The organism is Pantoea sp. X-Soil-MYKO-1785, assembly GCF_059730675.1.
Map to the genome: position 1 here is coordinate 2,056,745 of NZ_AP036000.1, position 113,884 is coordinate 2,170,628.

At 56.3% G+C, this 113,884-nt stretch carries 104 protein-coding genes and 1 pseudogene (1 of these 105 only partly in view); 45 read left to right on the plus strand and 60 right to left on the minus strand.

The features are described from left to right. Nucleotides 1-255: 255 nt before the first annotated feature. On the plus strand, nt 256-1,413 hold the full coding sequence (gene hpxO, locus AC6I8D_RS09720; protein ID WP_312054614.1) for an FAD-dependent urate hydroxylase HpxO: 1,158 nt from the start codon (nt 256-258) through the stop codon (nt 1,411-1,413). A gap of 53 nt (nt 1,414-1,466) precedes the next feature. Here hpxO and dcp read toward each other — a convergent pair whose 3' ends face one another. The 5 genes from dcp to guaD form a co-directional block, all read right to left on the minus strand. Further along, nucleotides 1,467-3,509 (minus strand): peptidyl-dipeptidase Dcp, encoded by a 2,043-nt coding sequence (dcp, locus tag AC6I8D_RS09725; protein WP_497820064.1) that lies wholly within the window; start codon nt 3,507-3,509, stop codon nt 1,467-1,469. Nucleotides 3,510-3,570: 61 nt separating this feature from the next. Further along, a complete protein-coding gene (xdhC, locus tag AC6I8D_RS09730) occupies nt 3,571-4,347 on the minus strand; it encodes a xanthine dehydrogenase accessory protein XdhC (protein WP_497820065.1) in 777 nt (258 codons plus the stop codon). Then, on the minus strand, nt 4,334-6,700 hold the full coding sequence (xdhB, locus tag AC6I8D_RS09735; RefSeq protein WP_497820066.1) for a xanthine dehydrogenase molybdopterin binding subunit: 2,367 nt from the start codon (nt 6,698-6,700) through the stop codon (nt 4,334-4,336). The genes xdhC and xdhB overlap by 14 nt, the downstream gene beginning before the upstream one ends. Beyond that, a complete protein-coding gene (gene xdhA, locus AC6I8D_RS09740) occupies nt 6,690-8,132 on the minus strand; it encodes a xanthine dehydrogenase small subunit (RefSeq protein WP_497820067.1) in 1,443 nt (480 codons plus the stop codon). Before xdhA ends, xdhB begins: the two co-directional genes overlap by 11 nt. After that, a complete protein-coding gene (gene guaD / locus AC6I8D_RS09745; RefSeq protein WP_312756999.1) occupies nt 8,129-9,457 on the minus strand; it encodes a guanine deaminase in 1,329 nt (442 codons plus the stop codon). Before guaD ends, xdhA begins: the two co-directional genes overlap by 4 nt. A gap of 410 nt (nt 9,458-9,867) precedes the next feature. Between guaD and ydfG the strand changes: the two genes are divergently transcribed. Beyond that, nucleotides 9,868-10,614, plus strand: coding sequence for a bifunctional NADP-dependent 3-hydroxy acid dehydrogenase/3-hydroxypropionate dehydrogenase YdfG (ydfG, locus tag AC6I8D_RS09750; protein WP_312757000.1), 747 nt, complete (start codon nt 9,868-9,870; stop codon nt 10,612-10,614). Between the two features lie 28 nt (nt 10,615-10,642). Here the strand turns inward: ydfG and AC6I8D_RS09755 are convergent, their stop codons facing one another. Next, the gene (locus AC6I8D_RS09755; protein WP_031376729.1) at nt 10,643-10,969 is read right to left on the minus strand and encodes a YnfA family protein; all 327 of its coding nucleotides are present in this window, start codon (nt 10,967-10,969) and stop codon (nt 10,643-10,645) included. Between the two features lie 133 nt (nt 10,970-11,102). Here AC6I8D_RS09755 and AC6I8D_RS09760 point away from each other — a divergent pair, with 133 nt between their 5' ends. Beyond that, nucleotides 11,103-11,426, plus strand: coding sequence for a DUF1283 family protein (locus tag AC6I8D_RS09760; protein ID WP_312054603.1), 324 nt, complete (start codon nt 11,103-11,105; stop codon nt 11,424-11,426). Between the two features lie 45 nt (nt 11,427-11,471). Continuing rightward, entirely contained in the window at nt 11,472-11,768 is a 297-nt protein-coding gene (locus AC6I8D_RS09765; RefSeq protein ID WP_159859395.1) for a DUF1161 domain-containing protein, read from the plus strand. 34 nt (nt 11,769-11,802) lie between these two features. Here AC6I8D_RS09765 and AC6I8D_RS09770 read toward each other — a convergent pair whose 3' ends face one another. Continuing rightward, nucleotides 11,803-13,269: an MDR family MFS transporter gene (locus AC6I8D_RS09770; protein ID WP_312054599.1), complete on the minus strand. Its 1,467-nt coding sequence runs from the start codon at nt 13,267-13,269 to the stop codon at nt 11,803-11,805. Nucleotides 13,270-13,660: 391 nt separating this feature from the next. Here AC6I8D_RS09770 and AC6I8D_RS09775 point away from each other — a divergent pair, with 391 nt between their 5' ends. Genes AC6I8D_RS09775 through osmV form a run of 4 tightly spaced genes read left to right on the plus strand, consistent with a single transcriptional unit; the run spans nt 13,661 to nt 17,099 of the window. Beyond that, nucleotides 13,661-14,377, plus strand: coding sequence for an ABC transporter permease (locus AC6I8D_RS09775; RefSeq protein ID WP_497820068.1), 717 nt, complete (start codon nt 13,661-13,663; stop codon nt 14,375-14,377). A gap of 56 nt (nt 14,378-14,433) precedes the next feature. Next, the gene (locus AC6I8D_RS09780) at nt 14,434-15,306 is read left to right on the plus strand and encodes a glycine betaine ABC transporter substrate-binding protein (RefSeq protein WP_312054716.1); all 873 of its coding nucleotides are present in this window, start codon (nt 14,434-14,436) and stop codon (nt 15,304-15,306) included. A gap of 9 nt (nt 15,307-15,315) precedes the next feature. Beyond that, on the plus strand, nt 15,316-15,963 hold the full coding sequence (gene osmW / locus AC6I8D_RS09785) for an osmoprotectant ABC transporter permease OsmW (protein ID WP_069728335.1): 648 nt from the start codon (nt 15,316-15,318) through the stop codon (nt 15,961-15,963). Next, on the plus strand, nt 15,963-17,099 hold the full coding sequence (gene osmV / locus AC6I8D_RS09790; RefSeq protein WP_312054593.1) for an osmoprotectant ABC transporter ATP-binding protein OsmV: 1,137 nt from the start codon (nt 15,963-15,965) through the stop codon (nt 17,097-17,099). Before osmW ends, osmV begins: the two co-directional genes overlap by 1 nt. A 44-nt stretch (nt 17,100-17,143) precedes the next feature. Here osmV and AC6I8D_RS09795 read toward each other — a convergent pair whose 3' ends face one another. From AC6I8D_RS09795 to AC6I8D_RS09810, 4 genes are all read right to left on the minus strand, one after another. Beyond that, nucleotides 17,144-18,532 (minus strand): nucleobase:cation symporter-2 family protein, encoded by a 1,389-nt coding sequence (locus AC6I8D_RS09795; protein ID WP_497820069.1) that lies wholly within the window; start codon nt 18,530-18,532, stop codon nt 17,144-17,146. Nucleotides 18,533-18,713: 181 nt separating this feature from the next. Further along, nucleotides 18,714-19,412, minus strand: coding sequence for a dethiobiotin synthase (gene bioD / locus AC6I8D_RS09800; protein ID WP_497820070.1), 699 nt, complete (start codon nt 19,410-19,412; stop codon nt 18,714-18,716). 114 nt (nt 19,413-19,526) lie between these two features. Next, nucleotides 19,527-20,744, minus strand: coding sequence for a sugar metabolism global transcriptional regulator Mlc (gene mlc, locus AC6I8D_RS09805; protein WP_497820071.1), 1,218 nt, complete (start codon nt 20,742-20,744; stop codon nt 19,527-19,529). A gap of 130 nt (nt 20,745-20,874) precedes the next feature. Next, on the minus strand, nt 20,875-21,768 hold the full coding sequence (locus tag AC6I8D_RS09810) for a LysR family transcriptional regulator (RefSeq protein WP_312054586.1): 894 nt from the start codon (nt 21,766-21,768) through the stop codon (nt 20,875-20,877). Nucleotides 21,769-21,863: 95 nt separating this feature from the next. On the opposite strand from AC6I8D_RS09810, the gene ynfM reads away from it, so the two are divergent. The 4 genes from ynfM to AC6I8D_RS09830 all read left to right on the plus strand — a co-directional run bounded on the left by ynfM (nt 21,864) and on the right by AC6I8D_RS09830 (nt 25,555). After that, nucleotides 21,864-23,117 carry a multidrug efflux MFS transporter YnfM/SxtP(Kp) gene (gene ynfM / locus AC6I8D_RS09815; RefSeq protein ID WP_409519739.1) on the plus strand — a complete coding sequence of 418 codons (1,254 nt, stop codon included), beginning with the start codon at nt 21,864-21,866 and terminating at the stop codon, nt 23,115-23,117. 172 nt (nt 23,118-23,289) lie between these two features. Continuing rightward, entirely contained in the window at nt 23,290-23,550 is a 261-nt protein-coding gene (locus AC6I8D_RS09820; RefSeq protein ID WP_497820072.1) for a hypothetical protein, read from the plus strand. Nucleotides 23,551-23,652: 102 nt separating this feature from the next. Continuing rightward, nucleotides 23,653-24,195 carry a cytochrome b561 gene (gene cybB / locus AC6I8D_RS09825; protein ID WP_497820073.1) on the plus strand — a complete coding sequence of 181 codons (543 nt, stop codon included), beginning with the start codon at nt 23,653-23,655 and terminating at the stop codon, nt 24,193-24,195. 175 nt (nt 24,196-24,370) lie between these two features. Then, complete coding sequence (locus tag AC6I8D_RS09830) at nt 24,371-25,555, plus strand: sugar transporter (RefSeq protein ID WP_312054582.1); 1,185 nt, start codon at nt 24,371-24,373, stop codon at nt 25,553-25,555. Nucleotides 25,556-25,598: 43 nt separating this feature from the next. Here the strand turns inward: AC6I8D_RS09830 and bhsA (AC6I8D_RS09835) are convergent, their stop codons facing one another. Further along, nucleotides 25,599-25,856: a multiple stress resistance protein BhsA gene (gene bhsA / locus AC6I8D_RS09835; RefSeq protein ID WP_312757008.1), complete on the minus strand. Its 258-nt coding sequence runs from the start codon at nt 25,854-25,856 to the stop codon at nt 25,599-25,601. Nucleotides 25,857-25,880: 24 nt separating this feature from the next. Continuing rightward, the gene (bhsA, locus tag AC6I8D_RS09840) at nt 25,881-26,138 is read right to left on the minus strand and encodes a multiple stress resistance protein BhsA (protein ID WP_312054578.1); all 258 of its coding nucleotides are present in this window, start codon (nt 26,136-26,138) and stop codon (nt 25,881-25,883) included. 298 nt (nt 26,139-26,436) lie between these two features. Here bhsA (AC6I8D_RS09840) and AC6I8D_RS09845 point away from each other — a divergent pair, with 298 nt between their 5' ends. Further along, nucleotides 26,437-27,087: a TetR/AcrR family transcriptional regulator gene (locus tag AC6I8D_RS09845; protein ID WP_312757010.1), complete on the plus strand. Its 651-nt coding sequence runs from the start codon at nt 26,437-26,439 to the stop codon at nt 27,085-27,087. Between the two features lie 65 nt (nt 27,088-27,152). Here the strand turns inward: AC6I8D_RS09845 and rhaM are convergent, their stop codons facing one another. From rhaM to rhaB, 4 genes are read right to left on the minus strand one after another with little or no spacing between them, the layout of a single operon-like run. Then, entirely contained in the window at nt 27,153-27,467 is a 315-nt protein-coding gene (gene rhaM / locus AC6I8D_RS09850; protein ID WP_312757012.1) for an L-rhamnose mutarotase, read from the minus strand. After that, nucleotides 27,457-28,299, minus strand: coding sequence for a rhamnulose-1-phosphate aldolase (gene rhaD, locus AC6I8D_RS09855; RefSeq protein WP_312054572.1), 843 nt, complete (start codon nt 28,297-28,299; stop codon nt 27,457-27,459). Before rhaD ends, rhaM begins: the two co-directional genes overlap by 11 nt. Before the next feature lie 9 nt (nt 28,300-28,308). Continuing rightward, a complete protein-coding gene (locus AC6I8D_RS09860; protein ID WP_312054571.1) occupies nt 28,309-29,565 on the minus strand; it encodes an L-rhamnose isomerase in 1,257 nt (418 codons plus the stop codon). Next, nucleotides 29,558-31,030 carry a rhamnulokinase gene (gene rhaB, locus AC6I8D_RS09865; RefSeq protein WP_497820074.1) on the minus strand — a complete coding sequence of 491 codons (1,473 nt, stop codon included), beginning with the start codon at nt 31,028-31,030 and terminating at the stop codon, nt 29,558-29,560. Before rhaB ends, AC6I8D_RS09860 begins: the two co-directional genes overlap by 8 nt. 295 nt (nt 31,031-31,325) lie before the next feature. Between rhaB and rhaS the strand changes: the two genes are divergently transcribed. Both rhaS and rhaR read left to right on the plus strand, forming a co-directional pair. Beyond that, nucleotides 31,326-32,147, plus strand: a complete 822-nt coding sequence (gene rhaS / locus AC6I8D_RS09870; RefSeq protein ID WP_312757345.1) for an HTH-type transcriptional activator RhaS — start codon at nt 31,326-31,328, stop codon at nt 32,145-32,147. A gap of 11 nt (nt 32,148-32,158) precedes the next feature. Beyond that, nucleotides 32,159-33,031, plus strand: a complete 873-nt coding sequence (gene rhaR / locus AC6I8D_RS09875; RefSeq protein ID WP_312054568.1) for an HTH-type transcriptional activator RhaR — start codon at nt 32,159-32,161, stop codon at nt 33,029-33,031. Between the two features lie 49 nt (nt 33,032-33,080). Here rhaR and rhaT read toward each other — a convergent pair whose 3' ends face one another. Further along, nucleotides 33,081-34,115: an L-rhamnose/proton symporter RhaT gene (gene rhaT, locus AC6I8D_RS09880; RefSeq protein WP_312757015.1), complete on the minus strand. Its 1,035-nt coding sequence runs from the start codon at nt 34,113-34,115 to the stop codon at nt 33,081-33,083. Nucleotides 34,116-34,475: 360 nt separating this feature from the next. On the opposite strand from rhaT, the gene AC6I8D_RS09885 reads away from it, so the two are divergent. Together AC6I8D_RS09885 and AC6I8D_RS09890 are read left to right on the plus strand one after the other, a co-directional pair. Continuing rightward, complete coding sequence (locus AC6I8D_RS09885; protein ID WP_312757017.1) at nt 34,476-34,799, plus strand: hypothetical protein; 324 nt, start codon at nt 34,476-34,478, stop codon at nt 34,797-34,799. A gap of 44 nt (nt 34,800-34,843) precedes the next feature. Further along, entirely contained in the window at nt 34,844-34,942 is a 99-nt protein-coding gene (locus AC6I8D_RS09890) for a YoaK family small membrane protein (RefSeq protein WP_008925225.1), read from the plus strand. A 3-nt stretch (nt 34,943-34,945) separates the two neighbouring features. Here the strand turns inward: AC6I8D_RS09890 and AC6I8D_RS09895 are convergent, their stop codons facing one another. Beyond that, nucleotides 34,946-35,212 carry a DksA/TraR family C4-type zinc finger protein gene (locus AC6I8D_RS09895; RefSeq protein WP_312054565.1) on the minus strand — a complete coding sequence of 89 codons (267 nt, stop codon included), beginning with the start codon at nt 35,210-35,212 and terminating at the stop codon, nt 34,946-34,948. 196 nt (nt 35,213-35,408) lie between these two features. Between AC6I8D_RS09895 and aldA the strand changes: the two genes are divergently transcribed. After that, the gene (gene aldA / locus AC6I8D_RS09900) at nt 35,409-36,845 is read left to right on the plus strand and encodes an aldehyde dehydrogenase (RefSeq protein WP_312054564.1); all 1,437 of its coding nucleotides are present in this window, start codon (nt 35,409-35,411) and stop codon (nt 36,843-36,845) included. 35 nt (nt 36,846-36,880) lie between these two features. On the opposite strand, the gene AC6I8D_RS09905 is transcribed toward aldA, so the two are convergent. After that, nucleotides 36,881-38,149 (minus strand): MFS transporter, encoded by a 1,269-nt coding sequence (locus AC6I8D_RS09905; RefSeq protein ID WP_312054563.1) that lies wholly within the window; start codon nt 38,147-38,149, stop codon nt 36,881-36,883. Next, nucleotides 38,146-39,567: a M20 family metallopeptidase gene (locus tag AC6I8D_RS09910; protein ID WP_497820075.1), complete on the minus strand. Its 1,422-nt coding sequence runs from the start codon at nt 39,565-39,567 to the stop codon at nt 38,146-38,148. The genes AC6I8D_RS09905 and AC6I8D_RS09910 overlap by 4 nt, the downstream gene beginning before the upstream one ends. Before the next feature lie 164 nt (nt 39,568-39,731). On the opposite strand from AC6I8D_RS09910, the gene AC6I8D_RS09915 reads away from it, so the two are divergent. Further along, nucleotides 39,732-40,652, plus strand: coding sequence for a LysR family transcriptional regulator (locus AC6I8D_RS09915; protein ID WP_497820076.1), 921 nt, complete (start codon nt 39,732-39,734; stop codon nt 40,650-40,652). 57 nt (nt 40,653-40,709) lie between these two features. Here AC6I8D_RS09915 and AC6I8D_RS09920 read toward each other — a convergent pair whose 3' ends face one another. Next, entirely contained in the window at nt 40,710-42,305 is a 1,596-nt protein-coding gene (locus AC6I8D_RS09920; RefSeq protein ID WP_497820077.1) for an ABC transporter substrate-binding protein, read from the minus strand. Between the two features lie 127 nt (nt 42,306-42,432). Between AC6I8D_RS09920 and pepT the strand changes: the two genes are divergently transcribed. Next, nucleotides 42,433-43,659, plus strand: coding sequence for a peptidase T (gene pepT / locus AC6I8D_RS09925; RefSeq protein ID WP_497820078.1), 1,227 nt, complete (start codon nt 42,433-42,435; stop codon nt 43,657-43,659). Between the two features lie 36 nt (nt 43,660-43,695). Here the strand turns inward: pepT and AC6I8D_RS09930 are convergent, their stop codons facing one another. Both AC6I8D_RS09930 and AC6I8D_RS09935 read right to left on the minus strand, forming a co-directional pair. Beyond that, a complete protein-coding gene (locus tag AC6I8D_RS09930) occupies nt 43,696-44,472 on the minus strand; it encodes a transporter substrate-binding domain-containing protein (RefSeq protein WP_312054713.1) in 777 nt (258 codons plus the stop codon). An 85-nt stretch (nt 44,473-44,557) separates the two neighbouring features. Then, nucleotides 44,558-45,724, minus strand: coding sequence for a methionine aminotransferase (locus tag AC6I8D_RS09935; protein ID WP_312757031.1), 1,167 nt, complete (start codon nt 45,722-45,724; stop codon nt 44,558-44,560). Between the two features lie 125 nt (nt 45,725-45,849). On the opposite strand from AC6I8D_RS09935, the gene AC6I8D_RS09940 reads away from it, so the two are divergent. Then, a complete protein-coding gene (locus AC6I8D_RS09940) occupies nt 45,850-46,731 on the plus strand; it encodes a LysR substrate-binding domain-containing protein (protein ID WP_497820079.1) in 882 nt (293 codons plus the stop codon). Here AC6I8D_RS09940 and AC6I8D_RS09945 read toward each other — a convergent pair. The 4 genes from AC6I8D_RS09945 to AC6I8D_RS09960 form a co-directional block, all read right to left on the minus strand. Beyond that, the gene (locus AC6I8D_RS09945) at nt 46,689-48,356 is read right to left on the minus strand and encodes a methyl-accepting chemotaxis protein (RefSeq protein WP_497820080.1); all 1,668 of its coding nucleotides are present in this window, start codon (nt 48,354-48,356) and stop codon (nt 46,689-46,691) included. The genes AC6I8D_RS09940 and AC6I8D_RS09945 overlap by 43 nt on opposite strands. A gap of 203 nt (nt 48,357-48,559) precedes the next feature. Then, complete coding sequence (locus AC6I8D_RS09950; RefSeq protein WP_312757038.1) at nt 48,560-50,080, minus strand: carboxylesterase/lipase family protein; 1,521 nt, start codon at nt 50,078-50,080, stop codon at nt 48,560-48,562. 467 nt (nt 50,081-50,547) lie between these two features. Then, the gene (gene hglS, locus AC6I8D_RS09955) at nt 50,548-51,930 is read right to left on the minus strand and encodes a 2-oxoadipate dioxygenase/decarboxylase HglS (RefSeq protein ID WP_497820081.1); all 1,383 of its coding nucleotides are present in this window, start codon (nt 51,928-51,930) and stop codon (nt 50,548-50,550) included. 67 nt (nt 51,931-51,997) lie between these two features. Beyond that, nucleotides 51,998-53,332, minus strand: coding sequence for an MFS transporter (locus AC6I8D_RS09960; RefSeq protein ID WP_497820082.1), 1,335 nt, complete (start codon nt 53,330-53,332; stop codon nt 51,998-52,000). A gap of 323 nt (nt 53,333-53,655) precedes the next feature. On the opposite strand from AC6I8D_RS09960, the gene AC6I8D_RS09965 reads away from it, so the two are divergent. Continuing rightward, nucleotides 53,656-54,576, plus strand: a complete 921-nt coding sequence (locus AC6I8D_RS09965) for a LysR substrate-binding domain-containing protein (RefSeq protein ID WP_497820083.1) — start codon at nt 53,656-53,658, stop codon at nt 54,574-54,576. Here the strand turns inward: AC6I8D_RS09965 and smrA are convergent. Then, nucleotides 54,573-55,139, minus strand: coding sequence for a DNA endonuclease SmrA (smrA, locus tag AC6I8D_RS09970; RefSeq protein ID WP_312054543.1), 567 nt, complete (start codon nt 55,137-55,139; stop codon nt 54,573-54,575). The genes AC6I8D_RS09965 and smrA overlap by 4 nt on opposite strands. 313 nt (nt 55,140-55,452) lie before the next feature. On the opposite strand from smrA, the gene fnr reads away from it, so the two are divergent. Beyond that, nucleotides 55,453-56,205 (plus strand): fumarate/nitrate reduction transcriptional regulator Fnr, encoded by a 753-nt coding sequence (gene fnr, locus AC6I8D_RS09975; protein ID WP_009090088.1) that lies wholly within the window; start codon nt 55,453-55,455, stop codon nt 56,203-56,205. A 117-nt stretch (nt 56,206-56,322) separates the two neighbouring features. Continuing rightward, nucleotides 56,323-57,279 carry a universal stress protein UspE gene (gene uspE / locus AC6I8D_RS09980; protein WP_312054542.1) on the plus strand — a complete coding sequence of 319 codons (957 nt, stop codon included), beginning with the start codon at nt 56,323-56,325 and terminating at the stop codon, nt 57,277-57,279. Nucleotides 57,280-57,322: 43 nt separating this feature from the next. Here the strand turns inward: uspE and pntB are convergent, their stop codons facing one another. After that, complete coding sequence (gene pntB / locus AC6I8D_RS09985; RefSeq protein WP_312757046.1) at nt 57,323-58,711, minus strand: Re/Si-specific NAD(P)(+) transhydrogenase subunit beta; 1,389 nt, start codon at nt 58,709-58,711, stop codon at nt 57,323-57,325. Between the two features lie 3 nt (nt 58,712-58,714). Beyond that, nucleotides 58,715-60,247: a Re/Si-specific NAD(P)(+) transhydrogenase subunit alpha gene (gene pntA, locus AC6I8D_RS09990; RefSeq protein ID WP_312054540.1), complete on the minus strand. Its 1,533-nt coding sequence runs from the start codon at nt 60,245-60,247 to the stop codon at nt 58,715-58,717. Nucleotides 60,248-60,789: 542 nt separating this feature from the next. Here pntA and ydgH point away from each other — a divergent pair. Both ydgH and AC6I8D_RS10000 read left to right on the plus strand, forming a co-directional pair. Further along, nucleotides 60,790-61,743 (plus strand): DUF1471 family protein YdgH, encoded by a 954-nt coding sequence (gene ydgH / locus AC6I8D_RS09995; protein ID WP_497820084.1) that lies wholly within the window; start codon nt 60,790-60,792, stop codon nt 61,741-61,743. 205 nt (nt 61,744-61,948) lie between these two features. Beyond that, entirely contained in the window at nt 61,949-63,340 is a 1,392-nt protein-coding gene (locus AC6I8D_RS10000; RefSeq protein WP_497820085.1) for a basic amino acid/polyamine antiporter, read from the plus strand. Here AC6I8D_RS10000 and AC6I8D_RS10005 read toward each other — a convergent pair. Beyond that, entirely contained in the window at nt 63,337-63,750 is a 414-nt protein-coding gene (locus AC6I8D_RS10005) for a hypothetical protein (RefSeq protein ID WP_312757051.1), read from the minus strand. The two genes, AC6I8D_RS10000 and AC6I8D_RS10005, sit on opposite strands and share 4 nt — an antisense overlap. A 177-nt stretch (nt 63,751-63,927) precedes the next feature. Here AC6I8D_RS10005 and rstA point away from each other — a divergent pair, with 177 nt between their 5' ends. From rstA to AC6I8D_RS10035, 6 genes are all read left to right on the plus strand, one after another. Next, nucleotides 63,928-64,653, plus strand: coding sequence for a two-component system response regulator RstA (gene rstA, locus AC6I8D_RS10010; RefSeq protein WP_497820086.1), 726 nt, complete (start codon nt 63,928-63,930; stop codon nt 64,651-64,653). Further along, the gene (gene rstB / locus AC6I8D_RS10015; protein WP_497820087.1) at nt 64,650-65,951 is read left to right on the plus strand and encodes a two-component system sensor histidine kinase RstB; all 1,302 of its coding nucleotides are present in this window, start codon (nt 64,650-64,652) and stop codon (nt 65,949-65,951) included. The genes rstA and rstB overlap by 4 nt, the downstream gene beginning before the upstream one ends. A 19-nt stretch (nt 65,952-65,970) precedes the next feature. Next, the gene (locus AC6I8D_RS10020) at nt 65,971-67,458 is read left to right on the plus strand and encodes a carboxypeptidase M32 (protein WP_497820088.1); all 1,488 of its coding nucleotides are present in this window, start codon (nt 65,971-65,973) and stop codon (nt 67,456-67,458) included. A gap of 157 nt (nt 67,459-67,615) precedes the next feature. After that, nucleotides 67,616-68,155 (plus strand): acid resistance repetitive basic protein Asr, encoded by a 540-nt coding sequence (gene asr, locus AC6I8D_RS10025; protein WP_497820089.1) that lies wholly within the window; start codon nt 67,616-67,618, stop codon nt 68,153-68,155. 82 nt (nt 68,156-68,237) lie between these two features. Then, nucleotides 68,238-68,318: a small membrane protein YdgU gene (gene ydgU, locus AC6I8D_RS10030; RefSeq protein WP_456152378.1), complete on the plus strand. Its 81-nt coding sequence runs from the start codon at nt 68,238-68,240 to the stop codon at nt 68,316-68,318. A gap of 114 nt (nt 68,319-68,432) precedes the next feature. After that, nucleotides 68,433-69,242, plus strand: a complete 810-nt coding sequence (locus tag AC6I8D_RS10035; protein ID WP_312054528.1) for a trypsin-like serine peptidase — start codon at nt 68,433-68,435, stop codon at nt 69,240-69,242. Nucleotides 69,243-69,303: 61 nt separating this feature from the next. Here AC6I8D_RS10035 and hrpA read toward each other — a convergent pair whose 3' ends face one another. After that, on the minus strand, nt 69,304-73,206 hold the full coding sequence (hrpA, locus tag AC6I8D_RS10040) for an ATP-dependent RNA helicase HrpA (protein ID WP_497820090.1): 3,903 nt from the start codon (nt 73,204-73,206) through the stop codon (nt 69,304-69,306). Between the two features lie 256 nt (nt 73,207-73,462). Between hrpA and azoR the strand changes: the two genes are divergently transcribed. Then, on the plus strand, nt 73,463-74,062 hold the full coding sequence (azoR, locus tag AC6I8D_RS10045; protein WP_336755282.1) for an FMN-dependent NADH-azoreductase: 600 nt from the start codon (nt 73,463-73,465) through the stop codon (nt 74,060-74,062). Nucleotides 74,063-74,118: 56 nt separating this feature from the next. On the opposite strand, the gene AC6I8D_RS10050 is transcribed toward azoR, so the two are convergent. The 3 genes from AC6I8D_RS10050 to AC6I8D_RS10060 are packed head-to-tail and all read right to left on the minus strand — an operon-like array spanning nt 74,119 to nt 77,269. After that, the gene (locus AC6I8D_RS10050) at nt 74,119-74,442 is read right to left on the minus strand and encodes a YdbL family probable chaperone protein (protein ID WP_497820091.1); all 324 of its coding nucleotides are present in this window, start codon (nt 74,440-74,442) and stop codon (nt 74,119-74,121) included. A gap of 11 nt (nt 74,443-74,453) precedes the next feature. Continuing rightward, nucleotides 74,454-74,642, minus strand: a complete 189-nt coding sequence (locus tag AC6I8D_RS10055) for a YnbE family lipoprotein (protein WP_031376780.1) — start codon at nt 74,640-74,642, stop codon at nt 74,454-74,456. Next, the gene (locus tag AC6I8D_RS10060; RefSeq protein ID WP_497820092.1) at nt 74,639-77,269 is read right to left on the minus strand and encodes a YdbH family protein; all 2,631 of its coding nucleotides are present in this window, start codon (nt 77,267-77,269) and stop codon (nt 74,639-74,641) included. Before AC6I8D_RS10060 ends, AC6I8D_RS10055 begins: the two co-directional genes overlap by 4 nt. Before the next feature lie 147 nt (nt 77,270-77,416). Here AC6I8D_RS10060 and AC6I8D_RS10065 point away from each other — a divergent pair, with 147 nt between their 5' ends. Then, nucleotides 77,417-78,409 (plus strand): 2-hydroxyacid dehydrogenase, encoded by a 993-nt coding sequence (locus AC6I8D_RS10065; RefSeq protein WP_312757067.1) that lies wholly within the window; start codon nt 77,417-77,419, stop codon nt 78,407-78,409. 52 nt (nt 78,410-78,461) lie between these two features. Here AC6I8D_RS10065 and AC6I8D_RS10070 read toward each other — a convergent pair whose 3' ends face one another. Next, the gene (locus AC6I8D_RS10070) at nt 78,462-78,737 is read right to left on the minus strand and encodes a putative hemolysin (RefSeq protein WP_312054518.1); all 276 of its coding nucleotides are present in this window, start codon (nt 78,735-78,737) and stop codon (nt 78,462-78,464) included. A 184-nt stretch (nt 78,738-78,921) separates the two neighbouring features. On the opposite strand from AC6I8D_RS10070, the gene AC6I8D_RS10075 reads away from it, so the two are divergent. Together AC6I8D_RS10075 and ttcA are read left to right on the plus strand one after the other, a co-directional pair. Next, complete coding sequence (locus tag AC6I8D_RS10075; RefSeq protein WP_312054516.1) at nt 78,922-79,578, plus strand: MgtC/SapB family protein; 657 nt, start codon at nt 78,922-78,924, stop codon at nt 79,576-79,578. A gap of 149 nt (nt 79,579-79,727) precedes the next feature. Then, nucleotides 79,728-80,648: a tRNA 2-thiocytidine(32) synthetase TtcA gene (gene ttcA / locus AC6I8D_RS10080; protein ID WP_312054514.1), complete on the plus strand. Its 921-nt coding sequence runs from the start codon at nt 79,728-79,730 to the stop codon at nt 80,646-80,648. Nucleotides 80,649-80,697: 49 nt separating this feature from the next. On the opposite strand, the gene ynaL is transcribed toward ttcA, so the two are convergent. From ynaL to AC6I8D_RS10095, 3 genes are all read right to left on the minus strand, one after another. Beyond that, a complete protein-coding gene (ynaL, locus tag AC6I8D_RS10085) occupies nt 80,698-80,844 on the minus strand; it encodes a proline-rich small protein YnaL (RefSeq protein WP_162836816.1) in 147 nt (48 codons plus the stop codon). Nucleotides 80,845-81,153: 309 nt separating this feature from the next. Beyond that, nucleotides 81,154-82,137, minus strand: coding sequence for a zinc transporter ZntB (gene zntB / locus AC6I8D_RS10090; RefSeq protein ID WP_312054512.1), 984 nt, complete (start codon nt 82,135-82,137; stop codon nt 81,154-81,156). Between the two features lie 118 nt (nt 82,138-82,255). Continuing rightward, nucleotides 82,256-83,875 carry a peptide ABC transporter substrate-binding protein gene (locus tag AC6I8D_RS10095; protein WP_312757349.1) on the minus strand — a complete coding sequence of 540 codons (1,620 nt, stop codon included), beginning with the start codon at nt 83,873-83,875 and terminating at the stop codon, nt 82,256-82,258. 155 nt (nt 83,876-84,030) lie between these two features. Between AC6I8D_RS10095 and mpaA the strand changes: the two genes are divergently transcribed. Then, on the plus strand, nt 84,031-84,738 hold the full coding sequence (gene mpaA, locus AC6I8D_RS10100; RefSeq protein WP_312054511.1) for a murein tripeptide amidase MpaA: 708 nt from the start codon (nt 84,031-84,033) through the stop codon (nt 84,736-84,738). Here the strand turns inward: mpaA and ycjG are convergent. Further along, nucleotides 84,713-85,696 (minus strand): L-Ala-D/L-Glu epimerase, encoded by a 984-nt coding sequence (ycjG, locus tag AC6I8D_RS10105; RefSeq protein ID WP_497820093.1) that lies wholly within the window; start codon nt 85,694-85,696, stop codon nt 84,713-84,715. The genes mpaA and ycjG overlap by 26 nt on opposite strands. Nucleotides 85,697-85,851: 155 nt before the next feature. On the opposite strand from ycjG, the gene tpx reads away from it, so the two are divergent. Further along, a complete protein-coding gene (gene tpx, locus AC6I8D_RS10110; protein ID WP_312054508.1) occupies nt 85,852-86,355 on the plus strand; it encodes a thiol peroxidase in 504 nt (167 codons plus the stop codon). A 52-nt stretch (nt 86,356-86,407) separates the two neighbouring features. Here the strand turns inward: tpx and tyrR are convergent, their stop codons facing one another. Then, nucleotides 86,408-87,973 carry a transcriptional regulator TyrR gene (gene tyrR, locus AC6I8D_RS10115; protein ID WP_312054506.1) on the minus strand — a complete coding sequence of 522 codons (1,566 nt, stop codon included), beginning with the start codon at nt 87,971-87,973 and terminating at the stop codon, nt 86,408-86,410. Nucleotides 87,974-88,203: 230 nt separating this feature from the next. Between tyrR and AC6I8D_RS10120 the strand changes: the two genes are divergently transcribed. The 3 genes from AC6I8D_RS10120 to AC6I8D_RS10130 are packed head-to-tail and all read left to right on the plus strand — an operon-like array spanning nt 88,204 to nt 90,976. Continuing rightward, nucleotides 88,204-88,563 (plus strand): GtrA family protein, encoded by a 360-nt coding sequence (locus AC6I8D_RS10120; protein WP_312757071.1) that lies wholly within the window; start codon nt 88,204-88,206, stop codon nt 88,561-88,563. Further along, entirely contained in the window at nt 88,560-89,504 is a 945-nt protein-coding gene (locus AC6I8D_RS10125) for a glycosyltransferase family 2 protein (protein WP_497820094.1), read from the plus strand. The genes AC6I8D_RS10120 and AC6I8D_RS10125 overlap by 4 nt, the downstream gene beginning before the upstream one ends. Nucleotides 89,505-89,557: 53 nt before the next feature. Next, nucleotides 89,558-90,976, plus strand: coding sequence for a hypothetical protein (locus AC6I8D_RS10130; protein ID WP_497820095.1), 1,419 nt, complete (start codon nt 89,558-89,560; stop codon nt 90,974-90,976). Between the two features lie 50 nt (nt 90,977-91,026). Here the strand turns inward: AC6I8D_RS10130 and AC6I8D_RS10135 are convergent, their stop codons facing one another. The 6 genes from AC6I8D_RS10135 to pspA are packed head-to-tail and all read right to left on the minus strand — an operon-like array spanning nt 91,027 to nt 95,041. After that, nucleotides 91,027-92,088, minus strand: a complete 1,062-nt coding sequence (locus AC6I8D_RS10135; RefSeq protein ID WP_312757077.1) for a YcjF family protein — start codon at nt 92,086-92,088, stop codon at nt 91,027-91,029. Continuing rightward, nucleotides 92,085-93,482: a YcjX family GTP-binding protein gene (locus tag AC6I8D_RS10140; protein WP_312757079.1), complete on the minus strand. Its 1,398-nt coding sequence runs from the start codon at nt 93,480-93,482 to the stop codon at nt 92,085-92,087. Before AC6I8D_RS10140 ends, AC6I8D_RS10135 begins: the two co-directional genes overlap by 4 nt. Continuing rightward, the gene (gene pspD / locus AC6I8D_RS10145; protein WP_031377768.1) at nt 93,463-93,711 is read right to left on the minus strand and encodes a phage shock protein PspD; all 249 of its coding nucleotides are present in this window, start codon (nt 93,709-93,711) and stop codon (nt 93,463-93,465) included. The genes AC6I8D_RS10140 and pspD overlap by 20 nt, the downstream gene beginning before the upstream one ends. A gap of 54 nt (nt 93,712-93,765) precedes the next feature. After that, complete coding sequence (pspC, locus tag AC6I8D_RS10150; protein ID WP_497820096.1) at nt 93,766-94,116, minus strand: envelope stress response membrane protein PspC; 351 nt, start codon at nt 94,114-94,116, stop codon at nt 93,766-93,768. Continuing rightward, nucleotides 94,113-94,340, minus strand: a complete 228-nt coding sequence (pspB, locus tag AC6I8D_RS10155; protein WP_031377770.1) for an envelope stress response membrane protein PspB — start codon at nt 94,338-94,340, stop codon at nt 94,113-94,115. The genes pspC and pspB overlap by 4 nt, the downstream gene beginning before the upstream one ends. Nucleotides 94,341-94,375: 35 nt before the next feature. Next, entirely contained in the window at nt 94,376-95,041 is a 666-nt protein-coding gene (pspA, locus tag AC6I8D_RS10160) for a phage shock protein PspA (RefSeq protein ID WP_069728377.1), read from the minus strand. A gap of 164 nt (nt 95,042-95,205) precedes the next feature. Between pspA and pspF the strand changes: the two genes are divergently transcribed. Further along, complete coding sequence (pspF, locus tag AC6I8D_RS10165; RefSeq protein WP_497820097.1) at nt 95,206-96,207, plus strand: phage shock protein operon transcriptional activator; 1,002 nt, start codon at nt 95,206-95,208, stop codon at nt 96,205-96,207. 1,178 nt (nt 96,208-97,385) lie between these two features. Then, complete coding sequence (locus AC6I8D_RS10170) at nt 97,386-98,495, plus strand: colicin-like pore-forming protein (RefSeq protein WP_312757087.1); 1,110 nt, start codon at nt 97,386-97,388, stop codon at nt 98,493-98,495. A gap of 34 nt (nt 98,496-98,529) precedes the next feature. Here the strand turns inward: AC6I8D_RS10170 and AC6I8D_RS10175 are convergent, their stop codons facing one another. The 3 genes and pseudogenes from AC6I8D_RS10175 to AC6I8D_RS10185 all read right to left on the minus strand — a co-directional run bounded on the left by AC6I8D_RS10175 (nt 98,530) and on the right by AC6I8D_RS10185 (nt 99,941). Beyond that, nucleotides 98,530-98,853, minus strand: coding sequence for a colicin E1 family microcin immunity protein (locus tag AC6I8D_RS10175; protein ID WP_312054485.1), 324 nt, complete (start codon nt 98,851-98,853; stop codon nt 98,530-98,532). 448 nt (nt 98,854-99,301) lie between these two features. Next, nucleotides 99,302-99,505, minus strand: a pseudogene (locus AC6I8D_RS10180) (bacteriophage antitermination protein Q); the annotation flags it as partial. 280 nt (nt 99,506-99,785) lie between these two features. Next, complete coding sequence (locus AC6I8D_RS10185) at nt 99,786-99,941, minus strand: hypothetical protein (protein WP_312054483.1); 156 nt, start codon at nt 99,939-99,941, stop codon at nt 99,786-99,788. A 171-nt stretch (nt 99,942-100,112) separates the two neighbouring features. Here AC6I8D_RS10185 and sapA point away from each other — a divergent pair, with 171 nt between their 5' ends. Both sapA and sapB read left to right on the plus strand, forming a co-directional pair. After that, on the plus strand, nt 100,113-101,735 hold the full coding sequence (sapA, locus tag AC6I8D_RS10190) for an ABC transporter substrate-binding protein SapA (RefSeq protein WP_312757091.1): 1,623 nt from the start codon (nt 100,113-100,115) through the stop codon (nt 101,733-101,735). Beyond that, on the plus strand, nt 101,736-102,701 hold the full coding sequence (gene sapB, locus AC6I8D_RS10195) for a putrescine export ABC transporter permease SapB (RefSeq protein WP_312054479.1): 966 nt from the start codon (nt 101,736-101,738) through the stop codon (nt 102,699-102,701). It abuts the gene before it with no gap. Between the two features lie 203 nt (nt 102,702-102,904). Here the strand turns inward: sapB and AC6I8D_RS10200 are convergent, their stop codons facing one another. The 9 genes from AC6I8D_RS10200 to AC6I8D_RS10240 all read right to left on the minus strand — a co-directional run. After that, nucleotides 102,905-104,146: a tail fiber domain-containing protein gene (locus AC6I8D_RS10200; protein WP_497820098.1), complete on the minus strand. Its 1,242-nt coding sequence runs from the start codon at nt 104,144-104,146 to the stop codon at nt 102,905-102,907. A gap of 62 nt (nt 104,147-104,208) precedes the next feature. Further along, on the minus strand, nt 104,209-105,297 hold the full coding sequence (locus tag AC6I8D_RS10205; protein ID WP_497820099.1) for a DUF6453 family protein: 1,089 nt from the start codon (nt 105,295-105,297) through the stop codon (nt 104,209-104,211). Beyond that, nucleotides 105,297-108,497 (minus strand): TipJ family phage tail tip protein, encoded by a 3,201-nt coding sequence (locus AC6I8D_RS10210; protein ID WP_497820100.1) that lies wholly within the window; start codon nt 108,495-108,497, stop codon nt 105,297-105,299. Before AC6I8D_RS10210 ends, AC6I8D_RS10205 begins: the two co-directional genes overlap by 1 nt. A 60-nt stretch (nt 108,498-108,557) precedes the next feature. Beyond that, nucleotides 108,558-109,157, minus strand: a complete 600-nt coding sequence (locus AC6I8D_RS10215; RefSeq protein WP_497820101.1) for a tail assembly protein — start codon at nt 109,155-109,157, stop codon at nt 108,558-108,560. Between the two features lie 51 nt (nt 109,158-109,208). Continuing rightward, nucleotides 109,209-109,544 carry a hypothetical protein gene (locus tag AC6I8D_RS10220; protein WP_497820102.1) on the minus strand — a complete coding sequence of 112 codons (336 nt, stop codon included), beginning with the start codon at nt 109,542-109,544 and terminating at the stop codon, nt 109,209-109,211. 52 nt (nt 109,545-109,596) lie between these two features. Continuing rightward, nucleotides 109,597-110,307, minus strand: coding sequence for a C40 family peptidase (locus AC6I8D_RS10225; RefSeq protein ID WP_497820103.1), 711 nt, complete (start codon nt 110,305-110,307; stop codon nt 109,597-109,599). 2 nt (nt 110,308-110,309) lie between these two features. Next, nucleotides 110,310-111,065, minus strand: a complete 756-nt coding sequence (locus AC6I8D_RS10230) for a phage minor tail protein L (protein ID WP_497820104.1) — start codon at nt 111,063-111,065, stop codon at nt 110,310-110,312. Further along, nucleotides 111,062-111,400 carry a phage tail protein gene (locus tag AC6I8D_RS10235; RefSeq protein ID WP_497820670.1) on the minus strand — a complete coding sequence of 113 codons (339 nt, stop codon included), beginning with the start codon at nt 111,398-111,400 and terminating at the stop codon, nt 111,062-111,064. Before AC6I8D_RS10235 ends, AC6I8D_RS10230 begins: the two co-directional genes overlap by 4 nt. Continuing rightward, nucleotides 111,400-113,884 carry the 3' portion of a phage tail tape measure protein gene (locus AC6I8D_RS10240; protein ID WP_497820105.1) on the minus strand. It continues 797 nt past the right edge of the window, so only the last 2,485 of its 3,282 coding nucleotides appear in the window; the start codon falls outside the window, past its right edge; the stop codon is at nt 111,400-111,402. Before AC6I8D_RS10240 ends, AC6I8D_RS10235 begins: the two co-directional genes overlap by 1 nt.

A 113,884-nucleotide genomic window follows, 5' to 3' on the forward strand; every position in this document is an offset into this window, starting at 1 on the left:
CCCAAAGTGAGCGGTCATCTGACACGCCGTTGTTGAAACGATTGATACAAAAGCCTGTTATCAGCAGTGAGAATGCACTGTTTTAGCGCGCCAGAGTGCCACATAATCGTGCGAGTCGCCCCATATCTAAAACTACCTTTGCATCTGATCGCCCGTTAATTAAATGATTTTATTATAAAAGATCACCCGCCATCTCCTGTGCTACGGACTGGTACAAAAGTTGCAATACCAGCATTAAGCAGACAGGAGAAAAACATGAAAGCAATCGTTATTGGTGGCGGCATTGGCGGAATGAGCTGCGCCATTGCGCTGGAAAAAGCGGGTATTGAGGTTGAAGTGTTCGAAGCGGTGCAGGAGATGAAGCCGGTCGGAGCGGCGATTTCAATCTGGCCGAACGGCGTGAAATGCCTGAATGCCCTCGGCATGAAGGCAGCGCTGCGCGCACTGGGCGGCAACATGGCCTATATGGCTTATCACGACGCAGTAACCGGTGCCGCGCTAACTCGTTTCAGTATGGCGCCGCTGGTGCAGCAGGTCGGTGAGTTTCCCTATCCGGTGGCGCGCGCCGAACTGCAGGCGATGCTGATTGATACTTTTGGTCGCCAGCGGGTCAATTTCGGTAAGCGGGTGATTCAGGTTGAACAGAGCGATAACGGCGTGATTGCCACTTTCGCTGATAACAGCCAGGCGAGCGGTGACTTTCTGATTGCGGCTGACGGCACACATTCGGTGATCCGTGAATATGTGCTGGAACAGGCGCTGGAGCGGCGCTATGCCGGTTACGTCAACTGGAACGGTCTGGTGGAGATTGATGAGAGCATCGCGCCCGCCGATCAGTGGACCACGTTCGTGGGCGATGGCAAGCGCGTATCGCTGATGCCGGTAAGCGACAACCGCTTCTACTTCTTCTTCGACGTGCCGCTGCCGAAAGGATTGCCGCAGGATCGCACGACAGTCAAAGCCGATCTGAGCGGCTATTTTGCTGGCTGGGCCGCACCGGTGCAGAAGCTGATTGCGGCGATTAATCCCGGGACGACTAACCGGGTTGAGATACACGATATTGAACCGTTCAGCCGCTTTGTTAAAGGGCGCGTCGCGCTGCTCGGTGATGCGGCCCACAGCACCACCCCGGATATCGGCCAGGGCGGCTGCGCGGCGATGGAAGACGCTATCGTGCTGGCTTCGACGCTGGCATCGCACTCGCTGGGTATCGAGGATGCCCTGCTGCGCTATCAGGCGCGCCGGGTTGAGCGGGTCAGGGATCTGGTGCTGAAAGCGCGTAAACGCTGTGACGTCACCCACGCCAAAGATCCGGCGGTGACCGAGGAATGGTATCGTTCGCTGAAAAGTGAAACCGGCGAGCGGGTGCTGGCCGGAATGTGTGAAACCATTGAAGGCGGCCCGCTGGGGTAGTCCGGCCGCCCTCTCTGCCTCCAGCGGGCGACATCGCCGCCCGCTGAGTGCATTTACTCCGCCAGACCGCGATTCTTCAGCATCGGCTCCAGCTGCGGCGGACCGCCACGCCAGCTTTCATACAGATTTTTCAGGTCGCTGCTGTTACCGCGCGACAGAATTTTCTGGCGGAAAATATCGCCATTTTCCCGCGTCAGACCGCCCTGTTCGACAAACCACTGGTAGCCATCATCGGCCAGCATCTGGGTCCAGATATAGGCGTAGTAACCGGCGGCATATCCTCCGCCCCAGATGTGCTGGAAATAGCTGGAGCGATAGCGCGGCGGCACCGCCGCTAACGCCAGATTGTCGCTCTGCAAGGCCTGCTGTTCAAAGCCGTCGACGCTTTGCGGCGTCCGATCGCCGGTCAGGCTATGCCAGTGCAGGTCCAGCAACGCCGCGGCCAGCAGCTCACTCATCTCATAGCCTTTGTTAAATTTACCGGCGCGGATGATCTTTTCATGCAGCGCGGCGGGCATTGGCTCTCCGCTTTGATAGTGGCGGGCGAACTGGCGGAACACCTGCGGCTCACTGGCCCAGTGCTCATTGATCTGCGACGGAAACTCCACAAAATCACGCGGGGTTTCGGTGCCTGACAGGCTCGGATAGCGCTGGCTGGCAAACAGGCCGTGCAGCGTATGACCAAACTCGTGAAACAGGGTAATCACCTCATCCCAGCTCAGCAAGGCAGGCTCACCGGCCGGCGGCTTGGTGAAGTTGCAGACGTTGTAGATCACCGGCTTACTCTCAAGCAGCGTCGACTGGTTGACGAAGTTGCTCATCCACGCCCCACCGCCTTTGCTGTCACGCTTGAAGAAGTCGGTGTAGAACAGCGCCAGCGGCGTATGGTCGGCATCAAAAATCTCATATACCTGCACGTCGGGATGGTAAACCGGCAGATCCTGGCGTGGCGTAAACTGAATGCCGTAGAGCTGAGTCGCCGCCCGGAACACCCCATTCTGCAGCACGCTGTTCAGTTCAAAGTAAGGTTTGATCTGACTCTCATCCAGATCGTACTGCGCATGGCGCACCTGTTCGGCATAGAAGTTCCAGTCCCAGGCGCGCAGGGTGAAATTGCCCTGCTGGCGATCGATGGTCTGCTGGATGGCCGCCGCTTCCCGTTCAGCCCGCGCCCGTGCAGCAGGCACGATATTGCGCATAAAAGCAAACGCAGCATCCGGCGTTTTTGCCATCTGATCCTGCAGCTTCCAGTCGGCATAACTCGTAAAGCCCAGCAGCCGGGCCTGCTCCGCCCGCACCTGCGCCAGACGCAGCACCAGCTCGCGGGTGTCATTCTCATCGCCTTTTTCGGTGCGGGTCATGCCAGCATGGAACAGCGCTTCGCGGGTCTGGCGATCGCTCAGACTCTGCAGCGCCGGTTGCTGAGTGGTGTTTTGCAGCACCAGCAGCCAGGCATTTTCCAGTCCGCGCGCGCGGGCTTCTGCCTGAGCGACCGCTAAATCGGCCGCCGCGAGGCCCGCCAGTTTCTGCGCCTCATCCACCACCAGACCGCCCGCCTTGGTGGCCGCCAGCAGCTTATTGGTGAAGCGGGTGCTGAGGCGCGCCGCCTCCTGATTCAGAGCTTTGAGCTGGTGCTTCTGCGTTTCCGGCAGATTGGCACCCGCCAGCTGAAAGCGCTGCCAGATCACCTCGACCAGCCGTTTTGATTCAGCGTCGAGCCGGGCGCGCTGCAGATACACCGCATCCAGCCGCGAGAACAGCGGCCGGTTGAGCATAATATCGTCGTTGAGTGCGGTAAGCTGCGGGGCGATCTCTTCATCGACCTGCTGCAGATACGGGCTGGTGTGCGCCGACGTCATAGCGCTGAACACCAGATTCACCCGGTTCAGCAACTGCCCACTCTTCTCCAGCGCCTCATAGGTATTCAGAAAGGTTGGCGCATCGCTGCTGGTGGCAATCGCCTCGACTTCGCGGCGTTTCTCTTCAATGCCCGCCTGTAACGCGGGCAGGAAATCCTGCTCTTCGATCTGATCGAACGGCGGTGCCTGATAAGGCAAAGTGCTGGCGCTAAAGAAAGGATTCTGACGGGCGTTCATGATTCGCTCCTGGTGGGCATCGCAAAGTCTTATCCTGGCAGGTTGCCGGCGGTTGAACAACTCAGCTCAGATGCTGCTGATAAACGCTGATTATTTCACCGGCAATCGCCACCGCAATCTCTGCCGGCAGCTTGCCTTTCACGTCCGGCAGGCCGATCGGGCAACGCAGCCGCGCCAGCCGATCGGCCTGCGCGCCCTTGCCCGCCAGCCGGTAGCGGAAACGCTGGCTTTTAGTTTGCGAGCCAATCACCCCTGCATAGCGAAAATCCCCGCGCTTCAGCACCGCCTCGCACAGGTCGAAATCGAGCGGATGATGATGGGTCATTATGATGAAATAGCTGTCCGGTGCAGCCTGCGCCACACAGTCCAGCGGGTCCTCCGGTTGCAGAGTGACCACGCCGGGCGGGACCTGCGTAAACTGATCCGGGCGACTGTCGATCCAGCGAATGTGACAGGGTAACGTTGACAGCAGGTTAACCAGCGCCTGGCCAACGTGACCGGCACCGAATAGCAGAATTTCCGGCTGGTTCTGCAACAGCGGCTCAAACAGCAGCGTGGTTTTACCGCCGCAACACTGTCCCAGCCGCGCGCCGAGGCTGTAATCCTCGGTGTGAGGTGCGCTGGCCCCGCTCTGCAACATGGCGCGTGCCTGGGCAATGCACTGAAATTCCAGCTGGCCACCGCCGATGGTCAGATAGCTCTGCTGCGGTGTTACCACCATTTTACTGCCGCTGTCGCGTGGCACCGAACCGTGTTCACTGAGCACGGTAATTAATACGCAGCTCTGGCGCTTTTCACGCAGCTGGTGCAGCACGGTTATCCAGTCAGGGTAGATCATCACAGGCTCCTGCCAGTTGCAGCACACCATTCAGTATCCGCTCTGGCGTGGCGGGCGCATCCAGCTGCGGATGCCGGGCATAACCGCCAACGCTGGCCACCGCATCCTGCAGCGCGCACCAGGCGGCGATGCCCAGCATAAACGGCGGCTCCCCGACGGCTTTCGAGTGAAAGACCGTATCCTGCGGATTTTTACGGTTCTCCACCAGCGTCACCCGCAGATCGGCTGGAACGTCACTGATGGCCGGGATTTTGTAGCTGGCCGGGCCGTCGGTCAGCAATTGCCCTTTTTCGCTCCACACCAGCTCTTCACAGGTCAGCCAGCCAACGCCCTGGACAAATCCGCCCTCAACCTGGCCGATGTCGATTGCCGGATTCAGCGAGGCGCCCACGTCGTGCAGAATGTCTGCGCGCAGCAGGCGATACTCACCGGTTAAGGTATCGATCACCACTTCACAGCAGGCCGCGCCGTAGGCGAAGTAGTAAAAAGGCTGGCCGCGCCCCGCCAGCCGGTCGTAATGAATGCCCGGCACGCGGTAGTAACCGTTGGCAGACAGCGGCACCTGGTTAAGCCACGCCAGCTGGGCCACGTCCGCGAAGGTGTAATGTTTTTCAGCGGCGCGCACGATGCCGTTACGGAAACTGACCTCGGAGGCATCGCACTGATGGAGCTGACACAGCATTTGTGTCATACGCTCGCGCAGGATCTCCGCTGCGTTCTGCGCCGCCTTACCGTTCAGATCGGCCCCGCTGGAAGCCGCCGTCGGCGAGGTGTTCGGCACTTTGCCGGTATCGGTGGCGGTGATCTGAATCTTATCAACTTCAATCTGCAGTACTTCGGCAACGATCTGGATGATTTTGGTATTGAGTCCCTGGCCCATCTCGGTGCCACCGTGGTTGAGTTGCACCGTGCCATCGGTGTAAATCAGAATCAGTGCGCCCGCCTGGTTGAGAAAGCTGGAGGTAAACGAGATGCCGAATTTAACCGGCGTCAGCGCCAGACCGCGCTTCAGCAGCGGGCTGCGGGCATTAAACGCGCGGATCTCCGCCCGGCGGGCCTGATAATCGCTGCTCTGCTCCAGCTGTTCGGTGATCTCGTCCAGCAGATTGTCTTCAACCTGCTGATGATAATGGGTAATGTTGCGATCCTGCTTGCCGTAATAGTTGCGTTTACGCAGCGCCAGCGGATCAAGGCCGCGTTCACGCGCGATGTGGTCCATGATCTGCTCAATAGCCACCATGCCCTGCGGGCCGCCAAAGCCGCGATAAGCGGTATTTGAGGCAGTATTGGTGCGACAGCGGTAACCGGTAATGCGCGCATCGCCAAGGTAATAGGCGTTATCCGCATGGAACATCGCCCGATCGACGATAGACCCGCTGAGATCCAGTGAATAACCGCAGTTGCCTGCCAGATCGATCTTTACCCCGCACAGCAGCCCATCATCCTCAACGCCAACCTCGTAGCGGACAAAGAACGGATGCCGTTTGCCGGTAATGCGCATGTCGTCACGGCGTGAAAGCCGCATCTTCGCTGCCCGGCCGGTCTGGCGGGCGACGATGGCGCACAGGCAGGCGACGCCCGCAGCCTGGGTCTCTTTGCCGCCAAATCCGCCGCCCATACGCCGCATATCAATGGTGACCTGATTCATGCTGATACCCATCACCTCGGCCACCAGTTTCTGTACTTCGGTGGGATTCTGGGTCGAGGAAAAGACCTGCAGCTGCTGATCTTCGCCGGGGATCACCAGCGCGGTCTGGGTTTCCAGATAAAAGTGCTCCTGTCCGCCAATGTGAAAGGAACCGCTGATGCGATGCGGTGCGCGTGCCAGTGCGGCCTCGACGTCGCCGCGCTGATGCACGTGCGGCTCCTGAACAAAACTGTTCTGCGCCAGTGCCTGTTCGACATCAAGGAGCGGCTCCAGCACCTCATATTCAATCACGGCGGCGGCGGCACCGGCTCGTGCGGCATCCGGTGACTCAGCCGCCACCACCATCACAATCTGACCGAGATACTCCACCTTGTCGTGCGCCAGCAGCGGGTCGCCTGGCTCCAGCGGACCGACATCATTGATGCCGGGCACATCCTGCCAGGTCAGCACGCTGACCACGCCGGGAATGGCGTAACACGGCTGGACATCAATCCGGCTGATGCGCGCATGGGCGTGCTCACTCAGCCGCGGGCAGAGGTGCAGCAAACCGGGCAGTTCGGGTTTATCGTCGATAAAGCACGCCTCACCGGAAACGTGCTTTTCCGCGCTTTCGTGTTTGTTACTGCGGCCAACGCCGCTCTGTATCGCGGCAGCATGCTGCGCTTTGATCACCTGTTCATTTAATTCAGGACGGTTATGAGACATAGCGGGCCACCTCAACAAAGGATAATTCGCCGTTGTAGCGATGGTAATAACGCCGCAGCAGGTTACGCGCCACCTGCAGACGGTAGCTGGCGCTGGCGCGGAAGTCAGACAGCGGCTGGAAATCTTCCGCCAGCGCGTCGGCTGCGCGTGACAGTGTCACGGCGTTAAAAGGTTGATCCAGCAGCGCCTGTTCGCACTGTGTGGCCCTTTTCGGCGTAGCGGCCATACCGCCAAACGCAATGCGTGCTGCGCGGACATGGCCCTGCTTAATCTCAAGATTAAAGGCGGCGAACACCGCTGAAATGTCGTCATCAAGCCGCTTAGAGACTTTCCACGCGACAAAATCCGGTGACACCGTCACTTTATCGATCCGAATCGCGCGGATAAATTCACCTGGCTGTAAGCAGGTCTGGCGGTAGCCGGTGAAAAACCGATCGAGCGGCAGGCTGCGCTGCTGCTCGCCGTGCTGCAACAGCAGGCTGGCATTCAGCGCCAGCAGCATCGGCGAGGCATCCCCAATCGGCGAGGCATTGGCGATATTGCCGCCCAGCGTGCCCTGCAGGCGGATTTGCAGCGAGGCAAAACGTTGCAGCATCTCACTGACGCCCGGAATACGGTCGGCGAGGAAGTCGGTAATCTGCTGCAGCGAGGCGGCGGCACCGAGTAAATAGTGATCGTCAAATTCACTGCACACTTTGAGCGCGGCAACCTGCTCCAGCGCGATCAGCAGCGGTATTCGCTTATGCTGCTGAGTGATGGTCAGACTCAGGTCGGTGCCACCGGCAATCAGCGTGGCCTCAGGATGCTCCAGATAGATCTGTGCCAGCTGGGCCGGAGTTTTAGGCAGGAAACAGCGTCGCCCGCCCCCGTTCAGCTGCTGCATCTGATTATTCGCCAGCGCCTCCAGCCGCTGCACCACGCTGGCTGCATGGTGATCGAATTGGTCGCTGACCGGCTGTGAACAGAGCTGCTGCGCGGCCGCCATGATCGGCCGGTAGCCGGTGCAGCGACACAGATTGCCCGCCAGCGCACTCTCCGCCTGATGGCTATCCCAGCCTTTGGCCGATTTTCGCAGGCTGAACAGCGACATCACAAAGCCCGGCGTACAAAAACCACATTGTGAGCCGTGGCAGTCAACCATTGCCTGCTGCGCCGGATGCAGAGCACGGCCGTGACGCAGATCCTCAACGGTAATCAGCTGCTTGCCCTGCAGCGTCGATACCAGCGTCAGACAGCTGTTGACCGTTTCATACTGCATTTCCCCATCGACCGCTTTACCCAGCGTGACGCTACAGGCACCGCAGTCTCCTGAGGCGCAGCCCTCTTTGGTGCCGGTGCGGCGCTGATGGCCGCGCAGATGGTTAAGTACCGTCAGGTTAGGATCCAACGCCTCTTCGGTAATCAGTTGGTTATTTAACAGGAACTGGATCATGCGGCTTGCTCTCCCGCGTCGCGCTGCCATACCGGACGGCCGTTTACCCAGGTCTGGGCAATATTGCGGTCATCGCCCAGCGTCATTAAGACAAACAATTTTTCCCAGATATCTTTGCTGTTGCCGATGCGTAAGGTCTGTAAGGCTGAGACGGCCGGATCGAGCACCACAAAGTCCGCCTCTTTGCCCGGATTAAAATTGCCGATGGCGTGATCGAGATCCAGCGCCCGCGCGCCACCCAGCGTAGCGTGATAAAAGGCTTCGGCGGCGCTCAGCTTATACTGCTGCAGCTGGCCCACTTTGTAGGCTTCGCCCAGCGTTTGCAGCATGCTGAAGGTGGTACCAGCCCCGACATCGGTGCCGATGCCGACTTTGACGCCCTGCTGCCAGCTGCGTTTGAGGTTAAACAGCCCGCTGCCGAGAAACAGGTTGGAGGTCGGACAGAAAGCAACAGAGGAATCGGTGTCGTGCAGGCACTGCCATTCGCTGTCGTCGAGATGCACGCAGTGCGCAAACACGCTGCGGCGCCCGGTCAGCTGATAGTGGTGGTAAACGTCAAGATAGCCGGCGCGCTCAGGAAACAGCTGTTTCACCCAGGCGACCTCCTGCGGATTTTCACTCAGGTGGGTGTGCAGCCAGGTATCGGGAAACTCCTGGCGCAGCTGCTGCACCTTTGCCAGCAGCTGCGGCGAGGACGTTGGCGCGAAACGCGGCGTCAGTGCGTAGCTCAGCCGTCCGCGCTGGTGCCAGCGTTCAATCAGTGCGCGGGTCTGCTGATAGCTCTGTTCCGGCGTTTCGATCAGGTTGTCTGGCGCATTGCGATCCATCATCACTTTGCCGGCAATCAAGCGCATATTCAGCGCTTCCGCCGCGCTGAACAGCGCCTCGACCGACTGCGGATGCACGGTGCCAAACACCAGTGCGCTGGTGGTGCCATTCGACAGCAGCTGATGCAGGAAGAAGGCTGACATCCGTGCCGCATGGTCCGGGCAGTGATATTGCGCCTCGACCGGGAAGGTATAGTGATTCAGCCATTCCAGCAGCTGCTCGCCGAACGCGCCGATCATTTCGGTCTGCGGATAGTGAATATGGGTATCGACGAAGCCCGGTACGATCAGTTTTCCGCGCAGATCCACCACCGGCTGACCAGCCAGTTCGGCGCTGCACTCCTGCCACGGCGCTAAGCCTATCACCCGCCCGTCACGCAGCCGCAGCACCCCATCTTCCAGATAGCGCGCCGCAGAGAGCAGTGCGTCGGGCTGGTCTGCCACCGATTTGAAGTCAAAAAAACTGGCGCGTATCGCCGTATCTGTCGCTGATGACATGGCTTTTCCTTTCTGAAAGCACTGCGGCCTTCTTTTAATTATGCAGATGATTGCCTTAATGCCACTTTGCAACTGCCGTGCCAGATCGGAAATGACTATTTTTCTATAATTATCAGTCAATTAAATAAAATCCCAGCTGTTGCGCAACTTCCTGCAGGTAGAACCACTCCGCAACCGTTTGCCTGGCGTTAGCAATCGGTTGCCTGGCGAGCGACTGCGAAAACGGCTGATTTTTACCGCGGTGATCCGTGGCTGCGCTGCCCCGTTAGTGTGCATCACGCCCCAAAACAGCGCAGCCGCCGGGACGGTAAAATCCCTTTACAGCCCGATCGCTTTTTCGGCGGGCGCAAGCGGAAATGAAATGCTATGGTGAAGCCATCGATTGTGAAAATGGCATAAGGAACAGTGAGATGATTATTTTTGTCACCGGCGCGACCGCCGGTTTTGGTGAAAGCATCACCCGTCGCTTTATCGCAACCGGCCATAAAGTGATTGCCAGCGGACGGCGCGCCGAGCGCCTGAAAGCGCTGAAAGATGAGCTGGGCGATAACCTGTATACCGTGCAGCTTGATGTGCGTAACCGGGCAGCCATTGAAGAGGTGGTAAAACAGCTGCCGGCGGAATGGCGCGAAATCGATGTGCTGGTCAATAACGCCGGCCTGGCGCTGGGGATTGAGCCAGCCCACCGTGCCAACGTTGAAGACTGGGAAAATATGATCGACACCAACACCAAGGGTCTGGTCTATATGACGCGCGCCCTGCTGCCGCAGATGGTGGAGCGCAACGTCGGACACGTGATCAATATCGGGTCGATCGCCGGCAGCTGGCCCTATGCAGGCGGTAACGTCTATGGCGCGACCAAAGCCTTTGTCCGTCAGTTCAGCCTTAATCTGCGAACCGACTTGCACGGCACCGCGCTGCGCGTTACCGACATCGAACCAGGCCTGGTGGGCGGCACCGAGTTCTCTAACGTCCGTTTCAAAGGCGACGATGACAAAGCCGGTCAGGTGTATGAAGGCGCCACAGCATTAACCCCGGATGATGTGACCGAAGCGGTTTACTGGGTCGCTACGCTGCCTAAGCATGTCAACATCAACACGCTTGAGATGATGCCTGTCAGCCAGACAGTGGCCGGTCTGAAGGTGCACAAGCCGTAAGCCTCAGAGCCAGCCTTGCCGGCTGGCTCTAGCCCCGCCCCCAGCCCAGCACGATAATCAGCATGCCGCTAAAGGCGACAATCGCCCCGCTCCAGTCCCAGGCGCTGAGCTTCACGCCGTCGACCACCCGCAACCACAGCAGTGCGGTCAGCACATAGACTCCGCCATAAGCGGCATACACCCTTCCGCTGGCGGCAGGATGCAGCGTCAGCAGCCAGACAAACAGCGCCAGGCTGGCGGCGGCGGGTAGCAGTAGCCAGACGGAGCCGCCTTTTTTCAGCCACAGCCACGGCAAAAAGCAGCCGATAATTTCCGCCAGCGCGGTGATAAAAAACAGCAAGGCGGTTTTAATCAGCATCCTTTTCTCTCACAAACGTAAACAAACGACTCACCGCTGGTGAGCAAAGAAACGGCGATGATATACTAAGCCTGTCCGCGGCAACAGCCGTTACCATTGGCAATGTCTGCGTTAACTGAAGGAAAGCGCAATGAAAAATTTGATCCCGGTCCTGCTGGTCAGCCTGCTGTCAGCGGCAGCCTTTAATGCCAGTGCTACCACTAATCGCCTGATTATTGAAGATGGCAGCAGCGCCGCCAGTAACGAAGCAGCGCGTCAGGATAAAGAGCAGTGGAATGACACGCGGATGCTGCGTAACAAGGTGAATAGCCGCGTCGAGAAAGAGTTTGATAAGGCCGATCGCGCGTTTGATACCCGCGATAAGTGTGAGCAAAGCCTGAACCTCAACGCTTACTGGGAGCCGAATACCCTGCGTTGTCTGGATCGCCGCTCCGGCCGGCCAGTTACCCCCTGATTTTCAGCTATAGTAATGACGGACGACTAACATAAGGAATACGTGATGAAGCTACAGAGGGTTTTGTTAACGGCGACGTTGTTCGCGCTGCCCGTGCTGGCACAGGCATCCTGTGAATCGGTCAAAACCGAGATCAGCCAGAAAATTATTCAGAACGGTGTGCCCGAATCGGGTTTTAGTCTCGACATCGTCGCCAACGATCAGGTTGATCAGGCTGGCGGTCAGGTGGTGGGACATTGTGAGAACGACACACAAAAGATTGTTTACAAGCGCATGGGGCGTGACGATGACGCCAGCGTGCCAGACAGTGCCGGCAGTTCACAGGACGCGCCCGCACAGTAAACAACCGCAGGGCGACCTCCTGTCGCCCTGCTCGCTATTCCGCATGCTCCGGCCGCTGACGCGGCATCATCCACGCCACACCCAGCGCAAACAGCGCAATCACCAGAGCCACCACAAACACCCAGTGCAGTGAGGCGGCAATTGCCTGCACCATCTGCTGCAGCGTCTCTGGCGTCAGCTGACGACGACTTTCATCGGCCATAATCTGCTGCACCGGGTCCTGCGCCTGCGGCAACCGCCAGTGTAAATTAAGGTTCAGCACCGCGCCCATGATGGCGGTGCCAATCGCCGAGCCAATCATCCGGCTAAACATAATCGAAGCGGTACAGATGCCGCGAATCTGGTAATCCGCCTGATTCTGCACCGAGACCAGAAACGTGGTGCTGGTCATTCCCATACCGGTACCGATGACAAAGGCGGTTAAGCCAGCCTGATACAGCGAGCTGTCAGGCCGCAACAGCAGCAGTAAGGCGCTGCCGGTTATCAGCAACAGCGCACCCAGCTGGGCGGTAAAGCGATAAGAGGTGCGCAGCATCAGACGGCCGCTCAGGGTACTGGCCAGCGGCCAGCCGATTGACATCATTGCCAGGGCGCTGCCCGCCTGCAGCGGCGAGCCGCCGCCAATGCCCTGAATCCAGGTTGGCAGAAAAGCGCTGATCCCCATCATGGCGGCTCCGATGATCAGGTTGCCGGCATTCCCGGCAATGATCAGCCGGCTGCGCCAGATAATCAGCGGAAACAGCGGCGCGTCGGCCCGCTGCTCGTGCCGTTTCAGCATCCAGCCGGCAAACAGCGAAAACAGCAGAAACGGGATCAGCCATAAGCCGAGCTGTTCTGCCTGCAGCAGCGCAACCAGCAGCGCGCTGACGCACAGCATCAGCCAGCCACTGCCGGCCAGATTCAGCGGCTGCCGCTGTTGTTGCTGCTGATGCGTCGGTAACCAGCGCGCCAGCATCAGCATGCTGATCAGCCCGATGGGCAGGTTGACCCAGAAAATCACCGACCAGCTAAAGTGCTGCACCAGCCAGGCTCCGGTTAGCGGACCGACGATCGCCGCAACGCCCCAGACGCTGGAGAGCCAGCCCTGCACGCTGGCGCGCTCGCGCGGTGAGTAGATGTCTGCCACGATAGTCGAACTCAGCGGCATGATGGCTCCGGCTCCCAATCCCTGAAAGGCGCGGAACAGGATCAGCCAGGTCATGCTGTGGGCGAAACCGCACAGCACCGAGCCAATAAGAAAAATCGAGGTGCCGATAAAAAACATCTTTTTACGGCCGTAAAGATCCGCCAGCCGGCCATACAGCGGCACGCTGACCGCCTGGGTGAGCAGATAGATGGAAAATACCCAGCCAAACTGCGAAAAACCGCCCAGTTCGGCAATGATGGTGGGCATAGCGGTGGCAACGATGGTGACTTCAATCGCCGCCATAAACATTGCCAGCATGCAGGCAATTAAGATCCAGTGACGGTGTCCGGTCTGGAGTTGTGCACTTTCAGTCATAGGGTTCCTTTTTTAGCTGCAAGCGTAGCTGAAAATCCGCTCAGGCAGTTTTCCTTCAGTGCGCATCATTAGCGCTCTCTGTGACGTTGTCACCCAAAGTCGATGAAAAATTTTCATTGATGCGTCAGCCCAATCGCCACGCGGCTTTAACACTATTTTAACCTGGTTTTAATCCCCTGATTTGACGCTAAAAAGCTAGCGCGCTTCGCTTCAGGCTGCTATAGCAATAAGGCTTCTTTCTCAGTATTCACTGAAAAAGCGTAGATAAACAGTCATTTTGTCTACATTTTATCGCAGTTTCGGTATTGGGAGCCGTGGCCTTTTTTGCTGCTTCTGTCGGACTGTTAATGGTTGTTATAACAATTGAGATCGTTATCAGGGAGACTCCCTTATGCAAAATGCTTCACTGGTGCGCCGTGCCGGTCAGGCACTGCTGGCGGTGGCGGTGGTAATAGGCGCGCTAATCTGGGGCCTCGGCTGGGACCAGCTGGTTGCCCGAAAGGTCGATTTGCTCTATCTCGGACAACAACATCTGTTTTTAGTCTTCTGGTCGATGCTGTTCGCCCTGCTGGTCGGTATTCCCAGCGGCATCATCCTCAGCCGCCCTTTTGCCCGTCGCTGGGCTGAATATGTGATGCAGATTTTTAACGTCGGCAATACCCTGCCACCGCTGGCGGTGCTGGCATTAGCGATGGTCATTATCGGCATCGGTGACCGTCCGGCGCTGATCGCGCTGTTTCTCGCCTCGCTGCTGCCTATCGTGCGTAACACCTTCTCCGGTCTGAGCGCAGTGCCCTCCTCGCTGATCGAAGCCGCCAACGGCATTGGCATGACCAAAATGCAGCGTCTGCGCCAGGTCGAAATCCCGAATGCGCTGCCGGTAATCCTCACCGGGGTGCGCATCGCGACCGCTATCAATGTCGGCACCGCGCCGCTGGCGTTTCTGATTGGTGCCAGCAGCTTCGGCGAGCTGATCTTTCCCGGCATCTACCTCAATGACTTCCCGACGCTGATTCTCGGCGCGGTGGCAACGGCACTGGTGGCCCTGGTGCTGGATATGCTGCTGGCCGCCCTGGGCCGCGTTCTCAGTCCGCACGCTGCGGCATAACGATAAGGAATTTTGCGATGCTAACGCGCTGGATTAAACAGAGTGCTCTTGCGGTGATGGCGACGCTGGCCCTGAGCCAGACGGCCCAGGCCGCCGCTCCGCTGGTGATGGCGACCAAGAGCTTTACCGAGCAGCATATCCTGTCGGCCATGACGGTGATGTGGTTAGAGAAAAAGGGCTTTGAGGTGATCCCGAAGCGCAATATCGCCACCACCATCGGCCGTAATGCGCTGCTGAATAAGCAGATCGACATGACCTGGGAGTACACCGGCACTTCGTTGATCATCTTCAACCATATCAGCCAGCCGATGTCCTCTGAGCAGGCGTATGAAACGGTGAAGAAACTCGATGCGAAGCTGGGGCTGGTATGGCTTAACCCGGCCCCGATGAACAACACCTATGCCTTTGCCATGACCCGGCAGCGGGCGGAAAAAGAGGGGATCACCACCCTGTCGCAGCTGGTGACGAAGCTGGAGCAGGTGCGTAAACAGGACCCGGAGCACAACTGGCGACTGGGGCTGGATCTGGAGTTCTCCGGCCGCTCAGACGGCATGAAGCCGTTGCAGAAGACCTATAACATGGCGCTGGATCGGCCGCAGATCCGTCAGATGGACCCCGGCTTAGTTTATAACGCTATCCGTGATGGCTTCGTCGATGCCGGTCTGATCTATACCACCGACGGCCGGGTGAAAGGCTTCGACCTGAAAGTGCTGGAGGATGATAAGCACTTCTTCCCGAGCTATAACGTCACGCCGGTGGTGCGTAAAGATGTGCTGGAGAGCCATCCGGGGCTGGAAGCGGCGCTGAATCAGCTATCACCGCTGATTACCGATGAGTCGATCACCGAAATGAACAAGCGGGTCGATATCGATCACCAGTCACCGGAACAGGTGGCGCGTGATTTCCTTAAATCCAAAAACATGCTGTAAGGAGGCACTGTGGATACCCTTCACTACATCATGGATAACTGGAACAGCCTGCTGACGCTCAGCTGGCAGCACACCTGGCTGGTGCTAGTCGCGGTTGGGCTGGCGATTGTGATTGGCGTGCCGCTCGGCATTCTGATCGTCCGGGTTCGCTGGCTGGCGACGCCGATCCTCGGTATCGCCACCGTGGTGCTGACTATACCGACTATCGCGCTGTTTGGCCTGATGATCCCGCTGTTCTCCATCATCGGTCAGGGCATTGGCGCCCTGCCAGCGATTACCGCGGTGTTTCTCTACTCGCTGCTGCCAATTGTGCGTAATACCCATACCGCGCTGGAGAACCTGCCCGACGGCCTGCGCGAAGCCGGTCGTGGCATCGGCATGACCTTCTGGCAACGGTTACGTTGGGTTGAAATCCCGATGGCCCTGCCGGTGATCTTCGGCGGTATCCGCACCGCAGTGGTAATGAACGTCGGCGTGATGGCGATCGCGGCGGTGATTGGCGCAGGCGGCCTGGGTCAGCTGTTGCTCGACGGCATCAGCGGCAGTGATATTCGTATGTTGATAGCCGGGGCGTTAATGATTTGCCTGCTGGCGATTGTTCTTGACTGGCTGCTGCACCGTTTGCAGCAGGCGCTGACTCCTAAGGGAATTCGATAATGATTACACTGGAAAACCTGACGAAAACCTTTACCCAGAAAAACGGCACCACCATGAAAGCGGTGGATAACGTTAGCCTGGAAGTGCCGGCCGGTGAGATGTGCGTGCTGCTGGGGCCATCGGGCTGCGGCAAAACCACCACCCTGAAGATGATTAACCGGCTGATCCCCGCCACCAGCGGCCGTATTCTGATCAATGGCGAAGACACCAGCACTCAGGACACCACCACGCTGCGCCGTAACATCGGCTATGTGATCCAGCAGATTGGCCTGTTTCCCAACATGACCATCGAAGAGAACATTACCGTGGTGCCGCGCATGCTGGGCTGGGATAAGAAACGCTGCCGGGAGCGCGCCACCGAGTTGATGAGTATGGTGGCGCTCGACCCGGGTAAGTTCCTGCATCGCTACCCGCGTGAAATGTCGGGCGGCCAGCAGCAGCGTATCGGCGTAATCCGGGCGCTGGCGGCTGATCCACCGGTGCTGCTGATGGATGAACCCTTTGGTGCGGTGGACCCGATTAACCGTGAAGTGATCCAGAACGAATTTCTCGATATGCAGCGTCAGCTGAAGAAAACCGTGATGCTGGTGAGTCATGACATCGATGAAGCACTGAAACTCGGCGACCGAATCGCGGTGTTTGGTCAGGGCAAAATCGTGCAGTGCGCCAGCCCGGACGAGCTGCTGGCGACCCCAGCCAACGACTTTGTCGGATCCTTTGTCGGTCAGGACCGGACGCTGAAGCGCCTGCTGCTGGTTCAGGCGGGCGACGTTACCGATCAGCAGCCGACCATCACCGTACAGCGCTCAACCTCACTGGAAGAGGCCTTCGGCACCATGGATGAAAATGATATGCGCTCGATTACCGTGGTGGATGAAGATGGCAAACCGCTCGGCTTTGTGAAGCGGCGTGAGGCACGTAACGCCAGCGGCCGCTGCGAAGAGCGCCTGCACACCTTTAAGGTAACCGGAAAAGCGGAAGAGAACCTGCGCGTGGTGCTGTCAAAACTGTATGAGCACAACACCGTCTGGATGCCGATTGTCGATGAAGAAGGTCGCTACAGCGGAGAGATCTCCCAGGATTATATCGCCGATTACCTCAGTTCAGGCCGTACCCGCCGCCGCCTGAACCCGTAATCGCGCTGACCGCTAATTGAAAAAGGGCCAAAATGGCCCTTTTTTTATGCCTGCTCTTCGCTGCTGTTGAGCACCTGGGTCGGTACGACGGCCACGGCGCGCGCCTCCTCCGGCAACACCATATTCAGCAGAATAGCCAGCAAACCACCGGTAGTCACCGCATGACCAAACAGCGTGTTGATCAGCGGGGGTAACTGTTTCAGCACCTCCGGCACCGCTTCAACGCCCAGGCCGACGCCAAACGAAACCGCGACGATCAGCATCTCACGGCGACCTAACGGCGTCTGCGTCATCACCCGGATGCCTGCGGCAACCACGCTGCCGAACATCACGATAGTCGCTCCGCCCAGCACCGGCGGCGGGATTTGCTGCAACAGGGAGCCGACCGCCGGGAACAACCCGAGCAGCGCCAGCATTAACCCCAGCACCATCCCGACGTAGCGGCTGGCCACGCCGGTCATCTGGATCACCCCGTTGTTTTGCGCAAAGGTGGTGTTGGGAAATGCCGAGAAAACGGCCGCCAGCAGACAGCTGACGCCATCTGCCATAATACCGCCCTGCAGCCGCTGCTGAAACGATGCGCCGCCGATCGGCTGTTGTGATATCAGGCAATTGGCGGTGAGATCGCCCACCGCTTCAATCACCGCAATCACCGACACCAGCGCAATTGGCAAGAAAATGGTCCAGTCAAAGGCAAAGCCGAACTTAAACAGCGCAGGCAGCACCAGCGCCGCGCTGTGGTCCGGCGCTTTCAGTTGCAGATGGCCGGTTAACGCTGCCGCGATGCAGCCCACTACAATTCCGACCACCACCGCCATCAGTCTGGCCCAGCGGTTACGCGCACGGTTAAGCGCCACAATCACCAGCAGCGTTAGCGCTCCCAGCGCCAGGTTACCGGGGGCACCAAAATCACGGGCGTTGTGTCCACCGGCCCAGTCGGTGATGCTGACTTTAATCAGGCTGATGCCAATCAGGGTGATCACCGTACCGGTGACTACCGGGGTCAGCACTTTACGCAACGGACCGACACAGCGGCTAATCAGGATCGGGATCAGCGCCGCCACCAGATTGCAGCCAAACAGCATCGCCATGATCTCCTCGGGCGATCCGCCGCGCGCCTTTACCATCAGGCCGCCTGATAGCAGCACGCCGAGAAACGCGAAGCTGGTGCCCTGCAGGCAGATCATTCCGGCTCCGATGCCGAACAGGCGCCGCGCCTGTATAAAGGTACCGAGGCCCGAAACCAATAGTGACATGCTGATCAGGTAGGGAATATAGGCCTGTAGCCCCAATACTGAACCGATAATCAGCGGCGGCGTGATGATGCCGACGACGCTGGCCAGCAGATGCTGCAGGGCGGCGAAAAACGCCGGGACGGGACCAATACGGGCATCCAGCCCATATAACAAACCTTTCTCGTGTGATTGCGACATGACGGTGCTCCGGCAACAGTGATTAGCCGGACTAATGCATTTTTTGCGCCATCAGCGCTGCGTCACCTCGCCTTGCAGACCAGGTGACTGAAAAGTAACGTTATAATTCCACGACGCGGCCGGTGGCAAGGGTGCAACTTTACATTCACCACCGGCGCAGATGAGTTATTTTGTTTCATGATCAGGCGATCTTTGCACTCACAGAGTGCAGGCCTGGCTGCTCCAGCAGTGAGATATCGAAGTAGGCCGTCAGATCGCGCTGTTCGGCGCGCGGCAGATACGGCAGTTCACCCAGCAGCGGTGCCGGGATTTTTGCCCGCAGCACTTCGATGATGTTGCTGTATTGCGCCAGGCCCGGATTAATGCGGTTGGCGACCCATCCGACCAGCGGTAACCCGTCCTGTTGAATCGCTTCGGCGGTGAGCAGCGCATGGCTGATACAGCCAGTCTGAATACCGACCACCAGCACCACCGGTAACTGCTGCTCAATCACCCAGCCGGAAAGCGGACGCGCATCATTCATCAGGCTGCGCCAGCCGCCGGTGCCCTCTACTATCACCCGATCCGCCTGTTCGGTCAGGTTGTTCAGGCCCTGGGTCAGTAATTCATACTGAATCACCTGACCGCTGTGGGTGGCGATCTCCTGCTCCTCAAACAACAGCGGGTTGATGGCCTGATACGGCAGTGCGACAGAAGATGCGCTTTGCAGCAGCTGCGCATCTTTATTGCGCAGGCCGTCAGCGGTTTTCACTGCGCAGCGCGCCACGGGTTTGTATCCGACCGCGCTGAGGTTTGCTTTGATAAAACTTTGCAACAGCGCACGCGATACTACGGTTTTACCGACAGCGGTATCGGTGCCGGTAACAAATAGTCTCTTCACTCTACTTCTCCTCTTAAACCGGTTGCGGCTAATCGGCGATTAACCCTACTAATACTCCGCATTTTAAGGAATCGAAGATGAGAACAGATTGCGTTAGCGCAAGATTAGTCAGGCTTAACCTTGCAATAACTTCACTAAAAGGTAACCGCTGTAGAGCGAATCTTTGATCAGCGCCGCGCCGCCCAGCGTTCCCGGCTCACTAAACGCAGTGGGTGCCAGCTGTATACTGGCACTGTAGGCCGGCAGCGACTGTTGCAGAATGGTGTTGCTGACCGCCGGAAACAGCACATCTGCCGCGGCATTGAGCGGTGAACCGATAAGAATATGTTGCGGATTAAAGATATTCACCATCATCGCCAGAATCCGCCCGACGTGATGACCCACGCTGGCAATGGTGTCGCGTGCCAGGCGATCGCCGGACTGCGCCGCGGCACAGAGCGAGGCCAGCGTCAGCGGCTGATGGTGCAGCAGGCTGTCAGGCTGGGTCGGCAGTCGCTGCGCAGCCAGCGCCAGCAGGCTACCGATACTGGCCACCGTCTCGAGGCAGCCGTGATTGCCGCAATAACACTGCTGGCCGTAGGGATCGATCTGAGTATGGCCGATTTCCACCAGCGCCCGGCCGCGTTTATGCAGCAGTTGCCCACCGCTGATCACCCCAGCTCCGACCGTTTCATCAATTACAATCTGAATCACATCTTCTGCGCCACGTGAGGCACCAAACAGCGATTCGGCCAGTGTCCAGGCGGAAATATCGTGCTGTACAAACACCGGTACGCCGGTTCGGGCCGCCAGCGCGTCGCCGAGCGGCATGTCGCGCACCTGATATCCCGGCAGCCGGTGTACTACGCCAGAGGCGGCATTAATCAGTCCTGGCAGGGTCACGGCGATGGCGGTCAGGCGTTCCAGCCGCTGCTGATGACGAATAAAGAAGGCGTCAACCTGGTCGATCAGCGCGGTTAGCAGCGGCTGAGCCGATTCATCCGGCAGCGGCAGGCTATCCTCCACCAGTTCCCGGCTGCTGAGGTCGCGCAGGGTAAAGGTCATGGCACCACGGTGCAGGCGAATCGCCAGATAGTGCCAGGCGTCGGTGTCGAGTATCAGGCCAATGGCCGGACGGCCGCGGCTGCCTGGCTCCTGAAACTCCGTCTCCTGCACCAGATGGGCATCCAGCATTTCACGGACGATTTTGGTGATGCTGGCGGGCGCGAGCTGGGCGCGTCGGGAAAGTTCGATACGCGAAATAGGACCGAATTGATCAATTAATCGATATACGACGCCTGCATTGGTTTGCTTAATTTGGTCAATATGGCCAGGTTGACTGTCCAGATTCACAACCCTGCTCCCGGTTATTTTCGCGCTTCTAAATAAACATGCGCCATGGTGAGGCAGATCAGGCAGCAGCGTCAAATATTTGATTAGAAATGTGATTTATCGCACACATTGTCGTCGGGACCGGCCAGACTTACGCCTTTTTTTGCTGCAGTAAAGTCATCATATGGCGCATCTGCTCATTTATTTCGCGCTCTGCGGACCAGACTAACCACAGCTCTGAAATAGCATCACTTTCTGCCAGCGGCAGCCAGATAACATCAGCCAGCTGCGCCCGGCGAAAAGAGGCGGGCAAGATGGATACGCCGAGCCCGGTCGCTACCAGACCGAGAATGGTCATCGCCTCACCCACTTCCTGAGTGATGTAGGGCTTAATCTGATAACGGTGGAGCAGCGCCAGAATGTCGCTGTAGAGTGCGGTCCCGACCTGCGGATCGAAAAAGACAAACGGCTCCGCCGCCAGCGCGCTGACCGAAATTCTCTCTGCCGAGGCCAGCGGATGCGCCCAGTGCACCACCGCATACAGCGGTTCGCTCAGCAGCAGCTGGTGACGCAAATCCGCTGGCAGTGGCGTATTGCGCATCACGCCGAGATCGAGCCGTCCGTCATGCAGCGGGGCCAGTTGCTGGCGGGTGTTGATCTCCTGCATCTGGATATGCACCTGTGGCCAGCGCTGGCGAAACTGGTACAGCGCATCGGACACCACGGCAGTAAACGGCGCTGAGGAGGTAAAGCCGATGCGCAGCTCTCCTTGTTCTCCGCGATGCAGCCGCGCCGCCCGGTCAGCCGCCTGTTCCACCTGCAACAGAATGGCACGCGCATCCTGCAGTAACTGCTGACCGGCAGCCGTCAGCTGCACGCTGCGGTTGGTGCGATTAAACAGCCGGGCATCGGTTGCCGTTTCCAGCTGAATGATCTGCTGACTGAGCGGCGGCTGAGAAATATTCAGCCGCAGCGCCGCCCGGCCGAAATGCAATTCCTCGGCGACCGCAATGAAATAACGCAGATGGCGCAGCTCGATATTCATATCTTTAACGTCTTATTTGAGATTATTAATATATTATACATCATAATCAGCCTTTTCTAAGCTGACGACAGGTTTTTTAACACTAAGGAAAGATTGTGGGTCGCACTACTCAGGCAGGAACCGTTGCGGATGACGTGGGATGCAGATCGCCAGAATCGCTGGCTGCATCGGGCTGGATTACCCGTGGAACGCCGCAGTTTATGCGCGTCACGCTGGCCCTGTTTTCAGCCGGTCTCGCCACCTTTGCCCTGCTCTACTGTGTCCAGCCAATATTGCCGGTGCTGTCGCAGCAGTTTGGCGTATCACCCGCCGCCAGCAGCCTGTCGCTCTCAATTTCTACCGGGCTGATGGCGCTGGGCCTGTTGGTGACCGGCCCGCTGTCTGATGCGGTCGGGCGCAAATCTGTGATGGTTACCGCGCTGATGCTGGCCGCCATCTGTACCCTGATCTCCGCTACTATGACCAGCTGGCACGGCATTCTGATCATGCGCGCATTGATGGGCCTGGCGCTGAGCGGGGTCGCCGCAGTCGGCATGACCTGGCTGAGTGAAGAGATGGACCCGCGGGTGGTGGCGTTCTCAATGGGGCTGTACATCAGCGGTAATTCCATCGGCGGCATGAGTGGCCGCCTGCTGAGCGGCGTGCTGACCGACTTCTTTTCATGGCGGGTGGCGATTGCGGTTATCGGCTGCTTTTCTCTGGCTTCGGCGGTGATGTTCTGGAAAATCCTGCCGGCGTCGCGCCATTTCCGCGCCACCTCGCTGCGTCCCCGCAACCTGCTGATTAATTTTCGTCTGCACTGGCGCGATGAAGGGCTGCCGTGGCTGTTTGCAGAAGGCTTTCTGCTGATGGGGGCCTTTGTCACGCTGTTTAACTACATCGGCTACCGTTTGCTGGCTGCGCCCTGGCATCTCAGTCAGGCGGTGGTCGGTCTGCTGTCGGTGGTCTATCTCACCGGTTCATGGAGTTCGCCGAAAGCGGGCGCGTTAACCAGCCGGCTGGGACGCGGGCCGGTGATGTTCGGTGCCACCGCGATTATGCTGGCTGGCCTGTTGTTCACCGCCTTTAATTCACTGTGGCTGATTTTGCCCGGCATGATGCTGTTCACCGCTGGCTTTTTTGCCGCCCATGCGGTGGCCAGCAGCTGGATTGGCCTGCGGGCCCGTCGCGCCCGCGGTCAGGCTTCTTCACTCTATCTGTTCAGCTATTACGTCGGGTCAAGCGTCGCCGGGACGCTGGGCGGGGTGTTCTGGCATAACTACGGCTGGATCGGTATCACGCTGTTTATCAGCGCCCTGCTGCTGCTGGCTCTGCTGGTGGCCTGGCGGTTGCAGTGTAAAAAGCTTTGATCCCCTGTTCCCTCTGAATTGCTGGCCCGGCCACTGTGCCGGGCCTTTTTTATCGCCGCCGGTGAGACAACTTTCAGGTCCAGCCGCAACATATGGTATTTTTCCCGCTATAATCGGTCTGATTGTGACATCTGCACCCTTCTGTCGCCTGACACAGCAAAAAGGATCGCCTGTGGCTCTCTACTATTACGTCAACAAACAATCAGGTTACAACCATAACCATGTGGTACATGCGGCGGGCTGTCCCTTTCTGCCCGCGCCAGCCGAACGGCTGTTTCTCGGCAGTTTTTACCACGTCAATGCGGCTATCCTGCAGGCGAAAAAGTATTATTCTGGCGCAATGGGCTGTGAAACCTGCTGCTCACTCATTAGCCACACCGGGGACGACCCGCAGCCGGCTGTGGCCCTGAAACATACTTTTACCTCACGTTAGCCTGACCGCGATTGAGCAAGGCTTCCGCTGCGCTAATTTGTTAAGATTTTCCGCTATTTTCGGTTATGTTAGAACGCCTGATTCTTATTAACGGGTTTTACCATGCGGGAAAAGTTTGCGGGTTCACAGATCGCCCTTCACTGGCTGACTTTTTTACTGGTGGCGACCGCCTATGCCACTATTGAACTGCGTGGTTTTGCTCAGCGCGGTTCGTGGCAGGGTTATGCGATGATCATCACCCATTTCAGCGCAGGCGCGTCGGTACTGGTGTTGATGATTGCCCGCCTGGTGCTGCGCACCCGTCATCGTTCGCCGCCGATTGTTCCTGCCGCGCCGCGCTGGCAAACCGGGCTGGCACATCTGACTCATACTATGATCTATGCGCTGTTTATTGCCCTGCCGATACTGGGTCTGACATCACGCTATCTGAAAGGCCGTGAATGGTGGCTGTTTGGTATCAGCATGCCGGTGGCGGCGGAACCCAATTTCGATCTGGCGGATATGCTGATTGACTGGCATGAGACGCTGGCTCCGCTTGGCTACTGGTTAATCGGCCTGCACGCGGCGGCGGCGCTGTTTCATCATTATCTGCTGAAAGACAACACCCTGCTGCGGATGATGCCGGCGCGGCGGCGCGGTCAATAACCTCAGGCTATCGCCCTGGCGCAGGGCGATAAAAAATATTCAGGATTAAAAACGGTTTATAAGGTTCCCCTTCCCGGTTTATTCACTACAATAGTCACTAATTTGTGACGCAGGTCACTTTCGCTGGATGTTTCTGCCACATCCGATTTCGCTGCTCTGACTGATTTGACTCCTCATGCAATCAACAACTGTTTCACGTAAAACGGCCTGGCTTCGCGTGGTGTTGCTGGCTATTGCCGCGTTTGTTTTCAACACCACCGAATTTGTGCCGGTGGGTCTGCTATCGGATATCGCCGCTGATTTCTCGATGCAGACCGCGGATGTCGGCATCATGCTCACCATCTATGCCTGGGTGGTGGCGCTGCTCTCGCTGCCGCTGATGCTGCTGACCCGCAATATTGAACGACGTATGCTGCTCGGCGTGCTGTTCCTGATCTTTATCATCAGCCATGTGCTGTCAACCGTGGCGTGGGACTTCCGTTCGCTGATCGTCTCGCGTATTGGTATCGCGCTGTCGCACGCGGTGTTCTGGTCGATCACCGCATCGCTGGCGATCCGCGTCGCCCCGGCGGGCAAGAAAACCCAGGCGCTGAGCATGCTGGCAACCGGTACGGCGCTTGCGATGGTGCTGGGCGTGCCGATTGGCCGCGTGGTGGGTCAGTATCTCGGCTGGCGTACCACCTTTGGTGCGATTGGCCTCTCGGCGCTGGTGCTGATGATTATGCTGGTGCGCATTCTGCCGCGTCTGCCGAGTGAACATACCGGTTCACTGAGCAGCGTACCGATGCTGTTCCGTCGCCCGGCGTTAGTCAGTATGTATCTGCTGGTGACGCTGGTGGTGACCGCGCACTACACCGCTTACAGCTACATCGAACCCTTTATGCAGGCGGTGGCGCATTCGGGTGAGAACTTCACCACCCTGCTGCTGCTACTGTTCGGATCGGCCGGCATTATCGGCAGCATCCTGTTCAGTTCGCTGGGCAATAAATTCCCGTCGGGTCTGCTGATCGCCGCCATTGCGCTGATTACACTCTGCATGGGACTGCTGATTTTTGCTGCGGTCCGTCCTGCTGCCATCTCCACCCTGTGTGTCATCTGGGGCATGGCGATGATGATGATTGGCCTCGGTATGCAGGTGCGGGTGCTGTCACTGGCACCTGATGCCACAGACGTTGCGATGTCGCTGATGTCGGGTATTTACAATATCGGGATTGGCGCGGGCGCGCTGCTGGGTAATCAGGTCAGTCTGCATCTGCAGATGGCCGATGTGGGCAATGTCGGCGGGATGATCGGTCTGGTCGCGCTGTTATGGTGTGTCTATATCTTCCGTCGCTACCCGCAGTTACGCAGTAACGGCTAGAAAAAAGGCTTCAGATAAGCGGTTATCTGAAGCCTGTTTCATCTTACTTATAGATGACTGCGGTGCCATGCAGGTTGTTGTTGCCAGAGGTCGAAGTGATGCGGAAAGACTTTGCACCGACATCGCTGGCCCGGTCTGACAGTTGCTGTTCCAGCGAGGTCAGGTTGGTGCTGCCCGTCGCGCTGATCACGCCAATTTTTTGCTGGTCGAGCGGCGATTGAGTGACCTGCTGAGCCGCCACGCTGGCAAAGGAGAGGCCGCCGAGTAGCGCAGCCACCACCATCATACTGATACTTTTCATAACGAACCCCTTCTCAACATTTAATTACTGATAAATCACGGCGGTGCCGTGCAATTTGTTCTGACCACTGGTTGAGGTGATACGGAAGGATTTGGCACCCGCTTCATCCGCTTTGGCATTTAACTGCGCTTCAAGGGAGTTGAGGTTGCTGCCGCCCTGGACAGAAATGGTGCCGACCGGCTGCTGATTGATTGGGTCGCTGCTGACCTGATCTGCGGCGAATGCACCAAAGGTCAGGGTAGAAAGTGCCAGCGCGGCCAGACTCAGTTTGATGTTTTTCATAGGTTGCTCTCTCAATATTCGGTAGTGGGAAAATGTGTGTCGCTATTTAATTAACGATCATTAATTAAATGATAGGCCCGATTGTGGTCTGCCGTCAATATTTATTTAATGAGCGTTATTTTATTCGCGAAGTGGCGTGATTATGGGCTTCAGCCCCCTTTTTCACTTAACCTTAGGGGCGATTTCCGCCCGTCGTCGCACAAAATGGCAACAGCCCTGAACGCGGAATGCACCAGCCCTTGCACAATTTATTAATGATCGGTAATTTAATGGGGTGTTTCACAACCCGTGAGGATATATGAGCCAGGTTCAGGATTGCGATGTGAAGAAGTGCCGCGGTCGGCCAAAAGTTTTCGACCGTGAAGCTGCGCTCGATAAAGCGCTGACCCTGTTCTGGACCCACGGTTATGAGGGAACCTCGTTGGCCGATCTGGTGGCGGCAACCGGGGCGAAAGCGCCCACGCTCTACGCTGAATTCGTCAATAAAGAGGGATTGTTCCGGGCTGCGATGGAGCGCTACGTGGAGAAATTCAGCGCCTGGCGTGACGCGGCGCTCGGCAATGATGCGTTGCCGGTCGACCAGGCGATTGAAGGTTACTTCCGCGCAACCGCCGCCTGCTTTACCGATGGCGATTCGCCCGGCGGCTGTTTCTTTATCTGCACCTCCACCACCCTGTCAGCGGCCTCTGCCGAGATCGCCAGCATGTTGCAGCAGCAGCATCAGTCACAGGAGAGTACGCTTAGCGACTTTCTGCTGTGCCGCCAGCAGCGTGGTGAACTGAGCGAATCGGTGAATATCGCGGCGCTGGCGCGCTATCTGGGCTGTATGCTGCAAGGCATGTCGGTGCGGGCGCGTGAGGGTGTGCAGCGGGACGATCTCGACAGCATCATTGATACGCTGATGGCGATGTGGCCGACGCTGACCGGACTCTGTCAGCACAAGCCGTAGATACAGCTAAAGCGTAAATAAAATCAGGGCGGCGATTGCCGCCCTTGTTGCCTTTCAGGCCGACCTCATTCGAGGAAGAAAACCGGCTTTAACGGCTGACTGACCGGACTGTTGTCCTGATTTGAGGGCATCAGATCTTTCATTGATGCCCACCAGCGCTGACACACTTCAGTGCGGGCCACCGCCTCCCAGCGCGCTTCCGACTCAATCTCAACGCTGGCAAACAACAGATTACGCTCCGCATCCAGCCAGATAGCATAGTTGTGCGCGCCGTGCGCCTTCAGCGTTGCTGCCAGCTCCGGCCAGATCGGCGAGTGGCGTCGCTGATATTCGGCGTGGCAGTCCGCATTCACCTGCATCACAAAGGCTCTACGAAGCATTGGCAGGCCCCACATCCAGCGCAGCCTGCCACGGATGAACCCCGAAGCGCTCACCCAGCGCCACCAGCTGTTCGGTGGTGATACTCTGGCGGATGCCGCCCATTGACAGCACCTTGACCATCACTTCAGAGGATTTTTCTGCGGTATCGATCAGGCCAAAGGTTTCATCCAGGGTCGGCCCGCTGCCAAAGATACCGTGGAACGGCCACATCACCAGGCTATGCGACTGCATCTGCTCCGCCGTGGCAGCGCCGATACCGTCAGTGCCGGGCACCATCCACGGCAGAATGCCGACCCCATCCGGGAACACCACCAGACATTCGGTGCTGCCTTCCCACAGTAAGCGGGTAAAGCGCGCTGAATCCAGCTCGACCACATAACTTAACGCCATAAAATTAGTGGCGTGGCAGTGCATGATCACCCGGTCAACGCCGTTGCTGACCGCTTTGCGCACCCCGTGTGACTGGAAATGTGAAGCGAGTTCAGAGGTGGGCAGGCCCCCATTCGACAGCCCCCAGTGAATTTTGAATGACAGTCCTTTGTCATCAACCTGCAGCAGCGCCAGGCAATCGGCAGGATCGAGTTGCACGTTGCGGAAGAACTTGCCCGATCCGGTCACCAGGAACCAGCAGTTTGCCAGCGCAGGCGCCGGCTGGGTTAGTTCAATGCAGCGTGGCTCCGGATAGAAATCGGCGGCAAAAGGTTTCACCTCCTCCTCCAGCAGACGCAGGCTGACGTTGCCGCCGTTACGCTCATCCCAGCCCTTCAGCCACATATCACTGGTGGCTTTAACCATTCCCTTTACAAACCAGGAAGAAAGAATGCTTTGCATATGAATTCCTTAACGTTGGCTCAAGATGTGTTGTTCGTAGTGACGGACATCGCTCAACCAGCTGGCATCGGCTGGCACGTCGTGGCGCAGGCACCAGGCTTCCCAGATCGCCTGCCACGGCAGAGATTTCTGCTCTTCCAGCAGCGCCAGTCGCGCGGTGTAATCGCCGGCCACCTCGGCCTGCCGCAGGCGATCGATCGGTTCCAGCAGGGCGCGCAGCAGCGCTTTTTTGGCGTTGCGGGTGCCGATGACCCAGGCCGCAATGCGGTTGATCGAGGCATCAAAGAAGTCGAGCCCGATGTGCACTTTGTCAAACAGCTGATGGCGAACAATCTCACTGGCGATCGCCTGGGTTTCATCATCGAGCAGCACCACGTGATCGCTGTCCCAGCGCACCGGCCGGCTGACGTGCAGTAACAGACGCGGCACATAGAGCATGGCGGCGGAGATTTTGTCGGAGATCACTTCAGTCGGATGGAAGTGGCCGGCATCCAGCGTTAGCGCGGTCTGACGGCTGGCCGCGTAACCGAGGAAAAACTCGTTGGAGCCAACGGTGTAGCTTTCAGCGCCAATGCCAAACAGCTTGCTCTCCACCGCATCGATGTGATGTTGCGGATTCAGTTTTTCGGCGATGATTTCATCCAGCGCGCTCATCAGTCTCTGGCGCGGTGCCAGCCGATCGACGGTGATATCTTTCATGCCGTCGGGCACCCAGATATTCATCACCGACGGGGTGCCCAGCTGCTCACCAAACGAGGCGGAAACCCGGCGGCTGGCTTTGCAGTGATCGATCCAGAACTGACGAATAGTTTTATCAGCATGTGACAGGGTAAAACCGTCGGCGCTCAGCGGATGCGAAAAGCAGCTGGGATTGAAGTCGAGTCCCAGCTGGTGCTCTTTGGCCCAGCTGACCCAGTTGGCGAAGTGTTGCGGCTCAATCTCATCACGCGCCACCGGTTTGTCACTTTCCAGATAGATGGCGTGCAGGTTGAGGCGTTTCGCGCCGGGGATCAGCGACATCGCTTTGTCGATATCGTTACGCAACTCATCCGCATTACGGGCGCGTCCCGGATAGTTGCCGGTTGCCTGAATTCCGCCGGTTAATGCGCCCTGCGGGTTTTCGAAGCCCCGCACATCATCGCCCTGCCAGCAGTGCATTGAGACCGGAATCGCATCCAGCTGACGGATGGCCTGTTCAACATCCACCCCAATCTCGGCATAACGTTGTTTAGCCAGTTCAAAAGCCTGTTCTATCTGCTTAGTCATAAGCGAGTTCCTTAGCGGGTTGGCTCAGCGCCGTGAAGCGTGCCTGGCTGGCAGCAAAGACGCTGGTGGTTTGCGGTTCAAAGGTTTTGAGCGGGAAGTTGTTGATCACGCAGCAGCGGAAATCGGCCACATCGGTCAGTTCGCCGAGCGCGATCAGCTGACATCCCACGTTGCCGAGGGTTGAGGCTTCAACCGGCCCGGCCAGCACCGGTATCTGACAGGCGTCGGCGCACAGTTGATTGAGAAAGTGGTTCTGGCTGCCGCCGCCGACCACATGCAGCTGGCGGAAAGGTTTACCGCGCAGCTGCGCCAGTTCGGCGATCACTTCACGGTAGAGCAGCGCCAGGCTGTCAAAAATGCAGCGTGCCAGCGCGGCGGCGGATTGCGGCACCGGCATGCCCTGCTCTGCACAGGCGTTCTGGATTTCATTGACCATGCTGTCCGGATTGATAAAGCGCGCATCGTTCGGACTGATCAGCGACACACAGGCCGGTTGCCGTTCGGTTTCGGCGATCAGCTGGCTGAGATCGTCAATATGGAGCTCATCGCAGACGCGCTGCAGTAACCATAATCCCATGATGTTTTTCAGCACGCGGTAGCCTTCAGCGCCGCCTTCATTGGTGATGTTAGCGCGCAGCGCCGCCTCCGACGCGTAAGGCTGCAGGCTTTCAAAGCCCATTAATGACCAGGTGCCGGAACTGAGATAGGCGGCATCCTCCTGCATCAGCGGGGTCGCCACTACCGCGCTGGCGGTGTCGTGGGTGGCGACGGCAATCACCGGAATTGCCGCGCCGTGGGCGTTATGCCAGTGGCCGACCGTATTGCCAGGCGCGCGAGGCTGGCCGAACCAGGCCACATCGACTCCGGCCCAGCCCAGCAGCTCGCGATCCCATTCGCCGCTGTCGATATTCAGCATCTGCGTGGTGGTGGCGTTGGTGTATTCCCAGTTGAGATTGCCGGTGAGGCGATAGTGCAGATAGTCCGGGATCATCAGCGCATGCGCGACGCGGGCCTGCCAGTCGGGCTGCTGCTGATGCAGTGCGCGCATTTGATACAGCGTATTAAACGGCAGGAACTGAATGCCGGTGCGGGCATAGATCGCGCTGTGGCTGAGGTCGCGCTGCGCCTGCTCCATCAGGCCGTGGGTGCGGGCATCACGGTAGCTGACGGCTTGACCGACCTGCTCGCCGTGCGCATCCAGCAGCACCATATCCACCCCCCAGGTATCAATCCCGATGCTGTCCGCCACCACGCCTTCTGCATCCAGCTGCGCCAGCCCGGCTCGGATTTCCTGCTCCAGCAGCGCCAGATCCCAGCAGTCATAACCGGCACGCCGCTGACGGGTATTAGCGAAACGCCGGACCTGCCGCAGACTGAGGTGGCGCTGTACGGCATCCCAGTGTGCGAGCATTACCCGTCCGCTGGATGCGCCGAGATCGATAGCAACAATATTTCGCGTGGTCATGGCAGCATTTTTTCCTGTGATTTGATGGTCACAGAGTAGAAATCTTGCCGGGCGGCTACCTTCCCGACAGTGCCAGCGGGCCCCCTGCGCTGGCAGACTTGCAAAGAACTTCGTGAGAGAGATCACAGAGACGGCAGCCAGGGGGATGTGACTCCTGCCGCAAATTTATTAACTGCTGAGGATTTCTTGAATAATCAGCAGGATTCCTGCTGAGATAAGCGGAAAATTCAAGGTAAGGTAGCCACGTCCTGTTTAGACTCCGTTACAGATTTGTTAACAGTAGCGAGAGGCGATGATGACCATTTTGCACAGTGCGGATTTCTTTCCGGAAGGCGATTACGCGATAGCCATTGAACCGCGTGTGCCGCAGCAGGCCTTCCCGGAACATCATCATGATTTTCATGAAATTGTGCTGGTTGAGCACGGGTCGGGCATTCACGTGTTTAACGGTCAGCCGCAAACGCTGTGCGCCGGCTGCGTCTGTTTTGTCCGCGACCACGACCGTCACCTGTATGAGCAGACCGAGAATCTCTGCCTGACTAATGTGCTGTACCGCAGTCCCGGCGCTTTTCGTTTTCTTTCCGGACTGCAGGCGCTGCTGCCCGGTGACCAGGATGGACAGTATGCTTCGCACTGGCGCATTAATCATAAAGTGATGAGCCAGGCGCTGAGCGTGGCAAGTCAGATGCGGCAGGATGATGCCTGGTCGCTGGAGAAGCAGGCGCGCCAGGAGCAGCTATTTTTACAACTGCTGGTGCTGTTACGTGAGGCGTGCCGTGATGAGCAGAGTCAGGATCAGGAAGCGCGACTGCATCGCTTGCTTGACTGGCTGAACGACCATTACAGCGATGAGATCGTCTGGGATCAGCTGGCCGATCGTTTCTCCCTGTCGCTGCGCACGCTGCATCGGCAGATGAAGCAGCAAACCGGCAGCACACCGCAGCGTTATCTGAACCGGCTGCGGTTGTTGCAGGCGCGGCATTTACTGCGTCACAGTGATATACGCATTACGGATATCGCCTTTCAGTGTGGATTCGGTGACAGTAACCACTTCTCCACCCTGTTCAGGCGCGAATTTGGCTGCGCGCCGCGCGCGGAGCGCCAGCAGATGGGGTAAAGGAGCACAGTATGACGTTGATACTCAGCCGGGATGATTATTTTCCTGCCACCAGTTTACCGGTGGCGGTAGCCGAACGGATGCCCCAACCCTCTTTCCCGCCGCACCGACACGAATTCAGCGAAATCGTGATTGTCTGGCGCGGCAACGGCCTGCACGTCCTCAACGATCGCCCGTGGCTGATTACCTGCGGCGACGTTTTTTATATCCGCGACAGTGACTGCCACAGCTATGACAGCGTCAACGATCTGGTGCTGGACAATATCCTCTACTGCCGTGATCGCTTTGGCCTCGGGCTTGACTGGAATCAGCTGTTGCCGCCGCAAGGCGCCGATGCGCCTGGCTGCTGGCGTCTGACCACGCGCGGCATGGCGCTGGCCCGCGGGGTGATTAGTCAGCTGGAGCGTGAAAGCCGCAAAAGCGATCCGCTGTCGGTGCAGCTATCAGAAGCGCTGTTTTTACAGCTGGCGCTGATCCTGCGCCGTCATGGCTATGCCGCCGATCGCCCGTGGGCATTGCCGGAAGGTGAACAGTTAGATTTGCTGATGTCGGCATTACAGGGCGCGATTGCCCGTCCGTTCGATCTGGCCGAATTTTGCCAGCATAATCAGTTAAATGAACGGGCACTCAGGCAGCTGTTTCGTCAGCAGACCGGCATGACGATTGGGCATTATCTGCGTCAGCTGCAGCTTTGCCAGGCGAAGTATTTGCTGCGCACCCAGGATTGTCTGATTGGTGAAGTGGCCGCCCGCTGCGGCTTTGATGACAGTAACTATTTTTCGGTGGTGTTTACCCGTGATACCGGCCTGACCCCCAGCGCCTGGCGTCAGCGTTTTATCTCATCCGGGCAGACGCTGAAAAACACCGACACCGAATCGCAATAATGCGAGCCTGGGATGCAGGCTCGCATTGTGCAGTTTTCCGCTGAACCGATCAGGCGGCCATGCCGAGCCCAACGATGTTGGCTGCGATAATGATCACTACACAACCAATCGATAACACCCCGACCGGCCGACGCCCCACTGACTTCCACTCTTTCATCAGTAAGCCGACCAGCCCGCCGCACAGCACGTAAAGGCTCATGTGCAGCATCCAGCTGACGTAATCATACTGCGCCGGAATACGCGCATGGCCCCAGGCGTAGAAGAAGAATTGCAGATACCACATGGTGCCACCGAGCACCGCAAAGGCGACGTTCGCCAGCAGCAGCGGTTTCGCCACCGAGAGATCCTTGCGCACTGACAGCTCAGGTCGGGTTGCCAGCCGGTAGAAACAGAAGGCCAGATTGACCAGCGCCCCGCCGCCCATAATCACCACGTAGCTCGGCAGCGCGACATACAGCGGATCGATACCCAGCTGTGCCGCCGCCTGGTGCATCGGCTTCGCGGCATCCATAGCGAATGACATCCCGGCGGAGAAGATGCCGCACATTACCGCCAGCACCAGCCCTTTCTTCAGGTTAAACTCCTGCGCGTTAATCCCCAGCGCCCGCTCTTTCAGCAGGCCAGCACGCGAGACGATCGCCACGCCAATCAGCGCCACCAGCACGCCCAGCAGGGTTAAGCGTCCGCCGGCAGAGGCAAACAGCTCACCAAACCGGCCCTGCAGCAGCGGCGTCATCAGGGTGCCGACCACCAGCGTGATGCCAATGGCGATGCCGATCCCCATCGACATCCCAAGATAGCGCATGGTCAGACCGTAGTTGATATTGCCCACGCCCCACATGGCACCAAACAGAAACACCGGCAGCAATTGCGCCAGGCTGAAGCTACTGTAATAGGCGCGGAAGTCGGGCAGCAAAATTGCACTCACCGCCCACGGCAGGATCAGCCACGACATCAGGCCACCGACCGACCACATGGTTTCCCATGACCATCTTTTCACCTGTTTAAACGGCGCGTAGAAACACGCGGCACTGGCAGCTCCGACAAAATGCCAGAAGATGCCGGCAATAATGGCACTGTTCATTGTTTTTTCCTGGTTAGGTTGAGGCCTGACGGAAACCCAACGATTTCCGCTTAGCAGGCAGTCTACGTTTTGCAGGAATTCCTCAGCCTTTGAATGAATGCCGGATGCTGCCGCCTGTTGGCAAAATCTCCGCGTTATTCCCGTTAAGGATCACAAATTCATCTTTGTCAGGTTACCGGACGGCTTTCCGCTTAAGTGGTTTATTATTCTATCTTTTTTATTATTTTGCTGTGTAGCGCAGCACATTATCGATCTGGCTGCCATGCGCACGATCAATTTGGCAAAACAACAAAGAAGCCTTTCCTTACGGCGGCCGGGGTCGTATAAACTGGGGAAAATTGATCGAATTCAGGGATTGGCATGACGACTAAGTGGTTAACGCTGTTTCTTTCACGTTCAGTCAGTCAGGTAATGCTGGATGACCTGCGGGCGATTCTGCCGGCTGAGGCGATAAAGGTGTTTGTAAATGGGCTGGAGGATGCGCAGTACGCCACCCTGGAATGCGTTCAGGCTGAACAGCATTGTGCGCTGATCGCTTCGGCGATCGTGGTGTGGCGTCAGCTGGGTCACATTCACCACATCGTATTCAACAAGGGCGAACTGCTACGTGAGGTGAATGACGCCACCCAGTTCCAGCTGTTTACCCTGCTGAAAACCCACCGCGCAGTCCTGCACCTGTCGTGATAAGATCGCCCGCCTTACTCCTCTCTGTTTGCAACAGGAAAATCATGAGAATTGGAATCCTCTTTCCTATCGCTATTATCGTGGCGGGCGTCGGCTTTCTGGCGTGGTTTATTGGCAGCGGCCTGGCCATGCCAGGGTCCTGACATCTAACGTAACTGGCTGTCTTTACTGCCACGACGGTTATATAAACTGCTGCTCTGCTGCTGTTTGTCGATTTTCTGCTGACAGGAAACACAGTAGCGCACGCCTTTCAGCGCCTGACGTCGCGCCTCGGGTATCGGTTCGCCACAGAGTTCACATTCGGTGGCGCTTTCGCCGTGGCCGATTGACTGCCGGACACGTTCAATGCCGTCGTTAACGGTACTGTCGATCTGCTCCTGCACGGCGCCTTCAGACGCCCATCCGTTTGCCATGATGTCCCCCTCTTTTTACGTCTTCGCTCTGTTAAATCTACAACAATTTGCCGTTTTTGCCGTAAAACGCGCCGATATCTGTGATTGGTTGCCAGCCGTCTTATGCCCGTGGCAATCAGCAAAAGGTCGCTCCGCCGGATCTGCTTCACTCTTCAACCACATTATTGCAACGCACCGAGAGCGGAGAAACCTGCGAATGACAACACATCATCAACATTACATTAATGGCGAGTTTGTCGCCGACCACAACGATAAGTGGATTGAGGTGATTAATCCGGCCACCGAAGCGCTGCTGTCGCGTATTCCGCAGGGCAGCGCCGCAGATGCACAGCGCGCGATCCTCGCCGCCGAAGCGGCACAGCCGCAGTGGGAAGCGTTGCCTGCGGTTGAACGTGGCGTCTGGCTGCACCAAATCGCCACCGCGATCCGCGCGCGTGAACCGCAACTGACCGCCACCATTGTGGCTGAAGGCGGCAAAACCCAGGGTCTGGCGCAGACAGAAGTGTTGTTTACTGCGGATTACCTCGACTATATGGCTGAGTGGGCGCGACGCTATGAGGGTGAGATCATCAACAGCGATCGGCCAAACGAAAATATCTTCCTGTTTAAAAAGGCCATCGGCGTCACCACCGGCATTTTACCGTGGAACTTTCCGTTCTTCCTGATTGCACGCAAAGCGGCACCGGCACTGATCACCGGCAACACCATTGTGATCAAACCCAGCGAACTGACGCCGAATAACGCCGCGATCTTTGCCGATATTTTACACACCCTTGGCCTGCCCGCCGGCGTGATAAACTTCGTTTATGGCTACGGTCCGGAAGTCGGACAGGAGCTGGCGGCGAATCCTAAAGTCGGACTGGTCAGCCTGACCGGCAGCGTCGGAGCCGGTGTTGCTACCATGCAGGCTGCGGCGAAAAATGTGACTAAAGTGTCGCTGGAGCTGGGAGGAAAAGCCCCGGCGATTGTGATGGATGATGCCGATATCGACCTGGCGGTGCGGGCAATCGTCAGCTCAAGGATGATCAACAGCGGCCAGGTGTGTAACTGTGCGGAGCGCGTCTATGTGCAGGACGGCATTTACGACCGCTTTATCACCGCGCTGACCGCCGCCTTTCGTCAGGTGAAGCTGGGCGATCCGGCTCAGCACAGTGATATTGATATGGGACCGCTGATTAACGCCGCGGCCCTGCAGCGCGTCGAACAGAAAGTGGCCAATGCGGTGGCGGCTGGCGCAACGGTGGTGCTGGGCGGCAAACGGGTCGGCGATCAGGGCTTCTTTTTTGAGCCGACGCTGATCACCGGAGTTCGTCAGGAGATGGAGATCATGCAGGAGGAGATTTTTGGTCCGGTGCTGCCGGTGATGCGCTTCAAAACGCTGGACGAGGCGATCGCGCTGGCTAACGACTGCCAATATGGCCTGACCTCTTCGCTCTATACCCGGGATATCAACACCACCATGAAGGCGCTGCGTCAGCTGAAGTTTGGCGAAACCTACGTTAACCGCGAAAACTTCGAGGCGATGCAGGGCTTCCATGCTGGCTGGCGTAAATCAGGCGTTGGCGGGGCCGACGGCAAACATGGGCTGGAAGAGTTCCTGCAGACCCACGTTGCCTATCTGCAGTTCAGCTAAGCCGGTAAAACGGGCCGCAGTGACGGCCCGTTTTGTTATCCCAGCCGCTTACTGCTGCGCAACAGCGCAATTCCACTCAGCACCGCGACCGCCATCAGGTAATAGCCCGGTGCCAGGCTGCTGCCGGTGACCTGGATCAGCAGGCTGCAAATCAACGGTGCAAAGCCACCGAACACCGTCACCGCCACGTTATAACTGATCGCCATGCCGCTGGCCCGGGTGGTGGCAGGAAACAGATCGGCCATCACCGACGGCACCGTCGAGAAGTAAACCGACTTCAGCAGCGCCATCCACGCCACCAGCAAAATCAGCGTGGTCGGTGTGGTGTGATCGACCATCGCTTTAAACGCCGGATAGATGGTGACCATCAGCAGTAACAGCGATCCCCACATCAAAGGCAGCCGCCCCACCCGTTCGGCCCACAATCCCATTATCGGGGTGACGACCGTCAGGATGATCCCGGCCACCAGAGTTGCGGTAAACGCCACCGAGCCCGATAAATGCAGCGTTTTGGTGGCATAGGTCGGGATGTAGTTCAGCATGTAGTTGATGGCGGTCGAAATGACCATCAGCCCAATCGCCAGGGTGATCAGCGCCTTCTGGCGGCCAAACAGAGTCTTCAGCGGCGCGGCATGTTTCTCCTGCGCGACGAAACTGGCGGGCTCGTGCACGTGGCGGCGAATATAGACCCCCAGCGGACCAATCAACAAGCCAAAGGCGAACGGAATGCGCCAGCCCCACGCCTGAATTTCACTTTCGCTGAGCCACTGCGTCAGGCCGAGGCCAAACGCCGACGCCATCAGCGTGCTGGCTCCCTGCGTGGCGAACTGCCAGCTGGCAATAAACGCCTTACGCTCCGGGAAATGCTCCACCAGAAAAGCGGTGGAACTGCCAAATTCGCCGCCGGCGGAGAAACCCTGAATCAGCCGCGCCAGGATGATCAGTAGCGGCGCGGCCAGTCCGATCGTAGCGTAACCCGGCATAAAGGTAATGATCGCCCCACCCAGCATCATCAGATTGATCGACAGCAGCAGCGCCTTTTTACGGCCATGACGGTCGGCGTAGTTGCCTAACACCAGCGCCCCCAGCGGACGGATAAGAAAGGCGATGCCGAAGCTGCCAAAGGTCAGCAGCAGTGAGACCGACGGATCGCTGACCGGAAAGAACGCGTGGGCGATGTAACTGGCGAAAAAGCCGTAGACGGCGATATCAAACCACTCCAGCGCGTTACCGATACAGGTGGCAAACAGCGTTTTATGCAGGCTCGGCCTGAGCTGTGGACGGCTTTGCGCGATACTGCTCATTGTTCACGCTCCTGCCAGTCGCGGTGGCGGGCGAGCAGCAGCTGGCCCTCTTCGCCCAGCTGCCAGAACAGACGGGTCATGAGCGCCAGTCCTTCGCGGGCAATCGAGGTCAGCATGTGTTCATTGACGCCGTGCTGGCCACAGGCCGGATAGGAGTGCGGCACCCACAGGGTTGGCAGACCAAGGATATCGGCAAACACCTCATTGGGCAGCGATCCGCCGAGGTTAGGCAGCAGCGCCGGTTTTTTGCCGCTGCTGCGCGCCAGACTGTTGAGCGCCCACTCCACCAGCGGGTCCTGCGGATTGAGCCGGGTAGCCGGCGAGCCGCGCAGAAACTCCACGCTGACATTGTCGAAACCGTGCTGGCGCAAATGCTGGTCAACGTGCTGCACCAGGTTCTGCCAGTCGGTGCCGACCACAAAGCGCAGCTGACAGACCGCCGTGGCGCGGCCAGGAATCGCATTCATCGGCTGGGCCGGGTTCCCGGTTTCAAACGCCAGGACTTCCAGCGTGTTCCAGCCATACAACCGTTCAGCCGCGGTTAAACCGGGTTCACCCCAGTTTTCAGCCAGCGCCGGATCGCCTGGCATGCCGCCGACGTCGATATCGCTGAGGATGTCGCGCACCGCCGGGGTCAGGGAGTCAGGTTTGAGCGCCGCCACCTGCAACACGCCCTGCGCATTTACCAGCGATGCCAGCGCATTCGCCAGCTGGGTGCCGGGGTTGCTTAACAGCCCGCCCCAGTTACCTGAGTGGTAGGCGTTGTCGCGCGCGGTAATGGTCAGGCGAAAGTTGGCCGCGCCGCGTGAACCGAGGAACAGCGTCGGCCGCACGGCGTTGAGCCGCGGGCCGTCTGAAGCGATAAACAGATCGGCCGCCAGCAGCGTCTGCTGCTGCTGACAAATTTGCGCCAGCCCCGGTGAGCTGATCTCTTCACCCATCTCAAACAGAATTTTGCAGTTAAAGCCCAGCCGGCCGCCCCGCGCCGCCATCACCTGTTCCAGCGCCGCCAGGTTGATGCAGTGCTGGCCTTTGTTGTCTGCGCTGCCGCGGCCATACCAGCGATCGCCTTCCACGGTCAGCTGCCACGGTGACAGCCCGGGACGCCAGTTCTCTTCGTCGCCATACACCACATCGCCATGCCCGTAACAGAGCAGCGTCGGCTGGGTCGGGTCCTCGATACGCACCGCGATCAAAAACGGCGGGCTGCCCGGCTGGGGATTATCGAAAGGATGCAGCGTAAAACCCAGCGCCTCAAGCTGCGGTCCAATCTCAGCCTGCAGATAGTGCTGCAGCCCGGCCTGACGCTGCGGATGCTGGCTCTCCGTTACACAGGCGATGCGTCGGGCCAGCAGCTGCTGAAACGCCCCGCTGTCGAAATAGTTCATCGCCTGGTCTACCGCCTGTTGCTCTGTCATGTTTGCCCTGTCTGTTTTTTTTTATCGTCAGTTATCTTTGACAAACTTCGGGCTTTGCCACAATTATCAATTTATCGAGTTAGCTTTGCTTTTAAAGCAACAAAGGTCTGCCCGATCCTGAGGCATGCCCCTTTTTAATGCGCCCCTGAGGCCGAGGAGTCTCCATGTTGAGCAGTGAAATCCGCTATTTTCTGGCGGTGGTGAATTGCGGATCGCTCAGCGCCGCCAGTGAACAGCTGTTTGTCGCGGTGTCGGCCATCAGCCGTCAGATTCAGCGGCTGGAGGCGCAGGTGGGCGCGCCGCTGTTTGAGCGGCATGCGCGCGGCATGGTGCTGAATGAAGCCGGTGAAATTTTCGCGCATCATGTGTGCAAGAGTCAGCTGGATATGGAATATGCGCTGGCGGAGATTAAGGGTCTGAAAGCGGTGCGCCGCACCCGGATCCGTATCGCCTGTACCGATGGCATGGCGTTCAGCCTGCTGCCGGGTCTGCTGTCCGAGTTTCGTCAGGCGAATCCTGGCGTGCTGTTTGCTCTGAATGTGACCCACTCGCAGGGCGTGGCCGAAGCGGTGCGGGCCGGCGAATGTGACGTTGCGTTGCAGTTCAGCCTGCATCCGGAGCGCAGCGTTGAAGTGCTCGGCTCATGGCCGGCGCCGGTGCTGCTGGCGATGCATCAGAGTCACCCGCTGGCGTCACGCCAGGTGACGCTGGCCGATCTGCCACGCTGGCCGCTGGCACTGCCGGGCCAGCACACCACGGTGCGGCAACTGTTTGACCTCTCCTGTCAGATGAACGGTTGCGTGGTCGAGCCGGTGCTGACCTGCGATTACTTCGCCACGCTATATCATTTTTTGCTGCGCACGCCGCAGGCGGTCACCATCTGTAGCGCCTTTACCCTGCTGTTTGAGCACCAGACACAGCAGCTGGTGTTACGGTCGATGGGCGTCGATCAGCTCAGCCAGCGGACGCTGCAACTGCAGACGGTGTCGGGTCGTCAGCGCACCGCAGCCCTGACGCTGTTTATGGAGTTTTTACAGCAGCGGTTAACTGAAATCGATCGGCAACTGCGCGCGATTGGCGGCTAAGGCAGTAACGCCCACCGTCTGGCGGGCGTTACGCGGTAAAGCCGGATGGCTTTCGTCTTACTGTTTGATATCGACCTGGTAGAAAATGTGTTTGCCAAACGGATCGACCTGATAACCGCTGACCGATTTGCGCACCGGCTCAAAAATGGTCGAGTGGGCAATCATCACGGCCGGCATTTGGTCGTGCATCATCTGCTGCGCCTGCAGATACATCGCGGTGCGCTTACCCTGATCCGGTTCGGCGCGGGCGGCGGTGATTAACTTCTCAAACGGCTGATAGCACCATTTTGACGAGTTCGAACCGCCCTGCGCCGAGGTGCAGCTGTAAAGCGGGCCGAAGAAGTTGTCCGGGTCGCCGGTAGCGGTGGTCCAGCCCATCAATGCCGCCTGATGCTCACCGCTGCGGACCCGTTTCAGGTATTCGCCCCACTCATAGCTGACGATATTGGCTTTGATACCGACCTTCGCCCAGTCCGACTGGATCATCTCGGCCATGCGGCGGGCATTGGGATTGTAAGGCCGCTGGACCGGCATCGCCCACAGCGCAATCTCGGTGCCCGGTTTGACCCCGGCCTGTTGCAGTAACGCTTTGGCTTTTTCCGGATCGTAGTCGTAATCCTTCAGGTCTTTGTCGGCGCTCCAGACGCCCGGCGGCAGAATATTTTTTGCTACCGTGCCGGTGCCTTTAAAAATCGCCTCGATGATCGCCGGTTTGTTGATCGCCATCGCCAGCGCCTGGCGGACTTCGACCTTGTCGGTCGGCGCTTTGGTGGTATTAAATGCCAGGAAACCGGTATTCAGCCCGGCTTTCTGCTGCAGGGTGATATCCGGGTTGGCGCGCATTTTTTCCAGATCGGCCGGATTGGGGAACGGCATCACCTGGCATTCGTTCTTCTCCAGCTTGGCATAACGCACCGAGGCATCCGGCGTAATGCTGAACACCAGCCGATCCAGCTTTGCCTTGCCCTGCCAGTATTGTGGGAAGGCCCGGTAAAGAATGCGTGAGTCCTTCTGGTACTGCACCAGCTCAAACGGCCCGGTGCCGATGGGGTTCATGTCGACCTTCTCCGGCGTTCCGGCTTTCAGCATGCTATCGGCATATTCAGCCGAGTGAATCGAGGCAAAGTACCAGCCAAGATCGGCCAGAAACGGCGCTTCCGGGTGCGACAGCGTGAAGCGCACCGTATGGTCATCCACCCGTTCAATCTGTTTAATCAGTGTCGACAGCTCCAGGCTTTCGAAGTTGGAATAGGTGCCGCCCGAGACGTTGTGGTAGGGATTTTTCGGGTCCATCTGGCGCATAAAAGAGAAGATGACATCGTCTGCGTTGAAGTCGCGCGTCGGTTTAAACTGTTTGTTGCTCTGGAATTTGACGTTTTTACGCAGATGGAAGGTATAAACCGTGCCGTCGGGGCTGATCTGCCAGCTTTCCGCCAGGCTGGGGATCAGTTCCGTGGTGCCGACTTTGAAGTCCACCAGCCGGTTAAATACCGGCACCGCGCTGGCGTCTACGCTGGTGCCTGAGGTATAGAGTTGCGGGTTAAAATTCTCTGGCGATCCTTCCGAGCAGAAGACCAGCGTTTTGGCGTTCACGCTGGCCGCCAGCGTCATCCCAGCCGTAACAAGCGCTAAGGTGGCTATCTTCATTTTCATTATCATCCTCGCTTTGTATTGACTTCCGGTGATCAGAATACCTAAATGAATCATTCAGATGCTTCATTGATAGCACGATTCGGCACCATAGCGAACCCTGCCCGTAGCTGACTAATAAGGAATAGTGATGACCGACAAACTTGAGACGCAACTTACCGAACGCTTTTTCCGTTACCTCGCCGTCAGCAGTCAGAGCGATGCGAAATCGACCACTCTGCCCAGTACCCCAAGCCAGCACGCGATGGCGGAACTGCTGGCGGCGGAGCTGCGTGCGCTGGGGCTGGAACAGGTGGTGATTGACCAGCATGCGACGGTCACGGCGGTGAAACCGGGTAATCGTCCCGATGCGCCGCGTATCGGCTTTATCACCCATATCGATACCGTTGACGTCGGTCTGTCACCCGATATCAAACCGCAGATACTGCGCTGGCAGGATCAGGATCTCTGCCTGAATGCCGACCAGGATATCTGGCTGCGCCGCGATCGGCATCCGGAGATCGCTCCCTATATCGGTCAGGAGATCATTTTCAGCGACGGCACCAGCGTACTGGGCGCGGATAACAAAGCGGCGGTGACGGTGGTGATGACGCTGATGGAGAACCTCAACGGCGATCACGGCGATATCGTGGTGGCGTTTGTGCCCGATGAAGAAATTGGCCTGCGCGGAGCCAAAGCGCTCGATCTGGAAACGCGATTTAATGTCGATTTCGCCTGGACCATCGACTGCTGCGAACTGGGCGAAGTGGTGTATGAGAACTTCAACGGTGCCGCCGCCGAAATCCGCTTTACCGGCGTACCGGCGCATCCGATGTCGGGTAAAGGGGTGCTGGTCAATCCGCTGCTGATGGCACATGACTACATCAGCCAGTTTGATCGCCAGCAGACCCCGGAACAGACCGAGGGCCGTGAAGGCTATATCTGGTTCAATGAGATCCAGGCCAACGCCAGCCAGGCGATCCTGAAAGCCTCTATTCGCGATTTTGATCTGGCCAGCTTTGCCGAGCGTAAGCAGCAGCTACAGCAGCAGGCGCAGGCGATTGCTACCCGCTACCCGACCGGCAAGGTAGAGATCACCATTACCGATATCTACAGCAATATCAGCAATGCGCTGGGCGAGGATCGTCGGGCCATTGACCTGATTTTCAAAGCGTTCAGCGCGCTGGATATCGAACCGAAAGTGATTCCGATGCGGGGCGGCACTGACGGTGCGGCGCTGTCGGCTAAGGGCTTACTGACGCCGAACTTTTTCACCGGTGCGCACAACTTCCATTCGCGCTTTGAGTTCTTACCGCTGCCGTCGTTTGTGAAATCCTATCAGGTGGCGGAAAAACTCTGCTACCTGGCAGCGGAGTAACAATTAAATCGGGCGCAGCACGCGCCCGATTGTCACTTATGGCTTCACGCTGACATCAATGCCCGGAAAATATTTCTCCGCCAGCTTCTTCAGGGTGCCATCGGTCTGGACTTTGGCGATCGCCGTATCCAGCGACTGTTTGAGTTGCGTGTCATCTTTACGCAGGCCAAAGCCGATGCCCGACCCGAGAATTGCATCATCCTCGACCGGCTTACCGATGAAGCCGAAGCCTTTACCCTGTGGCTTGTCAAGGAAGCCCGACTGACCGGCGGCTGACATCACCAGTGTGCCGTCCAGACGCCCGGCGACCATGTCGTTGTAGACCTGGTTCTGATCCTGATAAGAGGTCACGGTTACGCCCTGCGACTCCCAGTGTTTTTTAGCGTAGGTTTCCTGAATTGATCCCTGCAACACGCCGATGTTTTTGCCCTTCAGCGCGTCGGCGGTGGGCGCCAGCTTCTCACCGGTTTTCGCTACCAGCATGGTCGGAATACGGTAGATCGGCTGGGTGAAGCCAATGCTTTTCGCCCGCGCTTCGGTGATATTCATCGCCGAGTTGATCGCATCGAACTTTTTCGCCTGCAGCGCCGGGATCAGCGCATCGAAGCTGCTCTCCACCCAGTGACAGTTAAACTTACCGGCCTGGCAGATCGCGTTACCCAGTTCGATATCAAAACCTTCCAGTTCCCCCTGGGCGTTACGGCTTTCAAATGGCGGATACTGTGACTCCAGGCCATAACGTAAATCCTGCGCCAGCGCCGATACCGAAGTCATCATGCCGAGTGCCAGAAACAGTGCGTTGCGTTTTTTCATCATTTACCCCGAAATTATTGTTTTTAACCGATCGCTACCCTGCTTTACCGTGCGTCAGTCGGGCAACCTTGTGTCCGCCAGTTGCTTACTGCCGGAACGCCGACAGCGCAGCCGCGCCAGCCTCTAATGTTGCCTCGTCTTTGGCAAAGGAAAGACGGATCAGTTTGTTGTCGGTGCCATCCATATAAAACGCCGACAGCGGGATGGTGGCCACCCGGTGATCGACGATAAGACGTTTTACCATCTCGCTGTCCGGTTCGTCACTGAAATGTCCGTAGCTGGCCAGCATAAAGAACGAGCCGGCGCACGGCAGCAGCTTAAACGGTGAATCCTGCATCAGCGCAATCAGCCGATCGCGCTTTTGCTGGTAGAAGGATGACAGTGACAGATAGTGTTGCGGCGTCTGCAGATAATGGGCAAATCCCACCTGCATCGGCGTGTCTGCGGCGTACATCATAAACTGATGCACTTTCACCAGCTCGGTCATCAGCTCGGCCGGTGCCAGGCAGTAGCCCACCCGCCAGCCGGTGACGTGGAAGGTTTTGCCAAACGAAGAGACGATGACGCTGCGCGCCGCCAGCTCCGGATGGGTCGCCATGCCGCAGTGCGGACGACCATCAAACAGAATATGTTCATACACCTCGTCGGATAACACCACGATGTCAGTGTTGCGGATCAGGGCCGCCAGCTGATTAAGGTCCTCCGGCGTCAGCACCTGGGCGCTGGGATTATGCGGGGTATTAATGATGATCATCCGGGTACGCGGCGTAATGGCGGCGCGCAACTGCTGCCAGTCGATGGCGAAAGCCGGCACCTGCAGCTTTAGGCCAATCGGCTTGCCGCCCTGCAACCGGACCACCGGAGCATAGCTGTCGAATGCCGGTTCAAAGAAAATCACCTCATCCCCCGGATGCACCAGCGCGGAAATCGCCATATAAATGCCCTGACTGGCGCTGCCGGTGATCAGCACTTCACTGGCCGGATCGTATTTCTGGCCGTAGAGCGATTCGACCTTGCTGGCTAAAACGTCCCGCAGTGCCGGCAAGCCGGTCATCGACGCGTACTGGTTATGGCCGTCGCGCATCGCCTGGCTGACACTTTCAACCAGCAGCGGATCGCAGGGGAAATTCGGTGCGCCCTGCGACAGGTTGATCGCCTGATGCTGCGCCGAAAGCTGACCGATAACGCTGAAAATGGTGGTGCCGACATCGGGCAACTTTGAGGTGACTGCGACAGGCGTTTTCAGGGACATGTTCTCTCCGTCAGTGACATAGCGTGCGGAATGCAATTAAGCGCTATTCAACGGGCTGTGACTTGAGTCGGCAAGCGAAATGTCGTCATAATAGCCATGATTAAAATGCATAGCTGAGGTGCTCTGTGTCACGTTCAACCCTGCCGCTCAATGCGATTCACGCTTTTCTGGTGACCGCCCGCCACCTTAACCTGACCCATGCGGCCCGGGAACTGTGCATTACCCAGGGCGCAGTCAGCCGCAAAATTGCTGCGCTGGAGCACTGGCTCGGCCTGACGTTGTTTGATCGGCATGCTCGTGGTTTACGTCTGACGCCGCAGGGCGCGGCGCTGCTGCCGGAACTGCGTCAGGGCTATGAACTGATGGTGCAGGCCAGCGAAAAAGCGCGTCGCAGCCAGGTCAGTGTCCGCCTGAAAGCACCGACCTGTGCAATGCGCTGGCTGGTGCCGCGCCTGGTGGCGCTGGAGCAGCTGCGGCCAGAACTGCATGTGGCACTCACCACCACGCTGGATCACGCCTCACAGCTCGATAATTTTGACGCCGCCATCGTCTATGGCAAACCGCGTGCTGACGCACTGACGCTGTTTGAAGAGTCGCTGACGCCGGTAATCGCCGCCGGGCAGCCGATTCCCGATTCGCCGCAAAACCTGGCGGGCATGACTTTTCTGCATCCCACCGACGATATGCGTGACTGGCAATGCTGGCTGAAAGGCCAGGGCGTGGCGGTTACGATGCAACGCAACCAGCATTTTGCCACCATGGACTTAGCGATTAGCGCAGCGATTCAGGGATTTGGCGTGGCGATTGCTGACAGCAATCTGCTGGAAAGTGATATTGCCAGCGGCCGGCTGATTAAACCGTTCGCTGGCGAGGTAAAAACCGGGGCGACTTACAGCTTACTGCAGCGCTCGCCCGCGGATGCGCCACCGCTGCTGGCGGCGCTGGTGGCGTGGTTAAGTCAGGATCAGAACGTCACCCAGTCACCGTTTTCGGCTGGCGTAGCCTGACCGGACGTCCGGCCAGGCGCTTTCGGAGCGTTCGGCTTGAGAGGTGCGGCAGGCGGAATTTGTGTGCCGTTGTCGGAGAGGCGGAACTTCGCCACCGAGGCCTGTAACGCTTCGGTTTGTAAAGCCAGCGCGCTGGCGGCGGCGGAGACTTCTTCGACCAGGGAGGCGTTTTGCTGGGTCACGCTATCCATTTCGGTCACCGCGGCGCCGACCTGAGAGATGCCTTTACTCTGCTCTTCCGAGGCGGCAGCAATCTGCTTCATGATCGCGTCGACATCCTGCACCGATTTCAGAATATTATTCATGGTGCCGCCGGTGGTGCCCACCAGCTCCGCCCCTTTTCCGACCCGCTGAACCGAATCTTCAATCAGGGTGGCGATCTCTTTGGCGGCGTTGGCGCTGCGCTGGGCCAGATTACGCACTTCTGACGCCACCACGGCAAAACCGCGTCCCTGTTCCCCGGCGCGGGCGGCTTCAACCGCCGCGTTCAGCGCCAGGATGTTGGTCTGGAAGGCGATGCCGTTAATCACGTTGGTGATCTCAGCAATTTTCTTCGAACTGCCGGAAATTCCGTTCATGGTGCTGACCACTTCGCTCACCAGCTGGCCGCCCTGTTGCGCGGTGGTGGTGGCGGTTTCAGCCAGCAGGCTGGCCTGACGCGCATTGTCGGCGTTGAATTTCACCGTGGCGGTCAGCTGCTCCATACTGGCAGCGGTCTGTTCCAGCGCGGCGGCCTGCTCTTCAGTTCGCGAAGAGAGATCGTTGTTGCCGGCCGAAATCTCTGCTGCGCCGCGCGAGATATTCTCGGTGCCGCTGCGGATTGCACTCACCGCTTCACGCAAGCTTTCCTGCATCGCACTCAGCAACGGCACCAGCTTACCGACGCAGTTGCGGCCAAAGTCCGCCACCGGCTGGCTCAGATCGCCGGTAGCGATGGTGGCGAAATGGTTGCGGATGGTTTCCAGCGGCCGCACCAGCATCGCCACCAGGTAGCGATCGGTAAACAGCAGAATAAACAGGCCAATAATCACCGTTACGGTAATGATCATTTTGGTCAGGGCGGTTAAGCGGTCAACTTCAACCCGGGTATGATCGAGGATCTGTGCGGCATTCTGATTAAATTTTTCAGCGCTGGCACCAAACGCCCGGCTGAGCTGTGGCGTGATATTATTAGCCTGCTGCCGATAGGCGTCGGCTGAATCCTGCCGGGCCAGCCGCAGCTGCGGCGTGACGCCCTCATCCAGCAGTTTCTGCCAGCTTTGAATCACGCTGTCTACCGTATCCGGGTTCATCGGACCCGGCGCCAGCTGTTTAAACGTCGCCAGCTGCTGAGTCATGTTATCCAGCGCCTGCTGAACCGGCGCATAGGCGTCGTCAGTCAGCGTTTTGCCCGCCGCTTTGCTGTCTATTACGCGTGACAGACGAGTGATGACGCGGAAATATTGATCGTTGCCTTTACTGAGCACCGTCATTTGCTCGACCAGATGGCGGTCAACATTATTCCCTTCGCTCAGCGCGCCGAGAGAATGAATGCTGAACAGCCCGACTCCGCTCCAGAGTAAGCAGAACAGGCCCAGAATGGTGAGCATCACAGCGCGGATGGTGAAATTTTTGAGCATTCCCATACAAAAATCCTATACACGTTGACCCGTAAGTGTCGGGCATAGGAGATCTATCGGCAGTGGATAGTGAAGATGTAACACTTTTGTTAGCTATAGTTTTACAGCGTCGATAGCGGGGGCTGGTGATAATAATGCTAATTTTCAATGAAATATGCGCGAATGGCCGCAATAATTCCATTCGCGCAATTTAATGGTTAGCGGACTAATTAAAGACGCACCATTTTACTCATCAGCAGGCGGAACAGGCGCATCCTGGCACGCATAAAGTTCCGTTTCAGGACTAAACCACTCAGGTGATTTTCTCCGAGTGACATTGTCACATCGTCAGCTGGATGCCACGCGGGCCACACCACTTCACCGTCCAGCTGCTGCTTGTATTCGCTGGCATCGCGGGCGAATCTGAACCAGTAGTCGCTGACGCGTGAGGCAAATGCCCGATCGCCATCGCTGAAAGGCCGATTTTCATTGGGATCCGGCATCTGGCTCAGGCTGTTAAGCACATAGGGTACTTCATTGCCATGCCAGGTGCCGTCCGGATAGAGGTCGCGCGCATTCTCAGAGACATAATCAAACCAGTAGCGCCAGCCCGGCATGCCAACATTATGCTGGGCGCGCATCACCAGCCACGGCACCACGCTGAAAGCCATATCGCGCGCCACCGCACGACCGAGGCGCCGATCGTCATGGATGTCATACATCCACTTCAGCATTCGGTAGATCACCCGATTTTTGTCGCGCAGCTGGTGCAGCATCGCGGTGGCATCCACACCAAAATAGTCCAGCACGCTGGCTTCATCGCTATTGCTGCCCGCCATTAACGGCAGGCGGTGCTGTCGGGCCGCGAAGAAGGTTTTTAGCATCGGTTCCGGTAGCACCACATCGCCAGAAATCGGCACCGGCTGGATCGCCAGCGGGCCGTCCAGCGACCAGAAGGCGTCGGCGGGTAAGGCCCGCAGCGCCTCAGCACTGGCATCGGGCGGCAGCCCCAGATGCTTTGCGACCGCCATGCCCTGCTGACGCGCTTTCTTCAGCGGGGTATCCGGTAAGCTGTAGGCGCTCTGCACAATCCCCTTGTGAAACAGCCCTTCGGCCAGCGGCGAACAGCAGAGCGACAGTACGCTACGTGCGCCAGAGGATTCACCAAACAGAGTGACATTACGGCGATCGCCGCCAAACGCCGGAATGTTGCGCTGAACCCACTGCAGGGCCGCGATCTGATCGAGCAGACCAAAATTATTAATGGTGCTGGCAACCGGATATTGCGCATCTAAAGCCGGATGGGAGAAGAAACCGAGATGGCCGAGTCGGTAGTTAATGGTGACCACCACCGCGCCACGCGAGGCCAGCGATTTACCGCTGTAAGGGGCCAGGCCGCCTGCGCCGATGGTGTAGCCACCGCCGTGTAACCAGACCATCACCGGCAGCGGTTTAGTCGGTTCGACGTCCGGCGTCCAGACGTTAAGGTAAAGACAATCTTCACTGAATTCGCCGGGATCGCCACCGCCAACTGCCCGGCAATAATCACGGTTTTGCCAGGCTGAAGCCGAAAATTGGGTAGCATCGCGCAGATCGCTCCACGGCGTGACCGGCTGCGGCGGACGCCAGCGCAGTGCGCCTTGCGGGGCAGCGGCATAAGGTATGCCTTTGAATACGAAAAGGTCGTCATCCATGCATCCACGCAACTCACCCTCTGCAGTCATAATCCGCAGACCTGTTTCGTTTTTCATTCCTGTATCCCTGTTCTTACGACACTCCATTATTTGCAGGCCTTGAGACAAAGTCTATGTCTGAGGCGGATTTGCAGATTATGCCGAAGGTTGCAGCAAAGCACTGAACAACTTCATCAAAAGGTTTGAATAGGCAGCAGAGGTTTTTTTGATTATATTTGTTAACGCTTTCCAGCCAGCACCAGAGCCTGCTGGTTCTATTAAGATCAGGACGGACAGCAAAAAAGAAGACTGCACACAGACAATTACAACAAATCATAACGGCGTAGCGCAGATCCTCTTCTGCTGCTCATCGACCGTATCGTTAATTTAAATTTATTAGTTTCGCACCAGCATCAGGGAACACCTCTCCGATTACTGCGCGCCAGTCCGGCTCAGCTTATTAAGCCCGGCGCGCACATAATTCTATCCCGTTTCGCACTAACACCCTTCAGTGGCGATAATATAATCGCCGCTGAAGGAGGCTATTATCTGGCGGGATAGTTGCCCGGTTGCGACGGCATGGGCGATAACGTCTCTACGCCACAGCGTGCCAGCGATCGTTGCTGACGTTCCGCATACAGTGCCATCTCATCAATCACCGCACAGCCCAGTGCAGTTTCAAACGCTTCCCGACTGGCCTGGCCTGCCGACCGGACCTGCGCGTGATCGCCCAGGTTTGACTGAAAGATGCCCGCAGCGCTGACCGGCAAAAAATCCTCATAGATAATCGGTTCGGCAATGATCCGTCCGTCAGCAATCAGGCTTTCGAGCGTCTCACCACGGGCTGGCGGTGACGCCATCCCCTTTTCGCTGAGCCGATAATCGAACCACGCCAGCGCCTGCTGACGCAGCGTCTGCTCATCGTCCGGGAAGTCCCGGAACACCCCGGCCAGATGCTGCTGATGCTGCTGGTTATCCTGACCGCTGCCCGCCTGCTGCAGCAAACGGTCATACAGCGCCCGGCCCTTCGGCGTCAGCGCCGCACCACGCTGCTCGATTTCACCAAAGCGGGCGGTATGAGTTCCCTGATGACCATCGCGGAAAACGATCGCTTCCTCCAGCGCCTTGAAACTGGTCTGGCGTAACAGAATCGGCACCTGACGACGCGGCGGTCCTTCAATCAGAGTTTTCGGTTCGATGCCGCGCGACGGCATCAGCTGCTGCACCCGGTCGATATCCAGCGTGCGGGGCGTCAGGTGGTTAATGTGACAGCCGGGGAAACAGACCACGTCAGCAATCAGCCGGTGTTGCTGATTCAATGCCTGATAGGTCTGACTATCGACGCTGCTGTGGGCGTGCCAGCGGAAGGTTTCCAGTGCTTCGGTGACAAACTCCGCCGCCTGCGGGGCGGTGAATCCGCCCTGCTGCTGATGCAGTTGCAGCAGTTGCCGACAGCGCGGCGTGAAGATGTCGCGCGCCGCCAGAATCGCCGCCGCCTTTTCACGCAGCTCAGCCTCTTCAATCAGCTCAAGCCGTAACAGTGAGGTAAAGACGCGGAAAGGATTACGTCGCAGGGCCGCCTCGTCGACCGGACGGAACGCGGTGGAATGCACCGGCACGCCGGCCTGGGAGAGATCGTAGTAGCCGACCGGATACATCCCCATCACCGAAAACATCTGCCGCAGCGTGGCAAGTTCGCTGGCGCTGCCGACCCGGATGGCACCGTGACGTTCAATATTGAGCCGGCTGAGTTCATCCGCCGCGGCCAGACGATCTTTTAATGCGGGTTCGGATTCCAGCGTGCGGTCGTTAACCGCCATCACCAGCTGCATCAGCGTGCCGTATTGCGGCACTTCCTGCTGATACATGGCGGACATCGCCTGAGAGAAGCGGGTGCGGATGGCATCCGCAGTGAGAAAGTTGTCCATCTGTTCCACCTGACACCGTGAGCGTTGCTGCTACTGTAATGCAACGGATTGGCGCCAGCGGAAAAAATCACGAATTTGTGATCGACTTAAAGCCGTAGCGGTTTTTGAGCAGCAGCATCAGGGTGGTGATCACCGCCGGGATCGCCAGCAGCAGGAAGATAACGCTGAATGACCAGCCGAGCGACAGCATTTCTGCACCGACAAAGGCGCTGAGAATCGCGCCGACGCGGCCGACGCCGTGCATCCAGCTGGAGCCGGTGGCGCGGGCATGTGTCGGATAATAGCTGGCAGACAGCGCATTCATCCCGGTATTGGCACCGTTGAAACAGAAGCCGCTACAGAAGGCGATGCCGCTCATGATGCCCACTTCTGCGGGTGAATACCCCAGCGCCACGATAAATAGCCCACCACAAAAGTAGATCGCCGCCAGTGCCAGGTTGGCATTGAAGCGATCCATCAGCCAGCCGGCAAACAGCGAGCCCAGCGTTCCGCCGGCCTGATACATCGCGGTGATAATTGCCGCTTCAGTGACCGACATTCCCAGCGTATTGACCAGCGACGGCAGCCAGCTGCCAATCAGGTAGACCAGGAACAGCCCCATAAAGTAACCGCCCCACAGCATGGTGCTGCCAAACAGGTAGCGGCGCGACAGCACGGTGGCGATCGCCCCGCGCGTGGCAACGCTGGCTTCAGGCGCATGAAACGCGCTATCCGGCTGCGTGACGCCCGGCATCATCCGGTCAACGATGGCGTGAATGCGGGCCGCAGGCGCGCCGCGGCTAATCAGGAAGCGCACCGATTCCGGCAGCCCACGGATCAGAAAAGGCAGCACCAGCAGCGGCAGGATCCCGCCGAGCAGCAGCACCGAGTGCCAGTCGTAGCGCGGTAACAGCCACGAGGCGGCAAATCCCCCGCTGGCCGCACCAAAGGTGAAACCGCAAAACACCACGGTGATGATGAATGCACGCCGCCGCTCTGGCGCGTACTCAGCCACCAGCGTACCCACATTTGGCATCGCTGCGCCCAGACCCAGTCCGGTGAGGAAGCGGAACAGCATCATCTGTTCGACGTTTTGTGACAGCGCGGTTGCCAGCGTCCAGAGGCCAAAAAAGAAAACGCTAAGAATAATCATCATCCGGCGACCGTAGCGGTCGGCCAGCGGTCCAGCCACCATTGCGCCGAGCGCCAGACCAATCAGTGCCGCGCTGATCACCATCCCCAGCTGATGGTTGCTGACGCCCCACGCAGTTTTGAGGGTCGGGGCAATAAAGCCCATAATTGCGATATCCATACCATCCAGCGCCACCACAATAAAGCAGAGCGCGATTAACCGCTTTTGCCAGCGACTCAGCGCCTGCTGGTTAATGAGCTGGCGTACATCTACCGCCTCTACGCTGGTCAATGAAAACTCCTTTCGGGCACCCGGCATCGGACATCAGAATTAGTAAAAAAAACGGCGCCAATAATAGCCGATCGTTAACGTTAAGACGTCAGATTTTTATATGATATTGAGAATTATTCAACTTTTAATCGCTAAGCCGTTGATTTGTGGTTGCCCTGTTCTGCGGCCTGCTGACCGCATTGTCATATGACACGTTTATTTTCAGCGGTTTAATCGTTGAGGCGGTTAGATGGCGACGTTTGTTAAAATAATTTTGCAGCTAAGTTAACAAAATCCATTTTAAATGGTTGCCTGATACCGGTGATCCTCATTAAGTTTAACGGATGGAAAAAAATATCCTTTTCAATCAGCGCATTCGCTTGCGCCACTTACATACCTTTGTTGCGGTTGCGCAGCAAGGCACGCTGGGCCGGGCGGCCGAAACGCTTAGCCTGAGCCAGCCTGCACTGTCAAAAACCCTGAACGAGCTGGAAGAGCTGACCGGCGTCAGGCTGTTTGAGCGTGGCCGGCTCGGTGCGCAACTCACCACCATGGGTGAACAGTTTCTGACGCATGCGGTGCGGGTGCTTGATGCGCTCAACCATGCCGGACAGAGTTTTAATGAGCAGCCTGCCGATCAGCCCGCCATTATCCGGCTGGGGGCGTTAACTACCGCCGCAATGGGCATGTTGCCGCAGATCCTGGATCGCTTTCATCAGCTGCAACCCAATACCACCATTCAGGTGGCGACCTTACATAACAATGTGCTGCTGGCGGGTTTACGGGCCGGTGAGTTCGACATTGGCGTTGGCCGGATGGCCGACAGTGAAATGATGACCGGGCTGACTTATGAACTGCTGTTTCTCGAATCACTCAAGCTGGTGGTCCGGCCGGAACACCCGCTATTAAGTGACAACGTCACCCTGTCGCGCGCGATGCAGTGGCCGGTGGTGATTTCACCTGAAGGCACCGCCCCGCGCCGTATTGCGCAGCAGATGCTCGACGAACAGGGCTGCTCGCTGCCGCCGCACTGTATCGAGACCTCTTCGACCTCACTGGCGCGACAGCTGGCGTTGCGTTACGACTACATCTGGTTTGTGCCTTCCGGCGCGATCAAGGAAGACCTGAACCACAATGCGGTCTGTGCCCTGCCGATTAACTCATCCGGTCCGGGCGAGCCGGTGGGTATTATTACCCGCACCGGCAGTCAGCTTAGCCTGAGCGCCGACGTACTGATGTCAACGATGCGAAAATTTCACAGCTAGCGGCTGCGTTTTGCATGCCGCTCACGGTTATCCAGCCGCGCTTTATCGGTTTTACGCAGCCCGACGTATAGCGCCCCCGCGCCGCCATGCTGAGCCTGGGCGACGCAGAAGGTCTGAACATCGTCAAACTGGGTCAGCCAGCGCGCCAGATAGCTGCGTACAATATTGGCATGTGACTCGTCGTCACGGCCTTTGCCATGAATGATCAGCAGATTGCGCAGTCCCTGCTTGTGCGCCTGCACCATAAAATTGAACAGCGCCTGGCGACAGGTTTCCACCGGCTGCCGCAGCAGATTCAGGCTGGCATCCAGCCGGTACTCCCCTTTGCGTAGTTTATCCAGCACGCCCTGCTGAATGCCGTCGGCTTTGTATTCCAGCGGCGTGTTCAGCGGCACAATATCCAGATAACCCCGGGTCAGAAAATTCTCCTGTTCAGGATCGTGCGGCGGATGGCGCGGCGCTTTGGTTGAGGGCGATTTGAGCCATAAGGTGCTGGTGGTGTCTTTTAACGGAGTGACATCTCCCATGGCGTCTCGAAAAAGATCGTTATCATCAAGGTTCATGGTTTTCTCACACCTGATTAAAATTGATGGAGGGCAAAACAGGCTTAGGGTGAAAGCGTAGCAAAGGGTGACGGCCTTGCGCTAACCCTGTTTTTGGTGATTTTTTGTATCAGACAATTCAGGTTTTAGATCAAAAAGCGGAAACTTTTCGTGACAGCTGACGTTTTGGCATTCTGAGAACCGCGTCACAGCTATGTTTGCTGCCCGGTCTGACATCCGTACTTTTTGTGCGCCTAAAACTGCTCGGATGAGTTCCCTTCAGCACAAAAAATGTTAAAATTGACACCAGTCAATTATCGTCGAGCAAACCATTATGATCCCTGAAAAACGCAGCATTCGTCGTATTCAGTCGGGCGGTTGTGCCATTCACTGCCAGGATTGCAGCATCAGTCAGCTCTGCATCCCGTTTACGCTAAATGAACATGAGCTGGACCAGCTCGACAATATCATTGAGCGTAAAAAACCTATTCAGAAAGGGCAAACCCTTTTCAAAGCGGGTGACGAGCTTAAGTCACTTTATGCCATCCGTTCCGGTACCATTAAAAGCTATACCATCACCGAACAGGGCGATGAGCAGATTACCGGTTTCCATCTGGCCGGTGACCTGGTCGGCTTTGATGCGATCATGGGTGCCAGCCATCCGAGCTTTGCTCAGGCGCTGGAAACGGCCATGGTCTGTGAAATTCCGTTCGAAACGCTGGACGATCTGTCAGGCAAAATGCCGGCCCTGCGTCAGCAGATGATGCGTCTGATGAGCGGTGAGATCAAAGGCGATCAGGACATGATTTTACTGCTGTCGAAGAAAAATGCCGAAGAGCGCCTGGCCGCCTTTATCTGGAATCTGTCACGCCGCTTTGGCCAGCGTGGTTTCTCCCAGCGCGAATTCCGCCTCACCATGACCCGTGGCGATATCGGTAATTACCTCGGCTTAACGGTCGAAACCATCAGCCGTCTGCTGGGCCGTTTCCAGAAATCGGGCATGCTGGCGGTGAAAGGTAAATATATTACCATTGAGAACCACGCCTTACTGGAAGAGTTAGCGGGTCAGAGCCATCAGGCTGCCTGATCGCCAGCCGGATTAATAATTGTTATTTTATTGATCCGGCAGCAACTTTTTCACTTCTTCCGCTGTGCAACATAGGCTATCTTTAATCCAGTCGCTTTGGTTTAAGGAGAGTTCCTCATGTCCCAGTACCAAAATATTCTGGTCGCAATCGATGCCCAGCAAGACGACCAGCCTGCGCTGCGGCGTGCGGTCTATCTCAATCAATTCATCGGCGGCAAAATCAAAGCTTTTCTGCCTATCTATGATTTCTCCTATGAGATGACCACCCTGCTGTCACCTGATGAACGCGCCTCAATGCGTCAGGGGGTGATCAGCCAGCGCACCGAGTGGATCCGCGAACAGGCACACGCTTATCTTGATGCCGGTGTCGAAATCGAAATCAAGGTGATCTGGCACAACCGTCCGTATGAAGCCATCATTCAGGAAGTGTTAGCTCACCAGCATGATTTAGTACTGAAAATGGCACACCAGCACGACCGGCTTGAGTCGGTGATTTTCACCCCGACCGACTGGCATCTGCTGCGTAAATGCCCGTGCGCGGTGTGGATGGTGAAAGATCAGCCGTGGCCGGAAGGCGGTAAAGCGATTGTGGCGGTGAACCTCGCCAGTGAAGAGCCGCATCATGATGGCCTGAATCAGAAGCTGATCCGTGAAACGGTTAAGCTGGCCGAAACCGTCAATCATACTGAAGTCCATCTGGTGGGTGCCTACCCTATCACCCCGATCAATATTGCTATCGAGCTGCCCGATTTTGACCCCAGCGTCTACAACGACGCCATTCGCGGCCAGCATCTGGTGGCGATGAAGGCGCTGCGACAGAAGTTTTCCATTGGTGAAGAGTTCACCCATGTTGCTAAAGGTTTGCCTGAAGAGGTGATTCCTGACCTGGCGGTACACCTCGGCGCGGGCGTTGTGGTGCTGGGCACCATCGGACGTACCGGTTTGTCGGCCGCGTTTCTCGGCAATACGGCAGAACAGGTGATTGATCATCTGCGTTGCGATCTGCTGGCAATCAAACCTGATGATTTCAAATCGCCGATCGATCTGGATGATGAAGAGGATGAGGAGGATTAATCCTGCTCAGAAAAAAGGGCGGCTCATCAGCCGCCCTTTTTTATTACAACGCTTTCAGAATCGCTTCGACGCTGGCTTTGGCATCGCCAAACAGCATCTGGGTATTCTCTTTAAAGAACAGCGGATTCTGCACCCCGGCATAGCCGGTGTTCATTGAGCGTTTAAACACGATGACGTTGTGCGCTTTCCACACTTCCAGTACCGGCATGCCGGCAATCGGACTGCGCGGATCCTCCTGCGCTGCCGGGTTGACGGTATCGTTAGCGCCAATCACCAGCACCGTGTCGGTTTCACTGAAGTCATCGTTGATCTCATCCATCTCCAGCACCACGTCATACGGCACTTTAGCTTCGGCCAGCAGTACGTTCATGTGGCCAGGCAAGCGACCGGCAACCGGATGAATGCCAAAACGTACCTTGATACCCAGCGCACGCAGCCTGGCGGTGATTTCCGCCACCGGATACTGTGCCTGGGCCACCGCCATACCGTAGCCGGGAGTGATGATCACCGACGAAGAGGCTTTCAGCATCTCTGCGGTCTCTTCTGCGCTGATTTCACGGTGTTCACCGGCCGCGTCACTGTCTTCACCGCTGCTGATCTCACTGCCAAAACCGCCAGCGATCACGCTGATAAACGAACGGTTCATCGCCTTACACATAATGTAAGAGAGGATCGCACCGGAGGAGCCGACCAGCGCCCCGGTGACAATCAGCAGGTCGTTGCTCAGCATAAAGCCGGCTGCAGCGGCTGCCCAGCCGGAGTAAGAGTTGAGCATCGACACCACCACCGGCATGTCTGCCCCGCCGATCGACGCCACCAGATGCCAGCCAAACGCCAGCGCAATCAGGGTCATCAGCAGCAGTGCAAATACCTGCGCCGCGGTGCTGCTGGTGTTAACGAACCACAGCAATAGCAGGAACGACACCACCAGCGCCAGCAGGTTAAGCTTATGGCGATGCGGCAACGCCAGCGGCCGCGAGGAGATCTTGCCGCACAGCTTGCCAAACGCCACCAGCGAACCGGTAAAGGTCACCGCGCCAATGAAGATGCCGATAAACACTTCGCTCAGATGGATATTCTCCATCACCGCCGGCAGGCCAGGCGCATGATCGATATAGCTGTTGATGCCGACCAGCACCGCCGCCAGACCAACAAAGCTGTGCAGAATCGCCACCAGCTCCGGCATTTCGGTCATTTCGACCTTCTTCGCCAGACGCACGCCAATTGCCCCGCCGATCACCATCGCCACCAGGATCCACACCACGTTGCCGCTGTCGGGTCCAAAAATGGTGGCCACCAGCGCGATCGCCATGCCGCTGATACCAAAAATATTGCCCTGCTTAGAGGTCTCATGTCGCGAGAGACCGGCGAGGCTACAAATAAACAAAATGGCAGCGACAATATAGGCTGCAGTTACTAATCCGCCAGACATGAATTACCCCTTACGAAACATTTTTAGCATGCGCTGGGTGACGGTAAAGCCACCAAAGATATTGATGCTGGCAATCAGCACGGCAATAAAGGAGATAAACGTCACCCAGCCACCGTGCCCCATCTGCAACACCGCGCCGATGACGATGATGCCGGAAATGGCATTGGTGACCGACATCAGCGGCGTATGCAGCGCATGGCTGACGTTCCACACCACGTAGTAGCCGACCACGCAGGAGAGCGCGAAGACGGTAAAGTGCGACAGGAAATCCGCCGGCGCCACGTTGGCCAGGCAGGCAAACAGCACTATCGCCAGCGCGATCAGCAAATACTTACGCCATACCGCAACCGGTTTTTTCTCGACTGGCTGCACCGCTTTTGCCGCAGCCGGTGCGGCCTGCGGCGCAGCGGAGACCTGAATCGGCGGCGCAGGCCAGGTCACTTCGCCCTCACGGATCACCGTCACGCCGCGCACCACCACATCGTCGAAATCAAGGGTAATTTCGCCGTTTTTCTGTTTGCATAACAGCTTCATCAGGTTGACCAGATTGGTTCCATAGAGCTGCGATGACTGGGTCGGTAACCGGCTGGGCAAGTCGGTATAACCGATAATCTTCACCCCGTTCGGGGTAACGGTAACCTGATCGGCGACCGTCAGGGCGCAGTTGCCGCCGTTTTGCGCCGCCAGATCGACAATCACGCTGCCCGGTTTCATGCTGGCAACCATCTCTTCGGTAATCAGCGTCGGAGCCGGTTTACCGGGGATCAGCGCGGTGGTGACGATGATGTCCACTTCCTGCGCCTGGCTGGCAAACAGTGCCATCTCGGCTTTGATGAAGGCTTCAGACATCACTTTGGCGTAGCCATCGCCGCTGCCCGCTTCCTCTTCAAAATCGAGTTCGAGGAATTCGGCGCCCATACTCTGCACCTGCTCTTTCACTTCCGGCCGGGTATCGAACGCCCGGACGATCGCGCCGAGGCTGCCCGCCGCGCCGATTGCCGCCAGTCCGGCTACGCCGGCCCCAATCACCATCACTTTGGCCGGTGGAACTTTACCGGCTGCGGTAATCTGACCGGTAAAGAAGCGGCCAAACTGGTGAGCCGCTTCGACAATCGCCCGATAACCGGCAATGTTGGCCATCGAACTCAGGGCATCCAGTGACTGCGCCCGTGAGATACGCGGAACAGAATCCATCGCCATCACCGTCACCTGACGCGCCGCCAGTTTCTCCAGCAGCGCGGGGTTCTGCGCCGGCCAGATGAAACTGACCAGGGTGCTGCCGGCCCGCGTCAGCGCAATCTCTTCATCGAGCGGCGCATTCACTTTCAGCACGATATCGGATTGCCAGACCTGCCGGGCGTCACTCAGGGTGGCCCCTGCCGCAAGGTAGCTGTCGTCATCAAAACTGGCGTTGAGGCCCGCGTCATGCTCCAGTGTGACGCTAAACCCCAGCTTGATCAGTTGCCCAACGGTCTGTGGCGTGGCGGCCACTCGTGACTCGCCAGGCAATCGCTCTTTGGGTATTCCAATTAACATAGTGTTTCCTTTCATCGGTTAAAGGATGATGGCAAGAAGTCTGCACGACGACAGCGCAACTGAAACAGTGTTTCAGCTGCTTATGAACGAAATGCACTTATTTCAAAGTGTTTATAACCTACTGAAAATGTGACGGGCGATCCAGTTCAGCCTGGCTGAGTAGAGACATTCACCCAATTATTCAGTGTTAAAGATAAAAACCCGTGTTATCCCACTACTAAAGCCGGTCATCAGCAGATAATCTGCTATGACTAATCGTGTCAGGGCGCAGATATGATTAATAAAAACCTTTATTTAACAATGCATTAACTGTTATGGTAATAAGTCTTACCGGCTTTAACGATAACCCGCCGCAAAAACGGGCTATAAAGCCGCTTCATGACAATCACATGAAGTAAGCCCGGTTGAATAACGCGAGTTGACGCAAAAAATCGCTGCGACAGTCTGTTTATAACATGCAATAATCAGCGGCTAATCTGTTATACATCAAGAGTCCAGCACGTTTTCGTACTCATTTTTGCGTAAGGCGAAGGATTATTTTTATGAAGCTGAAGAACACTATTCTGGCATCCACCTTGTTATCCCTGCTGGCAGCTAACGCATTCGCTGCGCAGGAGTTGACGCCAGAAAAAGCGGCCGCGTTGAAGCCATTCGAACGTATTAATATCACCGGCCGTTTCAACGCAATTGGCGACGCCGCCGATGCGGTGTCTAAGCGTGCTGATGAAATGGGTGCCGACTCTTACTACATCCAGGGCATTAACGACACCAATGGCAACAGCGGCAACTGGCGCGTCACCGCCGACCTTTATAAAGCCGATGCGCCTGAAGCGACCTCCTCCACCAGCTACCGTCGCTTCAACGGTATCAACGAGCTTCCTAAAGCGGAAGCCTATAAACTCGAACCTTTCGATACGGTATCGGTGAGCGGCTTCTTTGCCAGTCAGCCGGACGTTAACGATGCGATCGCCAAAGCGGCAAAAGAGAAAGGCGCAGCCTCATTCTTTATTGTCCGCCAGATTGATGCCAACAACGGCGGCAATCAGTACGTGACCGCCTACGTCTATAAGGCTGACGCGAAAGAGCGTAAGGTCCAGACACCAAACGCCATTCCGGCTGATTCAGAAGCCGGTAAAGCTGCTCTCGCCGCGGGCGGTGCAGCCGCAGCCAACGTTGAAATCCCGGGCGTGGCCTCTTCTGAGACCCCAAGTAAAAGTGTAGGCCGTTTCTATGAGACGCAAAGCTCAACCGGCAAACGCTATACGGTCAATCTGCCAAACGGCAAGTCCGTACAGGAAGTCAACGCGATTACTGCCGCCCAGATGCAGCCGTTCGGCACTGTGACCTTCACCGGACACTTCGGTACTCCGACCGAAATCTCTGAAGAAGTGGCCAAGCGTGCTGCGGATAAAGGTGCTAAGTACTACCACGTAACCCGTCAGTGGCAGAACCAGAGCGGCGGTAACCTGACCGTGACCGCAGACATCTTTAAGTAATCCCCTCAGGGCGGCGCCCGCCGCCCTGCTATTTGCATAATTCCTGTGCTGTTTTGCATATTCACGCATTGCCATCTCCCGCCGCACTCCGTAAAATCTTGCGCCTGTTTCACCGGACATTCTCATCGTTATTTGCCTCACGGCTACCATATACCTGTGATGAAATCCGGTTTACCCAGCCATATATGCTAGCGGGAAGGTTGTTTTGGAGAAAAAATTAGGTCTCGGTGCCCTGACAGCGCTGGTGCTGAGCTCAATGCTCGGCGCAGGCGTGTTTAGCCTGCCGCAAAATATGGCCGCCGTAGCCGGTCCGGCCGCTTTGCTGATTGGCTGGCTGATTACCGGCGTAGGGATTATCTTTCTGTCGCTGGCGATACTGCTGCTGACCCGTCTCAAACCCGATCTGGACGGCGGCATCTTTACCTACGCGCGCGCCGGCTTCGGCGAGCTGATGGGCTTCTGTTCGGCTTGGGGCTACTGGCTGTGCGCGGTGATCGCCAATGTCTCCTATCTGGTGATCGTCTTCTCCGCGCTGAGCTTTTTCACTGACAGCCCGGGCCATGTTGTGTTTGGCGACGGCAATACCTGGCAGGCGATGCTCGGTGCATCGGTGCTGCTGTGGCTGGTGCACTGGCTGGTGCTGCGTGGGGTGCAAACCGCCGCCAGCATCAACCTGATGGCGACGCTGGGCAAACTGGTGCCGCTTCTGCTGTTTATCGTGCTGGCGGTGCTGGCGTTTAACTACGATCGGTTCCGCTTCGATTTCTCCGGCGTCACGCTGGGACAACCGCTGTGGGAACAGATTAAGCAGACCATGCTGATCACCCTGTGGGTGTTTATCGGGGTGGAAGGCGCAGTGGTGGTATCAGCGCGCGCCCGTCAGAAAAAGGATGTCGGTCGCGCCACGCTGCTGGCGGTGCTGGCGGCACTGCTGGTCTATCTGCTGGTGACGCTACTGTCGCTGGGTGTGGTGCCGCGTGCTGAGCTGGCAGAGATGCGCAATCCCTCCATGGCCGGACTCATGACTCGCCTGATGGGGCACTGGGGCGATGCAGTGATCGCCGTTGGCCTGATCATTTCGGTGTGTGGCGCCTATCTCAGCTGGACCATTATGGCGGCTGAGGTGCCGCTGATCGCCGCGCAGCTCGGTGCCTTCCCGCGCAGTATTGCCCGGCAGAACGTACACAATGCGCCAGCCGCCTCACTGTGGCTGACCAACGGCAGCATTCAGCTCTGTCTGATCCTGATTGCGCTTACCGGGGCCAACTACAACAACCTGCTGACTATCGCCTCAGAGATGATTCTGGTGCCCTATCTGCTGGTCGGGCTTTATCTGATCAAAGTGGTTCGCGGTCAGCGCAAACCGCTGGCGATGGCGGTGGGCATCGGTGCCAGCCTGTACGGTATCTGGCTGCTCTACGCGTCAGGTCCGTTACACCTGATGACCTCAGTAGTGCTGTATGCACCGGGGCTGCTGCTGTTTATGTTTGCCCGCCGCGGCGGCCGCGCGGATATTGCGCTGACCTCACTGGAGCGGATTGCGATGGGGGTGCTGATTGCGGCGACGCTGCCGGCGGTATGGCAGCTGACGACTTAATGTGACTGCAGCGGGATGGAGACGCACAGCAGGTCATCCTGCTGTGTCAGATTCAGCGGCTTGCGGTATTCCTGATGAATGGCGTCCAGCTGCTCGGGCGAGAGCGGATATGGCAACTGGATATCAAAGCGGCCGATCTGTTGCTGTTCAGCAAGCGTGATCAGGCGGGCGATGTTAATTTCGTCGCTGACCTGAGTAGAAATGATTTGTAATGCTAATTCTTTAAGCGGGTCGCCGCTGGCTTGTAAGCGGTGCGCAGATTTGCGTGTCACCATGCCAAAAATCGGCATCACACCATAGATCGCATCGACGAAGCTCCAGCGTTTTTTACAGGAAGCGGAAAGAAAAGCACTGTAATTGAAGCAGATGCGGTCACTGTATATGGCTGATGCCAGCTCTTTATCAGACACACTCACGCTCCTCATAGTAATCATTACGGTTCCGAACCTGGCGCAAAAAGGCCGCGGTTATGATGGCACATTTTGCCGGTTATATACCAGTGAGATAGGGATATTTCGTGCGATAGCGTAGAGCTCAGGACCAGGAAAAGATATGCTTTCGTTCATCCTTATTCTGCGCATTGAACTATGAACAAAATCGTTTATGTGGAAGACGAACCGGAAGTGGGCGAACTGATTGCCGCTTATCTGGGACGTCATGATATTGAAGTGATTGTTGAGACCCGCGGCGATCGTGCCGAAGCGGTGATTGCTGAACAACAGCCGGACCTGGTGATGCTGGATATTATGTTGCCAGGTAAAGATGGCATGACGATTTGCCGTGATCTGCGGGCCAACTGGCAGGGTCCGATTGTGTTGCTGACCTCACTCGACAGCGACATGAACCATATTCTGGCGCTGGAGATGGGCGGGCAGGATTACATACTGAAAACCACCCCACCGGCGGTGCTGCTGGCGCGCCTGCGCCTGCATCTGCGCCAGTCGCAGCAAGGACAGCCGGAAGATATCGCGCCTGCGGCAGCGGCTAATCGGATGCTGCGGTTCGGCTCGCTGAGCATCGATGCGCTTAATCGTCAGGTCACGCTGTTTGACGAGCAGATCGCCCTCTCCACCGCCGATTTCGATCTGCTATGGGTGCTGGCCAGCCACGCCGGACAGACCCTTAATCGCGATGCACTGCTCAAAACGCTGCGCGGCGTCAGCTATGACGGCCTCGACCGTAGCATTGACGTGGCGATATCGCGCCTGCGTAAAAAACTGCACGACAGCGCCACCGAGCCGTTCCGCATCAAAACGATTCGTAACAAAGGCTATCTGTTTGCGCCACAGGCCTGGGACACCCGCGTGATATGAGAAAGCTTTTTATACAGTTCTACCTGCTGCTGTTTGTCTGCTTTCTGGTGATGACGCTGCTGGTCGGCCTGGTCTACAAGTTCACCGCTGAACGGGCCGGCCGCCAGTCGATGAACGACCTGATGGCCAGTTCACTCTATCTGATTCGCAGTGAACTGCGCGAGATCCCACCGCGCGACTGGAATAAAACCATCAAGAGCCTCGATCTCGGGCTGTCGTTTGATCTGCACATCGAGCCAATGAGCAAGTATCAGCTCGATGACGGCAATATGCGCCGGTTACGCGCCGGTGAAATCGTGGCGCTCGACGATCAGTACACCTTTTTGCAGCATATTCCGCGCAGCCATTATGTGCTGTCGGTCGGACCGATCCCCTACCTGTTCTACCTGCATCAGATGCGGCTGCTGGATATTGCGCTGCTGGTGTTTATTGGCATGTCGCTGGCGCTGCCGGTGTTTATCTGGATGCGTCCGCACTGGAAAGAGATGCAGCGGCTGGAAAAAGCGGCGCAGCGCTTTGGCCGGGGCGAACTCGACGTGCGTACTCATTTTGACAGCACCTCCAGCCTGTTCCGGCTCGGCATCGCCTTTAATCAGATGGCGGAAAATATCAACACGCTGGTCGCCAGTAAAAAGCAGTTAATTGATGGCATCGCCCATGAGTTACGTACGCCGCTGGTCCGCCTGCGATACCGGCTGGAGATGAGCGATAACCTGACCGATGGCGAGCGACTGGCGCTTAACCGCGATATCGGCCAGCTGGAAAGCCTTATTGAAGAGCTGCTGACCTATGCCCGGCTCGATCGACCGCGCGTTGACCTTAATCTGCGCTCGCTCGATCTGGCCAACTGGCTGCGTGAGCGGCTCGACGACTTTCGCGCCATCAATCCGCAGGTTCAGCTCGATCTTGACCTGCCACAGCGGGAAAACACCGGCGTTTCGGATACCCGGCTGATGGAACGGGTGCTGGATAATCTGGTGAATAACGCGCTGCGCTACGCCAATCAGCGGCTGCGTATCAGCCTGTGGTTCGATGGCCCGGTTGGATGCCTGCAGGTTGAAGATGACGGTCCGGGTATTCCGGCCGAAGAGCGGCAACGGGTGTTTGAACCCTTTGTCCGGCTCGATCCCAGTCGCGATCGGGCAACCGGTGGATGCGGACTGGGGCTGGCGATTGTTCACTCTATTGCCCAGGCGCTCAGCGGCCAGGTGACGATTGAGTCCAGCCCGCTCGGCGGGGCCAGCGTTCGCTTTTGCTGGCCGGTTGATCTACCCTTGCGGGAAATTCCGCTACGTTAACTATTACAAGGAGTCTTGCGTGACCTCAGCGTATCAACAACTTAGCGCGACTTTCCAGCGCCTGTCGCGTTTTAATCACGTTACCGCCATCGCCGGCTGCGATATGCAAACCACCATGCCACCCGGCGGCAGCCGCGCTCGCGGTGAGGCGCTGGCTGAGATGAGCGTGTTGCAGCACCAGATTCTGACCGCACCGCAGATCGGCGAACTGCTGCAACAGGCAGATCAGCAGGACCTGAATGATGTGGAGCGCGCCAACCTCAATGAAATGAAGCGTGCTTATCAGCAGGCCAGCCTGCTGCCTGACGCCTTCGTTGAGGCCAAATCACTGGCCGGTTCGGTGTGTGAACACGCCTGGCGCAGCCAGCGTCCGGCCAATGACTGGCAGGGCTTTGCCGCCAACCTAAAAGAGGTGGTGCGCCTGAGTCGTGAAGAAGCGCAACTGCGCGCTGATGCGACCGGCAGCTCCCGCTACGATGCGTTGCTGGACCTGTATGAGCCTGGCATGACCCGCGCCCGACTGGATAAAACCTTTGGCGACCTGAAAAGCTGGCTGCCGCAGCTGTTGCAGCAGGTGGTCGAAAAGCAGGCGCAGCAGCCGGTTGCGCCGCCGCAGGGGCCTTTTGCCCTGCCCGCACAGCGCCAGCTTGGCCTCAGCATTATGGAAACGCTGGGTTTCGACTTTAACCACGGCCGGCTGGATGTCAGTGCGCATCCGTTCTGCGGCGGCGTGCCGGAAGATGTGCGGATCACCACCCGCTACAATGAGCAGGAGTTTCTCAGCGCCCTGATGGGGGTGATCCACGAAACCGGCCATGCGCGCTATGAGCAAAATCTGCCGCAACAGTGGCGGGGACAGCCGGTGGCGCTGGCCCGATCAACGGCGATTCACGAGTCGCAGAGCCTGTTTATGGAGATGCAGCTGGGACGCAGCCGCGAATTCCTGCAGCGTATTCTGCCGCAAATCATCGCCCGCTTCGGCGACCAGCCCGCGCTGCAGGCGGATAATTTCGTCCGGCTGGCGCAGCAGGTTAAACCGGGACTGATTCGGGTCGACGCAGATGAACTGAGCTACCCGGCGCATGTGATCCTGCGTTATGAGATTGAACAGGCGCTGATCGAAGGCGAGATTGAGGTTGATGATATTCCGGCGCTGTGGGATGAGAAGATGCAGCAGTCGCTGGGGCTTGATACCCGTGGCAACTACCGTGACGGCTGTATGCAGGATATTCACTGGACCGACGGTGCCTTCGGCTACTTCCCGACCTACACGCTGGGTGCCATGTACGCGGCTCAGCTGTTCCAGGCGGTGAAGCAGGCGATTCCGCAGCTCAGCGAGCTGATCCAGCACGGCGAGCTGCAACCGGTGTTTGACTGGCTGCAACAGAATATCTGGCAGCATGGCAGCCGCTTCTCTACCGACCAGCTGCTGATCAATGCCACCGGCGAATCGCTGAATCCGGCCTTTTTCCGTCAGCATCTTGAACAACGCTATCTGAATAACTAAACTGCGCGGCGGTCATCTGACCGCCCTTTTCCCGCGTTGTACAATCGGTTACACGCCGATACCAAACACCCACGGACACCCTGCGACGATTTCCCTATAGTCTCTTCACCGGCCCCGCAGTGGGCTACACATGAAAAAAATGTCCGAGGAATTTGCAATGAAAAAATTATTTGCACTGGTTGTCGCCGCTGCTATGGGTATCTCTTCTGTTGCCTTCGCTGCTGAAACCACGGCTGCTCCTGCCGCTGCGCCAGCTGCGACTTCAACTACCGCAGCAGCACCAGCGAAAACTGCACACAAAACTGAACACAAGAAACACAAAAAAGTGATGAAGAAAGACGCAGCCCAGAAAGCGCAGGCGGCTAAAAAAGTTCACCACAAGAAAGCAGTGAAACCGGCTGCGCAGAAAGCGCAGGCGGCTAAGAAAGTGCACCACAAGAAAGCAGCCAAGCCAGCGGCACAGAAAGCCCAGGCGGCTAAGAAAGTGCACCACAAGAAAGTAACCAAGCCAGCGGCACAGAAAGCCCAGGCCGCTAAAAAAGTTCACCACAAGAAAGTAACCAAGCCAGCGGCACAGAAAGCCCAGGCTGCTAAAAAAGTTCACCACAAGAAAGTAACCAAGCCAGCGGCACAGAAAGCCCAGGCTGCTAAAAAAGTTCACCACAAAAAAGTCGTTAAACCAGCGGCTAAGAACTAAGGTCGCCGAAGCGCGCCCGACCACGCGTTAATGAATAAAAACACCCGGTTATGCCGGGTGTTTCTTTACTGGAGTGGATGAAATGGTGCGTCGCTATCGCTTCGAAATTATTCTGCTGATTATGATCCTGTGTGGCATTGTGGCAGCCAGCTTTTTTATTTAACGGTTGTAGCGTACTGATTAACCAATAAAACTCCCTTTTTTAGCGCTCACAGACTATAGTTATCGCAGTTGCTTGATAACAATAACGTCAATTTTTCTCGTCATTGAGAGTTCTATGCGCCTGGCTATCTTGTTAATGGTTGGACTTTTCAGCTTTACCTCCTTTGCTCACGCCGATGATGATGACGACACGCCAACGCCTGACGAAATCAAAATGCTGTTTTTCGGCAAAGACCAACGCAAAGCGATCACCGATATTACCGCGGCCCCCTGGGATGCCATTGGCCAGCTGGAAACCGAAAGCGGTAATCTCTGCACCGCCACGCTGATCTCACCGCATCTGGCCCTGACGGCCGGACACTGCTTACTTGCGCCACCGGGTAATTTTGATAAGCCGGTTGCGCTGCGCTTTATGGCCAGTGATAAAGGCTGGCGTTATGAAATCCACGACATTGATGCCCGCGTCGAACCGTCGCTGGCCTCAAAGCTGAAAGCGGACGGTGAAGGCTGGATCGTGCCGAGCAACGCCGCGCCGTTTGATTATGGCATCGTAATTTTGCGTAATCCCCCTTCTGCCATTACGCCGATTCCGCTGTTTGATGGCTCACGCAGTGAGTTAACGGCGGCGCTGAAACAGACCGGTCGTAAAGTGACCCAGGCGGGTTATCCGGCCGATCATCTTGATACGCTGTATTCTCACAGTGACTGTCTGATTACCGGCTGGGCGCAACGCGCCGTGCTGTCGCATCAGTGTGATACGCTGCCCGGCGACAGTGGTTCGCCGCTGCTGCTGAACAGTGATAAAGGCTGGCAGTTGATTGCGGTGCAAAGCTCAGCGCCCGCCGCGAAAGATCGTTATCTGGCCGACAACCGGGCGATTGCCGTTACCTCGTTCAGAGACGAGCTGGAAGCGTTAGCGCAGTAATCGGCCAGGTGCTGCAAACAGAAGCCGGGGCGCGTCATCACTGACGCGCCCCGATTTTTTATCAGCCCGCAATCTGCTCCATGGTTTGCAGAATGCGCTTATCAGAGATGGGATAAGGCGTGCCGAGCTGCTGAGCAAAGTAGCTGATCCGCAGCTCTTCGATCATCCAGCGAATCGCCTGCACTTCTTCATCGTCCTGACGCTGCGGCGGCAATTTATTGCGCCACGCCTGATACGCCTGCTCCACCGCCTGCACTTTCAGCATCCGCGCCCGATCGCTGTGCGGATCGGCGGGCAGTTTTTCCAGCCGCCGTTCGATGCCATGCAGATAGCGCAGGCTGTCGCCCAGCCGCTGCCAGCCGTTGCCGGTGACAAAACCGCGATAGACCAGGCCACTGAGCTGCGCTTTGATATCGGATAACGCCAGCGCCATCGTCATGTCGACCCGCCCTTTCAGGCGCTTATTGATGTTGAACACCGCCGTCAGGATCTGTTCGACCTGCTTAGCAATGGTCACCACAGTCTCATTCAGTTCGCCGCGCACCTTGTCCCGCAGCGCCTCGAACCCGGCCTGATCCCAGGCCGGTCCGCCCGCTTCGGCAATCAGCTTGTCAATACCGCAGGCGATACAGTCGTCGATTAACTCCAGCACTTTGCCATACGGGTTAAAGTAGAGCCCGAGCTTGGCTTTGTTCGGCAGTTTTTCGTGCAGGTACTTCACCGGCGACGGCACGTTGAGCAGCAGCAGACGGCGCTGTCCGCGCCACATCATCTTCTGCTGCTCCTGCTCGCTGTCGAACAGCCGAATCGCGACGCTCTCTTTCTCATCAACCAGCGCCGGCCAGGCTTTCACCTGATAGCTGCCGCGCTTCTGCTCGTAGCTGCGCGGCAGGTCGCCGAAGCTCCAGATATGCAAGCCACTCTGTTCCAGCCCGTCGTCCGCCACTTTTGACAGGGTTTCCTGCACTTTGCCTTTCAGCTGCGCCTTGAGGGCGGTCAGATCTTTGCCTTCCAGCAGTTTGCGGTTGTGTTCATCCACCACCCGGAAGGTCATTTTCAGATGATCGGGCACCTGATCCCACTGCCAGTTTTCCCGCTCCAGCGTGACGCCGGTCATGCGGCGAAACTCCCGTGACAGCGCATCCAGCAGCGGCATCTCCATTGCCGTGACCCGACCCTGAAACGCTTCGGCGTAGTTCGGTGCCGGCACCAGATTGCGCCGCAGCGGCTTAGGCAGCGACTTAATCAGCGCAATAATCAGTTCGCGCCGCACGCCCGGAATCTGCCACTCAAAGCCACTCTCTTCCACCTGGTTAAGCAGCGGCAGCGGGATATGCACCGTCACGCCGTCGGCATCAGCACCCGGTTCAAACTGGTAGCTGAGCTTCAGCTTGAGGTTGCCCTGATGCCAGAAGTTGGGATAGTCGAGCTGGCTGACCTTGTCCGCACCCTCCTTGATCAGCATCTGCTTATCAAAGTTAAGCAATTCCGGGTTGTCGCGGCTGGCCTGTTTCCACCAGCTATCAAAGTGCTTCGCCGACACCACCTCTTTACCGATACGCCGATCGTAAAAGGCGAACAGGGTTTCGTCATCGACCAGAATGTCGCGACGACGCGATTTATGCTCCAGATCTTCGACTTCGCTGCGCAGCTTCTGATTGTTGCGGAAGAAGGCGTGACGCGTCTGCCAGTCGCCCTCTACCAGCGCATGACGGATAAACAGCTCGCGGCTCAGGGTCGGATCAATGCCACCATAATTAACTTTGCGCGCCGCCACAATCGGCAGGCCATACAGCGTTACTTTCTCGGTGGCCATCACCGCGCCCTGCAATTTCTCCCAGTGCGGTTCGCTGTAGCTGCGCTTGATCAGGTGCTGGGCCAGCGGCTCAATCCACTCCGGTTCGATGCGCCCGGCGGTGCGGCCCCACAGCCGGCTGGTCTCCACCAGTTCCGCCACCATGGTCCACTTCGGCGGCTTCTTAAACAGCCCGGAGCCGGGGAAGATGGCGAAGCGGGTATTACGCGCGCCGGTAAACTCCTGCTTATCCGCATCTTTCTGGCCGATATGCGACAGCAGGCCGCTTAACAGCGCGCAGTGAACTTCGCGCATGCCTGCCGGCTCACTGTTGACCGGAATGCCCAGCTCGCGCACCACCTGCCGCAACTGGGTGTAGATATCCTGCCATTCCCGCACCCGCAGATAGTTGAGGAAATCGCTTTTGCACTGGCGGCGGAACAGGTTACCCGACAGCGCTTTCTGCTGCTCCGCCAGGTAATTCCACAGGTTAACGAAGGCGAGGAAGTCGGAATCTTTATCAGCAAATCGCCGATGTTTTTCGTCAGACGCCTGCTTTTTCTCGGCCGGACGCTCGCGCGGGTCCTGAATTGATAAGCCGGCGGTGATGATCATCACTTCACGCACGCAGCCGAATTTCTGCGCTTCCAGCACCATTCGCGCCAGTCTTGGATCGACCGGCAACTGCGCCAGCTGACGGCCGGAACCGGTCAGCCGATAATGGCCGTCCTCTTCGTTCAGGGTCAGCGCGCCCAGCTCTTCCAGCAGGCGTACCCCATCCTGAATGTTGCGCTTATCCGGCGCTTCAACAAACGGGAACGCGGCGATATCGCCCAGCCCCAGCGCGGTCATCTGCAGAATCACCGACGCCAGGTTGGTGCGCAGGATTTCAGGATCGGTAAACGCCGGACGACTGAGGAAGTCATCTTCGGAATAGAGCCGGATACAGATCCCTTCTGACACACGTCCACAGCGCCCTTTACGCTGATTGGCCGACGCCTGTGAAATCGGCTCAATCGGCAGCCGCTGCACTTTGGTGCGGAAGCTGTAGCGGCTGATGCGCGCGGTTCCGGGATCGATAACATATTTGATGCCGGGCACCGTTAGCGAGGTTTCCGCCACGTTGGTGGCCAGCACAATCCGCCGGCCGCTGTGTGACTGGAATACCCGGTTCTGCTCGGCATTTGACAGCCGGGCGTAGAGCGGCAGAATCTCGGTATGCGGCAGATCGCGTTTGATCAGCGCGTCTGCGGTATCACGGATTTCACGTTCACCGCTCATGAATATCAGGATGTCGCCGCGGCTCTCATGGCTCAGTTCATCCACCGCGTCAAAGATCGCCTGCAGCTGATCGCGATCGCCGTCATCCGCCTCTTCCACTACCGGTCGGTAACGCACTTCCACCGGATAGGTGCGACCCGAGACCTCAATCACCGGCGCATTATTAAAATGCCGCGAAAACCGCTGCGGATCGATGGTGGCTGAGGTGATGATCACTTTCAGATCGGGCCGACGCGGCAGCAGTTCACGCAGGTAGCCCAGCAGGAAGTCGATGTTCAGGCTGCGCTCATGCGCCTCATCGATAATGATGGTGTCATACTGCATCAGCAGGCGGTCCTGCTGAATTTCCGCCAGCAAAATCCCGTCGGTCATCAATTTAATCTGGGTCAGATCGCTGACCTGATCGTTGAAACGCACTTTGTAACCGACGCAACCGCCGAGCGAGGTATCCAGCTCGTCGGCAATGCGGTTCGCCACGGTGCGCGCCGCCAGGCGACGCGGCTGGGTATGACCAATCAGCCCGGTCACGCCACGCCCCAGCGCCAGACAGATCTTCGGCAGCTGGGTGGTTTTACCGGAGCCGGTTTCACCCGCCACAATCACCACCTGATGATCGCGAATCGCCGCAGCAATATCCTGCTGTTTCTGGCTGACCGGCAGATTTTCCGGGAAGGTGATGGCCGGCGTGGCGGCGCGACGCTGGGCCACCTTCTGCTCGGCGGCGCTAAAATCCTGCTCCAGTTCGCTGGCGATGCCCTGCTGAGCGGCCGGGTTTTTCACTTTCCTGGCACCCTGTAAGCGACGTTGCAGGCGCTGGCGGTCGCGCAGCATTAACCCGTCAAGTCGTGACCAGAGCGAAGCCAGTGGGGAGGTATCGGGAGATGACATAATAATGACGTACCTTACTCAGACGCTGTCGCTGCCGGTAGCAGCGCGCTGCAAGCCGGGTTAACCGGCTGATTCAATAAAATAATTGTGCGCATCATAGCACATTTCGACCTGTGCCGGAGGGCGGCGCACGTTACGCTTATTCAATAAATTCGAACATTGACCTCGAAATATTGCGCTTTCACCGCGCCATTGATAACCGTAGAGTGTAAACCATTGAGCGGAAAGCCTTCCGCGTTACAGACAGGAAATCACCATGAGCAAAGTTTTAGTTCTGAAATCAAGCATCCTCGCAGGCTATTCACAATCCAGCCAACTGGCTGACTTCTATGTTGAACAGGCAAAATCTCAGGGCAAAGAAGTGACGGTACGCGATCTGGCGGCTAACCCGATTCCGGTACTGGATGGTGAGCTGGTCGGTGCGCTGCGTCCGTCTGATGCGCCACTGTCGCCACGTCAGCAGGAAGCGCTGGCGCTGTCGGATGAACTGATTGCAGAACTGCAGGCACATGATGAAATCGTGATTGCTGCGCCAATGTATAACTTCAACATCCCGACTCAGCTGAAGAACTACTTCGATCTGATCGCCCGTGCTGGCGTGACGTTCCGCTACACCGAAGCAGGTCCGGAAGGTCTGGTGAAAGGCAAACGTGCGGTGGTGATCTCCAGCCGCGGCGGCATTCACAAAGACACCGCGTCCGATCTGCTGACGCCATACGTGAAGCTGTTCCTGGGCTTTATCGGTATCACCGATGTTGAGTTCGTGTTCGCTGAAGGTATCGCTTACGGTCCGGAAGTGGCTAACAAAGCGACCGCTGAAGCTAAAGACGCTATCCAGCAGATCGTCACTGCATAATCTTTTGATGCCGTTGTACTTGCCGGGCCTTGTGCCCGGCTTTTTTTCGCCTGCCGTTACTCTTTTTTCAGCCACTGACCGTTGATGCCGCGCACATACTCCCCCGCTGCGGCCCGGCTGACCAGCTTCTGTCCGGCGATGCTGGCGACCTCGTCGGTGGTTAAATGGTTCTGCTCTGCCACTCGCTGATACTGCTGCTGCCGTCCGGCGTTAATGCGTTCGGTCAGTGCCAGAGTTTCGCTGTCCTGCGCCCGGGCGGCCAGATAGCCCGATAGGGTCTCGCCCACCCGGCCCGACTGGCGGGCCTCGTCCAGCGTCAGCGCCCAGGCAGGCTGGGCCATCACCAGGGCGAGTAACAGGGCCACGCTGATGCGTTTCATACTCGCTCTCCTCAGAACAGATCGCTCTGGTTTTTCAATAACGCTTCCACGTCTTTATCCACTTTGATGTGAATCTCATGCTCGATTTTCACGTTCATATTGATGGTGATCGGATCTTTAGGTGCCGTCACTTCAATGCGCGGCACACAGCCGATCAGCGGCAGCCCGGCTGCCAGAACCAGTAATGCCCTGAGGCTCATGGTGAGGTGTCCTTGTTCGATGGCAGAGTGGCATGTTGCTCCACCCAGGATTGCAAATTATCGCCAAAGCGCAGGCTGCGCCACAGCTGAAACAAATTTTCCTGATGATGATAGTTGAGGTTGACGGTCTGCCGACGGTTGCTGAAGCGGCTAACGCCCTGCACCTGCGCCTCCATGGTGAGATCGCCGAGATTATTCAGGTTGATGGTGGCCCACGAGCGGGAGATCTCCATGTAGCGCAGCCAGTCCAGCGCCGCGCCGGTCGCCACGTTATTGCGGGTGATCGCATCCGCCATATCTTTATCGAGCCGGAAGGTCAGCGGCCCACTGTTGGCGATCCACCCTTTCTCAATCAGCCAGCGCGGATTATTCAGCCACAGCGGCAGCTCGCCGTTTACCCGGCCGGACATGGCAAACTGTTTCGGTTTGATCGCCGTCACCAGCTCGCTCAGGCTGATATTACGCAGTGAAACCCGCGCCGGCTGATGCTGCGGCATCTGTAAGGATGGTAAGCTGATCTGCCCGCCCAACAGATCGAGGCTGACATCCTGCAGGGTCAGCGGTGCCTGTTCGCTCCACGGCCAGGCCCCTTGCAGATCGGCACGGATGTTCTGCATCGCAAACTGATTTTTGACCTCGGCGATGCGCAGCGAAACCGGACCGTGCTGTCCAAACTGCCACTGCTGATCTTTCAGCCGGAACGGCAGCGAGAAATCAACGCCGTTAATCTGGCTGTCAGGAGTCCAGAGACTGCCCGCTTTGACCGTCCAGTGCCCGCCGGCCTGGAATCCCTGATCGCGCGCCGCTGAAAATGCCACCTGCGCCTGCAGCTCGCCGCTGCGGATCTGCATTTTCAGATCCGGACTGAGAAGCGGCTGGAATACGGTTAGTGATTGAGTTGGCCACCAGGCTTCGCCCCGCAGCCGTTCACCATCCCAGCGACCGTGGACCCGCAGCGGCCCCACCTCACCGGCGTTAAGCGCGCCACGCCAGATGAAATTCCCCGGGTCGCGGCCGGTGGCGTCGAAGTCGAGCGTCGCGTCCGCCAGCCTGCCGCCATAGCTGAAACGGGTTGGCCCCGCCTGCAGCCTGAAGCCGCCATTAAACGCCGGATGCGCCTCAGCGCGCTGCCAGTTGACCGGCGCGGTCAACGTCAGACGCGGCTTTTCCACCTGAACGCTACCGTAAGCGAGGTGGTTGAAGCCGGTGGAGAGCGTATCGAGATGAATCAGCGTGTCCCGCCAGCCGCCGGTGCCTTTAACATCCCAGCGCGCCTGCAGCGGCCGCATCTCACCTCCGCCCCAGTAGCGCCAGTTCCATTCGCCTTTATCCGGCCAGAAATCCGTGGCGCGCCCGTCCAGGTGCAGCCGGAAACGGCCAAAACTGGCGTCGTGCGCATTGAGGATCGCCTGCAGCCGGCCATCAATCCCCTGGGTGGAGATCCGGACGCCGGCCAGCGGCCAGCGCGCCTCATCCACCTCCAGCGTCGAGAGCAGACGGCCGCGCAGTCGCAGCAGCGATTTAGGTTGCAGCAGAAGTTGTGGGTCGAGCAATGAGCCGCTAAGGAGGCCCGGAATCGAGCCGTAAAGCTGCAGGTCAGAGAGCTTGCTTTCGCCCGTTAGCTGAAACGGCAGGTGGCTGTCGGTCAAACTCAGATGACCCGGACCGATACCCAGCACCACGTTGCCTTTGCCGCCGCGTCCCTGGGTCAGCAGGTTAACCCGGCCGCTAATCTGGCTGGCGTCGAGGCCCGCCTGCCAGTTGTCCAGCGTCAGATTAATGAAACCTGACAGCGGCTGGCCAGCCAGCGGCCAGAAGTACTGACCGTGCCGGATGTGAATCTGATCGTGGCTCGCCTGCCACGGCAGTCGCAGCAGTGGCTGTGCGGTATCCGGCATCGCCACGCTCAGCACGCCCTGCTGCTGCTGCCAGTTAAGAGTCAGTTGCAGCGGATGCGGCAGCGCGGACAGCGCCAGTTGCCCGGCCACCTCACCGTTGACCGGCAGCCCGTTAGCGAAGGTCGGAAGTTCGAGGTGACCGCTCAGCGTGACCGGCTCAGGTAACGCGGCATGATTAAGCGTCAGGCGACTGATGGCAAGCTGCTGGCCGGTCAGCGTTGCCGCCAGCTGCAGATTCTCCCCCTGATAACCGAGTTGCTGACGCTGTTTTTCCAGCGTCAGATCCAGCGCGCCGGCGTAAGTCTGCCACGGCGTGACGACCAGCTTCGCCAGATGAATGTCGGCCCCCGGCAGCATCGCCTGCCACTCAGCCAGCGTTTTCGGCGCTGGCGACGGGCCGTCACCGGCAGGCAATTTTTGCAGGCATTCGCTGTTCAGCGTCAGCCGGGCGGCATTCAGCTTCCAGCGCGAATCATGCCAGCCGAGCGAGGCCGACTGGATCTCCGCCAGCGGACAATCCTGGGCCAGATAGCGAATGCCGGGGAACCACAGGCCGCCATCCCGCCAGCGCGGCGAACCGGCGAGCGCAATGCGGGTTTCTGCCGGCAGCCAGATACCGACTAACCGTGGCAGCCATTGGGTGATCGTCAGCAGCACGCCCAGCAGCAGCAGAATCAGCGCCAGAAGGGCCGCCAGCCGTCGCCGGAAAATCCGTGGCATCACAGCCATAATCCTTTTCCTTACAGTATCCTGACAACGATGATGGCATGTAACGCCCGGAAGGTGAAGGTCCGGCCAGCGCGTAAATCAGCGGTTAGAGCAAAGTCAGTCAGAAAACGTTATTCTTGATCCACACCCGTATGCAGGAGTACAACGATGAAGATCGCGGTTTACAGCACCAAACATTACGATCAGAAGTACCTCGAACAGGTTAATCAGCAGTTCGGTTTTGAGCTGGTCTTTTTTGACTTTTTGCTGACCGAGAGCACGGCGAAAAACGCCGTCGGCTGTGATGCCGTCTGTATCTTTGTCAATGATGATGGCAGCCGCCCGGTACTGGAAGAGCTGGCGTCGCTGGGCGTGAAGTACATCGCCCTGCGCTGTGCCGGATTTAACAATGTCGATTTGGACGCCGCGAAGGAGCTGGGTCTGCCGGTTGTCAGAGTGCCCGCCTATTCGCCGGAAGCGGTGGCAGAACATACGGTCGGTCTGATGCTCACCCTGAACCGCCGCATCCATCGCGCCTATCAACGCACCCGTGACGCCAACTTCTCACTCGACGGCCTGACCGGATTTAATATGCACGGTAAAACCGCTGGCGTCATTGGCACCGGCAAAATTGGTATCGCGACAATGCGGATCCTCAAGGGATTAGGCATGCGCCTGCTGGCGTTTGATCCCTATCCCAGCGATGCGGCGCTGGCGTTGGGGGCTGAATATGTCGACCTGAAAACGCTGTTTGCAGAATCGCACGTGATTACCCTGCACTGCCCACTGACGCCGGAAAACCATCATCTGCTTAACGCCGAGGCGTTCAGCCAGATGCGTGATGGCGTGATGATCATCAACACCAGCCGCGGTAGCCTGATTGATTCACAGGCGGCGATTGACGCGCTGAAGCAGCAGAAGATTGGGTCGCTCGGCATGGACGTGTATGAGAATGAACGCGATCTGTTCTTTGAAGATAAGTCGAATGATGTGATTCAGGACGATATATTCCGCCGGCTCTCGGCCTGCCACAACGTGCTGTTTACCGGTCATCAGGCGTTCTTAACCGCCGAAGCGCTGACCGCCATCTCTGAAACGACTCTGAATAATCTTCGCCAGCTCGACCGCGGCGAAAATTGCCCGAATTGCCTCTCTGCCTGAAAATGCGGGCCGGAAATCTCCGGCCTGTCACGTAACGGGCGTAGCGTCTGACTTAACGGGCGCAGCGTCCGCCAATCAATGCCTGTTCATCACAACGACGACCGTTCACTAACTGACACATGCCAACCCGGGAACCGTCAAGCTGATGGGAAAAAGCCAGCGTGCCGCCTGCATTCGAACAGGTGCTTTCGGCCAGCGAGGACATCACCACCCGTGGCTGAATATGGGCGGCTGTCGCCTGTTGCGGTGGCTCGTTGTCATCACTGTTGCTGCTACAGGCAGAGAGGATCAGCGCGGCACCGGCCAGCAAAAAGGTGGCTGCTTTCATCAGTCAGACTCCGGGGGTTGGGGTTAAAGGCTAAGCCAGCATATGTCAGGCAGCGCAAGGGGTCGAGGGGTGAAACAGCTTTTTACAAAATTCTCCAGCGGCATTTTCAAGCAGAATTATCTTGTTTACCTGCTATCAGGGAATCTTCAGACTTTCCCGGCGTTTATTAAATCGGAGTAATGCCATGTTAATGGACATGTTAATTCGCATCGCGCTGGCGGGCGTGCTGGGCGGTCTGATCGGAATGGAACGTCAGATGCGGGCCAAAGAGGCGGGACTGCGCACCCACATTCTGGTGGCAATTGGCAGCGCGATGTTTATGCTGGTGTCGAAATATGGTTTTGCCGATATGCTGAGTAATGAGCACGTCGCGCTGGACCCGAGTCGCGTAGCGGCCCAGGTGGTCAGCGGTATGGGCTTCCTCGGCGCGGGCACCATTATGATTCAGAAACAGGTGGTGAAAGGATTAACCACCGCCGCGGGTCTGTGGGTTACCGCAGCGATTGGCCTGGTGATCGGCAGCGGGATGTACGAGATCGGTATCTACGGCACGGTGCTGGCGCTGGTGGTGCTGGAAGTGTTTCGCCGTCTCAGCCATTTTTTGATTGGCAAACATCATACCCTGCTGGTGTTTCTCAAACCCAAAAGCGTCCCGCTGGTGCTGCTGGTGATGCAGCGGGAAAGAATACGCTACGGCAACGTGACGGTGATCAATCGCGATGAAGAGAGCGGCCTGTGCGAACTCAGCGTTCAGGTGACGTTGTCACGCAAATCAAATGATGCACATCTGTACGATAAGGTGATGGAAATCAAAGGCGTGCAATCGCTGGAGATGATGTAATCAGCTTTATTGCAGGCAGGCCAGCTTTTGCCCCTGCCCGCCGCCAATTGGCACTGGTATTTCAGCGCACATTAAGTACCATACGCAGCAAAAGTTATTTCTATTGTCAGCCGTGACGCTGACGTCTCTGTTTACAGGCCAGGAATCACGTGACCAGTTCAAAAGAACAGTATAATTTCAACAAATTACAGAAACGCCTGCGTCGCCATGTCGGCGAAGCGATTGCTGATTTTAATATGATCGAAGAAGGCGACCGCATCATGGTCTGCCTGTCAGGCGGTAAAGACAGTTACACCATGCTGGAAATCCTGCGCAGCCTGCAAAAGAGCGCGCCGGTCAATTTCAGCCTGATTGCGGTTAACCTCGATCAGAAGCAGCCGGGATTCCCGGAGCACATTCTGCCAGAATATCTGGCGTCGCAAGGTGTCGACTACCGCATCATCGAAGAAGATACCTACTCGATTGTTAAAGATAAGATCCCGGAAGGCAAAACCACCTGCTCACTCTGTTCTCGTCTGCGCCGCGGTATTCTTTATCGTGTCGCCAGCGAGCTGGGTTGCACCAAAATTGCGCTGGGCCACCACCGTGATGACATCCTGCAAACCCTGTTCCTGAACATGTTCTACGGCGGCAAAATGAAAGGCATGCCACCAAAACTGATGAGCGATGATGGCAAGCACATTGTGATTCGCCCGCTGGCCTACTGCCGCGAGAAAGATATCATCCGCTTCTCTGAAGCCCGTCAGTTCCCGATTATTCCCTGCAACCTGTGTGGCTCGCAGCCGAACCTGCAGCGTCAGGTGGTGGCCGATATGCTGCGTGACTGGGACAAGCGTTATCCGGGCCGTATCGAAACCATGTTCAGCGCAGTGCAGAACGTGGTGCCTTCACACCTGGCGGACATTAACCTGTTCGATTTTAAAGGGATTAAGCACGGCGATGCGGTGGTGGATGGTGGCGATCTGGCGTTTGACCGTGAAACCCTGCCGCTGCAGCCAGCGGGCTGGCGGGTAGAGGAAGAAGACGCGCCGGATGTCAGCGCGCGGCTGGATGTGGTGCAGATTAAATAACGCCACTTCACCATGATTAAGGGCGTGCTGCTGACAGCACGCCCTTTTTTTATATGTTTCGGTGCGGTGGCGGATCCATTACCGGCGGAAACTCCGGGTCCGGTGGCGGATCGGGTTGCGGTTGTGGCTGGGGAATCGGGTCAGGAATCGGGGTCGGATCCGTGGGGATCGGCTCGCTGTTAAGAATCGCGTTCATGCCGTACTCCTTTTCTTGCGAATGAAGTTTAAGCATAGGAAAGGAAACGCATCACAGCCAGGCGGCAAAAAAAAGCCGGCACAGTGGCCGGCGTGTTTCGAATTAAATGTGCTATGCATTAATTCTAAATCAGGAAGTAAGACAATATGGAGCGCAACGCCCATCGCTTGACGTTGCATTCACCTGCGGGAGAGAGTTTGCGTCAGTCGCGCTTAAGGGTTATTGATATCGATCAGCTTTTTTTCGCTTAACGCGTTCAGCGGGTATTCAGCGCCGCTTTTCACACCGGACTGCGCTGCTGGTGATGCACTACAGCCAGCGCCGCCTGCGCAGATAGCCCGCCACGCTGAGCGCCAGCACCACCAGCAGCAGACAGAAGATCGAAAATCCGTACCGCCACTCCCCGCCCGGGATGCCGCCCAGATTGACGCCGAATAAACCGGTCAGAAAGGTAGCGGGCAGGAAAATCATCGCCATCAGTGACATGGTATAGGTGCGGCGATTCATCGACTCCGCCATCTGCGAGGCGACTTCATCGGCCAGAATGGCGGTCCGCGCCACGCCAGCGTCGAGGTCATCCAGCCCGCGTCCGAGGCGATCGGCAATCTCCTGCATCCGTCGCCGTTCGCTGTCGTCCATCCACGCCAGCTTCTCGCTGGCCAGCCGGGCATAGACGTCGCGCTGCGGTGCCATATAACGCCGCATGACGATCAGCTGCTTGCGCAGTAAGCCCAGTTCGCCGCGCGCCGGCATCCGCTGGTCCAGCAGCGCATCTTCCATTTCGATGATTTTGTCGTGCAGCTGTTCGATAAATTCGCTGGTGTGATCGGTCAGCGCATCGCAAACGTCCACCAGCCAGCTGCCACAGTCGATCGGCCCGTTACCGTTTTGCAGATCGGTCAGCACCTCATCCACCGCGAACACTTTGCGCCGCCGGGTCGAGACAATCAGTTTATCGTTGATGAACACCCGCATCGCCACCAGCTGGTCGGGACGCGCATCGCTGTTATGGTTAACGCTGCGCAGCACAATCATAAACCCGTCGCCCAGCCGGCTGACGCGCGGACGCATGCTGTCGCCGGCTAACGCGTCACGCACCGCATCAGGGATTTGCGGCGTCGATTGCAGCCATTCCGCACTCTGACGATGGGTATAATTCAGGTGCAGCCAGCAGGGCCGCTCGCAGTGGATCACTTCATCTTCTGCAATCGGGATTAACCCGCCCTTTCCATCCAGCTGGCAGGAAATGATGGCGTCTGAAACCTGCAATGCTTTTCCGTCTATTACATCCACAACCTTGCCTCACTATCAAAATCAATACGATACAGTCTAGCGTGGCGGCGTTGAGTTGCAATTACCGGGCTGGGTGGAAAGATGTCACTCTGCGGCCTGACAGCAGGCCGCAAACGGCTTAGTGCTTTTCAATCCACAGTTCGCGGCTGTAGGCCACATCTTCCGGGTTAGTGATCGGATAGCCTTTGACCCAGGGTTTGATCAGACGACCGTTAGTGTACTGATAAATCGGCGCGATTGGTGCCTGCTCAGCCAGAATCTGCTCGGCACGGTTGTAATCGCTGTTGCGTGCCTGGTCGCTGGTCTCTTTGCTGGCCTTGGCAAGCACCGCGTCATAGTCCGCATTGCTGAAGCGCGCGATATTGCTGCTGTTACCCGAGGTCAGCAGATTGAGAAAGGTGGAAGGCTCGTTGTAATCGCCAACCCAGGAAGCGCGGATCACATCGAAATTGCCGCTGTTGCGGCTGTCGATGTAGGTTTTCCACTCCTGATTCTCCAGTGTGACATCAACGCCAAGGTTCTTTTTCCACATCGAGGCCACCGCAATCGCGATTTTCTGATGGCTCTCAGAGGTGTTGTACAGCAGCTTGAGGCGCAGCGGCTTGCCCGGTCCATAGCCGGCAGAGGCCAGCAGCGCTTTGGCCTGGGCATTCAGACTGTTCTGGTCATGCTGTTGCAGGAAAGACGGCAGCGGCTTAAAGCCGGCGGTAACGTCTGGCGTAAAGTGCCACGCGGGCTTTTCGCCGGTTCCCAGCACCTTATCGGCAATAATCTGGCGGTCAATCGACCATGACAGCGCTTTACGCACCCGCACATCCGCAGTCGGGCCTTTTTGGGTATTGAACGCGTAGTAATAGGTGCCGAGCTGGTCCGGGGTATACACCTGTCCCGGCAGGGTTTTCTTCAGCAGCGCATACATGTTTTTAGGGAAGGATTCGGTAATGTCGATATCGTTTGAGCGATAGCGTTTGGTGGCGCTCGACTCTTCGTTGATTGGTACGAAGGTGACTTTGGTCAGCACCGAGTGGGCGTCGTCCCAGTAGTGCGGGTTGCGCGTCAGCACTATCTTTTCATTCACCACTCGCTCACTCAACTGATAAGCGCCGTTACCCACCAGCTTGCCTGGCGCAGTCCAGCTGTCGCCCTGCTGTGCGATCACCTGCTGCGGAACCGGAAACAGCGCCACGTTGGCGACCAGCGCCGGGAACCACGGCACCGGGCGGTCAAGGGTGACCTTCAGCCGGCTGTTGTCCTGGGCCACCACGCCCAGCTTGTCGGGCGTCATCTCGCCTTTGGTGATCGCTGCTGCATTTTCAATGCCGCTTAAGCCGGCAAACCAGGCAAAGGCCGAACTGTTTTTAGGATCAACCAGACGCTGCCAGCTGTAGACGAAATCCTGTGCGGTGACCGGCTCGCCGTTGGACCAGCGGGCGTTGTTGCGCAGGGTAAAGATCCAGGTTTTGTTATCGCTGCTGCTCCAGCTTTGCGCCACGCCGGGGACGATTTTGCCGTGCGCATCCTGATTAGTCAGTCCTTCAAACAGATCGCGGATAACCTGAATTTCCGGCAGCCCGACCGCTTTGAGCGGATCGAGCGAGGCGGGCTCATCTTTGATATGACGGACAATCTGTTGCTGGTCAGCGAGTTGCGCGCCGGCGGGCAGCGTCGCCGCCATCGCGGGTGTGAGTACGCTGCTCAGGCTGAGCGCCGCCAGCGTCATGCGAAAGGTCTTAACCATCATCACTCCTTTACCCCAAAGAAGCGCTGCCCCGGTCCGATGCCGACGCAGCTTGTCTTGCGGCACTTTATCGCAAATTGCTGATTGATAAATAGCTATTTTCCGCGCGCCGCTTTTCCGCTACTTTTAGGAAAACCCTTTCAAAGGAAATCACCATGTCGTCATTACACCCACGACCGCTGCGCGGCAAACTGGACGTTCCGTATCAGCAGTATGGCCGCTCAGTGCTGGGCGCGCCGCTGCTGTGGTTTCCGGCTCCGCTGGGCGATGCCGACAGCGGACTGATCCTGGCGGGCACCCACGGCGACGAAAATGCGGCGATCGCCACGCTTTCTGCCGCGCTTCGCAGCTTGCCGGATGCGCTGCGCCGCCATCACGTGGTGCTGGCGGTCAACCCGGATGGCTGTCAGCTGGGATTGCGCGCTAACGCCAACGGCGTCGATCTCAACCGCAATTTCCCGGCGGCGAACTGGCAATCAGGCGACACGGTCTATCGCTGGAACAGCGTGGCGGATGCGCGTGACGTCGCCTTATCCACCGGCAGCCATCCGGCTTCTGAACCGGAAACCCAGGCGCTGTGCGCCCTGATTCATCAGCTCAAGCCGCGCTGGATTGTTTCGTGGCACGAGCCGCTCGGCTGCATTGACGATCCGCATCAGGCGGAGATCGGCGGCTGGCTGGCGCAACAGACCGGCCTGCCGCGCGTCAGCAGCGTCGGTTATGACACGCCAGGCTCGTTTGGTAGCTGGTGTAAGGATCTCAGCCTGCCGTGCGTCACGGCAGAAATGCCGGTGATTTCAGTCGATGAAGCCACGGAAACCTATCTGGAGATGATGATTAATCTGCTGCGCTGGCAGCAATGATCAGCTGACCGTTCTGCACCTTAATGGCCGGTTCAGCGTCGACCGCCAGCCAGGTCGGCCCGTCTAAGTCAGCAAAGCGGGTTTGCGGCACCAGCGGCAATGCGGCGCGAATGGCGCGTGAGGTACAGAGCATGCAGCCAAGCATCAGCGCAAAGCCTTGCTGCCGGGCGGCGGCGGCCAGCGCCAGCGCCTCGGTCAGTCCACCGGCTTTATCCAGCTTGATGTTGACCATCTCATAACGACCGCGCAGCGCGGCCAGGCTGTCACGGGTGTGGCAGCTTTCATCGGCGCAGATCGGCAACGGATGAATAAAGTTCTCCAGCGCCGCATCTTCTCCGGCCGGCAGCGGCTGCTCCAGCATCGCCACCCCGATATCGGCCAGCAGCTGACAGCGCGCCGCCAGTCCCTCCGCATGCCACGATTCGTTAGCGTCGACGATTAACGTCGCCTGCGGCACCGCGGCGCGGATCGCCATCAGTCGTTCGGTAATAAAATTGTTATCCAGCTTAATTTTCAGCAGCGTCGCCCCGTGCTGCCACAGCGCCTGGGCGCTGCTGGCCATCGCTTCCGGCGTATCAATGCTGACGGTCTGGGCGGTGACCACACCCTCGGGTGCCACCACGCCGCTGAGCTGCCACAGGCTGCTCCGTTGCTGGCGGGCCGCCAGATCCCATAACGCGCTATCGATGGCGTTGCGCGCCGCGCCGGCGGGCAGTGCCTGTTGCAGCGCTGCGCGCGTCATTCCCTGCTGTAAGGCAGGCAGCAGCGAGGCGATTTGTGTCAGTACCGAGGCTTCGGTTTCACCGTAGCGTGCATAAGGCGTCGCTTCACCGACGCCTTTCACGCCCGCCTCTTCAATTTCAACCACCACCACTTTTACTTCAGTGCGTGTTCCACGGGCAATGACAAACGGCGTATGTAGCGGCCAGGCTTCGGGATAACTTTTTACCGTTCTCATTTACTCTCCAGAATCTGCAACGCAATGGCAGGCTGCCTGCGCTAAACTCAATAATTGAACTCGTAAACCCTTAAATTTTATGTCATAAACAACCACTATAGTGCGTTTTTAGCCGTTTATAAGTCAGATCTCTTCACCATCAAAAAGGAATCAGTATGTCTCAGACTGTTCATTTTCAGGGTAACGCAGTACCGGTTGCGGGTCAGTTTCCTCAGGCTGGCGATAAAGCCAAAGCATTCACGCTGGTGGCAAAAAACCTGGTCAACGTTGCGCTCTCTGAGTATGCAGGAAAACGTAAAATTCTGAACATTTTCCCCAGCATTGATACCGGCGTCTGTGCAACTTCAGTTCGCAAGTTTAATCAGGCGGCGGGTGAACTGAGTAACACGGTTGTGCTGTGCATCTCTGCTGATTTGCCGTTTGCCCAGTCGCGCTTTTGTGGCGCAGAGAACCTCAGCAACGTGGTGACGCTGTCGACCCTGCGCGGTTCAGAGTTTAAGTATGACTACGGGGTGGAAATTGCCGATGGCGCGCTGGAAGGCCTGACGGCCCGCGCGGTGATCGTGCTGGATGAAGACGACAAGGTGATCTACAGCCAGCTGGTGGATGAAATTACCACTGAGCCGGATTATGACGCGGCGCTGGCAGCGCTGAAGTAAAAAAAAAGCGGATAACCCGGTTATCCGCTTTATTATCACCTTCGCAGCTCACCTACTCGCTTTCGGTCCGCTTCTGCCCCAGACCATACTCACGCAGCTTATTGGCAATCGCGGTGTGCGATACGCCGAGCCGTTTAGCCAGCTTGCGGGTGCTGGGATAAGAGAGATAGAGCCGGGTCAGAATCGAGCGCTCAAAACGGCTGGTAATCTGATCCAGCGTGCCTTCCAGTGCCTCATCGCCTAACGACACATCCAGCGCCTGCTCCGGTAACACAATATCCTGGGGACGCAGTTCATAGCCTTCCAGCTGGGTCAGCGCGCGGTAGAGTGCATTTTTCAACTGACGCACGTTACCTGGCCAGGCATAGCGGGTTAAAAAGGCATTAAGCTGCGGCGACAGGCGTGGACGAGGCATGCCCTGTTCGTCGGCGAAGCGGGCGACAAACATCTCGGTCAGCGGCAGGATATCCTGCGGACGATCGCGCAGCGGTGGCAGATGCAGAGTCAGGACGTTCAGCCGGTAAAACAGATCCTCACGGAATTCGCCGCGCTGCACCAGCTCAATCAGGTTCTTCTGGGTGGCGCAGATGACGCGCACATTGACATGCACTTCATGCTCTTCGCCGACCCGGCGGAAGGTCCCATCATTGAGGAAACGCAGCAGTTTGGTCTGCATTCTTGGCGACATCTCGCCGATCTCATCCAGCAAGACTGAGCCGCCATTGGCCTGTTCAAAGAAGCCTTTCTTGCCTTCTAACGCATTCGGGTAGGCACCGGCGGCATGACCAAACAGTTCGCTCTCGGCAACGTCATCCGGCAGCGAGGCGCAGTTCAGCGCCAGGAACGGCTTTTTACCGCGCGCACTGCGCAGATGACAGGCGCGGGCCAGCATATCTTTACCGGTGCCAGTGTCACCAATGATCAGCAACGGCGCATCGTGCATCGCCAGCTTGCGCGCCTGTTCTACCACCTGACGCATTTTTGGCGTCACCGCGACGATGTGATCAAACTCCGATTCGTCGGTTACCACCAGGTTCTGTAACTGCTGGCCCATGCGCGCGGTCGATTTCAGCATCACCATGGCACCGACCGGCTGATCGTTCTGGCCCTCTTCACCGGAGAGATAGATCGGGCGCGCTTCCATCAGGAAATCTCGCCCTTCAATCACCACGTGCTGCGCCTGCGCTTCCACCCGCTCGCTTTCCAGCCAGCGCATGAAATTGAAACCGTTAATCAGGTTTCCGGCACTGAAATTACGCATCTTCTGTTCATCGAGATTGAACAGGTTCTGCGCCGCCGGGTTCGCCAGTTCCACCTTACTTTTCAGATCGATAGAGAAGACCGGTTCCGGCATCGCCACCAGCAGCGCACTCAACGCACGATGCTCACGTTCCGACGGCATGTACGCCACGGTGCGCACATCTGTTACGCCCGGTGTACGCCGAATTTCTGCCATCAGGCTGCTGAAAGCATCAAATTCCAGCGCGGAAAAGTTGAGGTAGATGCGGCCTAACGCCGCGATTTCGATACCGCGCAGATCGATATTGCGCGCAACCAACAGGTCGAGCAGTTCACGCGTCAGACCGATTCGGTCCTGACAGAACACTTCCAGACGCATTGTGATGGCCTTAATCAGCTTCAGATGGGCCGATGATACGCTAAGAGATGCGGCCGCAGAAAGGGCTCTGTCAGGAAAAGTTGACACTCACCCGGCGTTTGGCTGCCTTTTATACTGCCTGCCACCGATTTGTGCAGGAAGCTGGGACTGTCAGTCTTTGTCAGTATGAAACTTTTGATCGTTGCTGACTTGCTGTATATTTCACTCAACCCATTAATAACGATTATAAAATGCTTATCTTCTTTGCTAAATACCTGACCGTTGGCGTGTTGAATACTCTGATCCACTGGATCACATTTTTTATCTGTATCAGTCAGGGCTTTCTGCAATCCACCGCGAATCTTATTGCCTTTGGTCTGGCGGTGACTTTTTCATTCTTTGTTAATGCACGCTGGACCTTTAATCAGCAAGCCACTCCTTTTCGCTATATTCTGTTTGTGATTTTTATGGGGGCGATGGCCTTTGGTGTTGGCTACCTGGCGGACCGGATCGGCCTTTACCCGATCGTTACGCTGATAACCTCTTCGGCCCTGAGCCTGGCCTGTGGCTTTATCTTTTCCCACTTTATTGTGTTTAAAGGAAAGAAATGAAGATTTCTCTGGTGGTGCCGGTTTTCAATGAGGAGCAGGTGATTCCTCTTTTTTACGATGCCGTCAGGAAATATGCCGCATTTGCCGAGTGGCAGGTTGAAATTGTTATTATTGATGATGGCAGTACGGATGCCACACGGGCAGTGGTCACCCAGCTTAGCCAGCGCGATCCGCTGGTGCGCACCCTCTCCTTTATCCGTAATTTTGGCAAAGAGGCGGCGCTGTTCGCCGGGCTGGAAGCCGCCACAGGGGAGGCCATCATCCCGATTGACGTTGATTTGCAGGACCCGATTACGCTGATTCCGCAAATGGTCAGCAAGTGGCAGGCGGGTGCTGATATCGTCTTAGCCAAGCGTATTGACCGCAGCGCCGATGGCCATCTGAAACGTAAGACCGCGCACTGGTTTTATAAGCTGCATAACTGCATCAGCCATCCCCGGATAGAAGAGAACGTGGGTGATTTCCGGCTAATGTCACGGGAAGTGGTGGAAAATATTAAGCTGCTGCCTGAAAAAAATTTATTCATGAAAGGTATTCTTAGCTGGGTTGGCGGGCAGACAGAGATTGTGGAATATGTCCGTACTGAACGAATAGCGGGCAACAGTAAATTCAGCGGCTGGAAGCTGTGGAATCTGGCGCTGGAGGGAGTGACCTCATTCTCGACCGTCCCGCTTCGTATCTGGTCGTATATTGGATTTCTGGTCGCCTCATTAGCCTTTCTTTATGGCCTGTGGCTGATTATCGACAAACTGCTGTTTGGCAATCCGGTGCCGGGCTATCCCTCGATCCTGGTTTCAGTGCTGTTTCTGGGCGGCGTCCAGCTTATCGGCATTGGCGTGCTCGGCGAATATATCGGCCGCATCTATATCGAGACCAAAAACCGGCCTCGTTATATTTTGCGAAACAGCGATAAGTTAAAAAATACCCGCACTGAAAGATGATGAATTATGCCACTGCGTGGCAACAGCAGCGTGCCAATAACAAAGGATGAAAGATGATGATCGGTAAACAGGGCCTGAGCCGTGGCAACGTGTTTGCGCTCTTTATAGTGGTGTTTCTTTTTGCATACTATCCGGCTTATTTAACCCATTATGCCTATACCGATGACTGGACCAACCTCTACTGGGCCAACTTCGATCAGCTGAGTATTTTAAACTGGGATACATTATCAGGCCGGCCGGTGTACGGAATCATCCAGTATGCCGCCTCTTTTATGGTCGATAGCGTAGCAAAACTGGCGCTGCTGCGTTCAGTGGCAATTATTCTGCTTATTTTTACCGGCTATTATATTTATACCCTGACTCAGAAATACGCGCTGATGGAAAGCCAGGCGCAGCGCATAACCTTTTCACTGTTGCTCTGCCTGCTGCCCTCTTTCCAGGTTTATATCGCCTGGGCTTCCTGCTTTCCCTATATCACCGCGATTCTGCTGGCTGGCGCGAGCTATCGATGGTCAGTGAAGCCCGGCCTGGCAGGGCCACTATTGGCGATCGTTCTGCTGACCATCGCCTTCTGTATTTATCAGCCAGCCGCGATGAGCTTTACCTTTTTTGCCATGCTGGATTTGTGCCTCTCAGCGCGCAGAATCGATAAAAAACGGGCGGTGATTTCGCTGATGGTACTGGGCGCAGGCATGTTTGCCGCTTTGATTGCGTCGAAGGTGCTGCCAGTCCAGCTTTATGGCCATGCGCTGCCGCGTTCGGCTTTTAGCTACGATCTGCTGAATAAGGTGAAATGGTTCTTTTCAGAGTATCTTAAAAACATCATCTGCCATTTTGATCTCGGGGCTAAAACCGTCTCGGTGATTCTCTCTTTAATCGTCATTGGCTTTGGGCTGAAGAAAATTAAAGCCGCCGGCAATGATAAGTTTTACCTGGTCTTTTTCTTACTGCTGATCGCCGCGCTGCCCAATCTTATTGTCAGTGAAAGCATGGCAGCTTACCGTACCCTGATTGCTGGCTCCCTGATCTCAACCAGCGTTTTTATTCTGGGTCTGTTTGAGATCGGCCAAAAATTTAAGTGGAAAAAAACCTTATATGCCGCGCTGGTGCTGGCGGCGGCGGCACTGGCCATTAGTCATCTGAACAACGGCTATTCGGTTCCGGCGCGCAAAGAGTTTGCGCTGCTTAATCAGGCTATTACTACTCAGGTGCCAAAAGATTTTCAGGGCGCACTCTATTATCGTCTGACCGGAGAATATCTGCCGAAAGTGGCGACATTGCGGAAATATGATGATTTTGGCGGGCTGGGATTAAGCATGTCATGGACCTTTGCCGGCATGGCGCATTTTATCCGGCAACAAAATGCCATGGCGTTTACGCTGCCGGCGAATCCGATCATCACCGATGAAGCCGGTTGTCCGGGTGACTGTCTGGTTATTGATTCGCGCGCGGTGCTGCGCCAGCCTCATTAAACAAAAGAAAAGGCGGCAAGGCCGCCCTGGATGATGGTGTCACAGCACCGCTAGGCAGACTTATTGCCGCCCTTCTGCAACGCCTCTTTCATCTGTCCTAACAGCTCGCGACGGAAATCACCCAGTCGCGGCTTATCCTGCTCCAGCCACGGCAACGGGCGACACAGTTCCATCGCCTTTATGCCCAGTCGCGCGGTCAGCAAACCGGCGCCAATACCCTGCGCTGCCCGGGTGGAGAGGCGCGCGGCGATATCCTGCGACATCCAGTCCATTCCCACTTCACGCACCAGTTCTGAGGCACCGGCAAACGCCATATTGAGCAGCACCAGCCGGAACAGGCGGATACGACTGAAGTAGCCCAGCTCAATGCCGTAAATCGCGGCGATGCGATTGACCAGCCGCAGGTTACGCCAGGCAATAAAAGCCATATCAACCAGCGCCAGCGGACTGACGGCGATCATCAGCGTGGCTTCTGCCGCGTGACGGCTGATTTCACGTCGCGCCTGACGATCCAGCACCGGCTGCACCAGCTGAGCATATAAGCGAACAACTTCGCTGTCGTTATGGGTTTCATGAAGCGAGGCGTGCCAGCGCTGTAACGCCGGATGCGCCTGATCCAGCTCGGCCTGCTGCGCCAGCTTTTCGCAAAATGCCCGGCCTTTACCCATGCTGTGACTGTGCAGCAGTTCGCGGCCAATGTCGCGTTCTTCGGCACGCTGGCGAAGCTGGTAAAGGCGACGCCATTCACCGGCCAGCGCGCCGACGCCCGCCAGCACAATCAGGCCGCCCGCTACGCCGCTGCCGAGTGAAAACCAGTCGCGGGCCAGCCAGGCATCGTGGGTCCACTGCACGCCCTGCGCCACGACGCTGACGCCAAACAGTGCCACGCCGGCCATCACCAGTTTGCGCCACAGACTGCGCTTCGGTTTCAGCGCCGCTTCCACTGCGCGCTCACCTGCGCCCTCTTCCTCGACGGCGGCTTCATCATCCTGCACCGCCAGAAACGCCGCCTGCGCCTGCGCGTCAAAGGTCTGCGCGGGCCGTAACGGCACCTCTGTTGCCTCATCCAGCGGACGGGCAAAATCGATACGGGGCTTCAGCGGATCACTCATCGCAATTTATCTCCTAATAAAAATTCCAGCGCAGCATCCATGCGGATATGCGGCAGCGGGCGATCAACGTCCAGCTGCTGTGGGCGGAATTGTTCAAACTGGAAACCCTGCTGCTGCCAGAAAGCATTACCCGGCAGCCGTGGAGGCACTTCACCGGGATAGACGGTCAGCGGTTCGCCATCACTCAGCCGATTGCCGCGCAGCGCCGGGATCTTCTCACCCCGGTGGTCCACCAGCCCGCTCTGCGTCGCCTGCACCGAGGCCAGCCCGATGCAGTCCATGCTGATCCCCTCGAATGCGGCGTTCTGCCAGGCATCCTGCACCAGCTGCTGCAACAGTGACACCATATTGCCGTGCTGATCGCTGGTGATGTGATCCGCTTTGGTGGCGGCAAACAGTAATTTATCGATAACCGGTGAAAACAGCCGGCGGAACAGCGTCCGCTGACCATAATGAAAGCTTTGCATCAGCTGGGTCAGTGCCAGCCGCATATCGTTGAAGGCCTGCGGCCCGCTGTTGAGCGGCTGCAGGCAATCGACCAGCACGATCTGACGATCGAAGCGCAGGAAATGATTTTTATAAAATCCCTTGACCACATGCTGGCAGTAGTAGTTAAACCGCTGTTGCAGCATGCTGAAGTTGCTGCCTTTGTCGGCCTGAGCCAGTTTGCTGAGCTGCCCGTCGTCGGTAACCGGCCACGGAAAAAACTGCAGTGCCGGTGCGCCCGCCATGTCGCCCGGCAGGACAAACCGGCCCGGCTGGATGAAGTGCAATCCTTCAGCCTTACAACGGTGCAGATAATCGGTCCACGCCGCGGCAATTTCCGCCAGCCGGTTTTCATCGGCAGGCGCAAGCGGGTCGAGTTGCTGGCAGAGCGTGCGCCACGGCGTTGCCCATTCAGCACGATCGCCCTGCAGCAGCCCGTTCATCTGCCGCGACCAGGCCAGATAATCCTGCGCCAGCATCGGCAGATCGAGCAGCCATTCACCGGGATAATCCACGATCTCCAGATAGAGCGTGGCGGTCTCTTTCAGATGCCGCAGCAATGATTCATTGGGCCGGTAGCGCAGAGCCAGCCGCATTTCACTGACGCCGCGGGTTGGTGTCGGCCAGGCGGGTGGCGTACTGTAAAGCTGCGCCAGCCCTTCATCGTAGGTAAAGCGCGCCGTTCCCATATCGCGCTGCGGTACCCGCTTTACCCCGAGCAGGCGCTCATCCCGCACCACGGAAAACAGCGGCAATCGTGCGCCGCTGTGGACCGTCAGAAGTTGATTAACCAGCGAGGTGATAAACGCGGTTTTTCCGCTGCGGCTTAAGCCGGTAACCGCCAGGCGCAGGTGCCGGTCGACGCCGCGGTTCATTAACGCGGCAAATTCAGTTTGCAGTCTTTTCATCTTTCTCCCTGATGAAGCGCGACGCCGCGCGATTCATTACGCGTTTCAGCAATGGCTCCAGCGCCATCGCCAGTAAAAGACGTAACGGACGGCGTGCTACCGATTTCACTGCCCAGCCGGTGACGCCAGCAGGACCGTAAGTGACAGCATTAATAATGATGAATTTAGCCGCCGACTTCAACGCGGGTGCCGCGCGGTGGCGAAAAGCAGTGGATCGCGAGAAAGACATCGACACCTCCGAAGGGTCAGCGAAAGGGCCTGTAACAGGCCCGGATAAGCAAAATTAAAGCTGGCGGAAGCGGCTGCGCACGCTAAAAGTTTCAGACGTTACGTAACGTTCCACATCGCGCACGCTGCGTTCATCGCGCTGCAGTGCGCTTTCTAACTGATCCAGCAGTTCACTGGCGCTGGGCTGACGCGGGATGTCAGCGGCATCGGCCGGTTTGACATCCAGTACAAAGCCGAGCACGAAATAGGCGACCACGGTAAACATAAACAGGCCGAAAAACAGTGACAGCACCATGATGACGCGCAGTAACCGCACCGGAATATCGAGATACTCCGCCAGACCTGCGCAGACGCCCATCAATTTTCCTTCGTCAGGTTTACGCCATAACTTACGGCCCTTCATCATGGTTGCCTCCAGTTAGGGTGTTCTGCGTCCAGAATCGCCTCCAGCGCATCAATGCGTTCGCGCATCCGCTGCGCGTCCTGAGCAACACGCTGCAGGCGCTGGATTTCGCTTTGCGACAGTTCCGAACCGCCGTTGCGTTTGTTGCTGTAATGCAGCCATAGCCAGATCGGTGCCACAAATAACACGAAGATCGTTAGCGGTATGGCAAGAAAAAGTGCGCTCATTGACTCTCCTTAATCACTCATCGCAACGTCGATAATTATTCACTGCGGTTCATTTTGGCTTTCAGCGCATTCAGTTGCTGGCTGATTTCATCATCCGCTTTCAGATCGGTGAACTGCTGATCCAGCGTTTTAGGTTTGCCAAAACCGTGACTTTCCGCTTCCGCTTCCATGTGATCGATGCGACGTTCAAACGATTCAAAACGCGCCATCGCTTCATCAATTTTACCGCTGTCCAGCTGACGACGAACGTCACGTGAAGAGGAAGCCGCCTGATGACGCAGCGTTAACGCCTGCTGACGCGCCCGCGTTTCGCTCAGTTTTTTCTCCAGCTCGCTGATTTCGCCTTTCATGCGTTCCAGCGTCTCTTCTACCTGGCTCACTTCCTGTTTCAGGGCGGCGATCAGGTCAGTCAGTTTCTGTTTTTCGATCAGCGCTGAGCGGGCTAAATCGTCTTTATCTTTACGCAGAGCCAGCTCGGCTTTTTCCTGCCATTCGGCCTGCTGAATCTCTGCCTGCTCAATCCGGCGTGTCAGCTGTTTCTTTTCAGCCAGCGCCCGTGCAGAGGTTGAGCGGACTTCAACTAAGGTGTCTTCCATTTCCTGAATCATCAAACGGACCAGTTTCTGCGGATCTTCCGCACGCTCCAGCAGCGAATTGATGTTGGCATTTACGATGTCGGCGAAACGAGAAAAAATACCCATAATGATGTTCCTCTTTAAATGTGTCATGGCGTGTTGCGCTGTATGGCTAATACAAGATGCGTGCCAATTTTATAATTCTTTGATTATTATCAATTTTTAAATTTTACAGCCCTTTTGGCTTGTTCTAATATAGTCAAAATGATTAAGGGGTGGCGAAATTCATCATGACTGGAAACAACGACAACCTTCTCGGTGAGTCCAATAATTTTCTTGAAGTGCTGGAGCAGGTGTCGAAGCTGGCTCCGCTGGAAAAGCCGGTATTAGTGATTGGCGAGCGCGGTACCGGTAAAGAGCTGATCGCCAGCCGCTTACACTATCTTTCTGACCGCTGGCAGGGGCCGTTTATCTCGCTGAACTGCGCCGCGCTGAATGAAAACCTGCTCGATTCTGAGCTGTTCGGCCATGAAGCCGGGGCCTTTACCGGCGCTCAGAAGCGACATCTGGGCCGCTTTGAACGGGCGGATGGCGGCACGCTGTTTCTTGATGAGCTGGCGACGGCACCGATGCTGGTTCAGGAAAAACTGCTGCGGGTAATCGAATATGGGCAGCTGGAGCGCGTCGGCGGTAATCACTCATTGCAGGTTAATGTGCGGCTGGTCTGCGCCACCAACGAAGACCTGCCTGCCCTGGCGGCCGCCGGAAAATTCCGCGCCGACCTGCTTGATCGTCTGGCGTTTGACGTGGTTCAGCTGCCGCCACTGCGTGAACGACGTAGCGACATTCTGGTGATGGCTGAGCATTTTGCTATCCAGATGTGCCGTGAACTTGGCCTGCTGTTGTTCCCTGGCTTTACCGCGCAGGCGCAGCAGACGCTGTTGAGTTACCACTGGCCCGGCAACGTTCGTGAGCTGAAGAATGTGGTGGAACGGTCGGTTTATCGCCACAACAGCAGCGAGCAGCCGCTGGATAACGTGATTATTAATCCGTTCGCTCGCCGGCCTGAGCCGGTCGATACCCTGCCGGTGAGCCGTCCCGCGCCCGAGGGCGACCTGCCGGCGCTGCCGCTCGATCTGCGTCAGTGGCAAAATCAGCAGGAACGAGAGCTGGTGGAAACCAGCCTGCAACAGGCACGATACAATCAGCGCCGCGCCGCGGGGTTATTGGGCGTTACCTACCACCAGCTCCGCGCCATGATGAAAAAGCACGGTATCACAAACGAACATTAAAACTTAACAATCAAAGACTTATCAGAGGAAGGCCGGTCAGAGCTCGCATCTTTAAGATACTTCATAACGCATTGTTTTCTCACCAGATACCATTGCATTTTGGAGAACAGATTTGGCCGGTTTTAACGTCAGATAGCAGGAGTTTACGACTCATATACTGACAGCACCGTAGCGGTAACTCGCCCGAATACCACCACGTCACCCAGCTCTCTAAATTTCAGTGGTCTTTAATCAGGGTTTTTAAAACATTTTTGATGCAAATCGGTGTCATTATCTCTTTAAAAAAGCTTCTGGCTTCATCATAGGGAGTGGTCATTTCACTCAGCATAGTTCTGAAGCTCCTGGCACCCTCAGTGGAGACTTTTATAAAGTCGGTCTCATCTATCGAATAGTCAGACAAGGAATACCCTGCTGCTTTAAAAGCGGCCACTTCACCCTATACGATTTCGTTTACATCAGTATCGGTTGAACCGGTCCTGTCCGTGATACGTAATTCGATTCACATAAATAATCAGCTTAATGCAGCTGATTATTTTCTACGGTATGGGATGACGCCGTTAGCAGCGTACAAATGTATTTTTGTGCTTCCTCCCTGAAAAGAGGAATACTAACCTCATGCTTTTTTAAAAAAGGCCTGAACTAACTGTAGATCATTATAAATCAATCAGATAATGATTCAAAGTAAATAAAAATCCGCTCAATAGTAAATTACATTGTCTCGATTAACAGTGACGGAATGATATAAAACATCAGCCAAATAAGACCCTTTTAGTTGCAGTTTGCAAGATCATTTTCACATGTTGTACAGCATGCAAGTTATTTGAATTCTCTGATGACTATCTTCACCTCCCATCCAAACAAAATTATTGCAGGAGTGAATGAAGATCTGCAGATTGCTATCCGCCAGCTGGCTCACGCACTCAGTGCCTCTCACCTCCCAATTCAGCGAATCTTTTCAAGTCAGATTGCTGTTTCTACCCATATTTTCAGTAGTTTATTAACAACCATGAGCAAATTAACCAAAAAAAAATAGCCTTGGAAATAATTTATTGATTTTTCTTGCCGGAACACCAATCTATAAGTTAATTTAAATTGCCTTAAATTAGTCTTCAGGAAATAATAAAGCACGGTGCTTAACGCATCACTTATTCTCATAGCTTTCTAAAAAGGAATTTTATATGCCTGGGTTCAATTATGGTGGTCACGGCGATGGTACAGGCTGGAGTTCAGAGAGTGGAGGTCCTGCACCAGGTGGTGGTAGCACGGGAAATGCGGGGAATCATAATAGTTCCGGTTCAGGAGGTGGCAGTAGCGGTAATAGAAGCCCTCTACTTCAATCATATTCAATAATTACAAAAACCATTGGCGATGCTGCAGCACAAGCCAATGGCATGCAGCCAGGTTTATATTTCGGTTATATAGTTGATGATTATGGTAATATAGTAGGCCTGTTTTCCGTTGGAGCGGATGATGCTAACGGGCAGGATCTTGGTCTTATATCAGCGCGTGGTAATAATGGTGGGATGAAAAAAGATGCACCATTACAGGGTCCAGGACCTGGTTTTACAGGTGATCAGTCTGATGCGCGCATTGCTCAACTTAAAGAGACTATTCGCAAAAACTACAACCTGGTGCATAGCGGTCAAAGCGGCAACCGCATCTATAAAGCAAAGCAAGATACCCTGAAAGCACAGCAAGAGTTGGCATCAATTAACTATTCTCGCCAGCAAAAAGCTCAGGAAGCTGTAGATCTGCGAGATGGTATTAAACTTGTAGCTGACTTCTACAGCGAACTTACACGAAAATACGGACAGCAGGCAACATCACTTTCTCAGGAGCTTGCAGAACAAGCCAGGGGGAAAACCATCCGGAATGTTGACGAGGCTCTGGCTGCTTATGAACGCTATCGTTCATATTTAGGGGCGAAATTCAGTGCTGCAGATAGAGCTGCAATCGTTAATGCATTAAATTCAGTAGATATGGCTCGAATGGCCTCTCAGCTTTCTAAAATGAGCAAGGCTTTTGGGTATTACGGTAAAGCAACTGACGCATATGGTGTTTTCCAGGAAGTTAAAAAAAGTTTTGAGACCGATAACTGGCGTCCTGCATTAGTCAAAATCGAAGCGCTTACTGCTGGAAGGGTTGCCACCGCGGTTACTGCATTTGCCTTCTCAGCTATGTTTGGTTTGCCATTAGGTATCATAGGTTTTGCTTTGATCATGGCATTAGTTGGGTCGCTGGTTAATGAGAAACTTATGGAAAAAATCAATGGGCGTTTAGGAATATAAATTCCCGAAGGTGTTGTAAAAGGCTGGGGATCCTTCAGCCTTTTTTTAAAAACGGGATTGATATCAATGAGAGAGGTATCGCAAAAAAGAAGCAAAATACCCAATAGATTGCTACCAAACCATTCTTCCCGATGTCATCCTTAAAAAAACCTCGATGCCAGAAACCTTCTTCAGTAAACTTTAAAGCAATGCTCTCAACAGCAAACTTTGCAAAGGGAAAAGCCAACCAGGAAACTACGGTATAAATCATCCAGAGCTGGTTTTTTGGGTCACCGGGGTTTTCATACCATCCTGTTCCGAGCGCTAAAACACCAACCACTCCAAAAAGTAAATTGATCATGTAGTATTTAACTCTCATCGTCTTTAGCTCCATGAAAGCAATATTTTTACGTATGGATGTGCACGCCTAAGTTCAGGTACTGCTCCCATTATACATATGTAGGTTAAAGTAACCTCAGCTTTTCATTAATATCATGAGCGTTAACTTTTATCCGGCCAGTAATTTGATTTTACTGTAACCTCTTAGTCAGTCATCCAGGCGATGATGTATTTTCCTGGGCATCATTGAACGCCCTTTCATCCCACCTCCGAACTAACACTTTCAACGCATCCCAGTACGGAAATAATTTCGGGACCCGCCTGAACGCGATACGCCCAGCCTTGACGCCAGTAACACATCGGCATACTTCTAAAATGCGCAGCGCGTTACGAACATGCAACCTCCTGCACTTCGACCCAAACCAGCGTTTAAAGCCGATTCTGCTTTTTACTGATTAATGCTGGAGGTAAACGGATTGAAATTTACTTCAGACGTATTCACACAGGGTGATCTGATGGCGACAATCCAGATCATATCCCTGGCAATTTCGTAGCCAGGCCTGTTTATGCTCTGGAAACTGATTAACAGCGCGCCGCCACGTTAACGCAGCGAAAACCTCATTACTTACAGGCGACATTGGTTTGCAACTACTGTGAGTCTCTAAAGCGTAAACAGCGGTATTCTCCGCCTTAACCTTGCTTTGCCGCCCTTACCATCGTGCAGCTCAACGCTATGGAGAGGATTGCATAACAGCCGTTTTTTTATCAGCCGGCGGATTCTTGTTTAATGCCTCCAGTTACCGTTTAGTCTTCCCTGAGTAATCAAACAGCACACGACTGATTTCGGTGGCTGCTTACTCCAGATCCTGCGCCCTCATGAAATAATTTCCTCACGTTCCCAGCCATCGAGCGTGCATCGTACGCCCTCAGCATCTATCAGGTGTCATTCATCATGGGTGTATCCCTGCCGTCTCAGGCGCTTATCCGGCCAGCCGTCCGCTTCGCGTTGACCATTTCAGGCAAAAAAAAGCCCGCCATCAGGCGGGCAACAATACTGGAAGCAATGTGAGCAATGTCGTGCTCTTCTTCGGTAGAGCCACCGTCGAAGTGCAGATGAATAATAATCATTCTTATTATCATCTGTAAAGTGCTAATTGAGAATATTTCTCATTACCACACTCTCTGTACGTTTTTTCTGCCGCCGGCTGGATGAATATCAAGTCGGGCAGCGTCGCAGATTTTGGGACAACGCCCGCTTTGCGATACACTCTATCTAATGCCTCAAAATCGTTGAGTTCTATGTCAAAACTAATATGTTCGCTGTTGTTCAGCCTCAGCGTGTTGAGTTCGCCTGCGTGGTCGGCCCCCGCCGGTGATATTCGCCAGACCGGCTTTGTCTATTGCGTAAGCGGCACGCTGAACACCTTCAATCCTCAAATGGTCAGCAGCGGGTTAACCGTCGATACCCTGGCGGCGCAACTGTACGATCGCCTGCTGGATGTCGATCCCTATACCTACCGTCTGAAGCCCGATCTGGCCGCCAGCTGGGAGGTGCGTGACAATGGCGCGACCTATCGTTTTCACCTGCGCAGCGGCGTGCAGTTCCAGCAGACCAACCAGTTCAAACCGACACGTACTCTGAATGCGGATGATGTGGTATTCAGCTTCGCCCGGATGTTCGATCGCCATCATCCGTGGCATAACGTCAACGGCGGGAACTATCCCTACTTCGATAGCCTGCAGTTTGCCGATTCAGTGCAGAGCGTGAAAAAGCTGGATCACAATACGGTTGAGTTCCGGCTGAACAGTCCGGACGCTTCCTTCCTCTGGCACATGGCGACCCACTATGCGCCGGTGCTGTCTAAAGAGTACGCCGATCAACTGACGGCTGAGGGCCGCCAGGAAGAGCTGGATCGGCAGCCGGTGGGCACCGGCCCTTACCAGCTGAGTGAATATCGCACCGGCCAGTACATTCGCCTGGCGCGCAATCCGCATTACTGGAAAGGCGTGCCGCGTCTGCAGCAGGCGGTGATCGATTTAGGCGCCGGCGGCACCGGCCGTTTGTCGAAACTGCTGACCGGCGAATGCGACGTGCTGGCTTATCCGGCTGCCAGTCAGCTCAGTATTTTGCGCGATGATCCGCGCCTGCGAATGACGCTGCGGCCCGGGATGAATATCGCCTATCTGGCGTTTAATACCCGCAAGCCGCCGCTCGATCGCCCCGAAGTACGGCATGCGCTGGCGCTGGCAATCAATAATGAGCGGCTGATGGAGTCGATTTATTACGGTACCGCTGAAACCGCGGCCTCTATATTACCGCGCGCCTCGTGGGCTTATGACAGTGATGCCAGGGTGACCGAATACGATCCTGAAAAGTCTCGCGCCGCGCTGGCAGCGCTGGGCCTGACTGACCTGCATCTGCGGCTGGTGGTGCCGTCGGCCTCGCAGTCGTGGAACCCCAGCCCGCTTAAAACCGCCGAGTTATTGCAGGCCGATCTGGCGCAGGTGGGCGTTCGCCTGACCATTGTGCCGGTCGAGGGACGTTTTCAGGAGGCGCAGCTGATGTCGATGAATCACGACCTGACCCTGGCGGGCTGGGCGACCGACAGCAACGATCCGGACAGCTTCTTCCGTCCGCTGCTCAGCTGCGCGGCGATCCGTTCCCAGACCAACTATGCGCACTGGTGCTCGCCGGCCTTTGATGAAACATTGCAGAATGCTCTGCTGACACAGCAGCTGTCGGGGCGCATCGACAGTTACGACAAAGCGCAGCAGATTCTGGCTCAGGAGCTGCCGGTCTTGCCGCTGGCATCGTCGCTGCGTCTGCAGGCGTTTCGCCATGACATTAAAGGGCTGGTGCTGAGTCCGTTTGGCAACGCCTCTTTTGCCGGGGTTTATCGTGAAGAGGCTGAGGAAAAGTAAGTGATCATCTATATTTTGCGCCGCCTGCTGCTGCTGCTGATTACGCTGTTTTTGCTGTCGCTGGTTAGCTTCAGCCTCAGTTACTTTACTCCCAACGCGCCGCTGGAAGGCGCGGCCCTGTCTGACGCCTGGTGGTTCTGGTTCAAAGGAATGCTGCAGTTTGATTTCGGCGTCTCCAGCACCAACGGTCAGGAAATTGGCCTGCAGCTGCGCGAAGTTTTTCCCGCCACCATGGAGCTGTGCATTCTGGCCTTTGTGTTTGCCCTGCTGGTGGGTATTCCGCTCGGCATCTGCGCCGGAGTGATGCGCAACAAGTGGCAGGATAAGACTATCAGTGCGCTGGCGCTGCTCGGCTTTTCAGCGCCGATTTTCTGGCTGGCCCTGCTGCTCACGCTGTTTTTCTCGCTGACGCTTGGCTGGCTGCCCGTGTCGGGACGGCACGATCTGCTCTATCCGGTGCAAAACGTGTCAGGCTTTGCGCTGATTGATGCCTGGCTTAGCCGCTCACCGTGGCGGCACGAGATGATCATCAGCGCCCTGACCCACCTGATTTTGCCGGTGCTGGTACTGGCGATGGCACCGACTACCGAAGTGATCCGCCTGCTGCGCAACAGCACCAGCGAGGTGATGGAAAAAAATTATGTTAAAGCCGCCGCCACCCGTGGACTGTCACAACTGACGGTGATCCGACGTCACGTGCTGCATAACGCCTTACCGCCGGTGATCCCGCGTCTTGGCCTGCAATTTTCAACCATGCTGACGCTGGCGATGATCACTGAAATGGTCTTCAACTGGCCCGGCCTTGGCCGCTGGTTGATCAATGCGATTCGCCAGCAGGATTATGCGGCCATCTCGGCCGGCGTGATGGTGATTGGTGGACTGGTGATTCTGGTTAACGTCGTCTCCGATGTGATTGGCGCAGCGATGAATCCGTTGAAACATAAGGAATGGTATGCCCTCCGATAGCGCTTAAGCTGAGTTAAATAAATCGATTAAAATCAATAATATACCATATGAATACTAGGTAAAAACCAATTCAGGCACCCTTTGGTGTACGCTTTTTTATTTGGCAGCTGCGACGGGAAGTGACTAATCTCAAATCACCCACCGCGCAGCCTGCTGATACTGGCGCGATCTGTACCTGTCCCGTCGCCGGGGCTTTTTACGCTTCACCATCTGAGGGGGGTGTCTTCAGTCACTTCGTCTGGAGATGAGACGGGAGGGTTAAGCAAAGCCCACTCCATTCGCATATCTGTTTCGTTCGCGTCATCTGTCGACGTGTTAATAGCGCCAACCAGTTCTGTAAGTTTGGCCCTGGCTGAATCGGGGTCAGTCAGACACTCGAGCATCAACTTGACCACATCTTTTAATGCCTCAGTATTCAATGCCGTAATCCCGGCATAATCCAGAGAGAGCTGATCGTTAATTATTTCTCCATCTTCTAAAACTATTTCTTCACCGCCAACGGTCACAGATTCTGGAAGTATTTTTTGTACGTCTTGTGCAATAACACCCGCTTTTGTCTCGCCCTGAATCTGGTAGGTCATACCCCTTAATGTCATTGACCTGGAAAGCGCATCACCAATGAACCGCTTGTTAAATTTGAGCCTTGAATCGGATGTCGGGTTGAATGAGACCGCATAGCAAGAACCATTAGACCTCACGCTGAGCGATATTATGCCGTTCTGTACAGAGCGCCAGGAGTGGTACTGCCCTTTTACAAGGTAGTATTGGTGGTAGACATCATAGTTACGATCAAGGGCATACGCGCGCATGAATGTCGATGTAGCATCATTGGTTGTGTCGCTAACATTGTCGCAAAAAAAACCACTGCCAGTAGCCACAATAGGTCCATTGCAGCCCAGCGTACCCGCTGAAAGCTGAACGCTTGACGATATTACTCCCCCAGTTTTACCATTTACCGTATTCAACCGCGAATCATCACCTGCGGCCACTGTCCCGCTCGTTGTTCCTACATTGCGCGTGGCTGAATTTCCAAGTCCTGCAAGGGACGTTGCCAGGCTTTTCCATGATGGGCCACTGTACTGAGTACCGTCTGGAAGCGTAACGGTTACATTGCCGCTTGCACTATAAACTTGCTGCCAGTTCGCCTTTTCCTGAATCATGCCGCGTGCATTCGTTCCGACGTCGTTCAGGGTTTGCTGAGTGATAGCAATTTTCAGCGAAGCCGGCACGGCGTACCAGGCTAAGCCAGTGGCGCTCGGACCATTAAATGGCACGCTTAATGCAAGCTGAGTGTTGGATACAACAGAAGCGACAATCATTGTGTATGGTGCACCACCCACTACAACACCTACAAAATCACCGACCTTAAATTCGGTGGTGAAACTTGTTCCTGTGCCTTTAACTGCTGCTGAGTTGTTAGTTAGTGCAATAGTGCCTGCTGGCATAGCTTTCTCCGGGCAATAAAAAACCGGCGCGGTGGCCGGTTATATAGTTATACGGGGGTTTTTCAAAAATAATATGATGCTTCGATGCAAGGAAGCTGGCACGCCGCCTGTACCGCTTTAGGGTACTGGTAAACAACCACCTCCCGTCCTGTAGTCTTGGCTCTTGCTGTTGAAATAGCGTTGCCATTCATCTTTAGGCCAGACTCTAAGCACTTTCTGAAGCTGTACCCGTTATTATCCCTGCTGTAATCGCCGCGCTGCAGGCCGAGGCTACAAAGCGGAACCATTGGTTGGGATACAGCACCAGTGGGGTTAACCCATGACAGCACCTCACCCGAAGAGCCGTCATAGCTCTCATAAAACCCGAAATCGTAGTAGGCGTCAGGCCACATTACGGGTGGATATTTGCTGGAATACGTGACTTGATTTGAGGCGTTTCGAATAACCATCCCATAACCAGAAACGGGAAGTGAGGGGGAGAATCCGCAGGAGACAATCACCACCTGAACATTATTAACTATACCACCCTCCATTGACCCTTCGATGCTTCCAAATGCCGTATATGACTTAATGGCATTACTTGCTCTGTCCAGATATAGCGGGTTGTTAGTATTTGACCATCGCGCAAATACAATATAATTCCCGAGATTTACAATTTCTGACGGGATGCTCCACGACCCATTTATATTGATGACGGCTCTGTAGGTTACAAACCCAAGATACGATGTGTCGCCTATTTCCATAAAGTTTGAACCGTTGGTGATTCTCGCTCCATATTCCACTGAAGGGTTTTCAGCGTATGAGACAGAAAATACATCAGAAAACCCCGCCTCATCGGTAGGTAATGGTTTGCCGCCATCCGGATCGGTGAACTTTGCATCGTAAACAAGAGCGCTGCCGTTAAAAGACATGCTGCGAACATATGCCATAGGCGGTCCGGCAGGATTGCTTCCTGGATACACCCGAACCAGATTTCGTGGCACTATCAGCGCCTTGCTGTTGGCGGGCTGAGGCTTAAACCCACCCACTGACCCGGTGTTTGCCAGCATGGACGCGCTACCAAGATATGATGCGTAACGCATTGAGGCGTCCAGTATGATTTGTTTGCCTCCATCGTCGGGAGTGATACGAACTCCATAAATATCAGCCATCAGTTGAGTTTCCCTGCCTTGAATCGCTCTACGCCGTTTGTGTCATATACCGCTAAACCATCGGCATTGAGAACGGAGCCACCACCTGCGCCATTGTTGCTGTTGATCTCCAGCCCACCCCCTTTATCCAGGCGCCATCCCGCACGCCTGGCAACATAGTTATTGGATTGAATGAAGTTTCCGATCATCGCATTTGTGATAGTCCCTTCCTGGATAAAGGCGCTGTTCATGAAAACCTGCCCGCCCACAACCGCGAACGGAGAAAAACGGTTATCACCAGAGCCACTCATCACAACAAACTGGTTAGCATTCACCGCAACCCGCGTTTGTACCTGCCCGTTTGTAACTGTCGTAGCCACTGACAGCCCGGCGTCATAATTCACGCCGTTGTAGCGGATGCCGGTTTTCAGCGTCCAGACGGCGTATGGATTATCTATGTCTGCATAAGCGGTGAATTTTTCCTGAATCGCCGCCTGATTAGCAGCAACGGCTGCATTCGTTGACTGGAAGCTGGCAATTACGTCTGTCTGAAGTTGAGCTATAGAGCTATGCGCATCGGCGGCAACCTTCTTAGCTTCAATGATACCGGCGCGGTTATCTCCGTACTGCGCCCACTGCTGCTCAACGGCGTCGTAGTTGGCAAGAATATCTTTGAGTAGCGTATCAGGGTCGGTAATAATCGGTTCAAGCAGTGCCTGACCATCTTCTGATTTGAAAAAGTCCTCTGCAATATCCTCCAGATAGTCGGAGGCCTGGTCGTTAGCCATGCCGCGCACCCAGTCTGTAAATCCGGATTCGTTACCCGATTTATCCACTAACTGAGCCCGATACCAGAAAACCTGACCGGCCCGCAGGCCGAGCTGGGTATAGGTAGACTGAGGATAAGGAACATCCGCAAGCAGAATTGGATCGGACTGGTCGTCATTGGCTGTGTACTGAATTTCCGTCATCAGCGTATCTGAGGTGTTTGCCGGAAATCCCCAGGTCAGCGTGATACCCCAGTTAATTCCTAGTGCAGTCAGCCCGACCGGTTTTGGCGGATTGCCTACTTTTCCGGTAAGCGTCTTTTCCTGAGAGTATCCCCAGCCAGATGAAATCTCCGCGGCGTTGATAGCCCGGACACGCACCAGATATCGACCTGAGTAAATACTTGGCACCTCAAAGGAGGTGGTCGAGCTGCGTGCTACATTAACCCAGTTGCCATCGTTGCGACGCCATTGAGCCTCGTAGCTGATTGCATTAGCCACCGCATCCCACTGGACCCGCATCGTCTCGAGACTGATACCCTGCTGAACGACAGAATAAGAATCGATAACGATGTTAGTGGGTGCAGCCTGATTGCCCGGAGGGATCACGCTGATTGGGCGATCATCAATTACCGCGCCGGTATCAATGCGGGCATACTTATCCGGATCGTGCGCGGCTGCAGTAATGGTGAAAGTACCATCATCATTTTCCGCAACAGAGGTGACGCGATACTGCTGAGCGTATAAATCCGTTGATTCAACCACCCATATGCTTTCAGCCTGAGGCGTCTGCGTGTAAGCAGTGGTGACGGTCACGATATTATCGTTAACGCTTTGGATAGTCCTGGCCTGCGAAATCCCGCTCGGCAGGTTAACCTGAAGGCGATCTCCTGCCTTTGCATCTGGCGCACGATCCAGTGTAATGGCTCTGCCGTTTACCGAACTGATACGTCCGCCCGCCACGCGGCCAGAAAGGTACTCATCAGCAACAGCGATAACATATCCCGGCATCGGGATATCACCATCAAGCCCAACAGAAAACGCGACAACACGGTCTTTGTTGTTGGTAAGAATCCCCCAGCGCCCTTTCCGATTGGCCTCTGACTGGCGGGTACAGCCAATCGCCGTTACTTCCAGCTGGTTATATACCTTGTAGCGTGACACCAGGTCCTTTTCAAAAACCGGCTCCATGGCATCGGCATAGCCATTTGAGGGATCGGAATATGAGACCAGCGCAGAGGTGTAGCGCGTTTTGGTGGTGCTGCTGGAATAGGCAAAATCACCGTCTACCACGTTGGCATTTGTGAAATTGTAATCGACGTCACGCGGCATGTCCGCCAGCGCGACTATCTGATCGCCGCCCCAGTACGTCATGCCTCTGAAAATTGCTGCAAAGTCACGCATGACCGTATAAGCGTCATTACGAGTCTGAACGTAAACGTCACATTTATAGCGCGGCTCGGTGCCGTTTCCTCCTTTGCCGTCAGGTACAAGCTGATCGCAATACTGCGCCACTTGATACAAGGTCCACTTGTCAATATTGGCAGCCGTCAAACGGTCACCCAGGCCAAAGCGGTCTGTTACTACCAGATCGTAAAAAATCCAAGCTGGGTTATCCGTCCACGCCCATTTGAAGGTGCCTTGCCAGGTACCGGCGTAAGAGCGGGTGACCGGGTCGTAATTATCAGGCACGCGGATAACGCGCCCTTTTGGTTCGCACGTGATCTGCGGGATACTGCCGTTGAACTGGCTGGAATCGAACTCGATATATAGCAACGCGGTGTTTGGATAACGCAGTTTGGCGTCGATGACTTCTGTATAGCTTTCTAGGTTCATCGTATCGCCAATTTTGGCGCTGTTGGCATCCTGCGTTATTTTACGAAGGCGGATAGTCCAGGTGCTTCCTGATTGTGGCAAATCTATGCGATGGCTACGCTCGTAACCGGTAGTTGTTTTTCCGGTCACAGCGGTATTTAAAACAGTCTGCCATGTTCCACCATCAGCCTGTAAATCGACAGCATAGTTAATGCTGTAACCTACCAGATCGCCATCATCCTCTTGTTTGAAAAGAGCTGGCCATTTTAAGCGAAGGCGGATTGCTGATAGCTGCGTGTTGGTATAGGTGTGAATCCAGGCTGTTTTAGATGAGATGTCGGTGCCAACAGCTATTTCATTCTCAGTTCCCGGGATGCCCTGAATATAACTCTGCGCTTGCGAGCCTGAGCGGAATTCCCACGCTACTCCGCTGAAGTTCTGTGTGCCGTTATCATTCTCGATTGCTGTGCCATCAAGAAAAATTTGCTTTCCTGTGAGCCCACCAGAGAATTCACCTTCACCCAGTGCCAGCAAAATTTTTGCTTTGGCAACAGACTGCAGGTCATCAGGTTGTTCAGTCGGAGTGCGTGATTCAGACGAGCCGCCTTTGCGGCCTTTGATAGCGAGTGCTGTAGCCATATTGCGCCCATAAAAAAAGGCCGCCGTAGCGACCTTTTTGGTGGTGAAAACCGGATTGAATTACTGCTGATCTTCTACATAGATTCCCGCAGAGATAATTGCGCCACCAATGCGGCGCTGGCCGTAAAGCAGTGGGACAGGGTAGCCCTGAGCGGCTGTATTGGTCGGACTGCCAAAAGCATATGACGCCTGGTTGTCAGCATCCTGTTTGCTCGCTATACCCGGCGTCTGAGGAGACAGCATTTGCACCACACCACCGAGCATCATTGCGGCACCGATTTTAGCCACACCGTAGCCGACAGCTGAGAGAGTTCCCCCTGTGAAATAGCCGATTGCCACGCCAACGACAACAAGCACAGCCCCCAAAATAGTCTGTAGCGCACCTGCCCTTTTGCTTCCGATGATCACCGGCGCGATTCGTATTTCTCCCTTGCTGCGATCAGCTTCCAGTTCTTCAACTTGGAGATTTTGCTTCCCATTGAAAACGGCATAAGTTATCCCCCGCTTTTTGCTGGTATTCAGAAATCTTTCAAATCCTGGAATTACAACGCACATGGCACGAATTGCCTCTCGGGGAGTTTCGACAGCCAAATGATGAACGCGACCAAAGGTAGCGCCCAAAACGCCATATAGACGTATCGTTCTTATGGTGTTTTCCATATTGCGCCCATAAAAAAACCGCCATCGGCGGCTTTATTAAAATAAGATGATTTACATGCATGAACGAACAGCGGTAGCCCAATGATCATTAAATCCTCTGGCTACGGCATAGACTTTCACATCAGATCCACCATTGTTAGATGTATCAATTCTGGCTATAGCTAAAGCTCCAAAAAGATCTTCTGAGGATAAAACCCTGTATCCAGTTTCAGTTGGCGCTGAGTTCGTTGTTGGCTTCAGTTCTTGCCACTTTGGAGTGATACAGCGATTTAACTGGTCAGTGTTCTTAGTTGAATGACCTTCATAGATTGGAATCTGAGTTTCTAGTGAATCCGCCATGCATCCAGCAAGAGCCAAAGCTGAAAAGAGTACGATGATTTTTTTCATTACCATTCCTTAATTTAGTCAAGAATTGATAATAGCTTTCATCTCATTTTTTCTAAAACATTTCCTTATGACGGACGATTTTCATCGTTCTTTCCTGCCAGTAGCCTCCGTATGGGATTCGGTTACTGACGCGGCCATAAAGATGATGAAGCAACATGTTATCTTCCAGTAGTACGCCGGCATGGTTCCACTTGTTGGATTGGACCTGCATAATCACCAGATCTCCAGCCTGTGGCGGTCCGTCAAATTCCCGGAAGCCACACTCATACCAGCAATCATGGTAAAAGTTGTCGGCATGGTCGTCTTCCCACCATGGATAATCGACCCGGTAATCGTTCAGCTCAATACCGCGCTCCTGGCGGAAGTAGCTCATTACCAGCCCCCAACAGTCGCTATGCCCCAGCACGAACGGCCGGCCAATCAGCGGTAACTCGTCACGCGGCTGAATCGTCCGCAAGTCACCCTCCGGCCAGCTGACGATATGCCAGGGAACGCCGCTGGCGTCACACATAGCCTCATCGAGCGGGCTTGGTCGGGTTGTTGCGTCAGGATGGCTGTGCGCAATTGCTATGACCGTTCCCCATTCTTCCGCGGACGCATAGTCTTCAGGTGAAAGATGGAATTGTTCAGTTGGTTCTGCTGCCAGATTACGGCACGGAAAGTAACGCTCCACGCGGCTTTTCTGCACCACCACGCCGCAACACTCGCGAGGGTATTCGGATTCAGCATGCGCCAGCAGAGCATCTATGGTTTTTTGACGCATGATTAACTCCTTATAAGCGACGTTCCCGGGAAGCCACCAAACGACAGCTCTTCATTTTCACCGAAGCGCAGCTTACAGCCGGTGAGTGTACCGCTGCATTCGTCCAGAGACGGATCATCAACGGCATTATTAAATTTGTCGAAGTATCGCGTGCCAGCATAATCGCAGCCATCACCTGACCGGTACTTCCCCCGAATGCACCATGTGCAGAGTGAATGCAGCTGGCGCGTGGGTATCATCAGCCCCTGCAGATCCATCGGGCTGCTTAGCGTGAACTCAACCTGCGTTTTGGTTTCAGTGCTTTTGCTGTCGATGTAGAAAACCTTCAGCTTTTCCTGTGTTGGATCAGCGGAAGAGTTGCCACCTTCGAAATTTCGCGCATCAAGATACTTAGCCAGCGTGTCGTGGATAGACACTTTCGCCTGAAGCATGTCATCGTAAGCTAGACAGAGCGCAGTAATAGAACCATCAAGGTTACCCACGGTCAGTTTTGGCTGTGATGAGCTGCCGGTTGTGGATGATTCCATCCCTTCAATCTTGCACGGCCATGCAGAATATTCATTGCCCTGCCACCAGATTGATTTGGCCGGAAGCTTCAACTCATCGCCACCAGCTGCGATGATCTCCGCTTCGGTGTGTGGGATGTTATAGGAATGAAATCGCAGAACCTCGCCAGTTCCGAAAGCTGTACCATCTACCTCAAAAAGCCTGACCAGATTACCTGGTTCTAGCTTCTGATAATCACTGTTTAGACTCATGGTTTAAATGCCTGCACGAAGGTTGCATCCAGATTGAACTTGTTGTTGCCCAACGCGGTTGGTTTATAGGTATCGCAGCGATAAAGACCGATATCTTCCAGCGGCGGTTTCCACTGAAAAGCTCGGGTGCCACCATGTGCATCAAGGAAGTCTTTGATGGATTTTATGTATGCCTCCGCGCCGGTAAAACTCAGCGTCCATTCCTGACTTCGCGGATTTAATCCATTACCAGCCACCTGAGTGTAACCGTCACCAAACTGCACTTTTCGTGTATTAAATTTGGTGTCAGCTTCGGCATTCAGGCGCGGACACCATGAGAAAGTTTCAATAGCCATCATGATCTTCCTTTTGCCATATTCCAGATATCCCCGCCCGGCCTGATATCCCGCAACTTAAGCTGCTGGTAGCGCTGGTCAACAAAGCGACCAATTTCCGCGCCAAAATCTTCCCAGCCAGTGGAAGTTTGTGTGGAGGTGTTGCCACTGTCCGCAATGCTGATATACACCTGTGGTGCCCCGGATGCTCCGCCGGAACTCACCCCACCCACAGCCCGAACACCTAACGAACCATCAGGCGCACGAGTAAGCGGCATAATCGCCTCAGGTCCGGCCTCACCCATCAAGCCAGCACCTTTAGCGAATGCGAACATTGTTGGGGTGCTTACAACGCTGTTACTGAAAGCGCTAAGTGATGGGGAGTTATACACACCCCCTTTTGCATTGAGGGTCAGGTTGTCATATGCGCCGGTCGAAAATGCGTTAGCTGAGGATGCTCCACCATCAGAGGCTGCGCCAAACAGGCTTACCGCACCACCAATGAGGGAACCAAATATTCCAGAAGAGGAAGATCCCCCGCCCATCGCATTAACGACAGCCATCTGAAGAGCAACTTTCTCGATGATCTGCAGAATCGATAGTCCCCATGATTTCCAGCTCACCTTATTTCCTTCCAGCATGGAAGTTACATTGGTAAATGCGGAATCCAGGGTGCTATACACTCCATCAGATACCGTGGCGGATACATTACTGGCCTCTTCGAGCCAGCGGTTGTAGCCTCGGGAGGCGCCTGATAGCCAGTCTGCTTCTGATGAAGCAATAGCTTTATATTTGCTGTCGAGAGCATCGAGCGCGCGCTGTCTTTCCGCTACCGCCGCACTGCCCTTATCCGTTTTATCGAAAACCCGGTCAATCTGCTGTTGCTCATCAAAACGGCTGCGCTGGCGGTCACTCATTCCAGCGGTTTCGGTGGTTTGCGTAGCTTCATCGCGGTATTTACGCGCGGCATCGGTCAGATCTTTGAGCGCATCTGCCTGCTCGCGCTGCTTCTTCACATTTGCGTCAGCAAGATGCGTCCACTTCTCGAGTTCAGTTGAATTATCGCGGATTGCTTTGCGCTGCTCTTCGGTCCACTTTGTGCCAGCTTGGTGAGAGGCCGCGTAAAGCTCTGCTGCTTTCTCACCATCCGTTGCCCTGACCTTCTGGACCTCTATCGCAACGCTTAGATCTGCAATCTTCCGCGCATAGTTTTCAGCCTGAGTTGCCGCTTCACGCTCCGCTTTGTTCTGCGCATTGGTCGCTGCCGTACCGGATTTTTTGGCTTCAGCCGCGGCAGCATCCTTTTTCGCAGCCTGATCTTTGTTGTAAATGTACTGGGTGTAGAGTGCGCCAGTCAGTTTAAGATCTTCAGCTTCATACTTATGCTGAGCGTGCAGCTTCTGCAATCCGCTCAGGCTGGAAAGCTCGTTATCGCGGCGGGCCTTTTCAAGTGCGGTTTGCTGCTGTGGCGTAGCGCTCGCTACATTGACAACCGGCCCGGCATACTGAGGCGGCTTTGCACCGGCAGTAGCAGACATTGAACGGTTCAGAAGGTCATAGGCACCCTTCAGTATCGAAACCGCGCCAGCCTGCTCAACGGCCTTCTGAGTTGCCAGATCGCTCGCATCGTTGACCAGCTTTTGCGTGCTGGCGACTTTTGCCGCGGCTTGCTCACGCTGATACTCCAGCCTGTTCAGCTTATCGGTGAGTTCCACGTTCTTAGCCGTGATATCGGCCTGGTCCATGAACGTGTTGATGTAGGTCAGCGTCGGATGCTTGTTGTAATCCTGCTGAATCTGGTCAAGACCACTTAAACTGCTTTTAACCTTCTGAATCTGCGTATCGAGATCGCTTAGATCCTGCTTCTGCGCCTGCAGGGATGTGCGGGCATCAGCTGCAGTGGATTTCAGGCCCAGCACGGACATCTGCTGGAGCTTGCCGTTAATCTTATCGAGGTTATTGGCAAAGCTAACCGCTTCTTTGTGAACCTGCTGGGTGTGCTGATAGAGACCGTACATTGCAGTGCCGGCGCCAATAATCACACCCGGCCAGCCGCCAAGGATTCCAAGCACACCACTACCTAAGCGTGACATAACAGAGGCAGTATTGGTGAGGTTGTTGATGGCCGAAGTTCTGCCAGCGATAGCGTTATTGAGTCCAGACTGAGCAGCGGTCAGGTTGCGCTCTGCCAAAATCTGCGCCTCAATCGACGCGGCAGCGGCTTTGGCCTGTTGAGCGCGATAGAGTGTCTGACGCGCTGCAGCAACACTGACCTGAGCACCCCGCACCTGAGCCTGTGCAAGCGCCACCTCTGCTGCAGTACTTGAAACGACTGCGGCAGTTGATTGTGCAACGTTGCCAACCATATTACCGAAGTAACGGGCAAGTCCGATCCCGACCAGAACGCCAGCGGCGTTTGCAACGTTATCAATATTTTTTGCCAGGCTATCCAGAACACCCGCCAGAGATGACGAAGCGCCAACCGCGCTATCTGCACCACCTACC

What these genes read in the sequence shown, in the direction of transcription:
- hpxO (WP_312054614.1), top strand. Translation starts at nt 256, where the DNA reads ATGAAAGCAATCGTTATTGGTGGCGGCATTGGCGGAATGAGCTGCGCC.
- dcp (WP_497820064.1), bottom strand. Translation starts at nt 3,509, where the DNA reads ATGAACGCCCGTCAGAATCCTTTCTTTAGCGCCAGCACTTTGCCTTAT.
- xdhC (WP_497820065.1), bottom strand. Translation starts at nt 4,347, where the DNA reads ATGATCTACCCTGACTGGATAACCGTGCTGCACCAGCTGCGTGAAAAG.
- xdhB (WP_497820066.1), bottom strand. Translation starts at nt 6,700, where the DNA reads ATGTCTCATAACCGTCCTGAATTAAATGAACAGGTGATCAAAGCGCAG.
- xdhA (WP_497820067.1), bottom strand. Translation starts at nt 8,132, where the DNA reads ATGATCCAGTTCCTGTTAAATAACCAACTGATTACCGAAGAGGCGTTG.
- guaD (WP_312756999.1), bottom strand. Translation starts at nt 9,457, where the DNA reads ATGTCATCAGCGACAGATACGGCGATACGCGCCAGTTTTTTTGACTTC.
- ydfG (WP_312757000.1), top strand. Translation starts at nt 9,868, where the DNA reads ATGATTATTTTTGTCACCGGCGCGACCGCCGGTTTTGGTGAAAGCATC.
- AC6I8D_RS09760 (WP_312054603.1), top strand. Translation starts at nt 11,103, where the DNA reads ATGAAAAATTTGATCCCGGTCCTGCTGGTCAGCCTGCTGTCAGCGGCA.
- AC6I8D_RS09765 (WP_159859395.1), top strand. Translation starts at nt 11,472, where the DNA reads ATGAAGCTACAGAGGGTTTTGTTAACGGCGACGTTGTTCGCGCTGCCC.
- AC6I8D_RS09770 (WP_312054599.1), bottom strand. Translation starts at nt 13,269, where the DNA reads ATGACTGAAAGTGCACAACTCCAGACCGGACACCGTCACTGGATCTTA.
- AC6I8D_RS09775 (WP_497820068.1), top strand. Translation starts at nt 13,661, where the DNA reads ATGCAAAATGCTTCACTGGTGCGCCGTGCCGGTCAGGCACTGCTGGCG.
- AC6I8D_RS09780 (WP_312054716.1), top strand. Translation starts at nt 14,434, where the DNA reads ATGGCGACGCTGGCCCTGAGCCAGACGGCCCAGGCCGCCGCTCCGCTG.
- osmV (WP_312054593.1), top strand. Translation starts at nt 15,963, where the DNA reads ATGATTACACTGGAAAACCTGACGAAAACCTTTACCCAGAAAAACGGC.
- AC6I8D_RS09795 (WP_497820069.1), bottom strand. Translation starts at nt 18,532, where the DNA reads ATGTCGCAATCACACGAGAAAGGTTTGTTATATGGGCTGGATGCCCGT.
- AC6I8D_RS09810 (WP_312054586.1), bottom strand. Translation starts at nt 21,768, where the DNA reads ATGAATATCGAGCTGCGCCATCTGCGTTATTTCATTGCGGTCGCCGAG.
- cybB (WP_497820073.1), top strand. Translation starts at nt 23,653, where the DNA reads ATGCGGGAAAAGTTTGCGGGTTCACAGATCGCCCTTCACTGGCTGACT.
- AC6I8D_RS09830 (WP_312054582.1), top strand. Translation starts at nt 24,371, where the DNA reads ATGCAATCAACAACTGTTTCACGTAAAACGGCCTGGCTTCGCGTGGTG.
- bhsA (WP_312757008.1), bottom strand. Translation starts at nt 25,856, where the DNA reads ATGAAAAGTATCAGTATGATGGTGGTGGCTGCGCTACTCGGCGGCCTC.
- bhsA (WP_312054578.1), bottom strand. Translation starts at nt 26,138, where the DNA reads ATGAAAAACATCAAACTGAGTCTGGCCGCGCTGGCACTTTCTACCCTG.
- AC6I8D_RS09845 (WP_312757010.1), top strand. Translation starts at nt 26,437, where the DNA reads ATGAGCCAGGTTCAGGATTGCGATGTGAAGAAGTGCCGCGGTCGGCCA.
- rhaM (WP_312757012.1), bottom strand. Translation starts at nt 27,467, where the DNA reads ATGCTTCGTAGAGCCTTTGTGATGCAGGTGAATGCGGACTGCCACGCC.
- rhaD (WP_312054572.1), bottom strand. Translation starts at nt 28,299, where the DNA reads ATGCAAAGCATTCTTTCTTCCTGGTTTGTAAAGGGAATGGTTAAAGCC.
- AC6I8D_RS09860 (WP_312054571.1), bottom strand. Translation starts at nt 29,565, where the DNA reads ATGACTAAGCAGATAGAACAGGCTTTTGAACTGGCTAAACAACGTTAT.
- rhaB (WP_497820074.1), bottom strand. Translation starts at nt 31,030, where the DNA reads ATGACCACGCGAAATATTGTTGCTATCGATCTCGGCGCATCCAGCGGA.
- rhaS (WP_312757345.1), top strand. Translation starts at nt 31,326, where the DNA reads ATGACCATTTTGCACAGTGCGGATTTCTTTCCGGAAGGCGATTACGCG.
- rhaR (WP_312054568.1), top strand. Translation starts at nt 32,159, where the DNA reads ATGACGTTGATACTCAGCCGGGATGATTATTTTCCTGCCACCAGTTTA.
- rhaT (WP_312757015.1), bottom strand. Translation starts at nt 34,115, where the DNA reads ATGAACAGTGCCATTATTGCCGGCATCTTCTGGCATTTTGTCGGAGCT.
- AC6I8D_RS09885 (WP_312757017.1), top strand. Translation starts at nt 34,476, where the DNA reads ATGACGACTAAGTGGTTAACGCTGTTTCTTTCACGTTCAGTCAGTCAG.
- AC6I8D_RS09890 (WP_008925225.1), top strand. Translation starts at nt 34,844, where the DNA reads ATGAGAATTGGAATCCTCTTTCCTATCGCTATTATCGTGGCGGGCGTC.
- AC6I8D_RS09895 (WP_312054565.1), bottom strand. Translation starts at nt 35,212, where the DNA reads ATGGCAAACGGATGGGCGTCTGAAGGCGCCGTGCAGGAGCAGATCGAC.
- aldA (WP_312054564.1), top strand. Translation starts at nt 35,409, where the DNA reads ATGACAACACATCATCAACATTACATTAATGGCGAGTTTGTCGCCGAC.
- AC6I8D_RS09905 (WP_312054563.1), bottom strand. Translation starts at nt 38,149, where the DNA reads ATGAGCAGTATCGCGCAAAGCCGTCCACAGCTCAGGCCGAGCCTGCAT.
- AC6I8D_RS09910 (WP_497820075.1), bottom strand. Translation starts at nt 39,567, where the DNA reads ATGACAGAGCAACAGGCGGTAGACCAGGCGATGAACTATTTCGACAGC.
- AC6I8D_RS09915 (WP_497820076.1), top strand. Translation starts at nt 39,732, where the DNA reads ATGTTGAGCAGTGAAATCCGCTATTTTCTGGCGGTGGTGAATTGCGGA.
- AC6I8D_RS09920 (WP_497820077.1), bottom strand. Translation starts at nt 42,305, where the DNA reads ATGAAAATGAAGATAGCCACCTTAGCGCTTGTTACGGCTGGGATGACG.
- pepT (WP_497820078.1), top strand. Translation starts at nt 42,433, where the DNA reads ATGACCGACAAACTTGAGACGCAACTTACCGAACGCTTTTTCCGTTAC.
- AC6I8D_RS09930 (WP_312054713.1), bottom strand. Translation starts at nt 44,472, where the DNA reads ATGAAAAAACGCAACGCACTGTTTCTGGCACTCGGCATGATGACTTCG.
- AC6I8D_RS09935 (WP_312757031.1), bottom strand. Translation starts at nt 45,724, where the DNA reads ATGTCCCTGAAAACGCCTGTCGCAGTCACCTCAAAGTTGCCCGATGTC.
- AC6I8D_RS09945 (WP_497820080.1), bottom strand. Translation starts at nt 48,356, where the DNA reads ATGGGAATGCTCAAAAATTTCACCATCCGCGCTGTGATGCTCACCATT.
- AC6I8D_RS09950 (WP_312757038.1), bottom strand. Translation starts at nt 50,080, where the DNA reads ATGAAAAACGAAACAGGTCTGCGGATTATGACTGCAGAGGGTGAGTTG.
- hglS (WP_497820081.1), bottom strand. Translation starts at nt 51,930, where the DNA reads ATGGACAACTTTCTCACTGCGGATGCCATCCGCACCCGCTTCTCTCAG.
- AC6I8D_RS09965 (WP_497820083.1), top strand. Translation starts at nt 53,656, where the DNA reads ATGGAAAAAAATATCCTTTTCAATCAGCGCATTCGCTTGCGCCACTTA.
- smrA (WP_312054543.1), bottom strand. Translation starts at nt 55,139, where the DNA reads ATGAACCTTGATGATAACGATCTTTTTCGAGACGCCATGGGAGATGTC.
- fnr (WP_009090088.1), top strand. Translation starts at nt 55,453, where the DNA reads ATGATCCCTGAAAAACGCAGCATTCGTCGTATTCAGTCGGGCGGTTGT.
- uspE (WP_312054542.1), top strand. Translation starts at nt 56,323, where the DNA reads ATGTCCCAGTACCAAAATATTCTGGTCGCAATCGATGCCCAGCAAGAC.
- pntB (WP_312757046.1), bottom strand. Translation starts at nt 58,711, where the DNA reads ATGTCTGGCGGATTAGTAACTGCAGCCTATATTGTCGCTGCCATTTTG.
- pntA (WP_312054540.1), bottom strand. Translation starts at nt 60,247, where the DNA reads ATGTTAATTGGAATACCCAAAGAGCGATTGCCTGGCGAGTCACGAGTG.
- ydgH (WP_497820084.1), top strand. Translation starts at nt 60,790, where the DNA reads ATGAAGCTGAAGAACACTATTCTGGCATCCACCTTGTTATCCCTGCTG.
- rstA (WP_497820086.1), top strand. Translation starts at nt 63,928, where the DNA reads ATGAACAAAATCGTTTATGTGGAAGACGAACCGGAAGTGGGCGAACTG.
- rstB (WP_497820087.1), top strand. Translation starts at nt 64,650, where the DNA reads ATGAGAAAGCTTTTTATACAGTTCTACCTGCTGCTGTTTGTCTGCTTT.
- asr (WP_497820089.1), top strand. Translation starts at nt 67,616, where the DNA reads ATGAAAAAATTATTTGCACTGGTTGTCGCCGCTGCTATGGGTATCTCT.
- ydgU (WP_456152378.1), top strand. Translation starts at nt 68,238, where the DNA reads ATGGTGCGTCGCTATCGCTTCGAAATTATTCTGCTGATTATGATCCTG.
- AC6I8D_RS10035 (WP_312054528.1), top strand. Translation starts at nt 68,433, where the DNA reads ATGCGCCTGGCTATCTTGTTAATGGTTGGACTTTTCAGCTTTACCTCC.
- hrpA (WP_497820090.1), bottom strand. Translation starts at nt 73,206, where the DNA reads ATGTCATCTCCCGATACCTCCCCACTGGCTTCGCTCTGGTCACGACTT.
- azoR (WP_336755282.1), top strand. Translation starts at nt 73,463, where the DNA reads ATGAGCAAAGTTTTAGTTCTGAAATCAAGCATCCTCGCAGGCTATTCA.
- AC6I8D_RS10050 (WP_497820091.1), bottom strand. Translation starts at nt 74,442, where the DNA reads ATGAAACGCATCAGCGTGGCCCTGTTACTCGCCCTGGTGATGGCCCAG.
- AC6I8D_RS10055 (WP_031376780.1), bottom strand. Translation starts at nt 74,642, where the DNA reads ATGAGCCTCAGGGCATTACTGGTTCTGGCAGCCGGGCTGCCGCTGATC.
- AC6I8D_RS10060 (WP_497820092.1), bottom strand. Translation starts at nt 77,269, where the DNA reads ATGGCTGTGATGCCACGGATTTTCCGGCGACGGCTGGCGGCCCTTCTG.
- AC6I8D_RS10065 (WP_312757067.1), top strand. Translation starts at nt 77,417, where the DNA reads ATGAAGATCGCGGTTTACAGCACCAAACATTACGATCAGAAGTACCTC.
- AC6I8D_RS10070 (WP_312054518.1), bottom strand. Translation starts at nt 78,737, where the DNA reads ATGAAAGCAGCCACCTTTTTGCTGGCCGGTGCCGCGCTGATCCTCTCT.
- AC6I8D_RS10075 (WP_312054516.1), top strand. Translation starts at nt 78,922, where the DNA reads ATGTTAATGGACATGTTAATTCGCATCGCGCTGGCGGGCGTGCTGGGC.
- ynaL (WP_162836816.1), bottom strand. Translation starts at nt 80,844, where the DNA reads ATGAACGCGATTCTTAACAGCGAGCCGATCCCCACGGATCCGACCCCG.
- AC6I8D_RS10095 (WP_312757349.1), bottom strand. Translation starts at nt 83,875, where the DNA reads ATGGTTAAGACCTTTCGCATGACGCTGGCGGCGCTCAGCCTGAGCAGC.
- mpaA (WP_312054511.1), top strand. Translation starts at nt 84,031, where the DNA reads ATGTCGTCATTACACCCACGACCGCTGCGCGGCAAACTGGACGTTCCG.
- ycjG (WP_497820093.1), bottom strand. Translation starts at nt 85,696, where the DNA reads ATGAGAACGGTAAAAAGTTATCCCGAAGCCTGGCCGCTACATACGCCG.
- tpx (WP_312054508.1), top strand. Translation starts at nt 85,852, where the DNA reads ATGTCTCAGACTGTTCATTTTCAGGGTAACGCAGTACCGGTTGCGGGT.
- tyrR (WP_312054506.1), bottom strand. Translation starts at nt 87,973, where the DNA reads ATGCGTCTGGAAGTGTTCTGTCAGGACCGAATCGGTCTGACGCGTGAA.
- AC6I8D_RS10120 (WP_312757071.1), top strand. Translation starts at nt 88,204, where the DNA reads ATGCTTATCTTCTTTGCTAAATACCTGACCGTTGGCGTGTTGAATACT.
- AC6I8D_RS10125 (WP_497820094.1), top strand. Translation starts at nt 88,560, where the DNA reads ATGAAGATTTCTCTGGTGGTGCCGGTTTTCAATGAGGAGCAGGTGATT.
- AC6I8D_RS10130 (WP_497820095.1), top strand. Translation starts at nt 89,558, where the DNA reads ATGATGATCGGTAAACAGGGCCTGAGCCGTGGCAACGTGTTTGCGCTC.
- AC6I8D_RS10135 (WP_312757077.1), bottom strand. Translation starts at nt 92,088, where the DNA reads ATGAGTGATCCGCTGAAGCCCCGTATCGATTTTGCCCGTCCGCTGGAT.
- AC6I8D_RS10140 (WP_312757079.1), bottom strand. Translation starts at nt 93,482, where the DNA reads ATGAAAAGACTGCAAACTGAATTTGCCGCGTTAATGAACCGCGGCGTC.
- pspD (WP_031377768.1), bottom strand. Translation starts at nt 93,711, where the DNA reads ATGTCTTTCTCGCGATCCACTGCTTTTCGCCACCGCGCGGCACCCGCG.
- pspC (WP_497820096.1), bottom strand. Translation starts at nt 94,116, where the DNA reads ATGATGAAGGGCCGTAAGTTATGGCGTAAACCTGACGAAGGAAAATTG.
- pspB (WP_031377770.1), bottom strand. Translation starts at nt 94,340, where the DNA reads ATGAGCGCACTTTTTCTTGCCATACCGCTAACGATCTTCGTGTTATTT.
- pspA (WP_069728377.1), bottom strand. Translation starts at nt 95,041, where the DNA reads ATGGGTATTTTTTCTCGTTTCGCCGACATCGTAAATGCCAACATCAAT.
- pspF (WP_497820097.1), top strand. Translation starts at nt 95,206, where the DNA reads ATGACTGGAAACAACGACAACCTTCTCGGTGAGTCCAATAATTTTCTT.
- AC6I8D_RS10170 (WP_312757087.1), top strand. Translation starts at nt 97,386, where the DNA reads ATGCCTGGGTTCAATTATGGTGGTCACGGCGATGGTACAGGCTGGAGT.
- AC6I8D_RS10175 (WP_312054485.1), bottom strand. Translation starts at nt 98,853, where the DNA reads ATGAGAGTTAAATACTACATGATCAATTTACTTTTTGGAGTGGTTGGT.
- AC6I8D_RS10185 (WP_312054483.1), bottom strand. Translation starts at nt 99,941, where the DNA reads ATGATTATTATTCATCTGCACTTCGACGGTGGCTCTACCGAAGAAGAG.
- sapA (WP_312757091.1), top strand. Translation starts at nt 100,113, where the DNA reads ATGTCAAAACTAATATGTTCGCTGTTGTTCAGCCTCAGCGTGTTGAGT.
- AC6I8D_RS10200 (WP_497820098.1), bottom strand. Translation starts at nt 104,146, where the DNA reads ATGCCAGCAGGCACTATTGCACTAACTAACAACTCAGCAGCAGTTAAA.
- AC6I8D_RS10205 (WP_497820099.1), bottom strand. Translation starts at nt 105,297, where the DNA reads ATGGCTGATATTTATGGAGTTCGTATCACTCCCGACGATGGAGGCAAA.
- AC6I8D_RS10210 (WP_497820100.1), bottom strand. Translation starts at nt 108,497, where the DNA reads ATGGCTACAGCACTCGCTATCAAAGGCCGCAAAGGCGGCTCGTCTGAA.
- AC6I8D_RS10215 (WP_497820101.1), bottom strand. Translation starts at nt 109,157, where the DNA reads ATGGAAAACACCATAAGAACGATACGTCTATATGGCGTTTTGGGCGCT.
- AC6I8D_RS10220 (WP_497820102.1), bottom strand. Translation starts at nt 109,544, where the DNA reads ATGAAAAAAATCATCGTACTCTTTTCAGCTTTGGCTCTTGCTGGATGC.
- AC6I8D_RS10225 (WP_497820103.1), bottom strand. Translation starts at nt 110,307, where the DNA reads ATGCGTCAAAAAACCATAGATGCTCTGCTGGCGCATGCTGAATCCGAA.
- AC6I8D_RS10230 (WP_497820104.1), bottom strand. Translation starts at nt 111,065, where the DNA reads ATGAGTCTAAACAGTGATTATCAGAAGCTAGAACCAGGTAATCTGGTC.
- AC6I8D_RS10235 (WP_497820670.1), bottom strand. Translation starts at nt 111,400, where the DNA reads ATGGCTATTGAAACTTTCTCATGGTGTCCGCGCCTGAATGCCGAAGCT.